Raw genomic sequence first — 115343 nt, forward strand, 5'->3', positions numbered from 1 at the left:
TTGCAGCCTGGCCTGTATCCGGGATAAATAAACTTGAAAGCGAACCCCTTATCTTACCCGTTCTGAATGATAAACGTAATCTCAGGCTCATTGAGCGATCAACATTGTCACAAGATGCAATACGAAGTCTGGATTTAAGTCTGAAGCTTCAGATAGAACCTGAAAGGGAGCTTTTAAACCCGTCGCTTACCTGGCAAAAAGTAAGGCCGATGGATTTACTGGGGTCTTTTTTTAACTATGAGACCCTCGCCACAAGGTTGCTTCTGAGCGATGGTCGTATTCGCTACAACGTATTATACAAAGGAGATATCGTACCGCCACATAAAGCCCTGATTCCTTATGTAACAGAGTCTAAAGCAGAAATACCATGCTATTTACTGGGTGACAAGGCAGCAGAACTCTGTGTCAAAATATCCGGGAATCTGATCAGGGGAAATGCATTCTTTGATTTACTGAGCAAATTCCCGGATTTTAAAATCCCCCAGTACCAACTCGTGACAGAGGATAATAACGGCAATATAAAGCTAACGAGTTCTAGCAAAGATATTTCTGAACGTATACAGGACTTACATAACAAACCAAACAAATCATTATTTTTTGCTTTTAAGTCTCTGACGAGGCTTGATGAAGTTCCTGCATCCCGTATAGAAACGATTTTAAAGACCTACACAACAGAAAGCATAATTCAAAACAGGCAAAACAGTCTGGAAGAATCTTTAACTGTTTTATCCATTTGCGGTTATATCCCCCTGGCAGGTTTATTAGAGCAGTGCTATAAGCAAAATTATAATGGATTGCATGAAACAAATTCTGGCGTAGAACAAATCGCCTTCCAGTATCTTAAAGACGGACTTCCAGTTCATTATTCTGACCTGGAAGGTCACCATGTCCGCTATCTTCCTCTTATTATTACCTCTTCTGAAGGATTTTTCTTTTTTCCCGTCGGACAACTTATTGTCAACGGACGGCCTGCGAACTTTATATGGGATAACAAGGCAGGGACTGACAAAGTTATTCACCTGCCTTTTAACCCATCTTTACCAGTCGATCACCATCAGTATGTCGTCATTAACGCCCCTGATGTCTTCCAAAGTTTTCACATTGGCCAGCCCCAGGAGTTTTTGCATGACCAGGTTGGCTTAAAGGAGATACCTGAAACCGCTACGTACCTGACAATGTTTCCTGGAACCAGTAGGGTTACGATGACCAGTTACTTTAAAGGTCAGCGGATCAGAGAGCTTGGACAACAGGATAATTGAACGCTGATCTAACCCCAGACCGCCGCCAGAACCTGCATACAGACTAGTGCGAACAGCCCGGCAATCACATCATCAATCATAATGCCAAAGCCACCTTTTACCTTTTTATCCAGTACACGAATAGGCCAGGGCTTGATGATGTCGAAAAAGCGGAACAGGACGAAACCCGTTATGACCCACAGCCAGCCAGCGGGCGCAGCCATCATGGTAATCCAGTACCCCACAAATTCATCCCAGACAATACCCGGATGGTCGTGTACTCCCAGGTCTCTGGAAGTGCGGTCGCAAATCCAGATTCCCAGAATCATACTGACGACCAGCACCAGCAGATAGTTCCACATGGGCAAGTACTGCAGCAGCAGGTAAAAAGGCACCGCCGCCAGTGTGCCAAAGGTACCCGGTGCTTTAGGAGCCAGACCACTGCCAAGCCCGAAAGCCAGAAAATGAACAGGGTTAGACCAGACGGAAGGAGATCGGCTCATAACTTATCAATGTCGAATTCATTAAACGTTTAGAAATGCCGGTAAGCGGCAGCGGATAAGGGTTGCCCTGTTGCACGATCACAAATGCCTTCAGCATCCGTAATACGACCAATACAGGTGACAGAACATTCTGCCCGAATCTCTTCGGGTAATTCCAGCGTTTTGTGGGCAGGCCAGGTAAAACAGAGTTCGTAATCATCGCCACCACTGAGCGCATAGCCCTGTGCTTTTTGCTTTCCGGCAACGTTTAACAACTGCGGCGACAGCGGTAGCTGTTCAAGATTCAGCTCTGCCCCCACCTGACTGGCTTTCAGGGTATGCCCCAGATCGCCCAGCAAACCGTCAGAAATATCCAGCGCAGACGTAGCGCCGTTTGCCGCCAGCCATTGCCCAAGCTTCACTCTTGGAGACGGCTGGTAGTAACGCTGAAGCAGGTATTGAACAGAAGCATCTTCACAATTCTGTGGATACAGCCCTTCCAATACAGCCGGTAAAGCCCCTGCTGCATCTCCAAGACTTCCACTGACGTATATTAAGTCACCCTCTTTCGCACCATTTCGTCGAAGCGCCTGACCTGAGGGAACCAGTCCCTGAACCTGAATGGAAATGGTCAGGGGCCCCCGGGTAGTATCGCCACCAATCAGAGCCAGCCCTGAAGGTTGCGCCAGTGCCACCAGCCCGTCAGAAAATGCCTGTAACCAGTCAGTGTCGGATTCAGGCAGTGTCAGGCCCAGGGTAAAACTGTGCGGCTCGGCTCCCATAGCGGCAATGTCGCTGATGTTCGTTGCCAGTGCGCGGTAGCCAAGCAGAAAAGGATCGCAGTGTTCAGGAAAGTGAACACCAGACACCAGCGTGTCCAGCGATTGCGCCAGCTGCATACCCTCAGGCACCGACAGCAGGGCGCAGTCGTCACCAATGCCAAGCACATCAGGCCGGGAAGATCGCAGTTCCGGACGATCAAAGAAATGTCGGATTAAATCAAACTCTCCAAGTGACATTCCGGAACCTCAGCTTCTAACGCTTGCGATAACTGCGAACTTCGTCCGCTCTTACGCGGGGAGCCAGCTTATCCAGAATGCCGTTGATGTAGCGGTGAGAATCCTGAGCACCAAAGCGCTTCACCAGCTCAATGGCTTCATTGATCACAACACGGTAAGGGACGTCGGAGCGATTCATCAGCTCATAGCAGCCAATACGCAGAGCAGCCACTTCCACCGGATCCAGCTGACTGATGGGGCGATCCAGCAGCGGGTTCATCGTTTCGTCCAGCGTACTCATTTCACGGGGGATACCGTGCAACAGGGAGTGGAAGTAACCGTCGTCCACCTTGCTGAAATCATTGTCTGCACGGAACTGCATTTCAATATCAGTCAGGGACGATTTGGACATCTGCCACTGGTACAAAGCCTGCAGCGCCAGCTGACGGGCGCGACGACGCTCGGAAGGCTTTGGACGCTGGGCGTCCTTACGCCCGGCTTCCTGGTTCAGAGAAGTCAATTCAGGCCTCCAGCTTTTTCAGCAGAGACACCATTTCAAAAGCGGCCATGGCAGCCTCTTCACCTTTGTTGCCAGCCTTGGTGCCTGAGCGTTCAATCGCCTGTTCAATGGTGTCAACCGTCAGTACGCCAAAGCTCACCGGAATTTCGTATTCCAGATTGACATGGGACAGGCCTTTCACACATTCGTTGGCAACAAACTCAAAGTGTGGCGTACCACCACGGATAACAGCGCCCAGGGCAACGATGGCGTCGTACTGGCCGGTTTTAGCGACTTTCTTGACTGCCAGCGGGATTTCAACAGCACCCGGACAACGCACAACAGTGATATCCTCTTCCGGAATACCATGACGGGTCAGGCTGTCCACCGCACCACTCAGCAGACTTTCTACAACAAAAGCGTTCCAGCGACCAACCACGATGGCGTACTTACCGCCATTAGGTTCCAGAGTGCCTTCAATAGTTTTTAAAGACATTTATTTTCCTCTCAATAATCCTGCGAAGGACTTAACCTTCACAGGGAATATATTCGACAATTTCCAGATCAAAGCCGGACAGCGCACCAAACTTCACCGGAGAACTCAGCAGGCGCATCTTGCCAACACCCAGCTCACGCAGAATTTGGGAACCGGTACCAATGGTTCGGTAAGCACCCGAAATACCACCAACACCTGTGCGTCCTTCACTGAAACGATTAAGGGCAGTACCCAGATCCAGCTTCTGTTCATTATCCAGCAGAACAATAACGCCCCGGGATTCCTGGGCGATTTCTGCCATTGCCTTGTTCAGGGACCAGCTGCAGGCACCTTCACCGGCATGAGCAGACAGCAAGTCACGGAAAGGTTCCATGGCATGCACACGAACCATAACCGGCGTATCGGGAGTAATATAGCCCTTGCTCAACGCCAGGTGGGTATTTCCGCTGATGGTGTCTTTGTAGACCGTCATATCAAACTGACCGAAATCGGTGTCCAGTTTGCGCTTCTCAACCTGCTCCACGGTCTTTTCGTTCATGATCCGGTAATGGATCAGGTCCGCGATGGTGCCAATCTTCAGATCGTGCTTTTCAGCAAAAAGCTCCAGATCCGGGCGACGGGACATGGAGCCATCTTCGTTCATGATCTCAATGATCGCTGCCGCCGGGGTCACACCCGCCAGACGCGCCAGGTCACAACCGGCTTCAGTATGGCCAGCACGACTCAACACACCACCCGGACGAGCACGCAGTGGGAAGACATGCCCTGGCTGAACAATATCTTCCGGACGGGACAGGGAGTCCACTGCCACGCGAATGGTTCGCGCCCGGTCATGGGCAGAAATGCCGGTGGTGACGCCTTCAGCCGCCTCAATGGAGACAGTAAACGGCGTACCATAACCTGACTGGTTGTCGTCTGAGCTGACCATCGGTGGCAGACCCAGAAAACCGCAGCGTTCTCCGGTCAGCGTCAGGCACAGCAGTCCACGCGCCTCACGGGTCATGAAGTTAACGATCTCAGGAGTGATTTTTTCCGCAGCGATAATCAGGTCGCCTTCATTTTCACGATCTTCGTCATCCATCAGGATTACAGGCTTACCGAGACGGATGTCTTCGATAATTTCTTCGATGGAATTCAGTTGCATAACGCCCCCGGGAAAAGATTCAGCCATAAGGATTGTCCGGCTTGCAAAAATGCGCCCATTCTAACGGTTTACAAGCGTTAACAGAAGTCAGTCACGAAGCCTCAGGATAAATAAGCCTCAGGATAAATAAGCCTCAGGATAAATAAGCCTCAGGATAAATAAGCCTCAGGATAAATAAGCCTCAGCGCATAAATCCGTGTTCTGCCAGAAAACCTGCTGTCAGACTGGAAGCGGGTTCGGCCTGATCGTCTTTCAGAGACGGGTCTAACAAGCGCTCCAGATAACGAGCCAGCAGATCAACCTCCAGATTCACTCTGGTTCCGGGTCGGTAGTGCGAGATAATGGTTTCCTGCTGGGTATGCGGCACAATATTCAGGGCAAAACGGCAACCATCGACCTTGTTGACCGTCAGGCTGACACCATCAATCGTCACCGAGCCTTTGTGCGCAATATATCGAGCCAGTGCTTTCGGTGCTTCCAGCCAGAACACGCTGGAACGGGCAGCGGATTCTACAGAAACCACGCACCCAACGCCATCCACATGACCACTGACCAGATGCCCCCCCAGTCTTGTAGTGGGTGTCAGTGCTTTTTCCAGGTTCAGGGGGCTGCCAGCAGGCAGTTTATCCAACGTTGTATATTCCAGGGTTTCCAGTGACACATCAGCCACATAACCGGAACCTGTCAGTTCAACAACCGTCAGGCAGACTCCATTGGTGGCAATGCTGTCGCCCAGCTGTACATCAGACAGATCCAGCTGGCCAGAATCGACCGTCATACGCAGGTCGCCCTGACGTTTTTCCGACGAATTCAAACGCCCTACTGCTTCAATAATTCCGGTAAACATTACTTACTCCTTAAATAGCTACTTTTTAAATAGCTACTTTGATAGCTCCTTAGGGAAGTAGCAGATAAAAATATCCCATCGTCATCCCCGCGAAGGCGGGGATCCACTACCGTGGTAGATTCCCGCCTTCGCGGGAATGACGCAGGCGCTGGTATGTTATTGAGTGCCACTTCCCTTAATCGTTTTTTGGAAAGGCAGTGATTTTCCAGTCATTACCCACCGCCCGGATATCGGTAATGTTCAGGTTCCGTTTTTCCGACATGCTGGTGAAAGGCATTTCCATCAGTGGGCGGGCATCAGAACCCATCAGTGTCGGTGCCATAAAGACAATCAGTTCATCCACCAGCCCCTGCTGCATCATGGCACCCGCCAGCGTAGCACCGGTTTCCAGCAATACATCATTGATATCCTTTGTGACCAGGATTTCCAGCATTTGCTCAAGGTTGATTCGCCCATCGTGAGAGTCGAGCATCAACACTTCGGCACCTGCTTCCTCCAGCGCCCGTTTACGGGCTTTCTCTGCCTGTACCGAGCAGAAGATCATTACATCTCCCGGACCGGTCACCACCCTGGCATCGACCGGTGTCTGCAAACGGGAATCCAGCACCACTCGCAGAGGTTGTGTCTGCAGCAGCTCAGCGGCTTCCGGTAAATTCAGCTCGGTTTCTCTCAGTGTGAGTGCTGAGTCATCAAGAAGAATTGATCCAATCCCTGTCACAATAGCGCCACTGAGCGCGCGCAGACGCTGCACCTCACTGCGAGCCTGAGGCCCTGTAACCCACTTGGACTCACCGCTGGCCATAGCCGTGCGCCCATCCAGGCTCATGGCCAGTTTGGTGCGCACATAAGGACGACCGGTTCGCATACGTTTGATAAAGCCTGAGTTCAAGGCTCTGGCTTCAGCCTCCATGACACCCAGCCGGGTTTTTATGCCTTTTTCTTTGAGCATGCTGATCCCACGGCCAGCCACCTGCGGATTCGGGTCCTGCATCGCAATCACCACCTCAGCCACTCCGGCTTTAACCAGCGCTTCGGCACAGGGCGGTGTACGCCCAAAATGACTGCAAGGCTCAAGCGTTACGTAAACCGTTGCCCCTTTTGTCTGCGTACCTGCCATTGCCAGTGCATGAACCTCGGCATGGGGTTCTCCTGCACGCTGGTGATAACCCTCACCCACCACCTGGTCTCCCTGCACAATAACGCAACCAACACAGGGATTGGGCCGGGCGGTATAAAGCCCTTTACGCGCCAGCTCTATAGCCCGGGTCATATACAGGTGATCGGAAGCAGAGGCCATGTGTAACTCCGGCAAACAGGTTTAAAAGTGAGCCATCATAACGTCTGACGACGATGATCTCGATAGTTTGCTCTTAAAGATGACATGAACTTTCTGCTGAACAGGCAGTCAGATCCCACAAAAATAGCAGCAAACACTCTTTATGCAGGAGTGCAAAATATCTGAAGAACTGCACAAGCAGATAGGCCAAAATGGGAGCATGAGAGAGTAGTCAGCTTTTAATCACATCGATAGCCAATCATTGCCGAAGATGATTAAAAGTGGTTGCGTCAACATCATCAAGCCCACAGGCTGTGGCGTAACCGGCACAGAATCAATTCCTGCCGTCTGATGAGACCCGGGCAATGACACTGGTCACGAGGGCCCGGTGTGGTTGTCCGTGTCTGTATGCCCTCTGAGTTTGTCTAAATGCTATCTACCGCCACCCACCTTCTGGCTATCGCACTCGGGTTTGTTGCCCTTAGTCAAAGTGCCGACCGCCTTGTTGAGGTGTCATCCACCCTGGCTTTCAGGCTGGGTATGTCGACGCTGACCATTGGTATGACCATTGTCGCCTTTGGTACATCGGCACCAGAACTGGCCGTTTCCGCTGATGGCTGACCGAATGCTGACGCGCTTCGACGGTTACGTACTCACAATGGGCCTTATTGCCTATGGTATCTACGTCAATGTCGTACATAGGACAGTAGTTCGCAGGTATAACCTGAACCTTGAGACACCTCCCGATGCTCAACAGGCTCATAGTGAACTCAATGCCACATTTCGTGACTAATCGATAAAATTCATCATCGAAGTTTGTAACTTGTGCTAGACCTATTAAAAAGTTGGTGATTTGGAGGTGTTCATCATGCCCATATTTCGCTCTAAACCCAAAGTAAATAAAGTGTGTCTGTCCAACGGCGTAGAATTACTTACCTGCAGAACTGGTGGCCGCAAAGTTCAAAGTGTGGCTATTCGGTGCCATGGCAGTTACCAACTGAAGAGCCCCGGTTTATTGACAAAGTCAGACATTGTCAGAGTGCCACCGGGAAAAACTTTCTACTTCTACGCACCACATGCGTCTGTTCTCTTTTCCAATATAAGAAGGTTCATGGAGGGAGAGTACGAACCTTTAGATACATTAAGGGCAGGGCAAAAGTGTGCTAATTATAAGTTGTATCCAGCAACCGAGGCACAGAAATTTTTGGATGAAAGTTATTTATCACAATGCATAGTGTGGGATCGGCTCAGTCCAAACAAAAAAGCAGACAAGCACCCGCTTCGGGAATACGATATTCTTCGTATCAATTACCCCATACTTCTGAGTTTGGTGATTAGAAAAATTTGCTGTTTGACTGAGTATCTCCATATTCATTGCATGTTCTGTCGTAGTTCTATACGTGCGGTACGTCCGCAAGAAAATTGCCATTATGACCCGGCACTAGAGCTTCCTCCCAATGTTTATTGGGGCGATCTGGGCAGATGGCATGTCCTTTAGTCCGGACTGCGATGCTTTTTGATGGATGTGAATGAAGAAGTTCATCATGCGGTTATTGCCATATAGCCGCTACAAAATGAAGATGCCGGTAAATAATTGGATTCAGACACTATCACAGTGATATGGCGAGGATTCACACGGTTAGTGTCGTGTACAGGGCAGCGGGTTCTATTCATCCACCAGTTGGGTAAACGCCGAAATAGCATCGGGATAACCTTTTTTAACTTTATTGGCAATAACGTGGTGAAAGAAATAGCGGAAGTTTTCATGATCCTGGGCAGCCCCTCTGGAAAAGACGACGACTTCGGGGGTTTAATGGAATAAACACCCGAAGTCGTCCAAAGCCAGTCTAGCTTTTGGATCGCTCAACGGTTTCCAGTCTTTCGATTTCTTCCCGGAACTCATTGAGGTCTTTGAAATGACGATAAACAGAGGCAAATCGAATGTAAGCAATTTCATCCAGCTGCTGCAGCTCACGCATCACCTCTTCGCCCAATACCAGCGATTTAACTTCACGCTCGCCTGTTGCCCGCAGCCGGTGCTTAATACGACTGATGGCTTCTTCCAGCTGCTCAACACTGACGGGGCGTTTTTCCAGAGCCCGGGCCATTCCCGCCCGTAATTTATCTTCATGGAAAGGTTCCCGGGAACCGTCCCGTTTAACCAGGCGGGGAATCAGCAACTCCGCGGTTTCATACGTTGTAAAACGTTCGGAGCAAGTCAGACATTCACGACGACGACGAATCTGGTTTCCATCTGCGACCAGTCTCGAATCGATAACTTTAGTGTCTTGCGCACTACAATAAGGACAATGCATTGTCAGAACTGACTCGAAAATTATTGGTTCGGTCATCATAAACCGATGTTGGCTAAATACAAGCACGGGCAAAGATGTAAAAAAACGCCGGAGCTTAACCCGGCGCTTTTTACACAATAAAAAGCGGTTGCAGCAATCAGCTATAAACTGGCAGGCGCTGGCAAATATCCAGCACCTTGGCTTTTACTTCATTTTCAACCTGTTCATTGCCGATATTTTCCAGCACATCACAAATCCAGCCAGCCAGATCAGCCGCATCGTTTTCATTGAAACCGCGTCGTGTAATGGCCGGTGTGCCAATACGCAAACCGCTGGTAATAAATGGAGAGCGCGGGTCGTTTGGTACGGCGTTCTTGTTAACCGTAATGTTGGTGCGACCCAGGGCTTCTTCAGCATCTTTACCGGTGTACTCTTTGCCAATCAGATCCATCAGGAACAAGTGGTCGTCAGTACCGCCGGAAACGATGTTGATGCCACGCCCCTGCATAACGGTCGTCATCGCCTGTGCATTTTTGACGACCTGCTGCTGGTAAGTTTTAAACTCGTCAGCCATTGCTTCTTTAAAGCAGATAGCCTTAGCCGCAATCACATGACACAGCGGGCCACCCTGTGATTCAGGGAATACTGCAAAGTTCAGCTTTTTGTTCAGATCTTCGTCATCATTGGCAAGAATCAGACCACCGCGAGGACCACCCAGGGTTTTATGGGTGGTCGTGGTGACCACGTCTGCGATACCGATTGGAGACGGATACACACCGGCTGCTACCAGACCTGCAATGTGTGCCATATCCACCAACAGGTAAGCACCTGCCTTATCGGCAATATCGCGGAAACGCTGCCAGTCAACCACCCGGGAATAGGCAGAGAAACCAGCAACAATCATTTTGGGCTTGTGTTCTTCAGCCAGACGCTCGACTTCTTCGTAATCAATTTCACCGGTTTCAGCGTTCAGGCCATACTGGACTGCATCGTAAATACGACCAGAGAAGCTCACCTTAGCACCATGAGTCAGATGGCCGCCGTGGGCCAGGCTCATACCCAGCACTTTATCGCCTGGATTAACCAGTGCCATATAAACGGCTGCGTTTGCCTGAGAGCCGGAATGTGGCTGTACGTTAGCGTAGGCTGCTCCAAACAGGGCTTTGGCACGATCAATGGCCAGCTGCTCAGTAACATCTACATGCTCACACCCACCGTAGTAGCGTTTGCCTGGATAACCTTCAGCGTACTTATTCGTTAGGACAGACCCCTGAGCTTCCATCACCATAGGGCTGGTGTAGTTTTCAGAGGCAATCAGTTCGATATGCTCTTCCTGACGGAGGGTTTCAGCATCAATGGCGGCTTTGAGTTCCGGGTCGAACTCAGCTATGGACATGTCCTTTTTGAACATTTAAGACCTCTGTGTTGCCTGTCTTCATAGAAGACCGCCTATTCTAATACAGAATGAAAGGGATCTGCATGAAAATACTGCTTCAAAACGTCTGGCGATAACTGAATATCAATGCGTCACTGCCACTTTTCTTACCTGATGTTCCGGCATATTCCAGACCAATTATTTTATCCAGATCAGCTCCGAACTGTCGGTTAACGGCAAGGCTGTAATACATAGCCGTATCACGGTTTTCTGCTTTTGGTGTCTTGGCCCACATGCTGGAACTGCTCTTTTCCTTGTCTTCCCAGCCATGGGTTTTCTGGACACCCAGCTTAACCATAATGTCTGTCGGCTGGCTTAAATCAGGAAGCATATAACCTATACCAGTACCCAGACGAGTGGTTAAACCCTTGTGCTTCGAATCGGTGACCGGGTTTCTGAGATTTTCGCTTTTCTCTGTGTATTTCTCTATGGTTCCGAGACGGTAGCCCACATAAGCTTCCGGAATCAGGCTTAACCCCATGGTCCACTCATCAAGTGGAATCCGGTAACTTGTCTGCAGATGGGCAGCCCATTCAGAACCTTTCGGGGAAGCTTTCCAGCGATTACTCAACAGGTCCCGCCGATCGGTATCGAGAGACACCCAGCCGTAGGTCAGCATGGAATCAACGGTCCAGCGGTCGTTATTCCAGGACACAAATGGACCGAGTCGGTAGATCTGGGCATCTGACTCCATATTGCCGGAGATTCCTGCGTTTGCTTCCATACGCACTTTCTGCAGGCCAAACATGCCGCCCAATAAAAGGCCGTTCCCCATGTAACGGAAAGTACCGAACTCAGCACCTTCCCCTTTGTATTCCTGCTTCAGCCCTGCTTCTGGCTCCCAGTGCCCACGGAAGACATACGCCTGACCGTATGCATACCAGTGATCGTCTTCCAGACCATTGAACAAGCCCTGAGAATTGCTGATGTCTGCCACCATTGGTGCGTCGTCACCGAGTTCAACGCCTTGTTTCAGAAGGTTATTCATACGCCAGATCTGGCTGATGGACTTGGTATGGGTTTTCCAGTGCTGATCAGCTGTTTTCGTCAGATAGGACTGGTTTTTAATGAAGTCAGGATCACCCAGCACACTGCCGACCTGCCCCTTCCGGCATAAGTCTTCCACTTCACCAAGCACCCTCATCATGACCATATAATTGCTATCATCCAGGCTGATCTTCGACCCCTTGGGAAGCGCTGTATGGTTTTGCACACTTAAAAAACGCGCTGCGACAAGATGACCTAACATGGGTGAATTTTTTCCGGCATGATCTTTATACGCCTTGATTGCCTTGTCGTAAGCCGAGCTCAGCATACCCTTTTTTATTTTGCTTAGTTTACTGACATCGTAGGGCTTACGAGCAACAAAATCCGAATGAGAGATTGATGACGGTTCAGTACCTCTGTACATCGATTCGCTCTCAGAGTGTGAATGAGAATCTTTTTTCTCAATACTAAGCCCCAGAGGTGGTGAAAACCTCACTTTGGTACTTCCTCCACCGCCGCCTCCACAGCCCTGAATCAACGTCATCACCAGAGCAGCGGTCAAGCCATGTATTTTTCTTGGAATCATCACCCTACAACCTTTGCGTATCTTGAAAAAGTCCCTCCTGTACCATGCAGCAGAGGAAAATAAGGGATGAAATATAGACAATATTTTACAGATGTGTATTTTGTTGCCCGAACCAAGGGGGCATTTCTCTCAAATCCGCTTCATAAAACCTTGCTATTCACACCATAAATCCGTCATTCACCACCCTATTCAGGAATAAATTTCTTGGTACGTTGAGCCCAAAATAAAAATGATCGTCGATTGCCTCTCCGATATTCCAACCATGTGTTTCTCCGTCCCGTTAACCGACAGCACATGAATCCCATCAAAGCACAGGAAAACCCATCTGCCCGTTGGGTTCTGGGCTGGTTTCTTCTTCATGTCCGGGAACGTTCGGCTCTGCCTTTTCAGTTCATAGCGGATTCGATGCTGAATTGCAGCATAGACCATAAGGCAGAGTGTCATCACCATTAACAGGGCCTCAATACGCTCAGGTTTTTTGAGATACAGTGAAGACACCAGAAAATCAGGGCTCTTCAGGAAGCGAAAACCTCTCTCAACCTGCTGCTGGGATTTATACGTCCTCAGTAGTTCGCCAGCGTCAAGCCGGGCTGTATCTGTATCGTTGGTTGCCAGAACAAAACAACCCAACGATGCTTCTGCATCACGACGAGTCTGTACAGCAACCGCGCAGGAGCCTGTCACATAATATTCATAGTGGTCGGGAACTGTCCCATCAGCAGGACGGCCTTTGGTTTTATAGCAGGGACTCTCGATGATCTCAGGTTCAGCCTGGCAGTATACGGACTGTTTTTGCCATAGCTTGAAAGCTTCCATGGCATCCGATTCGCAACAGAATGGCTTCTTGCCCAATTTCTCAAGTTCCTTGAATTCCTTCAGGGACTTTTTCTGCATACGCCTTGTCAGTGTCTTCTGTTCTGTTTTCTGGCTTTGATTATTTCGAAACAGTACCCAACGTTGTACGACACCTGCATAGTCAGACAGAGTTTCTGCAGATTCGTAATGCTCAAACCCTTCAACCTCAACCATTGAGCGCAATGGCGCACTTTGAACCAGTTCTTTGGCTGCACCAATGTTGAGAGGAACTCTGGAGATAAACAACTGATCCTGCTGACTCAGTTCCTGAACGGTTTCAGCCACATACAATGCGGCATCACCGATGAAGTAACGGGCATTAAGTGCCGCTTTGAAGCTCTTTATATGCTCAGAAACCACTTGTTTGAAACTGGTCTTGTCCGTCACATTACCGCTGGCTGCTTTCATAAACATCGGAATGCCTGCCCGGTTTTCGGTCAGCAGGAGCAATATGGCCTGGTTCAGATCAGGACGATGATCTCGGCTGTAGCCCTTGCAAAGCCTGATGCAATTGAGGTCTTCGTCACTGACTTCCTCCTCGCTGTTATAACGGCCATCGACGTGAAATCCTGTGCCATCAAGGTTGAGTGCATCACATGGCAATTTGAGATGCGTAGCCACCTTGATAGCCAGCTCAAAATAGACTTTACTGACACCCAGTTCAAACAGTTCATCCAGTGTTCTTCCAAGAACTTTGTCGTTTATGTGCTCGGGCTCAATCCCCTCTCTGATCAGTTTATCGAGGGGTTTATTGGAGAAGAACTGAGGGAACATGTGGAGAGACTGCCCCGTAAAGCCGAGGCCATTGATAATCATCGCGACAACGGCCTCACCGTGGGAGATGTTCCATTCGTCAGATACTTTGGGCGCGCGCCTGTCGATATGGTCGGCAATGCCCAGCTCTTTGCACATTCCAGCCACTAGACCGAGATGATCCATGACCTGAGAGCGGTATTGAATAGGAGGCATAACAAGGCTTCTTGATATTTGCTTATCTGATAATAGATAGCAGGTATTAGGAAAATGTCATGCTGGGTGGTGAATGTCGGATGTCAACAAGACGGGATGCACAAAAACAGCAACTCACTGATCTGATCGACCAGATGAATAAAGGTGATCAATTGATTGTGAGTGAGCTATCCAGATTGGGAAGAAGCCTGGGACAGATCATCCATATAGTTGATACGCTGACCAAGAAAGAAATCAAGCTGACCTGCATCAAAGAGAATATCCGGCTGGGTGAAAAAAAGAGCATGCAGACAAAGATTATGATCACACTTTTTGGACTGTTTGCTGAAGTTGAGCGGGATTTGATTTCTGAGCGCACCAAAGCAGGGCTTGCCCGGGCAAAAGAACAGGGAAGGCTTGCTGGCCGGCCTAAAGGTTCGTTGAGTACGTCAAAGCTGGATGGCAAAGAAGATGAAATTCTGTTGCTGCTACAGAAAGGTGTATCAAAAACAGCCATTGCCAAGATTACCGGGGTACATAGGTCTACTCTTCACAGTTTTGTGCAATCGCGCAATCTGGAAGGGTTTTCAGAAACAAAAAAACTGATTTTTTCTGTTTATAAACAGCTGGTTACAAACATTCTGGCTGCATGAACCCCCATTTGCCGGCCTTATTTATAGTAGAAAAAAGTATAATCTTTATACTCAAATAGTCTCAAAATAGGCTTGTTTTTCAGAATCTTACCACTACTTTTAAGTCAGATTAATAGTCATCTTTATAATCTTTCTAATCGAGATTAGATTAATGGTTACATCTGTGAAAACCAGAGCTAGAGTGGTAACCGATAACACTGGGTTTGAGCTTGAATTGCCTGTGCTTGTTAGTAAAGATGGTGTCCTGGAACCTCTACTTGATTACCTCCTTGTAAACCAACACAACCGAAGCAACTCATGGTGCGAAAGAGTAGTGCATGGAGCATATCTACTCATGCAATATATCGAAGCTAACCAATCTTGCTTTTCAAGCCCAAAATCACTTTTTGAGTCTTTCGTACGACATCTATACAGTGGCACGATCGACAACGATGGATATGATCCATCAGGTTTATATTGGCTTCCTGCATCAACTCAAACGGTAAATGGCCTTATTAATTCTTTAACGGGACTAACTGATTACTTAGCAGATAATATTGAAAACCTTAAAAGTATGAACCCCAATAGGATGGCCTCCAGATTTGAAGAACGGTTAAATTATGCTGCTTGGTATCGTCGTAATCAAGAAGATTTTCTTGGTCATATTAAGGATAAAAGTATTAGTTCCACATCTTTAAGAGCAAGAAACATCATGGGGAAACGACTTTTAGTCGTTAGCAGTCACACTGCAACACAATTTCCAGAAAATATATTTAAAGATTTTTTTGTAAATGGCATAGGAGCAAATAAAGATCCAAGATCAGCAATCCGAAATCAACTTATTTTGCTTATGTTGCATTTTACTGGGTGCCGTGAAAGTGAAGCCCTTCACTTATGGATAAATGATGTATTAATAGATCCATTAAACTCTGAAAGCGTATCTATTCGCATTTATCATCCAGAAGAAGGAAAGGCTCCCGATAATTGGGTTGGATCACAAGGGCAAACACATAGAGCTGCATATCTTCGAGAAAGATATCTAATTACCCCAAGAAATAAAATACTTGGTACGAAGAAGGTGGGCTGGAAATGTCGGGTAATGGATCATTCTGACAAATACATTCAACTGTATTGGTTTCCAACCAAAGCGGGGGTATTATTTAATAAACTTTGGCGCATGTATATTAAGTATCTTGCTGTTACTGATAGGTTACATCCTTATGCTTTTGTAAGCTTCTCCAAAAAAAATATAGGCGCAGCTTTAACTTTAAATGCATTCAATGATGCTTATAAAAGAGGTTTAATTCGGATAGGAAAAGCACCCTCAAAAGAGGCAGGACTAACACCCCACAGCCATCGTCATTCTATGGGAAGAAGGTTAGAAAGAGCAGGTGTTCATCCTAGAATAATTCAAAAAGTTCTACATCATGTATCAATAGAAAGTCAAGATATTTATACAGCGCCATCCTTAGAAGATATTAGTCAGTCTTTGAATAAAGCAAACTCAATTATAGAGAGCGAAGGTATAGATAACACAACTAATCAACGTCAGTCTGATTGGGATGAGCTAATGAAAGTATATGCTGATTAATAATCAGTATTTTTTAAAGGTTAGTAACTATGAGTAGGAAAAGAATAGACAACCGAACAACTGATTTAAGTTGTTCATGGCTCACAAAAAAATATGGTAAAGAATGGGAGTTGTGGAGAGAATATGCTGAAAACTGGTTGCACTCAATAAAGCTAGGTCTTACGCCAAGGCTTCAGTCAGTAGTGTGGTTTCTAGAAACCTACATAGTAAAACAAGAGCTCTCATCAGAACCACTGCTTTTTTTAAATGGCGACTGTTATCTACCAAAGCTTTTTCCCATTATTGAGCAAGGAGTAAAATCTAATGGTAAGTACACTCGAAATAATCAAATAGTTGAATTTATTGACTGGGTTATTGTTAATTATTTCAGCGAGCCAGATGACAACGGAAAACCAATAGCTTTATTCCAAAACCCTTTCACTTATATTAGTGAGAAAGGATATCGAAGTGAAACGGTTTATAATCCAATTCCATATCGTTATATTAAAGAGTTAAGATCAATTTTATGTCCAGATCCTAATGGGCATTTTAGCAATTGGACCTGGGCTCAAGAGCAGTCTGGAAAAAATGTCACCGGGAATCTTGGAGATTGGTACGAAGTGACTAAAAACCTTATCGATACAAATGATCCAGATTGTGTATGGAGGAAAATAGTAGTCGAGCAGGGGCAATATTACAGTAGAAATGGAAAGCGTTATAGAGTAAAGAGAAAGAATGGTTTAGAAATCTATCAGATGTGGTCTCCTGTTAGGCCTATGATTTTATTTATCAAGTTACATTTACCATTAAGGACTTATCAAGTTCGAATGCTTGATTCTGGTGAAGCAGATACTTGGCGTTATCTGAATGGAACTTTTAAATTAAATAAACAAAACAGTTTTGTTTTGGGTTCAAAAAAAAATCCATATTCAAAAGGTGTATTTAGACGTCTTATATCCCCCGATACAGGTAATTGTCATACAGCCTTATATATCAATACCAATAAAACCGCAGACCAAAACAAAGCGGCGATTGATCGGGGTTATACTATACCATGGGAACATGAGCAGGTTTTGTATTGGCTAGAAAAACTTCGTAACTGGCAAGAAAAGTATAATCCTATAGAGTCCCCTACACCTTGGTCATGTCTTCAAAAAAAACATACAAGTGAATTAAAGTCCGAAGCACTTTTGGAAGAAATTGGTAAAACTTGTTTCTTATTTAGAAATGCGAGTGCAACAATAAGTGAAGATAAAATGAAGCCGTTGTGTGCCAACAACGAAGCTAACTTATGGTACAGATTATTATTTACTTTGGAAAGTACAGTAAAAAAAAGGAATGGAGAGGCTTTATTGAGATTCGTCAAACCTTATGGCGGGAACATTCCGATAAGCCAGAGGTATTCAACCGAATTTCCTCTTCATAGTTTAAGAGTTAGTTTACTTACTCATTATGCAATGGATGGTGAAGTTCCTATCCCTGTGCTGTCAAAATTAGTTGCTGGACATAGCCGCTTGATAATGACCTTATATTATATAAAGATATCTCCTGCTGTAATGAGACAGAAAATGGATGAGGCTGAATCAAAAATAGAAGCTGAAGAATTACGACAGCTTAGCAATTTCTTAACAGATGCAACAATTCAGCAAATCAAGGAAAAAGCAATTTTCAGAGATTATACAAGCCTTGAAATGGTTCTTGTAAACAGAAATCCAGCAGGCTGGGAACAACGGCATATAGGTTTATGTTTGGCAGGTGGTAACACAGTTAAGTCAGATGAAACAAATCTTCTAGCTGGTTGCTGGAATGGTGGAGAATGTAAAAACCCATCAGCAAGACCACGCTCTCAAGTTTACGATCCTGTTCCTCACGGACCAGAAAACTGCTGCAGGTGTCGTTGGTTTATAACCGACTCAGCATATTTAGATGCACTCAGAGGACACTTTAACAATCTAAGTTATCATGCGTCCTTAGCTGCTAAATTAGCTATTGAAGCTGAGCAAATTATGGAATGCTTAGAAGATGAGCGATCTTCAGCAGAAGATGCCAGCATGCCCTTTAGAAAACAATCGGAACTTCAACAGGCTCAACGTCGTTATGAAAAACAACTCGTAGAAGCTGATGAATATGCTAAAGATATGCGTGCATGCTTTACTTTGATTCATCGGATTATCAATTTAGAAGAAAGTAGAAAAGCTAACGATAATAAACAGAAATTAGTTGCAGTAGGAAAATTGCATGATATCTATCAACCAATTGCATTACTGGAAACCCAATCGGAACTGTTGCAACTTTCTGGAATCTGTGAAGATGCAGAAGTTTATCCTGAGTTAGCTGATGATCTAAGAAAAACTCCAGCAATTGAAAAAAGGTCTAATTTTTTAGACTCAGCGTTAATTCGTGAAGGTTATCAACCAATCTTTATAACATTAAATGAAAAAATGCAACTTATGGTTGGCAACTCTTTAATGAGAATAATGGCAAAGCAAGCTTGCCCTGATGACTGGCAACTATCAGGAATGAAGACAGTATGCAGCATAATAGAGGCAAAACAGTCGCTTTACGAAGCCGGTTTTTTAAATGTTGGCATAGAGGCATTAGAGAAGTCATGCAATAAAACAATGTTCTTTTTGAGAGACATAATATCAAATAATCATTCATCTCTTTGTACGGATTATGATGATGTCTATAGTTGATCCGAAGCAAATACTTTCCAACCTCAAAGAAAAATCTAACAGCAGAAAAAAGAAGACTCTTGATTTAATCTTTGGATTATTAGAAGAGCAGGCGAAAAAGGAAGAACTGGATTTTTCTATTGCTACTATTGGCCGAATGTCTGTTCTTGCTGGGGGGCCAACAGCTCAGTCTATCCATAATAAGAATGGAGCAGATTACCGCACTCTTATTGAGGCCTATGCATTGGCACATGGAACAACACGGAAAAAACCACCAATTCAACCCCTTCAGCGAGCAAAACAAAATCATGGAGCAAAAGATTATGACCTACTCTCAAAGATCAATGATCCTGCAATGAGAGCGGCAATTGGAACCATTATCAGAGAAAGGGATTTATATAGAAATGAACTAAAAGTACTAAAAAGCAAAGCTTTTATAACGGTAGATAGGCGGGTTACAAAAAGCACAGAGCAAGCCACTGTTGAAGTACTTCCATCGTTGGCAGGGTTATTTACACCTAGCCAAAGAGAAGCACTAGAAGACGCTATCAGTGATAAGTTAATGGCTCGGAGAGGCTGGCATTCTCAGCCCAATGGACGCGTTAAGGATGAAAATGGCAGGCACCTTTATAAACCAGGGTATGTCACAGCAATAGAGAAGATACTGAAAGAGTCCAGTTCCTGTGACAAATAATTTAACGTCAGTATGTAACGATAATTATATAAAGTCACATGCAACGGTAAGTATTAAGAGTTTTATATGACTTTAAATATTTCGTCACATAGTGACGATAATGAAAAAAATGCCCTGGGGAGACCCAGAGTTGGTATTACAGAGCAAAACTCACTGGAATTTTGCCTTACCATAAGGCGATGGATCGATAATCATCGCTTAGATCGCTGGCTTGCAGAAGAGGCCAGCTATCCTGATGCTGTGGCAGCTTACGACCATTTACCCAGTAATTTAAATGGATGTGGCAAATGTGAAGAGGCTAAAGCACTTGACCTGTGGTGTTTGAAGTGGCTCTCGCAAGCAGGTTGGCAGAGGCTACAGGCAAACGTACGACAACAAAGACTTAATCATGGTTCATCAATAATCGGGAAAGATGGTCAACCGATCAATCGCCCCCGTAGAAAAGCTATCCAACTGGAGGAAGAAACCAAAAACCGCCTGGCTTACTATGCCCGAAAGCGTAATATGACTATCAATGAAGCCATCCGTGATCTACTTGACCATGCTGATCCATGAGTTTGATTAGAGATCAAGTTGACTCTAATCAATAGAAAATAGGCTTGAAAACATTGCTATATAAAGGATTAATTGGCTTGATTAAAGAAAGTGCTATAAATAAACCGGCCATCCCTCAACAGCCTCAGCACTGAAGGCGCAATGGGAAAAATGATTATCCAGATATTAGCAGCGGTTGCCGAAGCAGAGCGGGAGCGCATTCTTGAACGAACCAATGAAGGCCGTTTAGCTGCGAAAGAATCCGGTGTAAAGTTTGGCCGGAAGCCTCATAAAAGCACCGACCAAGCCAAAGCCATGATTTGCGAAGGCGTGTCCATGAAAGAAGTAATGGAAAGGACTGGAGTATCCAGGGCAACTTATTTCAGACTAAAAAAAGTGGTTTGACTTTGTACAGTGAACTTTTTAGGGAATATACAGTACCCTAAAGCCAAAAGTCCATCTGAATCAAGGTGCGGAGAAAACACCGCTCAGCAAAGTTGAGCAAATTGCGATCAGAGCTTAACCAAAATGAGTAGTTGTTGAGAATCGTTTCTCTTGGTGCGTAACACTGAGCAGCGCTTACGCATCAAATTGAAACGACTGTACCTATCTTGCAAATACTGGATATCAAGGGCTACAGGTTAATAATGCACAATCGTCCAGTTTTAACTGGTGAGAATCCAGAGATTCAACGTCGCTTGTCGTTTAAAAATACTATGAACTTGATTATTTTATCTACCCTAAAACCATAAAGCAGGAGAAATAACTGCCAAATTTGAATTTGGCAGTTCAGATTGACGCGTAAGCCCTGTAACACTGAGAAAGATGAGAAGGGAGGGATAAGCTCTAAAATGATAGTCATCACATAATTTAATTGGGGAAATTCAAGCTAACAATTATTGCCACAATATAGAGTATTGATATACAGTGTCAATTGCTACATATTTTTTATAAAAATAAAGCAATCTATTATGTATAAAATAACAAAATTAAAAAAGCAAATTAGCTCTTCAGTTTATCATAGCTTTTCGCAGCTAGGAGCTGACAACTATCTACGATCTAATTATACGTATCGTTATCGCGCTTACGATGTTGCTGAATATATAAACGGACAGCTTAATTGGATGGCAGGCTCAGAATTTTATCAGTCAAAAAACTTGAATGATTATGCTGGAGGGCTAAACAGGACATTTGATCCGTTATCTTCAAAGTCCAAGAACCATATCAACGATATTGCTACACAGTTAATAAAAAATGAAAGCATACCGGAAGGTAACTATAAAATTGGTTGTCATCAAATACGAACTGTTGCAGAGGAAGGTACTGTAGGCTATCCCGCCCCTGAAGGATTTCACCAAGATGGGTTTGATTATTTAGCAATTTACTGTGTAGCTTTAGAAAATATAAATGGGGCGGCATCTTTAATTAAGCCTGTCGGAGATGATAAAAAAATCTATGAATACAACCTCCTTCCTGAAGAGATAATGGTATTAGACGATCGTGAAGTAAAGCATTTTGTTACACCTTTTACAACTAAGCTACCTAATCAGACTGCAATAAGAGACGTTTTTGTTATCACTTTTACAACACTAATGGACTAAATATGGCAATCGCAAATTACTCTATTCAAGAGTGGCTATTTGATAAAGCACATGGAAAGTTTAAATATGACTTAGCTGAAAGTGGTGTTCAGTTTCAACACGTCAGAGATCTTCAAATTAATTATGATTGGTGCTTAGATTATAGTGTTGACCGTGGAGGTGAGAATCTAAGAAATTGTATTAAGGCAATGTATAGTTCATATGGTGAACTATATTCATTAGTCACACATGGTGCTCAAGAAGCTCTTTATCTATTTTACAATTCCCTACTTAATAAAGATGATCATGTCATTTGTACATTACCAGGTTGGCAGCAAGCTTGGGAAGTACCAAAAAAGATTGGCTGTAAGGTCACATTACTAGAATGGAAGCCTGGCTATGGATTTCCTGTAGATAAACTTGTTGAAAGTATTAACAAAAAAACAAAGCTACTAATTATCAATAGTCCTTGTAACCCAACTGGTGTTACGTTAACAGCTCAAGAGCTTTCTCAGTTAATAAGCATTTGTCAATCAAAAGGTATTTGGATAATAAACGATGAGGAATACTTGGTTGATTTCAAAGATTCCGTTGTAAACAAATATAATAAATCAGTATCAGTATCAAGTTTATCTAAAATATATGGTCTTCCTGCACTAAGACTAGGTTGGGCAGTATCTCGAAATCAGTCAATTATTGAAGAGATGGTTAATTATAAGCGTTACACTTCGGTATCAAACTCTTTACTTCTTGAAAATACAGCAATACATGTGCTGCAAGAAAAAAACAAGCATATAGAACGTTTTAAAAATTACATTGATTCAGCTAGGCCAATACTTGACAACTTTGCAAAGTTGGCTGATGAATACTTAACTTTGGTTGAACCAGAAAATACACCCTACGCATGGTTTAATACAAAAGAGAAGGTTGATTCATCACTGCTCGCTCTTGAGCTGCTTAACCAGCATCACCTCTTGATAATGCCAGCCGAGCTGTTTGGGTATAAAAATGGAATTCGATTGACATATGCAAGAGATTTAACCTATCTCACCAATAGTTTAAATATGATTCTCGAAACATTAAATATCCTGAATTCAAGTCATAAGTGCATAACCCATGACTTTTCTTGCATCTATTCCAGTTGACTCTTTAAATGCCTCATAAGGAGTCTTGTAGCCCAGGCACTTTCTTGGCCTGTTGTTCAGCTTATCCACTGCAATGATGACATCTTTTTCTGTCACGCCATTAAGCTCCATCGACTTGGGGAAATACTGCCTTAGCAAACCATTAGCATTCTCATTCTGGCCTCTTTCCCAAGAATGGTAGGGGGCAGCAAAGTAGCTGTCACATTTTAAAGCTTTGGCAATTGATTCATGCTGAACAAACTCCTTTCCATTGTCGTATGTTATTGTCTTTACAAACCTTTTCAGAGGCTTGAGTACGTCAATTATTCCCTGTTTAACCGCTTTTGCCTTCTTGCCTGGTAGAGGGACAGCAAGGCGAAGCTTGGTTTTTCGTTCATCTAATGTAGCGATGGCTCCTTTATGATTTTTACCTATTACAGTATCAGCTTCCCAGTCACCAACTCGCTCTCTGTTGTTGACCACTTCGGGGCGTTCTTCAATGCCAACCCGATTTGGTATACCGGTTCGGTTATGAGCTGAACCGTATCGCTTTCGATAAGTTTTTTTCTGGTGCCTCAAGTGCTTATAGAGCGAGCCTCCGCGCCGTTTATCATCCGCTACAAATTGATAAATCGTCTCATGATGCAGCTTGATTACACCGTCCTTTTCAAGCCTTCCAGCCACTTGTTCAGGACTCCAATCTGAACGGATATCGTTTGAAATACGTTGTTTAATGTCGTCTGTCAGCTTAATAGCTTTTGGCTTATCTTTGTGCCGCTGCCGAGCTGTGCGATTAGCCTGTTGGTGCCTGTACCCTCTTTGCCCTTTATTGCGGTTTACTTCTCGCGACACGGTAGGCTGTGAACGGCCAAGCTTTTTAGCAATTTTGTTTTGTGAAGTCCCATTTTTGAGTTCAGTTTCGATATAATATCTCTCTTCAGAGCTCAGGTGTGTATAGGCCATCCTTGGCTTCCTCTGTATGGTTTGGTTGCTTTACAGAATACCCCTGAGTTCTGATTCACTTCAAAGGTTCTGAAACAATCCTCTGGTTACAGAGGTTATGCACTTATGATACGAATTCAGGTATTAAAAAAAAGTTATAATGAAAATTTATTGCCGTAAGGTTATTTTTATTAAGATTTCAAGCTGTTTGGACTAGGGATGAGAAGAATTTATTATGAGAAATGTAAGTTTATCAAAAATATTTAAGTTAACTCTTCCTGTGGCAACAGCATATGTTCCTCTTGGACTAGCTTTAGGTGTATTCATGGTTTCCAGTGATATCGCGTGGTTCTGGGCACCTGTTTCAGCCTTATTTATTTTTGCTGGCTCAATCGAATTTCTAGTAGTCACTTTCATACTAGCTGGTTATCCTATAGCTGCTGTCGCATGGACAGCCCTTGTTGTCAATTTCCGCCACATATTTTATGGTCTTTCATTTCCATTAAAATCACTGCGATCGCTTCCACAAAAAGCTTATGGAGTGTTTGCACTTACCGACGAAACTTACGGAATAGTTTGTGCTGGCAATGGTAAGGATTTGACAGGTATAGAAATCACATTGCTTCAAGTAACCAGCCATTTTTGGTGGGTAGGAGCAGCTTTTCTTGGAGCTGTACTGGGTACATTCATTCCGCCTGAAGTAACAGGGTTTGAGTTTGCACTAACAGCAATGTTTATTACATTAGCTGTGGATGCTGTTCGTAATGACCCAGATAAAATATTGATCTTGTATTCTTTAGTGTCATGTGCTTTTGGCTTATTAATGGATAATTATGTTTTAGATTCATCTTTTCTTGGTTCGGGTGTTTTTTGTTACTTAATTTTAATAAGTAAAGATTACAACCACATTAAAAACAGGAGCCTTCTAAATGAATGATGACTTTACAACTTTATTAATTATAATAACTGTGACAATTGTTACTTTCACTTTACGTATGACTCCATTTATTTTGATGGATAAAATATCATCAAGCCAGTACCTTAAATATATTGGTAACAAAATGCCTATAGGCATCATGATTATATTAGTGGCCTATACCTTTATTGATACAGACTTCTTAAATTCGCCATACGGAGTTCCACAACTTATATCATCGTTAGCAGTTTTGGCTCTTTATTGGTATCTAAAAAATTCTCTCATAGCAATAGCTATTGGATTGATGACTTATTTAACATTGGTGAATAGTAACATTTTGATGTTGTAGATAAAATGCCCCCTGAATTTCTTACAGGCTTGATGCTTCTTTGAAGCAGCTTAATATATGTACAGTGAACTTTTCGAGGGAATGGGCGCAATACCCCTAGGAGTCATTGGCAATCACGGTCAGCCGGTTGATGGAGGCATCGTGCACCCGCTCGCCCCTGCTGTTGACTGGCAGACGCAGACCACGACCAATCTCCTGACGCTTTTTCATCACGCTGTTGGATTCGTTCAGGGTACAAATCTGGAAGACATTGGGGTTATCCCAACCTTCCCGAAGCGCCGTGTGGCTGAAGATGAAACGCAACGGCTCCGCGTCATCCAGCAGACGTTCCTTGTCCCGCATAATCAGGGCGTAGGTGTCATCGTCGGCCTGCGTCGTGCCTTTGGTGTCCTTGATCTTGCCCTTCTTGTCTTTGGAGAAGTAACCGTTATGCACCTCTTTTGCCGACCAGTTCAGCAAATCCTTGTATTCCGATTTAGCGGTTAGACGTGAATAGGCTTCTTCAAACCATCGGGCAAATTTGCCGGGAGTCTTGTTGCCCTGGTCGTCGTATTCCCGATAGCTGGCCACCTTGTCGATAAAGAACAGGCTGAGTACTTTAATGCCCTGGCCTTTCAGTGCCTTTTCCTTTTTCAGGTGCTGCTCAATGGTTTCCTCAATCTGGGCTTTCAGCAGGGCATCGCCGTAATCACCCAGCGGCTGGGAGAAGGTCACGCTACGGCCAGCGCCCAGAGTCAGTTTTTCAAAGCCCGGCTCGCAGCTAATATCTGCCACCTGATAGTTATCCTGATATTCCATGCGGAAGATGGGTATTCCGGAGCCATCCGGCCACCGATTCCGGTAACATCCGGCCACCCATTCCGTTAGTATCCGGCCACTGATTCCGGTACATCCGGCCACCCCATTTCCGACCAGTGGCGCAGTCCCATAATTCACCGCTACCCTCAAACTTGAGACCTCCTCAAGGACGAGTGGATAGCATCATGAAGAGACTGCCCATGCGCAAAATTCGTGAAGTACTCAGGCTCAAATTCGAGCACCAACTCAGCATCCGGAAGATTGCCAGTAGCTGCAATATTTCCAGAGCAACCGTCAGTGATTACCTTAACCGGTTTGCTGCCTCCGGGCTGGAATGGCCTTTGTCATCTAATCTGGATGAGACGACACTGGATCAACAACTGTTTCCCGTTCAGCCACCTGCTTCAAAGCGCCAACTGGCCTTGCCAGACTGGAGCGAAATTCATCAGGAACTTCGCAAGCCCGGTGTCACCCTTATGGTGCTCTGGCAGGAATACAAGACCAACCATCCTGAAGGCTATCAGTACAGTTGGTTCAGTGACCGCTATAGAGAGTGGCGAACGCACCTTGATGTTGTTATGCGCCAAAATCATATTGCAGGCGACAAGCTGTTCATCGATTACGCCGGACAGACGGTTCCTGTCGTTAATCAGCACACAGGAGAGGTTCAGCAGGCGCAGGTGTTTATTGCGACGCTTGGTGCCTCCAGTTACACCTATGTAGAAGCTACATTATCTCAGTCTTTGCCAGACTGGATAGGCTCTCACGTGCGTACCTTTGAATACCTGGGTGGAGTACCCAATAACCTGGTGCCGGATAACCTGAAAAGTGGCGTGAAGCATCCTCATCGTTATGAGCCTGAGATCAATCCTACTTATCAAGACCTGGCCGAACATTATAATGTCGCTGTCGTACCCGCCCGGGTCCGATCTCCAAAAGATAAAGGTAAGGTCGAGTCTGCTGTTCAGATAGTTGAACGGTGGATACTGGCGCGTTTACGCCACCAGACATTCTTCTCCCTGGCTTCACTCAATGAGGCTATTGCAGGGTTACTGACAGAACTGAATAACCAACCGTTCCAGAAACTGTCCGGTAGTCGTCGTTCATTGTTTGATTCTCTCGATAAGCCTTCACTGCGCCCACTGCCTGAAATGCGTTATCAATACGCAGAATGGAAGGAGGCACGAGTACATATTGACTACCACGTAGAGGTCGACAAACACTACTACTCAGTCCCTTATCAGCTGGTCAAAAAGCAATTAAGTGTACGCATGACCAGTCAGACGATTGAGTGCTTCTATAAGGGGCAGAGAGTCGCCAGCCACCGCCGTTCGCAGCATAAGGGCAGGCATACTACTCAAGCCAGCCACATGCCGGAAAAGCACCGTAAATATGCCGAGTGGACACCAGAACGAATGCAAAGCTGGGCGGCAAAAATCGGACCTGAAACCGCAGCCGTCATCCAACGCGTCCTTGCAACACGGCGTTATCCTGAGCTGAGTTACCGAAGTTGTCAGGGCATCATCCGTTTAGCCAAAGGCTACGGTAACGACCGACTTGAAAACGCCTGTCGTCGTGCACTTTATGCAGAAACCTGCACTTACCGGAGCATAGAGTCAATCCTGAAGCACAACCTCGATCAGCAACCGCTTCCGGAACTGGAGCCAGAGACGGTGTTGCCTGATGAGCACGAGAACCTTCGGGGTTCAGACTACTTTAACTAACGACGGCAGGAGAATAAAAATGTTAATGAACCCTACGATGGAAAAGCTTCAGGTTCTGAAACTTACCGGTATGCTCGAAGCATTAGATGAGCAGCTTAAAAGTCCGGATATAGAGCAGTTGTCGTTCGATGAACGGCTCGGCTTAATGATTGACCGTGAGATGACCGCAAGGGATAACCGGCGTTTAAAAACACGGCTTAAAAAAGCACGACTACGTCATGATGCCTGCATGGAAGACATAGACTATCGTCACCCCCGTGGTCTTAAACGAGACCAGATACAGCAGTTGTTATCCAGCCACTGGATACGGGAGCATCAGAACGTGATCACCTGAATTCGTATCATAAGTGCATAACCTCTGTAACCAGAGGATTGTTTCAGAACCTTTGAAGTGAATCAGAACTCAGGGGTATTCTGTAAAGCAACCAAACCATACAGAGGAAGCCAAGGATGGCCTATACACACCTGAGCTCTGAAGAGAGATATTATATCGAAACTGAACTCAAAAATGGGACTTCACAAAACAAAATTGCTAAAAAGCTTGGCCGTTCACAGCCTACCGTGTCGCGAGAAGTAAACCGCAATAAAGGGCAAAGAGGGTACAGGCACCAACAGGCTAATCGCACAGCTCGGCAGCGGCACAAAGATAAGCCAAAAGCTATTAAGCTGACAGACGACATTAAACAACGTATTTCAAACGATATCCGTTCAGATTGGAGTCCTGAACAAGTGGCTGGAAGGCTTGAAAAGGACGGTGTAATCAAGCTGCATCATGAGACGATTTATCAATTTGTAGCGGATGATAAACGGCGCGGAGGCTCGCTCTATAAGCACTTGAGGCACCAGAAAAAAACTTATCGAAAGCGATACGGTTCAGCTCATAACCGAACCGGTATACCAAATCGGGTTGGCATTGAAGAACGCCCCGAAGTGGTCAACAACAGAGAGCGAGTTGGTGACTGGGAAGCTGATACTGTAATAGGTAAAAATCATAAAGGAGCCATCGCTACATTAGATGAACGAAAAACCAAGCTTCGCCTTGCTGTCCCTCTACCAGGCAAGAAGGCAAAAGCGGTTAAACAGGGAATAATTGACGTACTCAAGCCTCTGAAAAGGTTTGTAAAGACAATAACATACGACAATGGAAAGGAGTTTGTTCAGCATGAATCAATTGCCAAAGCTTTAAAATGTGACAGCTACTTTGCTGCCCCCTACCATTCTTGGGAAAGAGGCCAGAATGAGAATGCTAATGGTTTGCTAAGGCAGTATTTCCCCAAGTCGATGGAGCTTAATGGCGTGACAGAAAAAGATGTCATCATTGCAGTGGATAAGCTGAACAACAGGCCAAGAAAGTGCCTGGGCTACAAGACTCCTTATGAGGCATTTAAAGAGTCAACTGGAATAGATGCAAGAAAAGTCATGGGTTATGCACTTATGACTTGAATTCAGGTCATTACAGGGCCGACGGGTGTAGGAAAAACCTGGCTGGCCTGTGCAATGGCACAGAAGGCCTGCCGGGATGGGTACACAGTGCAGTACCTCAGGCTGCCGAGATTACTGCAAGATCTGAACCTGGCAAGGGCTGACGGTCGCTATGTGAAACTGATGACAGCACTGGCAAAAACTGACCTTCTTCTTTTAGACGACTGGGGTCTATCACCTCTGACAGAAAGCCAGCGGCGTGACCTGTTGGAAATAGTAGAAGACCGGCACAATGTAAAAAGCACCCTGGTCACCAGTCAGATGCCGGTAGATCACTGGCATGAATTGATCGGTGATCCAACACTGGCAGATGCCATTCTGGACAGGCTGATTCACAACGCTCACCGGGTGCCACTTAAGGGTGACTCCCTGCGCAAGAAACAGTCAAAACTGGCAAAGTCAGAACTTACGTCCTAAGCTGCTATCCGATGCGTCGCTACGCTCCGAAAAGGGGTGGCCGGATACACTGGAACAGGTGGCCGGATGTTACCGGAATGGGTGGCCGAATGCGCTGGAATACCCAGAAGAGGCTTTTCTTCGCATCGCCAGACTTCAGGTACAGGTCATCCCCCTTTTTCACCCAGACCTTTTTGCGTTTCTGTGTGTTGCCTTGTTGGGCGTTGATCTCGACCTGTGCCTTGATGCCCTTGCTGTGATCCACTTTCAGCAGTTTCACATAGGCACTGTTAAAGCTCTCTTCTTCCCGCAGGCTGGCTACTTCAATGCGCTTGACCAGCTTCAGGTCAAAGGCTTGAACCGGGTCGAGCTTGTAAAGCAGGTTGTGCTTGTTGAAGTGCGTCGCGGAATAGCGCAGGGTAAGCATGGGTTTCAGGCTTTCCAGGGCTTCGGAACGCTTGGTGCTCCCCTTGAGGGTGTCGCCTTCCACCGATTGCGGCTCGTCAATCATCACAATGGGGTTGGTGGCACTGATAAAGTCGATAGGCCGATAGCCGGACAGGTCATCCCGGTCCTTGTGCATAATGGCGCTGGCTTTATCGAAGGCCTGAATGTTCATCACCATAATCTGCAACTGGTTAGAGGTGGCGAACTCCCGCACCTGGTTCAGTTCGGTGGAATCGTAAACAAAGTGGTTGAACGGTACATTGTCGTACAATGTCCGGAAGTGGTCTTTCATCACCTTAATGCTTGTCAGCACTCCTTCCCGCACCGGCACACTGGGCACCACGATGATGAACTTGGTAAAGCCGTAAGACTTGTTCAGTTCAAACAGGGTGCGCAGGTAAACGTAGGTTTTACCGGTTCCGGTTTCCATTTCCACGGAGAAGTGCCTGCCAGCCAGCTCGGGAATGGCAGGAATATCGTTTTTCTCCTGAATGGGGTGCAGGTTTTCCAGCAGTTTGTCGTTTTGAAGCGTCAGCTGGTTGGCAATAGCTGGAACCCCTTCCAGACCCTCGCCCAGGCTCATCTGGCTGCCGGTGTTGCCGCCTGCGCCCATGGTGACTTCAAAGGTACTGCGTGCCAGCGGCTGGCCTTTGAACAAGCCGACCACCGACTGAATGGCGTCCTGCTGGTAGCCCAGGGACGCATCGAATTTTAATTTCATGATTGCTCTTCCCTGAATGCCTTAAACCACCTTGAAGACAATATCGGTTTCACTGTTCTGGTTGTAAGCCTTTACCGTTTGTACCGCGTTCACCTTCAGCTGGTCGTTGCCAGCAAAGGCGCTGTCTTTGACGATGATTTCCGCAGGCTCGGCGGCCACCATGGCTTCCACGGTTTCTGGCTCAATACGGTCTTCCAGACAGATCAGCAAGGCATCTTCGGCAATGGAGAACGCCCTCTGGTTGCCAAAGGTTTTCTGTTCGATGGATTCGGTTAGTTCAAAACCGGCTTTCAGCAGCAGTTCGTATAGCAGGTCTTCCTGTTGGGTTTCCTGAGCGATATGGCTGGAGTGCAGCTCCAGATTGGCCTGGAGCTGCTCGACATTGCCGGGTTCTACTTCGCTTTGCCATTGGTTGAAGTGGGATTTGTCGAGTTTGTAGACACGGAAGCCTAAATCAATTTGATCTTTTTTTTCAATTTCTTCTGCAATCTTAATGGCTGAACGTCGGATTCGCTCTTTTCCAATTTCTGCAATTGTGTTGTAGCCTGCTTTCTTAGCTGATGTACTATCATCGCAGGGCTCAGGAAGTTGAACCATGATAAACTTCCGTTTACCGCCATCTTTAGCGTTAAGTGAATACAATGAGTGTGCGGTTGTAGCGGAGCCAGCGAAGAAATCTAGAACTATCGACTCTGTATCAAATCGACAAGCAGCTAGAGTTAGCTTTGAGATTAGTTTGCTAGGTTTTGGGAAACTCATCAAGTTCTGAACACCTAAAAGATCATGCAGCTCATCGAAACCGTCTTCATTTGTTCCCCAGCCATCTGCAAAAAGATCGTCTGAATGTAAAAAGCTTGTCCCTGTTGATTCCGTACCTTTCATGGGAAGTAAATCTTTTGTAACTGCTCAAAATTGACTGGCAAATCAACCTCTACAGGTCAAAGAAAGTTATCCTGATCTTTCGTATATTTCACCGTATGCACCTGCCTGACTCACTATTCTCCAGTACAGACAATGAACAGTTGCGTTCATTCGTCAAAAACCTTCTCGACACGGTCGAGAAGCAATCTGTGCAAATTGAAAGGCAGCGCGTTCAGATCGAACAGCTGGTCGAAGAGAACGAACAGCTTCGAGCAGAAATTCGCCACCTGAAGAAGCACAAGGGCAAGCCTAAAATCAGGCCTAATGTCTCGGACAAGGGCGATGATCAGGAAGACAGCTCTTCTGCGGAAGACACTGATCAGGCTGCCGGGAAAAGTGACACTGATCGTCCGCCGAAAAGTAAACGACCACGATCACAAGAAGCCGGTGAAACCGCTGCACCACCAATGACTGTTGACCGAGAGGAAATCTGTTCAATCGCTGCTCCCGGTGAGAACTGGCGCTTCAAGTGCTATATCGACTTTTTCCATACTGAGCTGGACTTGCGTTTTGTCACTACTCGCTACAGGCGTGAGTATTACACAACTCCGGAAGGCGGGGTGTCAGCCCCGCTACCTGATCATGTGAAAGACCGTTTTGGCGACAACCTGAAAGCCCATCTGCTGGATTTTTATCATTCATGCAGTACGACACAGCCACTACTGCTATCTTGGCTGCACGACCATGGATGCTCAATATCAGAAGGTTCCCTGAGCAACATCCTGACGAAAGGCCATGATATTTTCCACCAGGAAAAAGAAGAATTGCTGGAAGCAGGGCTGACTTGCTCTGATTATCTCCAGGCCGACGACACAGGTGCTCGCCACCAAGGAAAAAACGGCTACTGCCTGTTTATCGGCAACCCTTATTTTTCCTACTTCCATAGCAGCGACAGTAAGAGCAGGATTAATTTCCTGGGCTGTCTGCAAGGGCAGCAGCGGCTTTATCTTCTCAACGACGTTGCCATTGACTACATGGAGAATCAGGTTGATGTGTCGAAGAAGTGGATCACTGCGCTATCCGAATGCGGCGAGAAGCGTTTCTCAACAGAAGAAGAGTGGGAGAGCTTCCTTAACAGCATTGGTTGTGCTGCCCCGCAACAAAGGCGCTGGGCGACAGAGGGTGTTTTAAAGGCCGCATTGATGCTCAATCATCGCCTTGAGAACCTGATTATCCATAGCGATGGAGCCCGGCAGTTTGATACAGCCTTTCAGCATTCGCTGTGTTGGTACCATGCGGGAAGAAACATGGACAAGCTGATACCGGCCAATGACCTGGAACGAGCCGCCCGTGACACCGTGCAGGATCAGTACTGGTGCCTCTACGACGACATTGAGGCCTACCAGAAAAAACCAACGGACAAGGAGAAACAGAAGCTCTACCAGGAGTTTGATCGTTGGGTAACACAGCGGGTTGACTACCCTGCCTTGCAGGCTGAGTTGGGCAAACTGATGGTTGTCAGGGAAGAGCTGTTATTGGTTCTTGAGTATCCGTGGCTGCCACTGCACAACAACCTGAGCGAGAGGCAGATCAGAGAGTATGTGAAACGGCGAAAGGTTAGCGGTGGTACCCGGAGTAAACTTGGGAGGAAATGCCGCGACACCTTTGCCAGTTTGAAAAAGACCTGTAAACAACACGGGGTGTCCTTTGCCAACTATCTCAGGGACAGGCTGACTGGAACCAATCTGATTCCGCAGCTGGGGCATCTCATCCTGAAGGCATCAGGCTATCAGGAAACGGTTCTTGCCAATGGAATATGAGCAGTTACAATCTTTTAACATTTTTAAACGGGGTTCAGATACTACGCGCCTAAAATAAAGGTCTTGAGTAACATATAAGCTTTTATCATTTGAGTACTTATCTAAAAGCTCCTGAGAATAAATCCAGTTGCTCTCGACTTTAACATCTTCTTGTAATATCCCATTGCGAATAATCATATCGGATAGGAGTATCATCTCCATATTTCCAGAGCTTATTCTACTACCTGATTTAACGGTATGATTTTTTTCGCGGAACTTGCTTGGTATTCCCTTTTTTATAGTTCTTACACCCCTAGTGTTGGTTGTTTTTATAACTGGATATGTCTCCTTGTTTCTTGCAATTTCACCAATTAATCCATTAAATTCCCGTTTGTTTTTTGAACAAACTAATACATATTCTTTAATATTGGTTGCAGCACCAGATAAAAAAGCACCCTTTTTTTTCTTTTCCCATACCAGTTGAGAAATGAAATTTTCTTCACCAAAAATCTCATTACAAATCCGGCGCAAGTTCTCTACTTCATTATCATCAATAGAAATAAAAATAACCCCATCTTCCCGCAACAAATTCTTCGCCAGATAAAGCCGTGGATACATCATATTCAGCCACTTGGAGTGAAAGCGACCTTCGGTAGTGGCATTGGTGGAGAACTTCCTGCCTTCGTCGTCTACCAGACCCGCATAAGCCATATAGGTCTCAATGGTTTCCTGATAGTTATCCGGGTAGATAAACTCCTTGCCCGTGTTGTAAGGCGGGTCGATGTAGATCATCTTCACCTTGCCGAAGTAGCTTTTCTGCAACAACTTCAGGACTTCCAGGTTATCGCCTTCGATAAACAGATTTTCGGTGTTGTCAAAATTCACCGACTCTTCCCGACATGGCTTCAGGGTGGCGCGGGAAGGTTCCTGAATCACCTTCATGCAGTCCGCCTTGCCCGGCCAGGTGAGGCCATAGCGTTCCCTGCCGGTGTCGATGGATTCGCCCAGTACCCGCTGAAGTTGCTCAAAATCCACTTTGTCTTCGTTGAACACTTCCGGGAACAGCTGTTTCAGTTGCTGCCGTTTTTCTTCCGCAATGTCCATGGATTCCAGTGCCATACGAGGTGGCATTTCCATTTCGTCATTAATGTTGGGATTGCGCTCTAACATATCCGTGCTTGTCCTTTCAGGCTTACTTGCCCGGTTTCACTTAAAAAAGAGTTTAAAAAGCGTTAAAACAGCCGGTTACTTCACTTTCCAGCGTATCCGGAACAGTTCGGTCTCTTCAACAGCCATTTGCAGACGTTCTTCCACCTGATCGAGCAGATGGTCTTTGCGTTGTTCAATGCCCCGGGATTCGCTGTCGTATTCACGCCATGCGCTGTCCCGTTTGCTTTCCAGCTGGCGGGCCTGACGTTGCAGCTTCAGTTTGGCGGGCATGCTCGATGCCTGACGACCCTGCTTTTTCAGCTCTTTCAGTTCGTCATCCAGTTTTTTCAGCTGGTCTTTTAATCCACGGCGCTTGTCGTCTGCCCAGCGGTCCAGCTTCTCCATTTCCTGTTCGAACCACTCCCCGTAACGCTGTTCAACTTCCTGCAGAGTGTTGCCCTTGAGTTGTTCCAGGGCCTGATTCAGCTGTTCCTGTGCCCCGGCACCGATGCTCTGGCCCGACTCTTCAGCGGGAAGGTTCAGCAATCGCACAAAGGTGTCGGCGGATACGTTATCACCCTGGTCGGTAAAGCCTGCCAGCAGTAAAAAATCTTCCTGCTCGGCCCCGGCTATGGTCAGGTGCCGACACAGTAAGCTGCCGCTTTTTCCTGCCAGTGGTTCCAGCGCCACGCTGTTTTGCGGGTGGTTGCTGTAGTCAAACACCAGACTGGCAGGCGGTGTTTCCAGCCGTTTGCAATGTTCGATAACGTGCTGCGCCAGAGGGTGCCCCAGCCGGTAGGTGTGAGCCTCTTCTACGTTTTTGCCCAGCTGGTAAGTGCCGGTTTCAATGTTCAGCCCGCCGCGGGGGCTTTGTTGCAGGGTGAACTGGTAGCTGTTGGGCGTGAAGCGGGCGTATTGCTGCAAACCGTAGCGGGTCAGTTCCCAGAGCAGAGCGCTGTATCGGTCCAGGTAGTGCTGGCTTTCCTTCAGGTTGACCCGCAGTTTGTCGTGAACTTCGGCATCGAAGTTTTCCAGCAACTGCTGCCGGGTACGCTGCATGGCGGTGCTGATCTGGCTGTCCAGCTCGGTGCGCAGCTGTTTGAATTCTGCTTCTATGGCAGCGGGCGTCCGGCAGTTCTGGTAGATATCAACAATACGTTTTTCAAAGTCGATGCCGCCCTCAATGGTTCCCAGTACTTCATCGCTGGCACCGAATACCCCGCTGAACAGGGAGAATTTTTCTGACAGAAGCTCAAACACCCGCTGGTCAGCGGCATTGGCTTTGTTCAGGAAGTTAATCACCACCACATCGTGCTTCTGACCATAACGGTGACAGCGGCCAATGCGCTGTTCAATACGCTGCGGGTTCCAGGGCAGGTCGTAATTCACCACCAGAGAACAGAATTGCAGGTTGATGCCCTCGGCAGCGGCTTCGGTGGCGATCATAATGCGGGCATCGTTTTTAAAGTGATCCACCAGTGCGGCGCGCATATCGGCAGTGCGGGAACCGGTGATTTTATCGGTGCCCATGTGCGCCTGTTGCCAGTCTTTGTAGAGCTGTCGGGACTGCTCATCGCTGTTGCTGCCGTTGAATAGCACCAGCTGGTCGGCATAACCGTTGTCACTGAGCAGGCGCACCAGGTAATCCTGGGTGCGTCGGGATTCCGTGAAAATAATCGCCTTGTCGGAAGCGCCCAGTTCTTTTGCCTTGGCAAATCCGGCTTCCAGGGCTTCGAGCAGGGCTTCACCCTTGGCGTTTTCGCAGATGGAAACGGCCAGATCCCGAAAGACTTCAAGGTCGTCAATTTCCCGCTCAATGGCAGAGATGTCTTCGGGAGTCAGGGCTTCCTGTTCAGCCTGATCAACGCTCCAGTCATCTTCCAGTTCGTCCAGCAGTTCGAAATCACTGCCTAGCTCATCCATGCGGTGCACCAGACGCTGGTTGTCATTGAGTTGCCGTTGCAGTTTGCCCGCCAGTGAGTCAAGGGCTCCCGCAATCGCAAAGGTGGAGGACGCCAGCAGCTTGCGCATCACCAGCGTCATCAGTTTGCGCTGACCGAGGGCAGAGCCTGAAGATTGGGGCGGGTTAAATATTCCGACACCATATCGTACAGGTCCTGCTCTTCGTCGGTGGGCGTAAACTCCTGGGTGAGGGGTGTGCGGTTGGTGTAAGGTACGTACTCCAGTACCTGTCGACGCAGGGTGCGGTGACAGATGGGTTTCAGGCGTTGCTTCAGTTCTTCAAAGCAGGCATCGGAACCCAGCCGGGCGTATTTGGCGCGGAAGCTCTTTTCATCACCGAAAGCGTATTCGTCGATAAAACTGACCAGCCCGTACAGTTCCAGAAGGCTGTTTTGCAGGGGAGTCGCCGTCAGCAGAATTTTGGGTACGTTGGTGAGCGCAGTTCGTAAGGCTCTGCCGGTTTTGTTGCTGGATTTATACACATTCCGCAGACGGTGGGCTTCGTCCATGACCACTAAATCCCAGCGTACCAGCATCAGCTCTTCTGCCATTCGGGCAGCGAACTGGTAGGAACAGATGATGATTTCCGGCTGTTCAAACGGGTTGGACTGTCCCTGCTTCTGCGCCTGTTTGTAGCTTTTGCTTTCCAGCAGCATGGACGGCAGGAAGAACTTTTCCTGAAGTTCCTGGTTCCACTGTTTGCGCAGGCTGGCAGGGGTGATAATCAGGATTTTGCGCTTGTTCTCTGCCCATTTCTGGCTGAGTACGAGCCCGGCTTCAATGGTTTTGCCCAGCCCTACCTCATCAGCCAGTATCGCGCCATTGGACAGGGGTGACTTAAAGGCGAACAGCGCAGCTTCGACCTGATGGGGGTTGAGGTCCACCTGTGCGTCCAGCAGTGCGCCAGCCAGCTTTTCCATGCTGACGGAAGAACACTTTTTGGTGAGCTCGTAAGCGAAATATTTCGCCTGATGGGGAGTGAGTGACATTGTGCTTCCTGACGAATTGTTCCTGATGCTTAGTGTTGTTGCGCTGTCTGTTGCTCAATCCATTTCTGAATGGACGCACGCTGGAAGCGCCAGGAACCACCCACTTTAAAAGCAGGGAGGGAGCCGTCGGTCGCCAGTTTGTAAAGGGTTCTTTCGTTGACCTTGAGGTAATCCGCCAGCTCTTTGATAGTAAAAATCTCTTCTGTGGGATGGTTTACATCCATGCGGTGTTCAGTCCTGTCTTGGAATAAAAAGTAAAATATTCATGAAATTTCGTAATGGTTGCAAATTATTGCGGACGGGGTGCGGGGTGTGTATTGGTGAAAATACGAGGGTGATCCGGGTTTGTGGGTGTATTGAGAAAAATATTGAGGTGGGTCAATGGCTGAGAGGGTTTCGGTAAGTTGCTAAGAGGGTTATCTGGTGGCAGCAGGTCGAGTGTTGGCGTGAAGTGGTAGGGAAGTAGAGGGTTTTGTGTGTATAGCTGGCTGGGCAATAATGAAACTGAACTCTGTTTTTAATTTCTAATGAACACTTAAATTTGAGCTATTCTTTTTTTTGGAACGAAGGAACTGCTTTCTCAATACAAAAATAACCTTACGCATCGGAGATGTTCATTTTGATTTCGACAGCGATTGAAGACTTTATCAAAACTATTCCTACCAGCCAGATCACTGAGTATTTTATCTATGTTCTGATAGGTGTTTTTCTTCTCTCTTTGTTCTGGAAGCGGCAGAACAAACATCAGGCATTTACTCAATATACCCCTACGTTGCTGACATCACTGGGAATGCTGGGAACTTTCACAGGCATTGTGACCGGGCTTCTTGACTTCAACCCTGAAGATTTGGATAGCAGTATCGGGCCACTTCTTGAGGGGCTGAAGACGGCCTTTATAACCAGCCTTGGGGGAATGTTTCTTTCCATTTTATACAAAGGCGTAGTCTCGTCCGGGGTTTTCAATTCACCGGTTGCTGAGGAAAAAAATCCGGATGAAGTAGGAGCTGCTGATCTCTTGAACGAGATGCGGAACCAGTCTTCGGGCATAGATTTATTGAGAAAGTCTATTGCTGGAGATGGTGATGACAATTTGATGGGACAGTTCAAACAATTAAGGACGGATCTTGCAGACAATCACAGGACAGTTGACATGCACCTGAAGCTGACAGCCAAAGCTGTTGACAGGTTAAATACTACAGCAACCCGGCAAGAGGAAGCTTTTGGTGAGTTTCAGTCGAAACTGTGGGTAGCGTTGCAGAACTTTGGTGATTTGCTGTCTAAGTCTGCGACTGAGCAGGTTATGGAAGCATTGAAACAGACCGTCAAAGAGTTTAACCAGAATCTTGTGGATCAATTTGGTGATAACTTCAGCCAGCTCAATGATGCAGTCAAAGAATTGGTTACCTGGCAGGAAGATTACCGTCATCAACTTGCAGAGATGAAAGTGCAGTATGACCAGGGTGTAACGGCAATCACGAAAACTCAGGGTGCGGTGGAGAAAATTGGTTCTGAATGTCAGAAAATACCTGAAACAATGGAAAGTCTGTCCACGCTGATCAACAAAAACCAAGAACAGAACGAAGAGTTGGAAACCAGTTTTGGTGCCTTCGCCACAATAAGGGAGAAGGCGGCTGAGGCGATCCCTGTTATTGGTGAACAGCTCGATAAACTGCAGGATGGAAGTACCCGTTTGGCGAAAGTGCTGGAAGACGGTAGCACTCAAATCGAACAAAGCTGTTCTGAAGGTTCCGGAATGCTTAAAAATGCTGCGAATGAAGGGGCAGGAAGTATCAAGCAAGGATGCCAAGAACTGTTTGATAAGGTGACTTCTGGGGCAGAGGCTTTGAGTGGTGCGTGTAGTACTTCAGGTACTGAGCTGGCCAAAAAAATGGAGCAGGCTGGAAAGGAATTTAATGGAAGCTGTACAGAAGCGGGTACAGAGTTATCAGCAAAAGTAAAAGAAGGAGCTGAAGCGATAAATCAAGCTTGCACTACTTCTGGCAGCACATTAGTTGAAAAGGCAAAAGATGCAGGTAATGAGTTATTCGGTAGTTGCGAAGATGCTGGTACTCAGCTGATTGAAAAAGTAACGCAGGGGGCAGAAGTATTAAATAGGGAATGCACTACTGCTGGTGCCAGCTTGCTCAATACGGTAGAAACTGCAGCTAAGGAATTCTCAAGTAAGTGTACGGAATCAGGAAACAATATATCACTAAAATCTGGTGAAGGAGCTGACGCACTCAAGCAAGGTTGCGTTTCTGCTGCGCAAGAGTTTACAAGTGCTTTGAATGTTGGCGCAACAGACTTCCTAAAATCTTACAAAGAAGCTTGTAACGCTCTGAATGCTGAAACTGAAAAGGCATCAAAACTATTGATTAGTGAATGTAAAAATATAACTGATGTAATGAAGGATTCAATAGACAGACAAATCAAAGAGCATCAAGAGAAGACTGATCAGGCATTTGATGGACTTGAAAAACTAATTGAAAAAATTCTAAAAGATACAGCTAAAGCAGTAATTAAAAAAATAGAAATGCTTGATGAATCAATGGAAAAGGAGCTTAAAAGAGCATTGGAAGTGATGGGAGGGCACTTAGCCACCATTGTAGAAAAGTTTACGCAAGACTATAAAATCCTTGTTGATGAAATGGAAAAAGTTATCAATGACATAAATGGACGTAGGTTTTGATAATGAATAATAAATTCCTTTCAGTTCACGATGAACAAGAGGAAAATCACTGGCTGTCAGTATCCGATTTGATGGCTGGCCTGATGATGATTTTTCTTTTTATATCCATTGCCCTGATGAGAAGTGCGATTCTTGAAAGGGACAAGATAAAACAGGTGGCTGTTGCCTATCAGGAAAATCAGGTGGCTATTTATCAAGCACTAAAAACGGAGTTTGTGGATGATTTAAACCGTTGGGATGCTGAGATAGAAGAGGATACGTTAACCTTTATCTTTAAATCACCTGATGTACTTTTCAAAACAGGTGAAATTGAACTTAGCCAGAAATATAAAGAATTATTGAGTGATTTTTTTCCAAGATACATGGGTGCGGTTCATTTGCTACGACGCTCTACCCCAGCAAAACCAACCACTTTGACGACTGAGAGCAAAGAAAAAAGGGCTGTTTCGTGGTGATATAACGTCGCCAAACAAATAACACCGGAAAAGCAGCCCTTTGTGAACGCATCTTACGCCAATACTCTCGACTTTCAATTTTTTTCTCCTGCACAGGATCACTTTAATAGCATGATCCGCCACCTCGAATCTGCCTGCCTGCAGGAACATGGCACAACTGAAGAGTACATTCGAACCAATGGGGACGAGCTGCTTCGGCTAATGTTTCAGGGCTATCTCGATAAACAGGCTGAAGATGAAGAAAGAGCAGTGTCTGTCACTCCCGCTGACGGCATACCTCGTAACCATATTCGTCAAAATACCAGCCGGGTTCTCACCACGGTGTTTGGCAAGGTAACGGTCAAACGGTTTGCTTATAGCCAGCGCAATGTCTCCAACGAATTCCCACTGGATGCCGGGCTCAACCTTAATAACGACCAATATTCTGATGGTGTACGCAAGCGTGTGGTCACGGATGCTATTGATCGTTCTTATGACAATGTCGTCAAACGGCATCGTGAAAATTGCCCCGGCATAGTTGGCAAGTACCAGACAATAAAGCTGGTTGAAGGCACAGCTCAGGATTTTGTCGAATTCTATGAACAACGAACCATAGAAGATGAGCAAACAGATGACCTATTGGTTCTGAGCTTTGACGGGAAAGGTCTGGTCATGTTGCCAGATGGGTTAAGGGAAGCGACCCGCAAGAATGCAGAGAAAAGCAAGAAAAAATGTCAGACACGTTTAAGTCCGGGAGAAAAGAAAGACCGGAAGCGTATGGCTATGGTGGCGACTGTTTACACTGTGCGGGCAAACCCACGCTCACCAGAGTCCATCATGAACTCTGAAAAGAAAGCGGACAATGTCGTCAAATTTCGACCTCCAATACGCAACAAGAGGGTTTGGGCCAGTGTTGAGAGGGACGGAGAAACAGTCATCGAAGAAGCCTTTGATGAGGCTCTCAAGCGTGACCCGGAACGAAAACGACAATGGGTTGTCGTGGTCGATGGGCATCCGCATCAACTGAAAATGATTGAAAGAGTTGCCCGCAGAAAACAGGTCAAAACCAGCATCATAATGGACTTCATTCATGTGCTGGAATATCTGTGGAAAGCCGCTCATTGTCTGCATGATAAAGGTGATAAATCTATTGAGAAATGGGTTGAGCAGCAAGCACTGAAAATTCTTCATGGGCAGTCGGGTCGGGTAGCCAGGGGCATAAAGCAAAGTGCCACGAAACGAAAATTGAAGAATCGGGAAGCTATTGATAAATGTGCTAGCTATCTGCAAAAAAACAGAGACCGGCTTTGCTACGATAAGGCGCTACGCTCAGGCTTTCCTATTGCCAGCGGAGTGATTGAAGGCGCTTGCCGACATTTGATAAATGACCGTCTTGATATAACAGGCGCACGATGGAGCCTGCAAGGCGCGGAAGCCATTCTGAAGCTTCGCTCAATAAACTCCAGTGGAGACTGGGATGAATACTGGTCATATCACCATTCGTGCTCTAAGAAACGAAATTACGGTGAGTTGATGGTGAATAGGGAGGCTTCGTCGTAGCAAATGAACCGCACCCAAGATACATGAACGTGTTGACCCCTTATCGTGGTTCTATCAATGAAATACGAATAGAGGGTCATACCAGCAGTATCTGGAATAAATATACGGCAGCCAGCGAAGCGTATTTTAAAAACATGAGTCTGTCACAAGGGCGCACACGATCTGTTCTGGAGTATGTTTATGGCCTCAAGTCCAGCCAAAGTTATCTACAGTGGATCAGGTCAAATATAGCCGCTGTAGGGCTTTCATCCTCTAAATTGATTTTCGACAAAGCTCAAAGGGAAGATCGGGCAAGATCCCAGCGAGTCAGTTTCCGGGTTATTACCAATGCAGACATCCAAATAAAAAATATTCTGGAAAAAGCTAATGAAGATTAACGTAAATTTCAACACTTTGTTAGAAGCTGTTCATCGTATGGGAGCAAAGGAAAGCGGGCTGAAATTGGCAAGTATTTCGTCAGGTCGTGATCTTGAGTTTGATACGGAGCTTAGTTCTACCAAAGGGATTGAAATTCAATTAAGTGATGTTGATACCAAACATGGACTGTTAAGTTATAAGGGAAGGCAAATTTTGCTTTATATACCTGATCATGACAATAGACTTAAAACTGAAAGGGCTATTGAAAATGGATCAAAAGGGAAGAAGTTTCATGTGTGTGATTGTAGAACGCTTGAGGATATGCGCAATCAAAATAGATATGAACGTTACACGGTAACAAATAACCTTTCTGGATTGTTTTTTATATATGGTGGCGGTCTTGAGGGAGAAACAGAACTTAATGTGTGCTACAACTGCATGGAGAAATTAAACTACAAAAGTTTTTGTAATTTAAGCTACTCGGGTCGTTGGGGAACAATAAGAAATTTTAATATGGAAGAATTTTTCTCTAAATACAGTTCTATCTTTAGATATTTGCCTAAGTTCAGATCAGATAAAGAAAAAGGTTATACAGAAGACTGGAAAGAAAAATCCATCCACGCAAGAGAGAAAGCCGGATTCATATGTCAGCACTGCTCTGTGAATTTATCTCAGCCTGGGCACAGAGGTTTATTACACGGTCATCACAAGAATGGTGTGAAAAGTGATAATTCTGATAAAAACCTTATTGCTTTGTGTGCTGACTGCCATCGAAAAGAACCATATCACGAACATATGCATGTAAGCCGCCAGAATATTATGCAGATTAATGCTTTAAGGCGAGAACAAGGTTTGCTCAACCGGCTCGAAGATTGGAAAGATGTTTACAAGTTTGCTGATCCAGCTTTACATGGAGTGCTGAATCTTTGCCAGCAAGCAGGTGAGCATGCACCTGAAGTTGGTTATGAAATAAGAACTGAACAAGGTGAATACGTTACCACTCTTGATATTGCCTGGCCGAACTTCTGGATAGATGGTAGAGGACTGGGTGTGAGTTTAGGAGAAAAAGAGAATCTTCCGAACTGGGAGATTTTGGATTTGAGTGAAGCCCTAAAGCACTTTTCTTAACCGAGAAAAACGACTCCCGAGTCGTGTTCAAATGACTTTGATAGAGGATCGTTCTGACAAAGCCAGAGATCCACTGACAGATAATATGGACCCGACGGATTTAGCCTCGGAACAACTCCGATAAAGTTGAGAGTAACGCTTTTGCACAGAATGGATGCGGGTATCTCGCAAAAGCAGCCACTGCTGCTCAACCGGTCGTTGGTAATTGAAATCTCTTTTCTGTAACGCTTGAGCCTGTTCGAGGACCGCCCCTGAAACGGGTGGAAAAGAGGAAGCTATTTTAAGTAAGCGCCTTGCCGAGTAAATGCTGAATAGCGTAGGTTCGGCTTTGTAGAGGGCGTGCAGCTTCCGTAGCTGAAAATCTTCATGGGTCTCTGCAAACCGGGTTAACTGACGCCAGAAAGCAGGCATAGTCTTGCGGATATGAGTCTGTGGATTACGGACTTTCAGAGCCTGCAAAATATAAGAGATTGACAGACGCTGGTTTTCTGGAGGGCTTGTCATCATGCAGAGGACAAGTCTGCGAAGCCCTTTGATTGCTTTCCTCTGCCTTTTTTTCCAAAGGTCATGCTGATGCTTGTAACGGTGGGATTGAGCCTGAGAGGGTGTCAGCGCTTTTGGAAGGTGCTTATAAAGCCACTTTTTGTCATGGTTTCTCAACCAGATAAAAACCTCAGGGAAAGAGTCAGTCAGAGACTTTCTGGTCATGTCCGGATTGTTCTGAATGAGCGATAAAGCCTTGTCTCGGAGCTGGTTCAGTTGTTCTGTATGCCGGGTTTTCTTCAGCCTACGCCGTGCTGCCCTGATTTCAGGGTGAGATAACAACAAGTTATCCACAGTGCTTTCAGGCAGGCCAACTTTTTCACCGGCCATTTTCATGGATAGGCCGGTTTTTAGCAGTCCTGAATTCGTATCATAAGTGCATAACCTCTGTAACCAGAGGATTGTTTCAGAACCTTTGAAGTGAATCAGAACTCAGGGGTATTCTGTAAAGCAACCAAACCATACAGAGGAAGCCAAGGATGGCCTATACACACCTGAGCTCTGAAGAGAGATATTATATCGAAACTGAACTCAAAAATGGGACTTCACAAAACAAAATTGCTAAAAAGCTTGGCCGTTCACAGCCTACCGTGTCGCGAGAAGTAAACCGCAATAAAGGGCAAAGAGGGTACAGGCACCAACAGGCTAATCGCACAGCTCGGCAGCGGCACAAAGATAAGCCAAAAGCTATTAAGCTGACAGACGACATTAAACAACGTATTTCAAACGATATCCGTTCAGATTGGAGTCCTGAACAAGTGGCTGGAAGGCTTGAAAAGGACGGTGTAATCAAGCTGCATCATGAGATGATTTATCAATTTGTAGCGGATGATAAACGGCGCGGAGGCTCGCTCTATAAGCACTTGAGGCACCAGAAAAAAACTTATCGAAAGCGATACGGTTCAGCTCATAACCGAACCGGTATACCAAATCGGGTTGGCATTGAAGAACGCCCCGAAGTGGTCAACAACAGAGAGCGAGTTGGTGACTGGGAAGCTGATACTGTAATAGGTAAAAATCATAAAGGAGCCATCGCTACATTAGATGAACGAAAAACCAAGCTTCGCCTTGCTGTCCCTCTACCAGGCAAGAAGGCAAAAGCGGTTAAACAGGGAATAATTGACGTACTCAAGCCTCTGAAAAGGTTTGTAAAGACAATAACATACGACAATGGAAAGGAGTTTGTTCAGCATGAATCAATTGCCAAAGCTTTAAAATGTGACAGCTACTTTGCTGCCCCCTACCATTCTTGGGAAAGAGGCCAGAATGAGAATGCTAATGGTTTGCTAAGGCAGTATTTCCCCAAGTCGATGGAGCTTAATGGCGTGACAGAAAAAGATGTCATCATTGCAGTGGATAAGCTGAACAACAGGCCAAGAAAGTGCCTGGGCTACAAGACTCCTTATGAGGCATTTAAAGAGTCAACTGGAATAGATGCAAGAAAAGTCATGGGTTATGCACTTATGACTTGAATTCAGGAGTTTTAAAACCTGCTGCTCTTGCTCTGGAGTTATCTTTTTGGGCTTGGCTCTGTGCTGTATGCCGTGGAGTTTGGCTAACTTCCGAACGGTGTAGTAGGAGATACCAGACTCTCTGGCGGCTTTAGTGAGAGAAACACCATCCCTTAAGAGTTTGATTACCGGCTCATGGTTGTTGTCAGCCGTTTGTTGCTTTTGAGGTTTGGCATCAACAGAGTGCAGCCTGGCTACTCTGTGATCGCAATGGTTCAAAAAGCCACTGAGCAGAATATGTTTGACTGGGTGAGTTCGATGACTTGGCCTAAGAGCATCCCGAACGAAGTTGTGCTCTGTTCCTGAAGCCCTTACATTGGCGAAGTCTGTCTGATTGAGTAAATCGGACCAAAAACTTCTGATATTTGAGAGTAACTCTTGACGACGAATATAGCCTGCTGTGGATATATAGCCTGTACTCTCAAGCTGCTGTTTATAGTGCTTGACTCTCTCGGTGGCAGACTGATTAGCCCCTGTAAAATTTTGGCAGAGTTGTGCTGACAGCTGTGCAAAAAGTACTTCTTTGTCAGAGGCCTCATGAGTTTCTGCATAGTTTACATTTGGAATAGCCAAAATCTTTGGGCGTATTTCCGTTCGGATTAATTTGCACTTATGGATATGGCAGGCTGAGACTCCAGGCAGGGCATGTATTTGATGCCAGTAAGCAACTCCGTGGGTTTCAATATCGTGCTCAGCGCACAAAGGGCAAAAAGAGTGATAGCCTGGTATGCTCAGGCGACTGTTCACAGAACCGGTTTCGATTTCCAGCACTTTGGGCTTATCACCGGAAATTGCCTTCCATAATGATCTGGCATATTTCTCAGGCATGTAATGGGCAAAATATGGGTAAGCTGTAACTGCTCAAAATCCGTAGGCAAGTCAAGATACACACGTCAATGCTTCCGGCATCCAAACCAGGCATAATTCCAGCCCATGAACCCATCAAAAACCTCAGCGCTTGAAACCGAAGTCAGTGACCTAAAAAAACTTGTCAGCAATCTGCTCGACAAGGTTGAAAAGCTGACGGCTGAAAATACTGCCCTGCGCGAGGAAGTCCGGCACCTGAGAAAACTCAAGGGGCAACCAAAAATTCGTCCGAATAAGAAGACACCGGAAGACGGTAAAGATAAGAAAGACAGCAAACCAGCATCATCCTCTGGCAACACAACACCACCAAAGAGCAAACGACAGCGTTCGCAGAAACCCGGTCAAACCGCCAAACCCAAACCAACTTCTGTGCAGGAAAAAATATGCCAGGCAGAAGGTGTGCAGGACAACTGGAGAAGCAAGGGTTATCAGGACTTTACGCATATTGACCTGGAGCTGAAATTTACAACAACACGCTACCGTCGCGAAGTCTGGCTTACCCCTGAAGGCCAGACTGTCATTGCACCGTTACCCGCGCATGTAAAAGGCCGATTCGGAGACAACCTTACTGCCCTGGTACTGGATCTTTACCACTCTTGCAGTGTCACCCAGCCCTTGCTGCTCGATTGGCTGCATAGCCATGGTTGTCCAATCTCTGAGGGAAAGCTCAACGACTTGCTGATACACGGCCATGAACAGTTCCACCAGGAGCGAGAAGACATTCTCGAAACAGGTATTGCCTGCTCCCGCATGCTGCTTGTAGACGACACTGGAGCCCGGCATGATGGCAAAAACGGTTATTGTACTGTTATCGGTAATGATGCCTTCACCGTGTTTGCCTCAACTCCCAGCAAAAGCCGCGTTAACTTCCTGACTCTGCTTCAGGGGAAGTGCCGGTCTCACGTACTGAATTCGGTTGCAATCAGCTACATGAAACAGGTAAAGATGGCTGACAAATGGGTTGACGCCCTGGCTGCTTATGGTGAAACCCACTTCCTGAATAAAGCCGCCTGGGATGCTTTTCTGGATGACCACAAGATGTCTAGCAAAGAGCAACGGCGTAAGGCGACAGAAGCCGTACTCAAAGCTGGCCTGTTGGATAACGGTTTCCCGGAAGCCATGATCATCCACAGTGATGGAGCCCGCCAGTTCGACACTGCGTTTGACCACTCACTGTGTTGGTTCCATGCCAGCCGACCCCTGGCAAAACTGATTCCTGCCAACAAGCAGGAACGAGCTGCCAGCGACTGGATTGAAAAGCAATACTGGCACTTATACGACGACATTGAAGCGTATTGCCTGGCCCCGACAGAGACCCGAAAGGCTCAGATTACGCAGGACTTTAATCACTGGGTAACGACACAGGTTGACTACCCTGACCTGCAATACGAGCTGGGCAAATTGCATAGGGCACGGGAAGAGTTGCTTCTGGTGCTAGAGTATCCATGGTTGCCTCTGCACAACAACCTGAGTGAACGACAGATCAGGGAGTATGTAAAGCGCCGAAAAATCAGTGGCGGCACCCGGAGTACTCTCGGTCAACGTTGCCGGGATGTATTTGCAAGTCTTAAAAAGACGTGCAAGCTGCATGGCGTGTCATTCTCCAGATATCTAACGGATCGAATTTCTGGGGGTGAGATTATTCCCCGATTATCAGACCTGATACGAGAAAAATCTGCTCAGCTCATGAACAGTTCTGCCTACAGTTTCTGAGCAGTTACGGTAAGCTGTATGCTCCGTGATTATTTTATCGAGATCCATACGCAGGAGCTGTGAGAGCTTCTTTAAGCGGTATGTAGCCACACCGCAGGTTTGGGTGTAGCTGCAGTCCAGAACGGACTGATAGAAGCTATCAGCCCGCTTGTGGATGGCAAGCAGTTGGGTTCTTGCCATGAAGCTGGGGATTGTTTCGTTTGGTAATAAGCGCATTTCAGGTGAGTAACTCATCAAATGACTTGCAGAAAAAATTATTTTGTTTCAAACGGTTGTAGCAATCTTTCGGAGATTCTTTTTTTCGCTTGTTTTGTTGATACCTGTTTGGAGATATTGTTACTTTAGGTTCGTTATTTTCAGTGCCATTATCTTTTTTGGGTGTGCTTTTTTTGGTATTAGATTCTGGTTGCTCTCTCATCCTCTTCACTCTCTCGGCAAGAGGCATTAGCTCGTTGTATGCTTGATAATCTTGATCCTCTAAAGCTTGGAGTGCCGGGTGTAATAGCTTGAACTCCTTATTGTAAACTCTGTAAAGAAGGTCTGCATTGATAGTTTCCAGCCCTTGTTCAATTGCATACACATTAGCATGTTTTAGTAGTGTTGTAGTGCAAACGGTAATGCCCTGAGTACAAAAGTAAATTGCTTCTATAACATTTTTCGCAATAGCTTCATCAAATTCATCATCGGTTTTACCTTTTGATCTGAATATTTTGATGGGGTTTTGAACCCATTGCACTTCCCATAATTTCTCTACAAGCTTTAACCATGAAGGGTCGTCTATCTCTGGTTGCATCAGGTCGACAACTCCATCTTTTGACATTCTTCTTGCAACACTAAAGTTTCCATCATAAAGATCAAAACAATCATAAGTAGGCTCTTCCTCAATTTGAGTGGGTGATTTATTATATTCTGAAGCACTCAATGCAAGGATGCACCGATGCGTGATAAGCAACTCTATTCTCAAATACTGGGTATTGAGTCTCCTTGGTTCGTTTCTGAAGTTGAATTGTCATTACAGGATCAACAGGTTCGGGTATTCATTGAACACAATGGTAAAAAGGCCTGCAAATGCAGTGTTTGCGATAAGCCCTGCTCTGGCTACGACCACATCACTCAGAAGTGGCGTCATCTGGATACCTGTCAGTTTCAGACTATTCTAGTTGCCAGGGTTCCACGGACCCAGTGCCCTGAGCATAAGGTGTTAGCCATCAATGTGCCCTGGGCTGAATCTGACTCTCGATATACAGCTCTGTTTGAAGCCCTTGTTATTGACTGGCTAAAGGAGGCAACTACGAAGGCAGTTGCACGACAAATGAAGCTTGGTTGGAATGCCATAGACGGTATTCAGCAGCGTGCAGTGAAGAGAGGACTGGCTCGTCGTGATGCTAAGCCACCAAAACGAATCGCTGTTGATGAAACCTCATTTCAAAAGCATCATGAATACGTCACAGTGGTCACTGACCACGACCAAGGCGTTGTTATTCACGTTTCTGATGACCGTAAAAGTGACAGTCTCAACGAGTACTTTGACACACTGCCCTATGACCATAAAGAGGGGATCGAATGCGTGACGATGGACATGTCCAAGGCTTACATCAAGTCAGTCAGTGAGAATGTTCCAGACGCAGATCAGAAGATTGCATTTGATAAGTTTCACGTTGCTCAGTCTCTGGGTAAAGCTGTCAACAAGGTTCGGATAGAAGAGAACAAAGCCCTTGTAAACCAAGGTGTAGAGCTGCTTAAGGGGACTCGCTACGACTGGCTGACTAACCCTGAAAACATGTCTGAAGAGCAGTGGGATAACTTCGAACCACTGAGAAACTCGACACTTAAAACAGCTCGCGCCTGGGCCATCCGGCAAATGGCAATGAGCTTATGGAATTACAAGTCCAGAGCTTGGGCAATCAAGGCCTGGAAGAGGTGGCTATGCTGGGCGCAGAGATGTCGGCTTGAGCCCATAAAAGAAGTTGCCAGAACGGTCAAAGAGCACTTGTGGGGTATCATCAACGCTATTGTCCTTGAGGCTAATAACGGTCGAGCAGAGGGAGTGAACAGCAAGATTCAGAGTTTGAAGAATCGGGCTTGTGGCTTTCGAAACCGTGAAAGATATAAGACAGCGATCTACTTTCATCTTGGAGGCTTGGACTTGTACCCCACTGGCGTACATCGTTGAAAACTACCCACTTAAAACAGGGAAGAACCCATAAGTACCTATAAATACAATTGAAACAAATGCTTCACTGGCAATACTCTCGAAAAATTGCATGGCAGATTTAGCGCCACCTGCCTTCGCTACTGATAAGTTTTGCAATTCATCAATTACAATCAATCCTATATGATGATCCATACATACTTTTTTCATATTATTTTCGAGATCATGAATTTTAAGATTGTGGTGGTTGTTTTCTTTTTCATAACTGGTACTTTGGGTTGAATTGTCTACAGCTTTAAAAAAGTTTAACAATAGTGCTCTTTTTGATGCATCCCCAGGACAGTTGAATTTAACATAAACTAATTGCTTGAAATTTAAACGTACAAGGTCGCATTATCAAAAGTGACATTGGCCGGATTATTTGCCTGTATCACACCTTCTGAAGCGCGGAGTGATTCACCAAAACGAATACCATAGGCAGTCACAGTCAGGTTGTTGTCGTCTGCACGAACCTGATACGCCCCAGAGCCAGCTCCGCCAATGGCTACCGCATCAATCAGACCACTGTTGTGCAGGTTCGTATCTCCCTTCAGGACGATGCCATAGGCTTCTGCTTTGTCATCGGTACCATTTGCACTACCTGCTTCTGCCCTGACATTGATATGGCCTGAATTCGTGAACTGCCCACTGACTCCATTGCCATTATTAACCCCCGCCGGAGTGATGTAGCCCACACCAAAAGCTCTTGCGGACGCATCAAGCTGACTTGAGCTTGAACTACCCTGTACCGTGCCACCTATCGCTTCAACATAAAGCGAACCACTGTTGCTTCCCATGCCTTTTTTGGATCCAATGGCCAGTGCATAAGCTTCAACGGATTTATCAGCACTTGTTCGTGCACTGCCTCCCTGTGCTTTCACATAAATCTGTCCTTTATTCTCCCCCGTCAGGCCATTGTCAATCCCTGTAATATCTGCATAGGCATAAGCAATGGCATCTGCATTGGCGATGGCTGTTCCACCATATCCTTCAGCTCTGATTGTGCCAATATTGTCACCTTCAAGATCCAGATAAATGCCAATCCCCTCAGCCCGGGCACGGACAGTATTTGTACCACTACCTGTTGCAGATCCAGCTCGGGTATAGCTGGTCAAAGTGCCATAGTTATTACCATCGACGTCACCATCCACGGCCTTTGCAGCGGCATCGGCATCGGCAAAGCCACTGTCTGCGCTAGCACTTCCTCCCTTGGCAATAGCAGAGATAATACTGTAATTACTACCTTCTACATCGGAATCCAAGCCATCAACAACGGCTTCAGCACCTGCTGAACCACTGCCGGTGGCTATCGCACTGCCAGCAATACCCGTCACATCGATGGGTGCACGGTTATCACCTGAGATATCACCGGTAAGGCCTTCAGCAGACACGTTGGCTGCTGCATCGGTACCCGTACCAGAGCTATCAGCTCTTCCGGCCTGTGCATGAAGATTAACGCCTCCCAGATGAGGACCATTAATATCACCATCAATACCAAAAGCGGACGTATTGGAATTGGCAGAGTTGCCTGTAGCATTTCCCCCCAGGGCTGAAATATCTATCTTGCCGGATTGACCTGTCAAAGCTGTACTTCCCGCCCGTATCCCAGTGACATTGATCCCTTGATTGTTGGATTCAGCAACGTTATTCCGGGTAAGGTGCAGGTTAATACCCACTGTCGAATCCACTTTACCCGCCATACCGGAGGTAAACCTTATGCCATTGATGAATGCTACCGATGATGTATCAGCAATCGTTATCATAGCCTTGTCTTCTTTGCTGCCAGCATTCACCTGCCCAGCTAATGTAATGTCAGTACCACTATTGATTAGCTGGAAAAGACCGGGGGTACTCTCACTGCTGCCATCGAACCCTGCGTACGCACCTTCGGCCGCTTCAACCTGTCGTTTATCAATGTTTAAAGTGTTTGCTTGAACTGGAAGGGTAAGAGTGACACCTGAAAGGGCCAGGGATATACACGACGAAATTAACTTATGCCGGGAGGGAAGCATGATTATACGACTCTTATAATTGTTTTTTGTCACTAAATATCATACTGATAAAAGAATAAAATACCAATCACCGGATTCTTCGAGTGAAAATGGTCGTTTCGTGAGCGCTCACGAGCCTCACCACCCCGCTCTTCCCATAATACCGGCCTGGCATCGTGGCTCAATTCTACTTTGTATTCATCTTGAAGCTGTATGGTTTGGGGAGAGCTGGAGAGAAACCAGCTCTTAGCCGATTAGCCGCATTTTTTTGGATTAAGTTTAACAGCCTGTCTGTTCAGACATAAAGATTAGCCCGGATATTTCATAAAAAGAGGCAAGTTCCGCCCAATCACTTGATATAATTGGGTCGACCAAAAAAATGCTTCGGAAGAAGCAAACCGGAACTTGCCATGAACAAATTTACACAAGAACAGCTTCGTTTTCACCCCTCCAACGGAAAAACTATCCGGGCAGACTTCAATGGCGGAGAATTATCCTCTGATTTTGGCGCCCTGATGCTACGTGAAACAATGCTTCACAGCGGTATCATATCCAGGCTGACTGACGGCATTGACGATAAACGTCATCAATCCTACATCGACCACACCCTGCAAGAACTCATTGCCCAAAGAGTTTTGCAAATGGCCTGTGGTTATGAAGATGCAAACGACAGCAACCATCTGCGTAAAGACCCAATCTTTAAGCTTGCCAATGGAAGAAACCCACTGGACGATGATAACCATCTGGCTTCCGCTCCAACGTATACAAGGCTTGGTCAGTCCATGACCAAACGGGATATTTATAATATGACCAAAGCACTGGCTGATCACTTCATCAGCAGTTATGAATACCCGCCATTAGCCATCATTATCGACCTGGATCATACGCCTGCTATCACCCATGGCGGCCAGCAGATGAACCTGTTCAACGCCAAATATCAAGACTACTGTTACTTGCCCTTAATGATCTTTGAGGGGCTCAGCGGCAAGCTGATCACTTCGATCCTGCGTCCTGGAAAAACACCCACAGGCCGAGAGAATGCAGCTATTCTCCAGCGCCTCATTAAGCTGATCCGTACAAGATGGCCGAAAACCCATTTACTGGTTCGTGGGGATAGCCACTTTGCCCAACCAGAGTTAATGCAGGTTGTTCAGGATGACCCTCACTCCGACTACGTGCTGGGAAAAGGCGCAGGACACAAGACGGCCTTGCGACCTAAAGCCAAAGAGTTGCTGGATGAAGCGCGGAAAGCTCTCGACGTTAAAACCGGGCTGGCAAAACTGAACAACATGCCAGAGCCTGAGCGACTCAGGCTCTACGGAGAAACGGACTATCAGGCAAAAAGCTGGAAAGGGCTGGACACCCGGATAATCTATAAGGCAGAGGTCAACCAGAAAGGCGACAATCCCCGCTTTATTGTGACTTCGATGATGGAGGCTTCCCCCGAGGAAATATATGAAGACCTTTATTGTCCCAGAGGGCAGGATGAGAACTTCATTAAGCATCTGAAAAGTGATTTGTCCGGTGATCGCTTGTCAGATCAAGGCTTTCTGGCAAATCACCTGAGAATGTTTTACGCCTGCGCTGCTTATGTTCTTCACTATGAGCTGAGAACCAAGGCACTGAAAGGTACGGAGCTGGAAAAGGCACAGCCATCAACCGTGATCACAAAACTTTGTAAGGTCGCGGTTAAAGTGGTTGAGTATAAAGACCGAATCAAACTTCACTTGCCCCGCAGCTGTCCAATAAAAGGGCTTTTGCAGCATATAACCGAAGTCTTTTATTCAATGCCGCTGCCTCGACCGGGATAGTCAGCTTCATAAACTCAATCAGAATAAAATAGCGACCAACAGAAAGAGTGTTGGGGAATTCTGTTGTCCTGAAAAAGCAGGTGCTGATCAAAAAACATCCGAATTAATGGTGAGTTCGGGTTGTAATACCTTTTTCATGGACAGTAGAGCAACAGACCTCCGAAAAAATCAGAATGGGATGTTTTTTCCGGAACTTGTTGCTCATTTATGAAATATTCGGGTTAGGATAAAATACAGGCAGACCACCCTTTAGTAGAATTTTTTCCCTGGCGCTGTGTACCCTGATCTCTTCGATTTGATGACCCATGGCAAACCCCAGAAATCATTCTATTAGTGACTTTTTCAAAGTAACGAACAGTTTTTGATCAACCAGAACATAACTTTTTTGATTGCTTTTCGTACACTAAGTAGTTATAAATTAGCTATCGAATATTTTTGACCGTCCGGTTACTAAAAATAGTTATTCCAATTCTACCGGCAGCGCTCAGTGTAGTGATTATACTCCAGCTATCACCAACAACACCTGCGTTACTGCTTCAACGAAAATGAAAACCGTTTTACCTATCACAGATGGGGCCATTAGAGAAACCCTGCAGATCGCCAGGAGTCATGACCCAACACCCTATGTCAGAGAAAGAGCACACGCTGTACTGCTCAGCTCTCGTGGCTTTCCTATGGCTCAAATTGCCGATATCTTTGAGGTTCAGTACCAGACGGTATCACGCTGGCTTGATGACTGGGAGGATTATGGTATTCGAGGGCTATACAAAACACACGACGGAGGGAAGAAACCTATTTACAATTCTGAAGAAGAACTGCGCATTAAAGAACTGGTGGCTAAGGAACCCCGCCGTATATCATATGTCCAATCCAAAATCGAAGAGGAAACAGGCAAATCCGCATCAAAGACGACAATAGGTAGAATAATAAAAAAGCTGGGGATGGTTTACAAAAGACTCCGTAAATCATGCAAGCATAAAAGAGATGAGGAGCAGTTTCAGCGTAGTAAGGCAGCATTGAAAGATGCTCAAGAAGCTGAAGATAAAGGTTTAATTAATTTGTTCTATTTTGACGAGTCAGGGTTTAGTCAGGAGCCTTGCGTACCTTATGGCTGGCAGGAGAAAGGCAAACAGCTCCGTATACCTTCAGTAAAAAGTAAAAGAATCAATGTTCTGGGGTTTATGAACCGTTCCTGTGAACTGTTTTATTACCCTGTAATTGGATCAGTTGATAGCAAGACAGTCATTGATATTTTCGACTATTTTGCCTATCAGATGACAGCTCCAGAGTACGGAGGAGATGATCGTTACACTGTGGTCATTATTGATAATGCCAGCATTCACACCAGTAAAGCGTTCCGAGCAAGAATTGATGACTGGATTCTTGAGAAAAAAATGATTGTTTTATTTCTCCCCACATACTCTCCCGAGCTCAACCTGATTGAGATTCTATGGGATAAGGCTAAATATGAATGGATCGATATATTATCAATTGTGAATTTCAGAGGCTTTGAGAAAGAGGTAAAGCGAGTTTTTGATGGGGTCGGTCAGGAATATATGATTTCGTATGCATGACTACTTACAAACCTTAAGAAACATCTCAAATACTGGATAAAAGGAGACATGACTAATGGCAAAAGGTGACAAGCATGGAAAAACAGGCTCTTACGTCTACACCATGAACCGGGTAAGCAAGGTTGTTCCCCCCAAACGCCAGATTCTCAAAGATATTTCCCTGTCATTCTTCCCCGGTGCCAAAATCGGTGTACTGGGCCTGAATGGTGCCGGCAAATCCACCCTGCTGCGCATCATGGCGGGTGTAGATAAAGAGTTCGACGGTGAAGCCCGTCCACAGCCAGACCTGAACGTTGGCTACCTGCCTCAGGAGCCGGAACTGGACCCGGCTAAAACCGTTCGTGAAGTGGTTGAAGAAGCACTGGGTGAAATCAAGGAAGCCCAGGAGAAGCTGGAAGCCGTTTACGCTGCCTATGCTGAGCCAGATGCAGACTTCGACGCCCTGGCTGCCGAGCAGGCAAAGCTGGAAAACATCATTCAGGCGGCCGATGCCCACAATCTGGAACGCAAGCTGGAAGTCGCTGCCGACGCCCTGCGTCTGCCAGACTGGGATGCCAATGTTGCCAACCTGTCCGGTGGTGAGCGTCGCCGTGTTGCCCTGTGCCGCCTGCTGCTGTCCAGCCCGGAAATGCTGCTGCTGGACGAGCCAACCAACCACCTGGATGCCGAATCCGTTGCCTGGCTGGAGCGATTTCTGGTGGAATATCCGGGTACTGTGGTTGCCATCACCCACGACCGTTACTTCCTGGACAACGCCGCTGGCTGGATTCTGGAACTGGACCGTGGTGAAGGTATTCCTTACCAGGGTAACTACAGCGCCTGGCTGGAGCAGAAAGAACAGCGTCTGGAACAGGAACAGAAACAACAGGACGCCCGTCGTAAAGCAATGGAACACGAACTGGAATGGGTTCGCTCCAATGCCAAAGGCCGTCAGTCCAAGTCCAAGGCACGTCTGGCACGCTTTGAAGAGATGCAGTCTCAGGAGTTCCAGACCCGTAACGAAACCAATGAAATCTACATTCCACCCGGTCCACGTCTGGGCGAGAAGGTTCTGGAACTCAACAACGTCTGCAAAGGCTTCGACGGCCGCCTGCTGATTGATGACCTGAGTTTCAGCGTACCTAAAGGTGCGATTGTCGGTATTATCGGTGGTAACGGTGCCGGTAAGTCCACACTGTTTAAAATGATTGTCGGTGAAGAACAGCCGGATTCCGGTTCTATCGAACAGGGCGACACCGTTAAAATCTCCAACGTACAGCAGTTGCGCGATGAACTGGATGATTCCAAGACCGTTTGGGAAGCGATCTCCGATGGTCAGGACATTCTGAAAATCAACAACTACGAAGTACCTTCCCGTGCTTACATTGGTCGCTTTAACTTCAAGGGCGGCGACCAGCAGAAGCGTGTCGGCGAACTGTCTGGTGGTGAGCGTGGTCGCCTGCAACTGGCTGCCACCCTGAAGCATGGCGGTAATGTGCTGCTGCTGGACGAACCGTCCAACGACCTCGACGTGGAAACCCTGCGCGCACTGGAAGAAGCGATGCTCGCCTTCCCCGGCTGTGCCATGGTGATCTCCCACGACCGCTGGTTCCTGGATCGTGTAGCCACCCACATTCTGGCTTATGAGGGTGACTCCAAAGTCACCTTCTTTGAAGGTAACTACACCGAGTACGAAGCGGACCGCAAAGAGCGTCTGGGCGAAGAAGCTGCCGGGCCGCACCGTATCAAGTACAAGCGCATTGACGCTTAATACCTGTTACTGACACCTGAACCCTTGCAGACTGCAAGGGTTCAGCTTTCTGGTTATTCTTCTTTCTTATCGTCCCGGGAAATATAGTTATCCAGGTAATATTGCTTGCAATCATTCCAGGAAATCTTTCCACAAATACGATAATAAACTTCTGCCCTGATGTATCTGCTCGTATCCACAGCGCGATTCAGGTAATCAACTCCACATTGCCGGATACCTTTCTCTCTACAAGCGACTTGCCAAAGTAGTCGTTTAACACTTTCCTTAACAGACGGATGGGTTGCACCAATCAGTAAAACACTCACAAAGCTGGCTTTGATCACGTTACCCGCGAAAGAGTCGGTACTATAAGTTTGCCGGAAAAAAGTTTGCCGGAAAATATCCTGATTTTTCCATTTGGGTCGGACTTTTCTGATGCTGCGCGGATTTAACCTGGGCGCATTTTTGCTCTTAACGGGTACTGCAGAATAATCACCACCATCGGTACTGACCAGAGGGCGAACAACCCTTCTGTTCAGGTCAATATGCAGTGGCTGGGACTCGCCAGACCGTGCAACATGAACAGGTGTTATTGGAGGAAAAGGCAGAACAGGCATTAGTTGAGGTGAAACGATAAAGTGAAGATTAGCCTGGAATGTCAGGCTTCTGATCAACTCATGTACACTGTCTTCATTCAGCTGCAGATTTGTAACTGTCTGGGTTTCGACAGACAAATGTCCATGACTCCTGCGGATGATGGTTATATGCTGTGTGTCTTCCTGCCTGTCATCAACCACCAGTATGGATCGTCGTGTTGCCATTGCCAGCAAAACAAGTATTTCAAGATTGTCCATTTGATCCAGCCCCAGCCTTATATCATTCAGCAGCTCGCGAGTAATGAGGTGTCTGGTGCTGGTTGAAACACCTTCATCCAGCCACTGAAGGGCTGTCATGATAATACTGTTTTGAGCATTTGGGAGGCTGGCCAGCGCGGAGCGTAACATTTCAAGTCGAAAAGGATCAGCTAAAACGCCCTCAAGATGGTTAGCAAGATAATGGCTCACAACCACCAGTCGCGCGTATGGGCAGCTCCTGACCTGAATATTGACATTATGATAAATAGAAGAAGGGGTACTTCCCTGGAAACGATTCATAATACCGGTCAACAAGTCTCTGCCTTCGAGTGCTGCAACTATAGCGGTGGGCAGACAGGACTGCTGGCCTTCCAGCATCTTACATTTGATAAACTCGGCTCTATGGACTGAGTTCCGATCTCTTACAGCCTGAACAGAAACAGAAAAAACAATGCAAAGGAAAACCGGGACAAAACGGAAACAGAACATAAAAAGTAACACCTTCCGACTATTTTAAAATTTCTGCTACCTGAGATTGACCTGAAAGCTTATAGTTCCAGCCAGAATAACAACCATAATGAGACCTGCAGGAATGAACCGATTGAAACAGACCCTGTCTGATAATGAGCAGGCTCCCGGGCAAAGCTCTGAATAGCTAACGCCTGCTTCTCAGGAATCTGGCAGAATCCCATAGTGCTGCAACAGTGCGTCACAATATTTTTCCCTGGCAGGAATCGCCTTGCAGCGGGCAATAAAACCCTGACTGTAAGCATCCTGATCCACGAAGTTCGACACGGTTCTGTCATTACGCCACTGATACAGGAAATCCAGAAGCTGCTGCTCCGATTCAACCGAGTCAAACCGTTTTTTTCCCTCCAGGTAAGTACACAGGACGGGAACATAAGTTATGTCAGAATCAAAGCTCATCACAGCCTGCTGAACGCTATCGAGATGACGGTCATGGTCGTCTACCAGCATTACCCGCTCTGGTTTCGGCAGGAGCTTGTTTTCGATCAGGGCAATCAGAACTTCTCCTTTCCTGTTGCCCTGCCCGGCCAGCACCACACCATGCTCCACTACAAACTGCCTGTCTCCCGGCAGGGCAATAAATCGTTCAGCCCCTGTATCTGAAAAGGTAATACCGACTTCTTTTAGCTGCCACCGGGTCGCATCGGCAACGGGCAGCCCCCGGGCGGTCATGCCAATAACCGTGACACCTTTGCTGATCAGTTGGTTAATGGTGTCGGGTAATGTCTCATCAGTGAGCTGCACAGGGACTTTGCCATAAACCAGCGTCAGCAGAGGATCAATCTCATCGACAATAGACTGCCTTGTCCTGCCGGGGTTGCGTTGCATCTCCTGGTCAACCAGATAATAGAACATCTCTGACCGCCCCAGCCATTGCCCTTCAGGCGTGGTAATGGTGGTATCGTCCAGATCCAGAATCACCAGACTCTGGTTGTTGAGGGTTCCGTCATTAAACGCCTGCTGGAGAAACAGCCCCGGTTGCGATGTTGTCGCCGCAGATGTCTGATAAGGGTTCATGATCAAGGCCATAAACCAGATAGCGACCAGCCAACGTATAAATTTATTGCTTTTCAACACCGGACAGACACCTTGCAGCTTTTAGTTAAGAAGTGACTAACAGACGCTCAAAAATAGCATATCCACGATTTCATACTGCAAAGGCACCGCATTAGCCCTTACAATATTGCGCGGAAGGTAAGCCTGGAGAGGACAGTGATCAGTAAGCTGGACAACAAAACAACAAGTACTTTGTATCAGTCATTTGCAAAGGCTGTACAGTCAGCCGGTTTTCTGGGTGATATCGAGCTGGGATACGCTGATCGCACGGTACTGGCAACAGACAACTCCATTTACCAGTTACTACCGGAAGGCATTTTTTACCCTCGTTCTACCGGCGACTTGAGCCTTATTCTGACCCAGTCAGCCCGCCCGGAGTTTCAGCAGATTGTGTTATCACCCAGGGGAGGCGGCACGGGTACCAACGGACAGTCTTTAACCACTGGTTTCATGGTAGATACCAGTCGCTATATGAACCAGGTACTGGAAATCAATGCTGAAGAGCGCTGGGCAAGGGTTCAGGCCGGTACAGTAAAAGATTACCTGAATGAACGGGTGGCAAAAGACGGTCTGTTCTTTGCACCGGAGCTGTCCACCAGCAACCGCGCCACTGTTGGGGGCATGGTCAACACCGATGCCAGCGGACAGGGTTCGGTGGTGTATGGCAAAACCCGACACCATGTGCTGGAGCTTACCTCAGTGCTGGCAGACGGCACCGTCTGGACTTCATCAGCCATCAACGATGATGAACTGAACCAGCTGTGTCAGCGTGAAGACAACATTGGAACGATTCATAAAACGGTTCGTCAGGCACATGATGATCATAAACAGCAGGTAGAAGACATTTTCCCGAAGCTGAATCGCAACCTGACGGGCTATGACCTGGCTAATATCCGCAATAAGCAGGGCGAATTTAATCTGAACGCTATATTGTGTGGTTCCGAAGGCACTCTGGCGATGGTCAGCGAAATCAAGGTTAACCTGCTGCCTGTTCCTGAAACATCTGCCCTGGTGCTGGTCTTTTACCAGAGTTTTCAGGAATCACTGCAGGACGCCCAGACCCTGATGGCAGCAAAACCCTGTTCCATTGAAACCATTGACTCCAGGGTACTGAGGTTAGCCAAAGCCGACACCATCTGGGAGAGCGTTAAGGGCTTCTTCCCACAAAACAGCGAAGCTATCGACGGCATTAACTTTGTCGAGTTCACCGGTCACAATGAGGATGAAATAAACAACGGCATAGCCCGCCTGGTCACTGAACTGAACAAAAGCTCTGAAATTGAACGTTCTGGTCATCAGATCGTGATGGGGACTGATAACGTTAAGAAAATCTGGGCGATGCGCAAACAGTCCGTTGGACTGCTGGGCAATATGAAAGGCGACGCACGCCCAATACCTTTTGTAGAAGATGTTGCCGTACCTCCGGAAAATCTGGCTGCCTTTATTCAACAATTCAGAGCCCTGCTGGATAAGCATCAACTGACGTATGGCATGTTTGGCCATGTCGATGCTGGTGTTCTGCATGTACGACCTGCTATCGACATGAAAGACCCGCAGCAGGCTATGCTGGTGCGCTCAATCAGCGATGAAGTGGCACAACTGGCACAATCCAATGGCGGTGTACTCTGGGGAGAACACGGCAAAGGGGTTCGATCTGAATACTCACCGGCTTTCTTTACCGACCTCTACCCGGTTCTGCAACACATCAAAAACGCCTTTGACCCACATAACCAGCTGAACCCCGGCAAAATTGCGACGCCTGCCAGTCAGGAGCTGCTGAAGATTGACGGCGTGCAGACCCGGGGAGAACTGGACAGCACCATTGAGCGCAAAGCCTTTGAAGCATTCACCAGTGGCATGTATTGCAACGGTAACGGTGCCTGTTTTAACTACAACCCTGCCAGCGCCATGTGTCCGACCTGGAAAGCCACTTACGACAGAACCCACTCACCTAAAGGCCGATCCGGTCTGGTCAGGGAGTGGTTGCGCCTGCAAAGCGCGGCAGGTACCGATATTGCCGAAGAAATCCACAAGGTACGACAGGGCGGTCTTTTCTACAACGCCATGGACAAAGCCCGTAATACCGTGGACAAGCTCAGGGGCAAAGAAGACTTCAGCCATGAAGTCTACAAAGCGCTGGACCATTGCATGAGCTGTAAGTCCTGTGCCGGACAATGCCCGATTCAGGTCAACATACCTGACCTGCGTTCCCGCTACTTTGAGCTTTACCACAGTCGTTACCCAAGACCTCTGAAACATCATATAGCCGGGCTGCTCGAACCCATGCTGCCAGCACTGGCGAAAGTAAGACCAGTTTATAATTTTACTGCCCGATCACAACTGGCTAACTGGCTTGCCAGCAAAACTGTTGGACTTCAGGATCTTCCAGCGATTACCAGCACCTCACCACTAAATGACAGTTGTCGTTCAGGTGCCTCGGTTGCCACACCGCAGTTACTGGACTCCTTACCCGAAGAAGAACGACAGCGGACAGTGATTATTGTGCAGGATGCCTTCACCAGTTTCTTTGAAACGCCTGTACTGACTGAACTGGTTGAGCTGCTGGTCAGACTGGGCTATCGCCCTCTGGTAACGCCTTTCCAGCCTAATGGCAAAGTACTGCATGTTTATGGTTATCTGGGCCGGTTCGAAAAAGTAGCGCGAACGAATGGCACAGAACTGAAACAACTGGCTGAATCCGGCGTCAGTCTGATAGGCATCGACGCTGCCGTTACTCTTACCTATCGCGATGAATATCATGAAGTGATGGGGAATAACGCACCAGAGGTATTGTTGCTGTCTGAGTGGTTCGCCAGAGAAGCTGAGCAGATTGCTGCGCTTAACCTTGGATTGGAGGGTGACTACATTTTGCTGGGGCATTGCACCGAAACCACCAACGTTCCAGCCACTCCCTCGCAGTGGCAGGCATTGTACAAAGCCTGTGGCCTGAAGCTGACCTACCAGCCAACAGGCTGCTGCGGTATGGCTGGTATTTACGGTCATGAAACCCGTCATCAGGACGTTTCCCGCAGGGTTTATGAACTCAGCTGGCAGGACGTAGTCGAAAAGCCTGAAAATCAGGGCAGGCTGGTTGCAACGGGGTATTCCTGCCGCAGTCAGGTCAAGCGCCTGAGTGACTCTCGAATCCCCCATCCCGTACAAGTACTGCTGCACCTGCTAAAAGACAAATAAAAGTCACTTGTCGTATTAGTAAATAGCACTGCCCCTGCAGTGCTATTCATATCAAATCATAAATGCGTTATTTAATTTACTTTTATGCTTTCAGGAAAGGCTTATGTTTTCCCGGCCTGCATGCAGTTGAATCAGCAGGCCATTCTTCTTATCCAGCGCATCAGCCAGAGAGTATTGAGCCAGTACATTAAAAAAGGCATCCATTGCCTGATTCATAATATCTTTCAGCTGACAGGCAGAACAGTCGGAGCAGGCAATTTCCTCGCACTCAACCAGTGTAATGCTGGATTCCATCGCTTTAACCACGTCTCCAAGGTTAATGTCTTCCGGCTGCATGCCCAGGCGAAAACCGCCACCTTTACCCCGAAAAGTCTGCAGATAACCCAGCTGACCCAGCTTTTGTACAATTTTCATCACATGAGTGCGTGGCACCTCAAAGGCGTCCGTTACTTCCTGAACTGACAACAGGCGCTCTCCTGTTTCCATTGCAGAATAAACAAGAATCCGAAGGGCAAAGTCCGTGTGTTTAGTTAATCTCATGATTTGATAGGGGGGTATCTATAAATGTTCATCTTTAATATCAGAGAAACGCTCATGATGCACGCATTTCAATCCGGTTTCAGTGCATTTAGGTTCTTTTAACTATGAAAATGCAGCTCACCCTGACTCCTCAGTCATTTTCATATTTCGGGGTGAGCCGCATTTTCCGCCCATGGCTATTTTATTTAATAGTCTATAATCGCCTGCTTTAAATCACTTATACCGGTATTGCCTTTAATGGAGCGCATAGCCTGTTTTAACATTCGATATCTGTTACTGGTTACACTGGTTTCAATATCAGTTTCAATAACAGTCGCAATAACAGTCGCAATAACAATGGCTACTGCTGCCAATGCCAGCCCTTCCGAAGCACCTTTGTCGTTTTTAGTTTGCAGTTTTTCGCCTGACCATCAGGACATAAACAAAGAAAAACTGGCGAGCTCCATACCTGTTTATCTTAATGTGCATAATCAAACTGTTCAGATGTTACAGGATGAAAAGGTGTGGCAGTTTCAAAGCTTAACCACACCCATGACGGTCCTTTGTACGATAAAGCAAAAGCAGGAAAAGAAGCCGCCAGCCGGTTTCCGGAATCCGACTTCTCCCAACGATAAAAAACCCTCTGATAAAGGTGGTCACAAAAAACTGTCCACCAGGTTCACTCTTCCTGACCAGCAGCTGCCTGCATCTCTGCCTGAACCTCAGCCCTCTCTGCCAGTCATAAACAGTAAGGGCTCCCCAGCCCGAGAATTTGAGCCCGTTGCAAAACCGGCAACACATTCTTATCAACCCGCTATTGAGCCTGCAACTGACCAGCAGAATTACCTGACCGTATTGCCTGCAAACCAACAGGACAAGCAATGGTGGGACAGTGTGGAGTTCATCTTTCTGACACTGCTGCAAGGCGGTCCACATATTTACAACCGTTTTTCTCAATACTGGCAGCAACTGTTGCACCTTCCATTAAGCCAACTGAATGAACTGGCTGGTGAAATATACAACTACTCCATGCAGGTCAGGGGTGAGCCCTGGTTCAGGGATACCCTGACCTCTTTGGAGGCGCACTCTTTGGGGGCACACTCTTTGGAGGTGCAACGTTTCAGGAAGACAATGCTTGCCTTAATCCGGCAGGAACAGGAAATAAGGGAAGTTATTGACAGAGCCCGCCAGCAGGGTATTTCAGTGGATTTACAACGCATTCAGCAAAACCTGCAAATGGTTCTGGAAGCAAACCTTTCCGATTCACTGGTCGCGGTGATGAACACCGATCACCAGCCGCTGACCACAGAGCAGAAAAAGGCTGCAGGAGAATCATTTTTGCGGGCAGCCATGATGGCTGTTGATGACACTGAATATGACCCGCTTACATCCAAACCAGTCTTAACACCGGTTGAGACGACACTGAAACATCAGGACTCCGTCTTTTACAAGCTTGCATCCAGTCACAACGATCACAACCTGCTGCAAATCCTCCAGAACCGGCTTATGCTGCTCGAGGTCAAACTTGATGAAGAACTGTGTCGGCTCTCCACAGAGCAAGGCACAGTTTATGCCTCAGGCACTGCTGATGGATGCGGAGGTATTGTTTTAGGTATGGTGGCGCACCCGGAAGGAGAGGATAAAAAAGAAGCGGATAAAAAAGAAGAGGAAAAAAAAGTGGCAGGTGTCCAGAACGGTCAGCCAACAAATTCCCAACCTTCCAGCACAGGTCAGCAACCTATCGGGCAGGGTTACTCTTCTGATACCGGAGCAGGAGGACGCGGCAATAACAATGAACCATGCCATGACCATGTGGGATCAACTTGCCCACACCCAGACTGCAACAACGGTCCCTGCCGCTGTCATGAGTGTTTGCAGGCCGGCTCAATTCAAAGTGAGGGAATACGAAAACAGAGACTTTCTGCCAAGTACCTCCACGATAGTATTCCCAGGCCTTTTCAGGCACTTCTTGAGTTAAAGCTGCCCCCGGAAACCATTATCAGGCAGCTCTACCCGCTGGCACACATTATCAGAGAAACCTCTGATACAGAGGCGGTTACCGAAAGACATCCTCCCCGACGCCCGCGCCGCTTAAGCGCCCCCGATCTGGCTATGCCAACCACCGGAATGGCAACGGCCTTGAGTGTCGTTCAGGCAAGTACTGAGGGCGAATCTCGCTATACACACCTTGAAAACAAAACCATCAAAGAGATTCTTAAAGAAATCAACGATGAAGACTGGCGTGTACCAGTAGCCTTAGAAGCTTCAAGCGGAACGATTTTAAAGCTTCTGCAGAAAGTACAGGAAACCATCAAGCGTAAGGGCAGGGTATTCCTTATCGGGGCTGGCAGCAGCGGTCGGCTCGCGATAGTCAGTTCAATACCTGACCCACAAAAGCTTGTTGCACTGATTGCCGGAGGTGACGAGGCTATTGCAACATCTAAGGGCGGAGCGGAAGACAATTATACTTCAGCCTGGCGTGAACTTTCTGAAGTACACAACATCAACCGGAACGACCTGCTTATAGGGATCACAGCCTCTGGCAGAACACCCTATGCGGTAGGCGCTCTCGCGATTGCCAGAGAACAGGGGATTCCTACAGGCTCTATTGCATGCAGCAGAGATACAAAAATATCCCGGCTGTCTGATACCCCGGTCGAAACCTATGCGGGTCCGGAATACATTACCGGCAGTACCCGGATGAAATCCGCCACTACACAGAAAATCATTTTAGATATGATTTCAAGGGTCGCCATTGAACCGGACCAGGACTTAAACGCACTCTTACAGAGATTTATCAAAGGCAGTGCTGAAATTGCCCGGGCGCTCTCCCACCAACTGCCACAGCTTGAAGCGCTGGTAGAAAAGGTTGTTCCTGTCATACAAAATCAAGGGCGTCTTATTTACCTGGGAACGGAGTCGCCCGGTCGACTGGTTGTTATTGATGCCTCAGAATGCCCACCAACCTTTGGCGTTAAGCCTGAAACCGTTACCGGGCTGATTGAGGGTGGTAGTGAAGCACTCAGGCGTACGCTTACCACAGCACAAAAAGAAAGAACCAATGCCTGGGAAGACCTTCAGTCACAGGGCGCTTCCAGTAATGATATCGTGACCGGTGTTGGCATAGAGGGTCTTCCGGAGTACGTACAGAAGGGCTTGACCAAAGCAAAAGCTACTGGCATAGCAACCGCCTCCATAATGGTTCAGAAGAGTACGTCTGAGAAAAGTGATCACAATGCTGTAGTCATTTCATTACCGGTTTCTGAAAACCCGGCAGAATACGAAGCACTGGCGGGAACGGCTATCAAGCAGGCTCTGAATATGTTGACAACAGCAGTCATGATTAAACATGGAAGAGTCGCCGACAAGTGGATGTCGCACATGCAGGCGTCAAATGAAAAGCTGGTTGCCAGGGAAGCCGTTAATCTCGCCAGGATAGAAGGCATTACGCTATTAGCGGCCAGAGCCCTGCTGACGATTTTCAAATCCACAGCGGCTTCAATCGAATATCGAAAGAAAATGAGGGAGCCTCCAAAGCGCCAATAGTTTTCCTTCTGCCAGCCTGATTAAGGCTCACAACCACCATAGCGGAAAAGAATACCGCCTGTTACCTGCAGCGGTTATTATGAGCCTTTACCTGACAAATACTCTTTATGGCAAAATCGAAAACCCGCAAGGCCTACGTCTGCACCGAGTGTGGCAGCGAATCTGCAAAATGGCAGGGGCAATGCCCTGACTGCAAAGCCTGGAATACTTTTAAAGAGGTTAACCTTGGCCCTGCCGCTGCGCCTTCAATTGCTGCCGCCAATAAAGCAGGCTTTGCCGGAGCCCTGTCTGGCCTGCAAACACTCAGCGAAGTGGATGTTGCCGAAGCACCACGTTTTTCCAGCGGCATGTCAGAGTTTGACCGTGTTCTGGGCGGAGGCTTTGTTAAGGGCAGCGCGGTTCTGATCGGCGGTCATCCCGGCGCAGGTAAAAGTACCATCCTGCTACAGGTGCTTTGCCATGTTGCCCGGCAAATGGATGCGCTCTATGTTTCCGGCGAAGAATCATTACAACAGATCGCTGCCCGAGCCAGACGACTGGGGCTGCCTACCGACCGGTTGAAAATGCTGGCTGAAACCAGCGCCGAAAACATTGTTGCGGTTGCCGAACAGCAAAAGCCGGGCATTATTGTTATTGACTCGATTCAGGTCATGTTTATGAACGGTGTAGATGCAGCACCCGGCGGCGTGGCCCAGGTAAAGGAGTCTGCAGCATTTCTCACCCGTTTCGCCAAACAGACCGGAACCGTTCTCTTGATTGTGGGGCATGTTACTAAAGACAACTCACTGGCGGGGCCAATGACACTCTCGCATATCATTGATACCCAGTTAATGCTGGGTAATACCGACGACTCCCGTTTCCGCATTATGCGCGCTACCAAAAATCGCTTTGGTCAGGTTAATGAGCTGGGTATTTTTGCCATGACGGAAACCGGTATGAAGGAAGTCAAAAACCCTTCTGCCATCTTCCTGTCCCGAACCCCTGAACCCACTTCCGGAAGTATTATCAGTGTACTCTGGGAAGGTACCCGCCCACTTCTGGTTGAAATTCAGGCACTGGTGGTTGAATCCCAGCTGGGCAATCCTCGTCGTGTCACCGTTGGTCTGGAACAAAATCGTCTGGCCATGCTGCTGGCGATTCTTACCCGCCACGGCGGTATTTTTACCAGTGATCAGGATGTGTTTATCAACGTCGTTGGAGGCGTTAAAGTCAGTGAAACCTCCGCCGACCTTGCCAGCCTGCTGGCAGTGGTTTCCAGCCTGCGCGATACTCCGCTGCAACAGGATCTGATCGCCTTTGGAGAAGTAGGTCTGGCCGGTGAAATCCGTCCGGTTGCCAATGGTCAGGAGCGGCTGGCAGAAGCAGCCAAGCATGGGTTTAAGCGGGCCATTGTTCCGGTTGCGAATAAGCCGAGAAAGCCCATTGAGGGGTTTGAAGTGGTGGGTGTCAGTAAACTGTCCGAGGCTCTGGAGGCAATTTAAAATAACCGCAGGTCTTTATGGGGTTTTGTGTTCCCATGCCCCATAAAATGTTCCCATGTTATCTTTGCTCTGTACACTCTGTTGATCATACTTGACTTGGGAGTGTTCCCAGAAAACCGAATCCAGGCTACCAGTGACTGAAATAGACTTTCCCCTCTCGCAATTACCGGGATTAAGATCAACCCAGTTCAGACCAGTGAACATTTTCCCGTTTACTTTCGTATCCCCCCCTATACATTCCGATGTAAACTGACCAACTAGTTTTGATGATCCCAGAATGGTATACCCCTTTCCATCAAGCCGATAAGGCCAGACATCGTGCCATTCCAGTTGACCCGAGGTTATATCCCGTACATGCCATGCAGGAATAAAGGCAATGACCCGGGTCTGCCCCTTAAGTTTAATATCCCGACCTCTGACGACAACAAACTTTTCAGCCCGGGAACGTTTTGCAAGCAGCCTTCTGACCGCTTGACGACTGCACTCTTCCTGCCACTTTTCATCAGGCATTAAGCCACAATAGTCGACTACGCCGCTGACTATTTCTCTGAATAAACCATCCTGACCACCGGCTATCCAGGCAGACCTGACTCCATTTAATATCTGCACCAACTGCCCTTTTTTCATTTGCCCCAACTGATGGTGTCCTGAATGCAGCATTAAAAGACGGCGATCCTGTAATTTTTCTTTTTTTCTCCCAACCTTCGAAAGAGCGTTTTGACTCAAAGGATTCATACTCCCCTGACTGAGATTGACCGAAAAAATACGATAGTTTACAACCCTGTGTTTCTCAGATAGTTCATCCAGCACTTGCAGGATGTCGTGATTCAATCCGTCGTCATTGTCGAGACCTTTACAAAGAAGCCTGATATTAAGATGGCTGATTTTTTCACAATCAGCAGGAGCCTGCCCCCAGAAACCTCTTATTTTATAACCAAGATAGCCTGCGGCAAAAACTAGCAGGACTTTGCGCGCATAATTGTCTCGAGTATGGGTATACTGCGTCCTGCCTTTAGGTTCGGGTTTTGTATTGACACCTGCTTTTTTATGTTGCGCTTCGGCAATTTTCTTAACTCTACTGGATCTTTTAATAAAGCTTTCATCCACATTGCGAGGTTGAGAATTTTCATTTTTATACTTTTTTAAAGCTATATTTTCTACGCCAAGATCTTTTATGATTTGTTGCAAAGATCCAATTTTATTATTGAGTTCCTTTTTCTTTTCTCTTAAAACCTGTTGTTCTCCTTCCAGTTTTTTTATCTTGTCTTTAAGCTCAGGAACTACATTATCCATCGGTTTTTGATTAATCTTCGCTTTTAAAGTGCTTATCTTTTTTTTATGCTTTGTATTTTCTTCCACAGTTGCCTGAATAATCCGTTTTAACTCTGCCACTTCTTCATTCAGCTGTTTATTTTCAGAAGACAGGATGATATGTTCTGAATCCTTCGCTGCAAGCGTTTCCTCTAACATCGATACTTTATCACCCAAATGTTCTTTCTCTGAAGACAGGCTTACATATTCTGAATCCTGAGTTTTCACAACCTGCTCTAACTTCGATAGCTCTTTACTCAAATGTTCATTTTTAGAAGACAGACTTGTATGTTCTAAATTCTGAGTCTTAATAACCTGTTCTAACTTCGATAACTCTTCATCTAAATGTTCGTTTTTAGAAGACAGGGCTGCTCTTTCTTCCATACCCGCATTAACATACCGTTCTGATTCAGAAAATTTATCAATCAGACGTTGATTTTCAGCAAGCAGCTTGACCTGCTCAGAATCTTTCATTAAAAGACTTTTTTCTAAGCTTGATACTTCACCCTTCAAATTTTCATTATTAGCAGACAGTGTTTGAACATTTAAACTTAACTCCAGTATTTCACTATTCAGACTCTTATTATCAGAAAGCAAACTTTCTATTTTTTTTGTTTTTCCTTCAATTTCCTTAAGTAATTTTGACTCATTTTTATCAATGACTTCATTCTTAGCTGATAAGTTTTTTATTTCATTATCTTTTTTATTTATTTCTCTCGTTAACTGGAGAATTTTTTCCTTACTCTGTTTTTGTAGTATCTTAATAGTGGCTTTTCTTTCTTCTTCAGTTTCAGAAACAAGTTTGGATAAATACTCAATATTTTTAAGTGCTTGTTTTAATTTTTCTGTTTTTCCATTCAAATGATTGGACATTGATTTAATTTGTTTTCCATAGTTATCTAACTTTGTAGCCAATTCGGCATTCTGAACTTGCAGCCTTATGCTTTCCAAACGACTTCTGAATACAATATTTCCAGGAAAAACCTCATTTAACAAAAGGAGACGATCCCAATGTTTTCCCTCCTTGCGTATAGTATTGGTGCCACGCTTGCGAGCCTCAAAACACAGCCCTCTGTTAACACACTCACTAATCACTTCTGCCTCACTAATAAAGGCTGACAGTCTTTCGGACTGAATCATGGCTACGTCCAGACTCGGGAGATAATCATTAAATTTTTCCCATGCTTTCACTCCTTTGAAATTTAAAACACTGTGCATATAAGGTGCATTCTCATTATTTTTTTCAGGAAAGGTAAACAACAAATTTTCTTGTTTAAAGCCTGAAATTTCAAAACCAGATTTTTCAAGTTTTTCTCTCACAGACTCTTTAAAAGAGTCCACAAACTCAAATGGCCATGCGATCAAAACATCAATATCATTTGTAATGGGCAGGTTTCCCTCATGCAGATCTTTATGATGAAGGGGATTATTGAGAAAAAACAGTCTTGCTAACCATCCACCATAAAAGCGGCTTTCTATTTTTTTTTCGTCACAGAAGCTGGCAACAATCCATTCCAGGTTACTTTGCAATTGTCTAATTACAGAGGCGAATTCACTGAACTCATTAAATCTTTCCAGAATTTTGTTGAACATTGCCTGAGTCATTTTTACGGTATACCCTCCATCCTGACCAGTCTCATAAGAAGAAGCAGACTGGGCAGGAAGGGAAAGATTGATATAACGAGCAAGTCGCCTGCTGACTACCATCGGCCATTGATCTCTGATCACCCCCTCAACAGGCAAAATCTGAAGCATGCCTGCACGGCTTAATGTGTAAACTAAATCTTCGATATTCTGCAATGTCACAACAAATGAAGCTTGTCCATTCATCCTGCTATTGAAATAGAAAGACTCTGTTGCCCGCCACAGAAGACTCTTTGGAGTGGCTCTGTAATTCGGCAACTTGTTATCAGTACGAAATGGGGGCTCCTCATCATCTTTATCTTCTTTCCTCCAGGGTTCTCCAGCAGCCTTTTTATTTAACGAGTTGGGCTTATGTATTGTGCTTTGCTGGTTGAGTGGACTGCCTCCGGATCTGGAAGACGTAGTCCCTGAATTGGGTGATTTTCTTATATGCGACTCCGGAACATTATCGGGCAAATAAACCGGCTTCCCCTTCCAGTCAGGGCAGTACAGACAGTCAGAAACAGTGGCCGGAGTAATCGTGTTTTTTATTTCCGGGTCAGCTTCCGGATACCTTGACGAACGTGCTTTAAACACCGGCTCGTACGCTAAAAAAGAAGACTGGCACCATCCAATAAACAGCCTTTTAAACTGTGCGATCGCCATAGCAGAGTTTGCCGCCAACAGTCGCTGACTCAACCAAAGAGGAACCGTCAGTTCTATCGACACCCCCGATTCTCTGGATTTCATCGAACCGACCAACTGAATGGTTAAATCGGTGGTGTTACTTCCTTCTTCAGGTTCACTCCAGGCGATTTGCAGATAGCGTTCAATATTCATCCCGTCAAATCGTTTTATCCAGTAAATACCACTATGGCTACCCACTTCGAAGGTACGGGTTGAATTGTCATGGTCTGGAAGAGTGACTGATAATGTGAGCCCGGACGCATCCTGTTGCAAAACGTCCAGCTCTGCTCTCCAGTCATCACTTCTTACCGTTGACTGGCCCGGTGCTAACTGTTGTGTCATCTCAGAAACATAAGCCACCAGACTGTGCAGAGTGCCAAAATTTTCCCGCTGCAACTGGTAGTGTGATTCAGCCTCTATCTGTGTCTGATAACCCAGCACCGGATTGGTTGTAAAAGCCTCAGAAGTGGCACCAGGTATCGCAGCAGGCGTCCATCCGGGATCAGTAAACAGCAGCTCGTAAACCCACTGTCGAAAAATGTGATATAGAAGAACGCGATGCGAGAGAAAGGAAGTAACGCTATTAATTTGCAGGATAGCATCGGTTGTGCGCTTTCTAAGCAAGCTCGCATTCTGTAGAAAATGAGCAGGTAAAAGGAGCGCAAAAGACACCGCCAGTTGAGCAATAGCTGTTGACTTCATAGCCTCAAGATCCAGCGGAACCTTTATTGAAATCCCCGGAATAGAGAACTCTGCATGATAGAGCGCAGGATCTTCTGAATTTTCAGCAGCGAAAAGACGAGCAGAGTGTGTGCCGGACACCAGCAATAACAGAAAGAGTAGTTGTAAGAAAAGCGTACCTGTTTTTATTCTAAGCAGCATTTGCCCGACATCCTTTATAGGGCTCCCAGTATAGACCTCAAATCAAGAGTTTCTCCTCTGAATTGTCTACTCCTCTGAATTGTCTGCTCCTCTGAATTGTCTGCCAATACCTGATGGCACACGGTATACTTCGGCTCCATTGAGGATAAGACAGGAGGCCATCATGCTCAAAGGTCTATATGGTGTTACTGACAGCCATCTGCTACCGGACGACAACAGCCTGCTGCACGCAGCAGAACAGGCTTTGCATGGTGGTATGAAAGTTCTCCAGTACCGCGATAAAAGCGACGACCAGAAAAAACGCCTGCGCCAGGCCGGAGCCCTGAAAGTACTCTGTCACCAGCATCGGGCGATCCTGATTATTAATGACGACGTAGAACTTACAGCAGCCGTTGAAGCCGATGGCGTACACGTCGGCCAGAGTGATGCGTCCGTTACCGAAGCCAGAAGTCGTCTGGGCGATTACGCCATTATAGGTGTAAGCTGTGGAGGCTCTATAGAGCTGGCACAAAAAGCCGTTGACGCTGGTGCCAATTACATTGCCTTTGGCAAATTCTTCGACTCCAAAACCAAACCGGATGCAAAAACCGCCAGCCTGGCTGTGCTGCCGGAAGCCCGGCAGCGTTTTGAAGTCCCTGTGGTAGCTATTGGGGGAATTACGGTAGATAATGCTTCCCAAATAATAGAGGCAGGTGCAGACATGATCGCTGTTGTAAACAACCTGTTTGCAGCACCCGATATTCAGCACCGGGCTCGTGAACTCAGTGAACTTTGCCAGTAAGGAAAACAGTCATGGCTCGATCCGACAACCGATCCAACGCTTTGTTCAGTGAAGCGCAGCAAGTTATTCCCGGCGGAGTAAATTCACCCGTTCGCGCGTTTAAAGGCGTTGGCGGCAAACCCGTTTTCTTCCAGAGCGCCCGGGGAGCTCATGTAAAAGACGTTGACGGCAATGAGCTTATTGATTATGTCGGCTCCTGGGGGCCAATGATTCTTGGTCACAACCATCCGGATGTGGTGGCCGCCGTGCGTGAACAGGCGTTGCAGGGGCTGAGTTTTGGTGCGCCTACAGCACTGGAAACCGAACTGGCCCTGAAGGTACGTCAGCTGTTCCCGTCTATGGAGCTGCTGAGAATGGTGAACTCCGGTACCGAAGCCACCATGAGTGCTATCCGTCTGGCTCGTGGTTTTACCGGGCGGGATCGCATCATCAAGTTTGAAGGCTGCTACCACGGACATTCCGACTCCCTGTTGGTTAAAGCCGGTTCCGGTGCCCTGACCCTGGGCGTACCCAGTTCTCCCGGTGTGCCTGAAACACTGGCAGAAAACACCATAACCCTGACCTTTAATGACCTGGATTCTGTCGAGGAAACCTTCAGGGAAGTGGGTTCTGAAGTCGCCTGTATTATCGTTGAGCCTGTCGCTGGCAACATGAACTGCATTCCTCCGGTTCCGGGCTTCCTGCAGGGGTTACGCCAACTCTGTGACGAACACGGAGTCCTGTTGATTTTTGACGAAGTGATGACCGGCTTCCGGGTAGCCCTCGGGGGCGCTCAGGCGTATTACGACATCAAGCCTGATTTAACCACTCTCGGCAAGATCATTGGTGGCGGACTGCCTGTGGGCGCCTTTGGTGGTCGCCGGGATATCATGGAACACCTGGCACCACTGGGACCAGTCTATCAGGCAGGTACCTTGTCAGGTAATCCACTGGCCATGGCGGCAGGTCTGGCAACGCTGAACAACATTGTTCAGCCGGGCTTTCATGACGACCTGACCGACAAGGCAGAACAACTGCTGAAAGGGTTAAGGCATCAGGCAGACCTGGCAGGCATTCCTTTGCGAACCGTTCAGGCCGGAGGCATGTTTGGTCTGTTCTTCACTGAACAGGAAACCGTGGAGCGGTTCGATCAGGTGATGGCCTGTGACAGCGAACGGTATGGACGCTTCTTCCATGCCATGCTGGACGAAGGGGTTTATCTGGCGCCTTCTGCCTTTGAAGCCGGTTTCATTTCTGCCGCCCATGGTGATCAGGAAATAGAACAGACCGTTGCTGCCGCTGGCCGGGCTTTTCAATCTTTATTAAACTCTTGAATTACTCTTTATCACCGGGCGTAATGACTCATTGTTTACTAAAAACCCGTTCGATGAATAATCGTTCTTCGCTCATGGCTGTTTATGATTTCTCTTGCTATTTCTGATGCGGTGCTGGCTTTTGCCAGCGCCTTTCCTGTTTTCCTTTTATCCCAGCAAAAGGACTTTGATCCGGCACATAAGCTGCCCGCCAAAGCAGCTTTGTTTGGCTTTCTACTGATGACGGTCGCAGGTGGCCTGGGGGCACTCAACTACGGTTTCTCTACTGCCTGGGCCGGGTCATACTGGATGTTCAACAATATGGCCACCTTTATGTCCCCTCCTCTGGTCACCATTGCCATGGGACAGATTCTGATGGCAAAGTTCTGGAGTGCCGCAGCCTGGTGGAGAACCATTCTGGCGATCTGCCTGCTGTTCGAAGTGTCGCGCTGGTATGGGCTGGAAACGGTTTACCGGGATCTGCAACTGACACTGTGCATAATCGCAGGTCTGGTGATGGTCACCCGTTCCTACATGAACGCAGGCACCAAAGCCCTGATTATGGTGTCCTTTGCCAGTTTCTTTGTCGGCGGCATGCTGATTGGCAATGAAGGCACCATCGCGGGCTATCTGCGTCTGAACCTGTTTCGTTACTTTATCGCCCTTGGCAACCTGATGCTCGGTACCGGGCTTTACTTTCTGCTCCGCCAGAAAAAGCCAGAAAAGCTCTGAGGGTGTCGCAAAACGCCCTCAGTCTGCTAACTCTGCCCGGTTAAGAGTCAATTGGAGTTCAGAGGCGGCATTGGAAACGAACGCACGTTGCCACTTTTGGCTTCAGTCACTTTGGCCGTACCTTCTTTTTCCACTTCATCAATTCGGATAATAGACGTCAGTGGAATATAGCTGCGCTTAACACCTTCAAAGATGTTTTTCAGTTTCTCTTCGCTGGGGTCAACCAGCAGCTGGCTGCGTTCGCCAAAGGCAAACTCTTCCACTTCAATAAAGCCCCAGAGTTCGCTCTGAAAAATCTGGCGGGCATAGACTTCAAAGACTTCGCCTTCGTTTTGAAAAATAACTCGAAAGACCTGTGTTTTTGACATCGATGATTAAAACCTTCTTGATCACTTCCACCGGTTTGCTTTGTTGTCAGCAAAGGTGGCTTAATAACGCGGCAAGCATAACACACTCATCTTCCGGTTAAATCTGTGGAAAACAGCGGCTTGATACAGTTTTGATACATCTTGGTAGTTGACCGACAAACTCTGCCATTCAGTGCTGTTTATACTGACTGCGGGAATGAATACAGCAATCTATGAACTCAAGCTTCAGCACCATGAATCTTATAAAGATCAGTCTCATCGTATTAGCAAGCCTTTCATTCATACCGGAGGCCTTTGCCAGAGGCAGCGGTCAGGAAAGGGGGCAGGGAAACAGTGTGATTGTCGATGTTCAAACCGTTCAGGCACAGACCTGGCAGGAAGAACTGACGGCACTGGGCAGCGTTTACGCCAGAAACCAGATTACCCTGACCAGCCAGGTAGCGGGCTCAATCAATAAAATCAATTTCACTGATAGCCAGGCTGTCCCGGCTGGTTACCCCCTGATTGAAATAGACAACCGGTTTCAGCAGGCTAAATTACATGAGGCTAAAGCCAGGCTTTTGGACGATCAGCGTCGCTTACATGAGATGCAGCTGCTGGCCGCTAAAAAAGCCGTTTCTCTCTCTGAACTTCAGGCTCAGGAAGCGCTGGTTGAACAATCCAGTGCATTGGTTGACGCAGCCGTAACCACTCTGTCTTTTTATACACTGGAAGCACCTTTTGACGGTATTTTAGGTTTAAGTGACCTCAGTCCCGGACAATACGTGAAAGCAGGTGACAGCCTGGTCACTTTGACAAACCTGAAGCATCTGTATGTTGACCTGAATTTTCCTGATAAGTACCTCAGCCAGATCAAGACCGGTATGACCGTGGACCTTCAGTTTGAAGCCTGGCCAGACCTTCACTTTTCAGCAACGATTTCAAGCCTTGATTCTGTCATCAACATTGAAAGCCGTAACTTTAAAGTCCGTTCCGAACTGGACAACCCGGAAGGCTTGCTGCGTCCTGGCCTGCTGGCACAGGCTACTCTGCCATTAACCCCGGACAGTGTGATCACCATACCCACCAGCAGCGTTTTTTACCGGGGTTCTCAGGCTTTCGTTTACCTTGTCATTGACAGCAAAGCGGTGGAGCGAGCCGTCACTACTCTGCAGATTGTGGGTGACAAAACCTATATCCGTTCAGGGCTGACAGCAGGTGACGAGATCATTACGGCAGGTATCAATAAAGTCAGTAATGGCATGATCGTGACGCCTTCCTCTGTTACGAACAACAAACATCGACAGTTTGCCCAACAATCTACCCAACAATTTACCCAACAATTTACCCGGCAATTTACCCGGGAAGGTGCTGCATCCATCCAGAACAGTGAGGTTCTGACTCAATGATATTATCGGATCTTGCCATTAAGCGACCCGTTGTCGCCTGTGTGATTAATCTGCTGTTGATTGTTTTTGGCGTACTGGCTTTTAACAACCTGCCCCTGCGTGAATACCCTGATGTTTCTACGCCCATTGTTTCCGTCAGTGCAAACTATGAAGGCGCATCCGCTGACATTATGGAGTCCAGGGTTGCCAAGGTGATTGAAGACCAGCTGTCCGGTATCCGTGGTGTCCGGTCAATTGACTCCCGCAGCTCCGATGGTCGTACCCGAATCAGCATTGAATTTGAAAATGGCCGGGACATTGAAGCGGCTGCTAACGATGTGCGTGATGCGGTCTCCAGAGCTAAACGACGGTTGCCAGAGAGCATGGACGACCCGACGGTATCAAAAAGTGATTCCGACGGGGATGGCGTTATCAGCTACACGGTGTCATCAGACCGGATGTCGCCAGTCGACCTGAGCGATTACATCAACCGCAAACTGCTCGACCCTCTGAGCCTGATTGATGGTGTCAGCTCTGTTGAGACATGGGGTTATAACAAGCTGGCGTTACTGGTCAAACTGGACCCGGTGGCCATGGCCAGTCGCAATGTGACAGTGGCCGATGTTGAAAAAGCGCTACGGGCAGAAAATCTGGAAGCGGCGGCAGGCAGCCTGACCGACCCTGCCCGAAGTTACACCCTGCGTTTGCAGCGCAGCTATCAGACCGTTGCCGACTACCAGAATCTGGTTATTCGTAAAAACAGCGATGGCTCCATGCTTTATCTGTCCGATATTGCCAAAGTAGAAACCGGCTCTGAAGATGAAGATCAGATATTTCGCTTAAATAATCGCAGCATGGTGATGCTGGAGTTCCTGAAACAGTCCGATGCCAACACGCTGGACGTTGTTGAAACCGTTAAGAAAGAAGTCGAGCAACTGAAGCCGTTTCTGCCAAAGGGGATGGAAATGGCTCCACTGTCTGATAGCTCTGTCTTTATTAAAAGTGCCATCAGCGAAGTGTATACGACACTGGGCATCACTTCGGTGCTGGTTATTCTGGTTATCTACATTTTCCTAGGTAACGCCAGAGCCACCCTCATACCAGCCGTTAGTGTGCCTGTCTCCCTGATTGCCACGTTTGCCGTACTGCTGTTGTTTGGTTACTCCATCAACCTGATAACATTGCTGGCACTGGTTTTGTCCGTTGGCCTGCTGGTTGATGACTCGATTGTGGTACTGGAAAACATCCATCGCCGTATAGAAAACGGGGAACCTCTCATTGTTGCCGCTTACCGTGGCACCCGTGAAGTGGGTATGGCGGTGGTCGCCACCACCCTGGTACTGGTTGCGGTGTTTCTGCCCATTACCCTGTTGACCGGCAGTGCGGGCATGCTGTTCAAGGAATACGCGGTCACCCTGGCTGCCAGTGTACTGTTTTCCAGTATCGTTGCCCTGACCATGGGGCCGGTACTGGGCAGCCGTGTACTAAAGCTGAATGTGCAGCAGGGGCCTTTCACCCATTTTGTTGAAAAGCAGTTTGCTCATCTGGAAAACGTCTATCGTCGGGTATTGCACTTTACCCTGAGGCACAACTGGATTGCGGTTCTGACCGTTGTTTTAAGTCTTGGCTTTATGGGCTATACCTACCAGCAACTGCCGCAGTCGTTTGTTTCCCGGGAGGATCAGGGACGGTTGTATGTCATTTTGAGCGCTGCTGAAGGCACCAGTTATCAGGCCCTTGAGCCTTTGGTTGATGAAATCGAACAACGCATGAAGCCTCTCACCCAGCCAGACGGCCCGGTCCAGTCCATGGGGATACGGGCTCCGGGCAGGAGTCAGAACCAGATGTTTCTGATCATCGACCTGAAGCACTGGGACGAAAGGGATGTCACCGTATTTGAGGTGGCTAATCAGATACGGCGCCTGTTACGGCCCATCGCCCAGCTGAGGGTTTCGCCAATCGTGCCTTCCAGTTTTGGCACCCGCGCACGCCAGCCGGTTCAGGTGGTTATCGGCGGTGGTTCCTATGACGTTGTGCAGCAATGGGTTGAGCGGCTGAAAGAAAAAGCCGGAGAAAATCCGGGCCTGCGGGAGCTGGATACCGATTACAACGAAACCACCCCCCGCATGAATGTCACCATCAACCAGGCTTACGCCCATGAGCTTGGGATTCCGGTCTCCGATGTTTCAGGTGCCCTGGAAACCGTACTGGCTGGCAGAAATATCACCACTTTTATTCAGAACGGTGAAGAGTACGACGTCAACGTTCGGGCACCAAAGGATGACTTCAATTCCATAGCCGACCTCGCCCGTATTCATCTCCGTTCAGCCAGTGGTGAACTGGTGCGGCTCGACACCCTGATTGACGTCACCATCGAAGGGCAACCCCGACAACTCAGCCACTACAACCGGCGCAAGAGTATTACGCTGTCTGCTGAACTGGTGGGGGATTATTCTCTGGGCGAAGCGCTGGCTTATATCGAACAGCTGGTGATTGATGAGCTGCCCGACGAAGCCACTATCGACTACAAAGGTGAGTCCCTGGAATACAAGCGTTCCAGCAGTTCCCTGACCATGACGTTTATTCTGGCCCTGGTGGTCGTTTATCTGGTGCTGGCGGCACAGTTTGAGAGTTTCGTGCATCCAGCAGTGATCATGATGACGGTACCCCTGGCACTCACCGGAGCCATGGGGGGGATGCTGTGGGCAGGTCTGTCACTGGACATCTATACCCAGATTTCGCTGATCATGCTGATCGGGCTTGCCACGAAAAACGGTATTCTGATTGTCGAGTTCATTAACCAGCTGCGTGACCGAAAGGTCGCTTTTGAAGAGGCGATTATTCAGGGCTCTGTTGCCCGCCTGCGCCCGATTCTGATGACGGCTATCACCACGCTGGCTGGCTCAGTCCCACTGATACTGGCCAGTGGCGCAGGTTATGAGTCCCGCTCAGCAATTGGCATTGTGATTTTCAGTGGCGTTCTGGTCGCCACCTTTATGACCCTGTTTGTTGCACCGGGGCTGTATCGTCTGGTCGCAGCCAGAACCGGTTCACCCAAGGCTATGGAGCATAAACTGAAAGCGGCTCTGGAAAACTGTCCTGCCCATTAATTTTGACTTTACGTAACCGGACGCACCGGGACAGCCATTACAATACAAGGCCGAGCGTGTTGTGGCTGTTCCGGCATCCGGGAGCGTAAAACTGCCCTGCCTTCTTATCAGTCACAGCCTGTCTGTCAGAGTGTATTTACAGCACCCGAAATAAAAAAATCGTCCACGACATTGACCATATATTGAGTAGGTCATAGGCTTCAAGCGGGGAAGCTTAGCGATCATTTGCAGTATTAGGTGGAGAAAATATTCGTTCCTGCACGATCCGTGAATCAACGTTCAAAATAGCACTCATTCCACGCACCTAACTTTAGTCAGAGCGAGTGTACCTATTATGCCTTTATTCAAAAACTGGCGAAAAAAAGCGCCGCAGCCTGAACCAAACTGTGAACGTATAGCGGGTGCGCATGGTGATATTTTATTACATTCTTGTGGGACTGCTTTTAACTTAATTATTGTTGCCTGTGCACGCTACTTCCATGAAAACCACAACTTCACGCAGGAAACATCGAAAACAATTAAAATACCAAACTGGACGACACTGTTTTTTTATAGCCCCATGCACGTCAGGATAGCTACTAATATTTACAGATTCATGACAGGCATGTACAAACCTGTTGATGTGTATGGACCAGGTCAGTCTACCCACCAATATATTTTATTTTCTTTTTTTGATTCTGATTTCGAGCCACTAAACCAGCTTTGCCGGGCAGCAATGTTTTTTTCCAGTAACACTCAAAAGCAAAACAAGAACGCTGATCCTGATCCATTTGAATTATACGATATAGCTTATGTGGTAGGGGGGGACATATATAGCCTTTCAGACTTCTTAAATGAACTGTATTCACAGGGTAAAATTTACCAGAAGATTCATTGCATACTTGATCGCATCAGCTTTGGAGTCGATAAGTATACGGTACCTTTATACGATTTAGGGCGTACACCCATTACTATTGTCGAGGAGGGTCTGGGTCAGTGGCAGATACTTCCTTAGCTGACTCGTATCACTGGAAGATGCCCCGCAACAGCCTGTATCTCAGAGTGTATTTACAGCACCCGGGATCAGAAATATTGCTCACTACCCTCCCCGTCAGCCAAAGGCTATAACGTGCCGCTTTTGGACAGATAGCAAACAGCCGTGAGCGCAAAAGTGGCCACAGATTTTACTGACGAGTCAAAATATTTAGCAGGGCAGTCAAGATCATACTTTGATCATAACCCACCAGGTACCCTGATGGAGAAAATGGAGATGATAATCTTCGAGAACTGATAAGAGTAAACGCAAGGGGCCTTCGTTAGGATAGCTAGTAACAAAAAGACCCTGATCAGGCTCGAGTAATTCCCATTCCGTACTGGATTGGCAGCGCATGCCTAAGGCATGGTTTTTTTGCATTTCATCCTGACCAATAAGGCATAGCAGGCAACAATGGCTGCCTGGTTCTTCATTGACCAACCATTCAAATGCATTACCAAGTACATCATGATCATGCAATAAGCCGCCTTTTGTACCGCTTACTACCAGATTCTGGGCGATCATAAACTTCCTTAAGGAATTCACTGCATACACATCTATACCTATGCTGGGTATGCTTCTAAAAGGGCTAACATCGATGTTGGGTCTGATTATGCGAGTAGGCCGGGTGTCTGCAATCATGGCTCCATAGCAGTTCGACGCAATCTTCTTGGCAGCCGAAAAGCCTGAACCTGTGGCAATTGCTGTTTTTAGCCAGTAGGCGACCATTGCCAGATATACCCTGCCTTTCCAGTCACACATGGGTGTTACACGGTTTGTCCCCATCATGCTGGCTCCATCAATCCATCTGAAACTTCTCCAAGTCTCGCGGTCTTCTATTTTGTATAACCTATGAGCCAGGTGCATGTTCTGTCCAACTTTCTTCATACTGATGGATAGCAAGCATAATAGTTCAAGAAGCCAGCATTGATAGAGTCTTTAAGATCAATTGATAGGGCGAAAGTCTCATATTGACAGCCTTTTCCTGGCTTTCAGCTCAAAGAAGGGGGGTAAGCTCCCAACCCACATCAGAAATATTGCTCACTACCCACCCCGTCAGCCAAAGGCTATAATGTGCCACTTTTGAACAGATAGTAGACAGCCGTGAGCGCAGAGACAGCCATGAGCACCAAAAAGCTATACATCAAGACCCACGGTTGCCAGATGAACGAGTACGACTCTGCCCGTATGGCAGACCTGCTCGGAGAAACCCATACTCTGGAACTGACCGACAACCCGGAAGAAGCCGACGTACTGCTGGTCAACACCTGCTCCGTCCGTGAAAAGGCGCAGGAAAAACTGTTCCACCAGCTCGGCCGCTGGAAACACCTGAAAGAAAAAAAACCCGATCTGGTGATTGGCGTTGGCGGTTGTGTTGCCAGTCAGGAAGGCGAAGAAATCCGCAAGCGTGCACACTACGTTGACGTGGTGTTTGGTCCACAGACCCTGCATCGCCTGCCGGAAATGATTGACGCCACCAAGCAGGACCATATCCCGGTTGTAGATGTCACTTTCCCTGAAATCGAGAAGTTTGACCGCCTGCCCGAACCAAGCGTTGATGGGCCAACCGCCTTTGTATCCATCATGGAAGGCTGCAGCAAATACTGCACCTACTGCATTGTGCCATACACCCGGGGGCCGGAAGTCAGCCGCCCAATGGATGACGTACTGGCGGAATGTGTCGGTCTGGCAGAGAAAGGGGTTCGTGAAATCAACCTGCTGGGTCAGAACGTTAACGCTTATCGCGGTGAAAAGTACGATGGTTCTATTTGTGATCTGGCAGAGCTGATCACCATCGTTGCCGCCATCGACGGCATCGACCGCATCCGTTTTACCACGTCTCACCCGCTGGAGTTCTCCGACAGCCTGATTGACGTTTATGGTGAAGTACCGGAACTGGTCAGTCACCTGCACCTGCCGGTTCAGAGCGGTTCCAACCGTATCCTGAAGCTGATGGAGCGTGAACACGAAACCAGCATCTATCTGGACAAGGTTCGCCGGATTCGCGAGCATCGCCCGAACATGAGCATGTCGTCCGACTTTATTGTTGGCTTCCCCGGTGAAACCGATGAAGACTTCCAGGACACTATGGATCTGATTGCCGAAGTGGGCTTCGACGCCTCCTTCAGCTTTATCTACAGCAAGCGTCCGGGTACTCCGGCGTCAGATATGCCAGACGACGTAACAGCAGAAACCAAAAAGCAGCGTCTGCATATTCTGCAGGATCGTCTGAACCAGCAAACCATGCAGATCAGCCGCCGGATGGTGGGTTCTACCCAGAAAATTCTGGTAACCGGTTACTCCAAAAAAGATCCGGGTGAGCTGATGGGACGTACCGAGTGCAACCGCATTGTTAACTTCAGGTTTGACGATCCACGCCTGATCGGGCATTTTGCCAACGTTGAAGTGACCGATGCCTTTGCCCACTCCATGCGTGGCAGGATTATCAGCTCCGAGCTGGACTGATACACAAATCCAAATGGTTTGATACGCAGGTTGGGGCGAACGAAGTGACTCCCAACCTACGCCAAATTAATGCTGACTGTTCGCAGCTACCTCAGCTCCTCACTAAAATCTGTATAAAAATCCTGTAAAATAGAGTCAATATCCCGGTTATGATCTACCCAACCTTCAGACTGCGGTATATGCTTACCCCTAATAATCGCAGTAAGAGCTGAATCCCCGACTTGAACGCCAAAACCCGAAACACTTCCAATACTCTGGCAGAAAGCCACTGTCAGTTTATCCTTGAGCCCGATGACAGCCAGCGCTTTGCTGAGCTGTGTGGTCAGTTCAACCAGAATCTGAAACAGATCGAACAACGCCTTCACGTTAAAGTTCGCAACCGTGGTAACAAGTTTTCCGTGTCAGGTCGTGCAGACTCGATCAAGGCAGCTCAGGAAATTCTCAAGCGGCTGTACAGGGAAACCGGCAAAGAACATCCGCTGACACCAGAAACTGTACACCTGTTCCTGCAGGAGTCTGCCGTTGAATACATTGCGGCACCTGAAGGCAATGACGACGTTGTTTCCCTGCGTACCCGAAAAGGGCTGATTACGCCCCGGGGGCCTAACCAGCAGAACTACGTTAAATCCATTCTTGAACACGACATCAACTTTGGCATTGGCCCTGCGGGAACCGGTAAAACCTACCTTGCCGTTGCAGCAGCGGTTCAGGCGCTTGAAGATGAGCAGATCCGTCGCATCCTGCTGGTTCGTCCTGCGGTAGAAGCGGGCGAGAAACTGGGTTTCCTGCCCGGTGACCTGTCCCAGAAAATCGACCCTTATCTGCGTCCCCTTTACGACGCCCTGTATGAAATGCTGGGATTTGAGCGGGTCGACAAACTGATCGAAAAGAATGTGATTGAAGTCGCTCCCCTGGCCTACATGCGCGGTCGAACCCTGAATAACTCGTTCATTATTCTTGATGAATCCCAGAACACCACATCAGAACAGATGAAGATGTTCCTTACCCGTATCGGCTTCGGCTCAACCGCTGTCATTACCGGTGACGTCACCCAGGTTGATCTGCCACGCGGTACCCGCTCAGGTCTGCTCAGTGCCATTGATGTTCTGAAAGACGTAGACGGCATGGGTTTTACCTGGTTCTCTTCCAAAGATGTGGTACGTCATCCTCTGGTTCAGCGCATTGTTCAGGCTTACGACGCATTCGACCAGAAGCAGGAACAGGAACAAAAAAAGCGCCGTGAAGAACGCAAGACTCTGCACGAACAGCGCCAGCAGCAGGTGCAGCCACAAACTGAGGCACAAACTGAGGCAAGTATCTCATCATGAGCGCCAGCGTGTTTATTGATATCCAGATTGCCAGTGACAGTCAGTTGCTGCCCTGCGAACAGGACTTCCAGCACTGGGCAGAAGCTGCCGTCGGTTCACACCGGGACAAAGCGGAAATCAGCCTGCGTATCGTGGATACCGAAGAAGGGGCAGAACTGAATCAGCAGTGGCGACAGAAACAGGGCCCCACTAACGTGCTGTCATTCCCGTCTGAACTGCCAGCCGAACTGGAGCTGCCCTTGCTGGGCGACCTGGTGGTCTGCGCCCCGGTGGTTGAACAAGAAGCCGGTGAACAGAACAAAAGCCTGCAGGCACACTGGGCGCACATGATTGTGCATGGCACACTGCATCTGCTGGGCTATGACCATATAGACGACAGTGAAGCGGAAGCAATGGAAGCCCTGGAGACTGAGATAGTTAAAAGTCTTGGTTTCCCTGACCCTTACGCAGAAACCGTTTAACGGACGGCACTCTGTCGGGGTATAGTTGCTACACGATAGCTGCTACACGACAGATGCCAGACAGAAGCGGAGATATTCTCCGTTTCTGCCCATAAAGATTTCTGACCATGAAGATGGCACAACTGCTTTTTAAACAGGCACACTTAAAGAAAAGGTAATGAACGACGAAACCCCAACGGGCGAAGAACCCTCACCATCGTGGATGGACAAACTGTCTGGCATTTTTAGTCAGGACCCGAAAAACAGAAGTGAATTGCTGTCAATCCTGAACGAAGCAGGCAGCAGGGGCATCATAGACACCGAAGCCCTGAGCATTATTGAAGGGGCTGTTCAGGTGGCCGACATGCAGGTACGGGAAATCATGATTCCCCGCTCCCAGATGGTCTGCGTGGAAGAAGACCAGGAACCCCGGGATTTCCTGCCCAAGATTATCGAATCAGCCCACTCCCGCTTCCCGGTGATCGGGGACACCAAGGATGAAATCATTGGCATTCTTCTGGCAAAAGATCTGCTGCCACTGATCCTGCAACATAATCGCTTCAACATTAAAGACCATCTTCGCCCTGCCACATTTATACCAGAAAGCAAGCGTCTCAACGTTCTTCTGAAAGAGTTCCGGACGAATCGCAACCATATGGCGATTGTGATTGATGAGTTTGGTGGCGTCGCCGGGCTGGTGACCATTGAAGACGTTCTGGAACAGATTGTCGGCGACATTGAAGATGAACACGATGTCGAGGAAGACAGCTTTATCAAGCCCGTCGAAGAAACTGCCAATACCTTTATCGTTAAGGCGCTGACCCCTATCGAAGACTTTAATGAGCATTTCAATGCCAAATTCAGCGGCGAAGAGTTCGATACCATCGGCGGGATTGTTATGCAGGAGTTTGGACACATGCCCAAGCGTAACGAATACGTGGAAATTTCCGGTTTTCGGTTTGATGTGCTTAACTCCGACGGTCGCCGTATTCGATTATTGCGGGTGACAGACTCCCACGACTAACTCTCGCGACTGACTTTCGCGACTGACAGGCCGATGATATTGAAGAATAAACTGCCCGGACACCTGATGGCAGCGCTTGCTGGTGCCCTCTTCACATTTGCTTTCAGCCCTTATGATTACTGGCCGGTGCTACTGCTGGCCAGTGGCTGTATTTTTTTTCTTACCCAGAAGGAAGCACTGCGCCCTGCCTTGATTCGCGGATCACTGTTCGGCGTCGGGCTGTTCGGAGCTGGCACTTCATGGGTTTATGTCAGCATCCATCAGTTCGGTTCAGCACCCGCTCCCTTTGCCATCCTGCTGACCCTGCTGTTCACTCTGTTCCTGACCAGCATCTTTATCACCCCTCTGTTTTTTGCTTATGTGAAACTCAGGGATCGCTATAACGTTGTAAAAACCTGGCAGCGGGCGCTGTTGTTTGCCGGTGTCTGGGTTCTGTTTGAATGGATCAGAACCTGGTTCCTTACCGGCTTCCCCTGGCTGTTACAGGGTTATGCCCTTCTGGACACACCATTCCAGAGCTGGGCGCCTGTGGTCGGAGTTTACGGCCTGAGCCTGTTACTGATAACAACGGCCTGCCTGCTGACCTCTGTTCTTATCGATAAATGTCGTCTTTCTGCCGGACAGGTGATTACCCTGATGACCGTCGCCACAGCCTGGCTGATCAGCCTTCCACTGAACCAGGTAACATGGACCACCAAAACCGGTGAGCTGAGCTTCAGTGCCATTCAGGGCAATATTCCCCAGAGCCTGAAATGGGAGCCGGGCTATCTGGAAAATACCATCAGAACCTATTTCAAACTGACCGAAAAGGAGTGGGGACGAGACCTGGTGATATGGCCGGAAAATGCCCTGCCCATTTTCTACAGCAGTGCCCGCTCTGTGATACAGCAGATTGATCGTCAGGCTAACGACAGTGGAAGTGCGTTTATCACCGGTATTCCAATGGATGATAACAGTACCGGCGAACCCCGTTATTACAATGCCATTATTGCCATCGGTACAGGTGATGGACGGTACGATAAACAGAAACTGGTTCCTTTTGGTGAATACGTGCCGCTGGAGTCCATACTGAGAGGGCTGATTGACTTCTTTAACCTGCCCATGAGCGCCTTCTCCCAAGGTGCGGACAATCAAGAATTATTAGAAGTACCGGAAGCCACCATTGCCCCCTATATCTGCTATGAAGTAGTGTACCCGGACTTTGCGGCGGAGCAGGCAAAAGACAGTGGTTTATTAATCACGATCAGCAACGACACCTGGTTTGGCCGCTCCATTGGCCCCTTGCAGCATTACCAGATTGCCCGTATGCGTTCACTGGAAACAGGACGCTATATGATTCGCACCACCAATGATGGCAAGACCGCCCTGATTGATGACCGGGGGCAAACCGTTAAAAGTATTGAACGTTTCAAGGCGGGTATTTTGCGTGGTGACGTTCCGGTTATGAAAGGCGTCACCCCCTTTATGCGCTTTGGCTCATCCCCGGTATTGCTATTAAGCCTGCTGATGATTGTTCTGGTTGCTCACCGAAGCCGTCGCAGGGCATAAACTCTTTTCAGACGGTCTCTTAGCAGGAGCATTTACAATGCTCCTGCTAATCACCTCACCCTTTGGAAAAATCCCCCCAGAGTTATTAACCAGATCAAAAAGATCATTAACGCTATAGACCTTAGTCGCAGTAAAGGTGGTTAATGACATCCTCCCGCAGGAAGAGATGCTATTTTATAGCCAGCCACTTCAAGCCACTACCACAGGGCTATAAGAATGAAGACATACAGGCTGTCGATATCACTTGTCATCTTTTCGCTGTTTATCTGCTCCCTGACGATTCGGCCTGCGAACGGACAGGGCGACGACTACGAATTGCAGCCCCGTAACACCGATAAACCTGACGGACAGCCTGCGGAGCAAGATAAAGAGGTTAAGCAGAACAACGGAGCCAGAAATCGTAATTTGTACTGGCTTACTTTTTCTGTCCCCCATAATGATTCCGGTACAGGAATCTCAGAAAGAGACGTCAGTTTTCTTGTAGAGTTATCAGGCCCTGAGCGAGTGATTACGCGGCAAGATAGGGTTCCGCGACACCCTGCCAGCCTTTCAGCCCAAGGGCGCAGAATAATCACAGACCCTGCAAATCAACCATGCTGTTCCCATGACATAGTCCAGGAAACGCCCCACCAACCTGTAAGCACTGCGTTAGTTACCTGTGATCCCACCACAAGAGGTGTGCAGAACCCTGTTGTACAGACTTATTCAGGGTATACCTTAAACGAAGCCCCTGAAAGCGAACACCACCCCGACCCAATACCCATGAGCCGGGAGTCCATCGATACATTTATCATGGTTGCCCGATCATTAAGGGGGCATGTACACCGGCTGATCGACCAGAGAAACTGCCTTCAGGATTTACTTCAACTAGCTTGCACCATTGGCAATTGTCGAAGACGTCATCATACCAGCATTATATGCACCTGCGGTTGTGGAGGGTGCGGTGGATTAGTATCTTCTCAGGTAATAGCAGGTGAATGTGCTGTATCAACGGCTGTGCAAGCCTCAGCCGCGACTGCATGTGCTTTATGTTGTAGCCTGCTAACTTGTTTGACAGCCGCCTGTTACTTCAAGTACAAATATTTTCAACCGTCTGAACTCACTATCTCCATCAGACACGAACTGCCACCTCATGGAGAACTGCCGGAAACAGGCATCAGTGAGGATGTGCAGGAAGGCCTCAGGAGAATAATCTCCAGTTTTGACAGGATCGGCTCATCGCCTGCTTTGATTTCACTTAACTCAACCGCTCAAAACGATAGAGTCATAGTAACAGACCTTACTATTGAGATAAGAGCACCATTTCGATTTTACAGTTCAGAGACTGAATTTCTGAACTATTACGGGCTAACAGACATCATGAATATTCCGAACATTTTGATAGGTTACAGCTATATTGGTTTGGGCGTAAGCGGTTGGTGAGCCCCATCTACCCCTATTTCATAGATGAGGCAGTAATGAATAATATTGACGGACGCAAAATCTCGGATCAGGTCAGAGAACAAATACGATATGAAAGGCGTCACCCCCTTTATGCGCTTTGGCTCATCCCCGGTATTGCTATTAAGCCTGCTGATGATTGTTCTGGTTGCTCACCGGGGCCGTTGCAGGGCATAACTCTTTAAAGTATTTCAACCCATTCTGAAATATCCGGAAATATTCGTTCACCGTCCTTTAAATTGCCGGATTTAAAGTCAGTGCTAGTCTTTGGTCTTCGGTAAAACAAACACTGGAAATAGAATGAATTTATACACCGATATTTTTCTGGTTTTTAATCGCTGGTTGCTGCTGGTCACTCTGCCAGGGTTACTGTTCGTAATTTCTCAAAACGCCTTTTCCCATCGTATTGCTTGCCCCATCTGTTGTTTATCAAGTGAACTTACAGATGAGAATATAAATTCCCGTACCTGCGCATGTCCGCATTGCACTTACGTTATTTTCGGAGAAGAATTTCGAATTATTTATATTGCCGATTCACGGGATCAGAATTTACCGCCCATACAGCCAGCGGTTTCCGGATTAACAGCGTCGGTGGGAGAGCTTTCATTAGAAAGACCAGCTGCCTTGGCTACACCAGCGCATATAGGCAATAATCTGGATTTCTCCACAGAGCTTGCCAACATTTTAAGACCCGAAGGTACCACCAACCGTAATCTGGTTTTTTCCCCCACCGCCACAGCCTCACTCTTAACCTTGCTGACCGTTTCAGCGCATTTGCAGGAAAACCATGATGTCGCCAGACAAACCAACAGAGTCAGAAATTCTGACCGCCTACTTGCCTCCGGAGGTCGGCAAGGTTCAGGGTATCGTGATGCATCGTGGTTTCTTGCAAGAAATGGTGCGACATTTTCAGACATCCTTAAAGATCCGCAATTCAACCCGGATTCACAAACATCCTATCTGCTCCCTGGTGGCCTGAATCATCCTGATAGTGTTAATGGGCAAATCAATCAATTCTTACAGGAGGGTTTTCCTGATAATGACCGTCCTGGCAATCTCTCACCACGGCTGATGTTTTCACCTACTGCCCAACTGGTCGCAATGACCGTTGCCACCTTCAACCATAACTGGAGAGATGTGTTTACGCGTGACACGATGAGCTTCACAACCCTCTCCGGACAGACTCTTCAGATTTCAGCTATGACATCTGCTGAGCCCGTCCGTGTGAACTATGCTCAGGACTCGTCTGGCTGGGAAGTTATAATTCTCCCCTATCTCAACGAGGGCGACCGGATGATTATTCTGATTCCCCCCAACAGGGCAACACCCACTCCTCCCTCTGACCTCGATTCAGCGAGGATAAGGCAACTGGTCAACTCTGCCAGCAGTACTTATATTCGTTTGACCATGCCCGCCTTTTTAGTGAGTGGCACTCATGAGTTGCATACTGTGCTTCAAGGCACATCTTTATCCTGGATGGTCTCCCCTGAGAGCTTTAGCCCGAACCTTACCTCTCCGGCAATCAATGTCTCAAATATAGAGTCCAGACAAATAATTGTATTTGAATCCGATGAAATAGGCTCAAGGGCCGTAGCAATGACAGAAACCGGAATCGACGAAGCTTATATTGCTACGAACCATAATATAATAGTGAATCGCCCTTTTACTGCACTGGTCGTTAACTCTGAGGGAATGGTGTGCTTTCATATTGAAATTAATAACCCCGATGAATAGAGGGCTTTACACCACCATGAGTACATCAGCCAACTCAAACGATGTCAGAATCGAAACAGACAGCCTGGGAGAAGTCGCTGTACCCACTAATGCGTTATATGGTGCGCAAACCCAGCGGGCAGTGAATAACTTTCCGGTCAGTGGACAACCCCTGCCCGAAGCGTTTATCACCGCCATTGCCCACATCAAAAAAGCCGCTGCGTCTGCAAACCTGTCGCTGGGTTTGCTCTCAAACGACAAGGCAGAGTCCATCACCAAAGCGGCGAACCAGATCATTGCAGCCGAGTACCCTGGTTCTTTTTACAGCCAGTTCCCCATTGATGTGTACCAGACTGGTTCCGGCACCAGCACCAATATGAACGTCAATGAAGTCATCAGCCACCTTGCCAGACACAACGGTACAGCGCCTGTCAGCCCAAACGACGATGTGAACCTTGGTCAGAGCAGCAATGATCTGATTCCCTCAGCCATTCATGTAGCTTCTGCCCTGCTTGTGGAGCACCAGCTTCTGCCTGCGGTTTCACACCTGATCAGAACCCTTGAAGGGCGAATCAATGACATCGGTTCGATTGTCAAAACCGGACGCACTCACACCATGGACGCCATGCCGGTCACCTTTGCCCAGGAAATGGGGGGCTGGCAAGCGTTACTTCAGCAGGACCAGGAGCGTTTGAAAGCCACGCAGAAACGTCTGTTACAACTGACGTTGGGTGGAACAGCGGTCGGTTCCGGCACCAATACTCACCCCCACTATTCACAGACGGTCTGCGATGCCCTGGAACAAGACACCGGGTTACGGTTCACACCCGCCCCGAATTTTTTTGCAGCCCAGAGTGTTCCTGCTACCGCTCTGGAACTGTCTGCAGGCCTGCGGGGATTAGCGGTCAGCCTGATGAAGATTGCCAATGACCTGCGCTGGATGAACAGTGGCCCGCTGGCAGGAATGGGGGAAATTGAACTGCCTGCACTGCAACCGGGTTCCAGTATTATGCCCGGCAAGATCAATCCGGTGATTTCAGAGTCCGTCACCATGGTGGCAGCCCAGATAATCGGGCTGGATACCGCAGTGACTATTGCCGCCCAGTCCGGCCACTTTGAACTGAATGTCATGTTGCCACTGGTGGCGAATAACCTTGTGCAATCCATTACGCTTGCCAGTAATGCCAGCTCAATTCTGGCTGACAAGGCCATCAAGGGGTTCAGGGTACGGGAAGCGAACATTAACAAATCCCTTGACCGTAACCCGGTTCTGGTGACCGCCCTTAATCCGATTATTGGTTATATGAAAGCAGCGGAAATTGCCAAACAGGCTTACCGGGAACAACGCTCTATTCTGGACGTTGCGAAAGAGAAAACCGACCTTTCAGAAGAGGAGCTGAGGAAGATTCTTAACCCTGCCCAGCTCACTAAAGGGGGCATTAGCAAACATTGACATCCTCCCCGCCCTGAAGGACGGGGATTCCTGTTAGTCACCTAACAGGTTCCTGTTTCACAGTTCGTTGCTCAGGGAACAGCTTGGTTATCGCATAAAAGTTCCACAGTGGGAACTTTTACGGTGACGAGCCAACCCATGTTCCCCAAGTCTCACACGAACTCCGCAGGCTTAACATTCCTCTAGCCCAGAGGTAGGTCTGCAAGAGACAAGAAGAAAATAGTGCATAGGCTTACTCTACGCAAGCCCCACTTACATCCCCGCACTAAAAGTACGGGGTTTTACGTGGATTCGATAAAACGCTTGTTCAAAATGATGGCTCAGTTATCGATATGAAGCCGGTCACTGAGCCAGTACCAGATCAGCCCCAGATATTCGTGCAGAGCCAGTTCACTACTTCTCAGGTTGCGTGTCTGAGGCAGCCAGTATCGGAGTTTTTTCCATGGAACCTCTGACCATGTGAACAGGGTCGGTGCAGGAATGACCTCAAAGCCCATCTTCTGATAGCTTAAAACGGACCGGGGCATGTGCCAGCTGTGAGTCACCAGAATAATGCGAAGGTTTTCCTTCCCCAGATCCCTGCTCAGCATGTCATAGCTGTAAAGAGCATTCTGCCAGGTGGTGAGGCTTTGCTTTTCCTGCCAGCGAACGTTGATGCCATAATCTTTGCGCAATATTTCCGCCATGGTTTCAGCCTCTGAACGTTCGCCACCCCCACTGGCCAGCAAAGGCACACCACACTGACGATGCACCGTTGCGCCATAACGAATGCGCTCCAGAGACAGGGCGGTTGGTTGAAAGCCCTCGTACTCCGGTGTTGAGCGGGGGTATCCGCCTCCCAGAATCACAATGGCATCAGCCTCCTGACAGGACGACTTGGTATCAAGGGCTTCATACCACTCAAGCCCCTTACTGAGAACGGTTGCAACCGGCGTTGTTGACAACCCATAGAAAACCAGCAATGCCAGCCAGGGTAACCATCCCAGTGTTGTTTTAAAGATCAATCCCACGGCAACCATCCATATCAGCAAAACCGGTGGCAGCAGGCTTTGCTTTAAAAACCATCGCATTACAGGTTTCATAAAAGACCAGAATTTGTTTATTAAAATAGATTAATCAATGTATTCTTTTTTTTAAATGCCTGATTCCAAATAACAAGATGCCCGCCCCCATGCTGAAAAATTGTTTTGACGTGTTTATCCGCTTTCTGACTCTGGGCTGCTATGCCTTTGGAGGACCGACGGCACACATAGGTTATTTCCACCGGGAGTTTGTTGAAAAACGACAGTGGTTAAGTGAACAGGAATACGCTGATACCGTTGCCCTGTGCCAGATGCTGCCGGGACCTGCGAGCAGTCAGGTGGGTATCAGCATTGGCTTTGACCGCGCAGGTTTGCCGGGTGCGTTGGCGGCTTTTACAGGCTTCACGCTGCCTTCAGCCATTCTTATGGTCTTGCTGGCAATGGGTTACAGTGAAGTGTCTGGGCTTTCCTCCGCCATGGGAATTTTGCACGGTGTCAAACTGTTTGCGGTGGCTGTGGTCGCTGATGCGCTGATTAAAATGGGGAAGTCTCTCTGTCCTGACCGCCCACGGGTGACGATGGCGATCATCACCGCCGCTCTGATGTTAATGATGCCCGGTGTCACCATGCAGATGACAGTGATTATCGCTGGCGCGATAGCCGGTTATGTTATTTACAACCAGAATACCGACACAAACCTACTGCCTGAAGTTAAGGGACGTAAGCGTATAGCCTTTGCTGCAGCCGCTTTGTTTGTAGCAGGCATTCTTGTAGTTCCGGTTATCGCCGCACAGTCTGATAACGCAGCATTACAGTTGTTTGACAGTTTCTACCGCTCTGGCGCTCTGGTGTTTGGCGGTGGTCACGTGGTTTTGCCCATGCTTCAGGCTGAACTGGTACACGACGCCGGAGTCACAGCTGACGCGTTTCTGGTGGGGTACAGTGCTGCCCAGGCCGTGCCGGGGCCAATGTTTACTCTGGCACCTTTTCTGGGTGGTGTTTTTGGTGGCAGCTTTAACCTGAGTTACGCTCTGGTTGCCCTGGTGGCCATGTTCGCACCGTCCTTTTTGTTGCTGGCTGCCGCCTGGCCATTCTGGAACCGCCTGAAGGCGATGCCAACACTGCGTTCTGCCATCAATGGTATCAATGCCGTGGTCACGGGTTTGCTACTCGCCGCGTTGTACGACCCGGTTATTACATTGGCTATTAAAGGGGCGGAAGATGTCGCGCTGGCGTTGCTGGCCTACCTGCTGCTGGCTGTCTGGAAGTTGCCGGTTGCTCTGATGGTACTGCTGTACGCAGGCATTGGATTCGCTCTGTTTTGATGGGGTGGGTTCGGAGTGCAGCCGATGGCTGCTACTCCGGTTGGGGGGTTGGGGGGTTGGGGGTTAGTCAAACAGGCGATTAAAGCCACCCTTAAGGCGGTTCTTAATAGCGCCAGCCTGCTCTGTTCCTTTGTATTGCAGATCTTCTTTCTGTTTTTGCGCTTCAAGTCTGGCTCGCTCCAGTTTTGAACCAGCGACTTCTTTACGCAAATCATAAAGTCCCTGCTTAGCCTGATGCTTTGTATCTCTGCCAAGCTTGGTAAGGCTCTTCCATTGTTTACAGAGAAAATCACCCAGGGGTTTGAACGACTCTGTCAATCCCTCAAGTAAATTGCTCAGGGCATTCATCAAGCCAAACTTTTGCTCAACATTGCGACCTGTCCGGGTCTGCCCGCTAGATGTCGTGTTCCTGTTATGAGCCGGTAAGCGGGTCTGCCGGGTTGTAGTGTTAACAGGTGATCCGATTCCTTCAAACATAAACTGTACCTCCTTGTTCAGTGGATGAAGAAGTTTCCTTCACTTTTAAGCCTAGTTCTGAATGGTTCAATTTACTGCTGAAAAAGTTAGCAGCTCTAACAGACTGGTTATCATTAGTCAGGTATTGTGGCAAACTCTGCCAACTGACCGTTGCGATGGAACTTAAACGGTTTGGTTATTTTTCAACCAGAGTTTTCTCGTTACCGGTGAGAGGGGCGGTAGCGTAATTGATGAACGGGAAATGCTGGTCAGTCGGTTTTCCAAGTGTTACATGCTATTAAATAACAAGAGTTCAAAATGCAATTAATTGAGCCAAATGAAAATTTAAAAAATGAATTTTCTATTTTTATAACTGATATCAGAAATAACGATCCTGATCGATATTTCATGTATACAGATGCTGAAATCGATTTATCAAAATATATTAACTCACTGTCAGAACAGAAAAAGGGCAACAACCTTCCTCAAGGTTATTCACCATGCAGTCATTTCTGGTTGATAGACAACAATGATAATATTTTAGGTGCATTAAGGGTACGCCATAACATTAATAGTAAATATCTTGCAGAAGAACTTGGTCACATCGGCTACGATATAGCACCAAAATATAGGAAAAATGGTTTTGGTACTTTAATGCTTCAATTGGGTCTTTTAGAAGCAAGGAAATTAAACATAAAAGAAATTCTTATCACGGCTGATGAAAATAACGTTGCGTCAAGAAAAGTTATTGAAAAAAATGGTGGTGAATACGAATCAACCAGGTTTGGGAAAACCTCAGGTATAAATATTGCCCGCTATTGGTCACGAGCATGAATTGACATCCACGAAAGCATTACCGATCTGCCCTGCAAGAAGCCGCATTAGGGATAAGGGTTAAGCAAACCCAGACTTGATACTGCTCCGTTCAGCTCTGTTACCTCCGGTAGCAATCATATGAAATTATCTGGAAGGAAAGTTCCGAGTCGATATCTTGACCAATCAATCTGGCGGTCAGGATCATTCTTTGCAAATCTAACCTTACATCTCTCAGGGTATAAAGAAGTATCGAACCAACAGTACTGTACAGAGACCATATGGGAAGCACGAATCTTCTGGCACTATGGGGTTCTGGATAAATTTCAAGCTTTATTATAAACGGATTATTATCTATTTGGACGTTGTAAATCATTATATCATCACCAACCAGTAATGTAGGGAAAAGAGATAGTGATATGTATAAAGTGGCTTTTTGTATAAAGCTCATGCGCCTGTAACCCACAGAGAAACAGTATATCTTAGATGATGGAATAGGCACCGTAAAAAAAAGAAATGTCATATTTCTGTCGTATAAATGTCGTCACCGACAGACAGACTTTTATGCGACGATGCTCTCCAGCCGTAGAAGGAATATTTATGATTGTCAGGAAACTAAGGCTTGAACGTGGCTGGTCGCAGGAACAGCTATCAGAACTCAGTGGATTGAGTATCCGAACCGTTCAACGTATCGAACGGGGACAAAAGGCCAGCCTTGAGTCATTGAAATCTTTAGCTGCGGTTTTTCAGATTGACCTGTCAGAACTGTCCGGGGAAAATGAGATGAGCACTGAAACAAAGTTATCAACAGAAGAGCAGCAAGTAATAGAGCATGTTCGTGATATCAAGGCATTTTACTCCCATGCCACTTCTTATGCTTTGATCGTCGGTGCTCTTTTTATTCTGAATTTTTTCGTATCGCCTGATTACTTATGGGCTAAGTGGGTCGCATTGGGTTGGGGAGTTGGTGTTGTCTCTCATGGTCTCAGCGTTTTTGAAGTCTTTAACCTTTTTGGGCCGAACTGGGAACGGAAACAGATAGAGAAAAGACTCGGTAAAAACTCGAAAAACGACAAATGACAAATATATTCCACTCGTTCACTTAGTCGTCAATGGCTCTTACCAGTTTCCAGACTTCTGATGATGAAGCCTGGAAACTGGTAAGAGCTTTTTATTGATCACAACTGACTGATGAGCTATTCAGCTTCAGCTCGCTTTGCAGAAACAGCCGGATTCAGGCGGGCAAATAAAATACCTATTTCAAACAACAGCCACATCGGCCCCGCCAGCAGTGTCTGGGAAATGACATCCGGTGGTGTTAGCAACATCCCCAGAACAAAACACCCGACAATGACATAGGGGCGTTTCTTTGCCAGAGAATCAATATCCGATACGCCAGACCAGATCAACAGCACCGTCGCAACCGGAATTTCAAAAGCCAGGCCAAAAGCAAAAAACAGCTTCAAAATAAAATTCAGATAACTGTTAATGTCAGTCATCACCGTCACGCTTTCAGGGCCAATACTGGTAAAGAAACCAAATACCAGTGGGAAAACCACAAAATAAGCGAACGCCATTCCGCCGTAAAACAACAGGACACTGGCGATCAGCAGCGGTACCGCCAGACGCTTTTCATGTTGATACAGCCCCGGTGAAATAAATGCCCAGACCTGGTGCAGAATGTAGGGGACAGCGATAAACAGAGACAATACCAGTGTCAGCTTGAAGGGAGCCAGAAAAGGCGATGCGACATCGGTCGCAATCATGCTGGCACCTTCAGGCAGATAGACCCGCAACGGCTGTGATATGAACTCGTAAATATCGCTGGAAAAGTAAAACAGTCCGGCAAACACAATCAATATAACCACTGTGCTGCGAATAATACGGGTTCTCAGCTCCAGCAGATGCTGGATCAGTGGCTGCTCCCTGTCGCCGGTACTTGCACTGGAAGTCATGGTTTGCCTCCTGACTGACTCTTAACCGACGAGCCTTCCTTGCTATCAAGCAGCTCCTTCTTATCAAGCTGCTCCTTCTTATCAAGCTGCTCCTTGCTATCAAGCTGCTGACTGAGAGAACGATCAAGTTCTTTCTGCAACTGGGACGACATATTATTCATACTCTCCCCTGCCTCAGAAGCCTGCTGTTTTACACCCTGCAATTGTCGTTCAATATCCTTGAAATGCAAATCCTGTTTGATTTCTTCAATATTAAGCTCGCTTTCCATGGTTTCCCGAACATTACGCGCAGTCTGCCTGAAGTGATGCAGCCAGCGGACAGCGGTACGTATTACCTGGGGAAGCCTCTCAGGCCCAAGAACCACCAGCCCCAGAAGAGCAATGACCAATATTTCGGCAAAGCCAATATCAAACACCGGGCATTACCTCAGGATTTATCGTGTGGGATTTCCTTACCGGAAGCCTGGCCTTCATTCTTTTCATCGGCGGTAGCGTCCTTAAATCCTTTAACCGCACTACCCAGATCACTGCCCAGTGTCTTTAGCTTTTTGGTACCGAACAACATCACGACAATCAACAGAATAATCACCAGCTGCCAGATACTGATTCCACCCAGACCCATAACACTCTCCTGAAAAATTACGAACTCAACGAAGCATACTCGACAGTACAACGACAGAACAATCAGTAGTCTCAGCTAGTCATTAAGAACAATACAAATAGTGGATAGTAGATTCTTAACCATCCACAGCTAAAAACAACAGGAATCAATACAACCCCACCATAATGCAATAGGTTTGTTGATCCAGATCAACCCACGGATGCGAAGTCCTTACAAAGAGATTGTACCATTTCACTTATTGCACTTTTTTGTTCGGTTTTGTGCAAAGCTTTTCTAAACTTTGATGCAAGGCAACATACCAGATAGCCAGTCTGGCACAATCAACAGTATGATGAGTTCACTGACGTGGTGCGAAAGTGGCTAATATAAAAGATGTCGCAAAACTGGCGGGAGTCTCCATATCTACTGTTTCCCGCGTTGTAAACAATACGGCAGGTGTTGCACGGAGCAAAAAAGAGGCTGTAGTGCGAGCCATGTCTGAGCTTGACTACAAACCGAACAGCTTTGCCAAGGCTCTGGTCAGCAATAAATCCGATACTCTGGGCCTGGTGGTCGGCGATCTGGGTGATCCTTTCTTCAGCCTGCTTATGCGCGGTGTTGAAAAGGTTGCCAGTCACTATAACAAACAGCTGTTAGTCAGCTCAGGCCACCACGATCCGGAAAGGGAAAAAGAAGCTATCCTCTCTTTGATTGACCGCCGATGTGATGCCATTGTCGTTCATTCCAAAGCGCTCTCTGACTATAAGGTGATGGAACTGCTTGAGTCTCAAACCAGCTCGGTCATTATCAATCGAAGAATGCAGGGATTTGAGGAACGTTGCATCTATCTCGACAACCGTAGAGCCGGAGAGATGGCGACCCGCTATCTGCTTGAACACGGACATCGGCATATTGCATTTATCGCCCGCTCTTCAGAAAACAAACACCTTGAACTCGAAGATACCCGTGACCGCTATCAGGGCTATCAGGATGCCTTGCTGGCTCACAGCATATTCCCGGACGCTGGATTGCTCAGTAAAAACCAGCCTGACGAAAAGGGAGGCTATGACGCCACCATTGAGCTGCTGAACCGTAAGGTTGAATTTACCGCTATCTTTGCTTACAACGACGCGATGGCGGCTGGTTGCATGATGGCATTAAGGGAACGCAAAGTTCAGGTGCCAAACGACGTATCAGTGATGGGGGTTGATGACGTACTGCTGGCACACTTCCTTAACCCTGGCCTGACCACTGTCCGCTATCCCATTGAAGCGATGGGCACAGCGGCTGCGTCTCTGGCTCTGGCACTCGCTGGCGAACATGAGCCTGAGCAACCAAAACTGGTCAGGGAGTTTATGCCTGAGATTAAAATCAGGGAATCGGTACGCTGCCTGAAGTAAATCCCTGACGGCACTTATCGAAACTAGCGGAAAACCCCGTACTTTTAGTGCGGGGATGGATAGCGAGCAGTCTGGAAGACTGCTTATAGAAGATACTTGAAGATTTTACATTTTTTGATATAAACTTGTAAGCATGAATAAACGAGCTTTCAAATACAGATTTTACCCAACGCCTGAGCAGGAAACCTTGCTTGCTCAGACGTTTGGCTGTATTCGGTTCGTTTACAACCATATCCTTCGCTGGCGTACTGATGAGTACTACAACAATGGTTGTAGTATTAATTACAATGCCGCCTCGAAGCAGCTTACAGAGCTGAAAAAGAACCCTGAGTACCAGTGGTTGAAAGATGTTTCTTCTGTACCTGTTCAGCAAGCACTACGACACCAGCAAACCGCCTTCAAAAACTTCTGGGAAGGTCGGGCGAAATACCCCACTTTCAAAAAGAGACACGCAAAGCAGAGTGCTACTTTTGCCGCTTCTGCTTTCAAGTACAAAGAAGGTCAGCTATTCATAGCTAAAAGCAAAGAGCCTTTGAATATCCGCTGGAGCAGAGAGCTATCGTCAGAGCCTACCAGCATAACCATCAGCAAAGACAGAGCTGGACGCTACTTTGTATCCATGCTGTGCGAGTTTGAAGCTAAACCAATGCCTATTTCTAACAAGACAGTGGGCATTGATTTAGGCTTAAATGATCTGTTCGTCACTTCAGACGGCCAAAAATCCGGTAATCCAAGACACACCAAGCGCTACGAGCAAAAGCTCGCCTACCTTCAGCGTAAGCTGGTGAAAAAGCAGAAAAGCAGTAACAACCGAGCTAAAGCAAAGCTCAAGGTTGCCCGCCTTCATGCGAAAATAGCTGATTGCCGGATGGATGCTACTCATAAAGCATCCCGCAAACTAATTAACGAGAACCAAGTTGTTTGTGTAGAGTCCCTGAATGTGAAAGGCATGATCAAAAATCCAAAACTGGCAAAGCATATAGCTGATGCAAACTGGGGTGAATTTGTACGGCAGTTGCAGTACAAAGCCGAGTGGGCAGAAAGGATTGTTGTTCAGATAGACCGATTCTTTCCCAGCTCCAGGCGTTGCTCCAGTTGCGGATTCATCCATGAAAGTTTGCCGTTGTCTATCCGTGAATGGAAATGCCCGAAGTGCAATACCCTTCACGACAGGGATATTAATGCGGCAATCAATATCAAAACCGCCGGGCTGGCGGGGTTGGCCTGTGGAGCGACTGGAACGGGGGTTGCAGCCTAGCTGCAATCTAGAGAAGGCGTGTCGAAGCAGGAAGCCTGTTTGGTGACGAACAGGAATCCCCGTCCTTCAGGGCGGGGAGGATGTCAATGAGGTATGAATCACAGCGCATCCATAATGAGTTTTGCACCGGTTATCAGCAGCCCGGTGTAAAGCACCTTGTAAAAAATATCCTCACGGATGCGATGCACCAGTTTCATGCCTGCAAAAACACCCAGTGGACAGAGGGGTAAAAGAATAGCCGACAGTATGAGGTTATCGACACCCAGCTCACCCAAACCGCCATAAGCTGGAATCTTCGAGAGATTCACCACTCCGAAAAATATCGCCATCGTACCACTCAGTACCTTTTTATCTAATTTGAGGGGCAGCATGTACACACTAAGCGGCGCCCCTCCTGCATGGACACCAAAACTGGTGAACCCACTGACTGTTGCCCAGAAAACGCCCTTAAGGCGGCTGGGTTTATCGGGCGCGGTACCTTTTGAGAAAAACTGATGGAAGCAAAACAGAATAGCGATGCTACCAATCAGAAAGCGAACGGCATTCTCAGGCAGTTGATAAAAAATCAGTAACCCAAGCCCCACCCCCATTAAGCCCGGTAGCATAATGACCTTCAGAATATTCCAGTCAACAAACCCTCTCCACCCCCAGATGGCAAACAGATCCATGATGAGCAGTAACGGCAGAAGAATGGCAGCCGCCTGAATCGGTGGAATAACCAGTGACATAAGAGGAACAGCCATTACCCCCATCGCGTTACCCAGGCCGCCCTTTCCCACAGCAGCGATAAGAACCGCAGGCACAGCAGCTAATAAAAACGGTAACAGTGGCACACCAAAATCCATACTCTCTTCTCACTCCAACAAAAAAGCCGTGCAGAACATACACGGCTCATACTAGCAATACCTCGCGACATAAGACTCTCGACATAAGACTCTCGACGCAAGACTCTCGACGCAAGACTCTCGTCGTAAGACTCTCGTCGTAATAGTAGTATCGCAGACTGCTCAGAAACCTAATTCACGCAGATGATTCAGACTTCGGCGAACATCTTCAAACGGGGTGACTTCAGAGTTGGGATCACGAAGCTGTTGCAGCGTTATCCAGCCATCGTACTCCACCCGGTCTAAAGCGCTTTTAATTGCACAGTAGTCTATATCACCTTCACCCACAGACCGCAGAACACCAAAATCACAAGCGTCCTTAAACCCGACCATCTGGCTGTTCAGGCAGTATTCAAGGCGCTGGTTACAGACATCCTTAAAGTGAACATGCTCAAGCCGGAACGTACACTCCTTCATCCACTGGGCAGGCTCAAGACCCGCATACACAAAGTGTCCTGTATCCAGGCACAGGCCAGCTTTTTCGTAAGGTACATCCTCCAGCATCCGCGAGATTTCATCATCAAATTCCAGATAGCTGCCTGCATGAGGGTGTACAACGGCTCTGATACCATAGTCGTACATAGCGATATCAGCAATGCAGCGAATAGTTGACATCATAGTGCGCCATCTGGGCTTGTCCAATCTTGGCGCCTGCTCACTGATACCGGCAAAACGCTCGCGGATATCATTGACCGCATCAACAATCACCAGCTGTTTTGCTCCCACAGCATGAAGCAGCTGGCAGACCTTGCGGGTTTTGGACAGGGTTTCTTCCAGCCGGGTTCTATCCCACAACGCTTCATAGACCCTGCCTGAGATAACCGACATGCCCCGTATTCTCAGCTCGTCTTTCAGCATGCTGCCATCGGTGGGAAAATAACCATAAGGCCCAAGCTCAATACTCGAGTAACCCGCCTCTGAAGCTTCCTGCAACAGATTTCGCCACACCGGGCTGTCCGGACATTGCGGATTGCCTATACCCCAGGAGCAAGGGGCAGCGGCAAAACGGTAGCGATCGTATTTCGTATTTGTATTTATCATGATCAGTTTCCTGCCTGTCGTTAATTATTTCTATGGCATGACACGACTCATGAACTGATATATACCAAAGGAAACTAATTACAGGCATTGATAGCGGACATTGTTTTTGTCGTTTATTTTCATTTATACAGCAGATACTTGTTTTTTTTGCTTGAAACCGATATTCGCCAGGCATTCCCGGTTCGTTGCGTACAGGAGAGCTACTAATGGGCCTTATTAATCGTATTTTCTCCATGGACAATGTGTACTCAACTGAAGCCCGATGGAAACAATCTACTTCCTCTGACGGTGACCAACAGGTAACTGCATCTTTTAGCAGGGTTGGTTGTTGCTCAAGCATGGTGGCGGTCTGGATAAAAAAAAGTATCGCTACAGATGGGAGAGGGCTTTCGAGTGCCACTGAGCTGGGGACTGTGCATTTAATGGGAGTAGTCCAGTCGGCTTACGTAAACAAAACGCTGTTTAACTCCAAAAAGCAGGATTACGGCTCTGGCCTGATTTATTTATTACAAAGCCAGAACCTTATAACTCAGGAGCGCATGATCGGGCATGGTCATTTCAACCCCGAAATAGTTGTCAACTGGGTATTAAGCAAGCCCGGGCACTACATATTGTTGTTCTTCAACGAGAAAGGCAGCCACTCCGTGTATAACGGTCATGCAATAGGTTTTCGTCATGAAGGTAACCATATGGAGATGTTTGAACCTAATCGTGGACTTTTTTCATATAGCGATCAAAGTATATTTCTCTTACAACTAGAATTACGAGTTGCTCGGGTTCTCCATAAATTAATGGGAGGGCCGTGGTATCTCCACAGGGTTGTATCGGACACTGAGCCTGCCAGCCTCTCAGGCGAGCAATCCCAATTCTCATGAGCGTTGAATCACCGCAGGCAGAGCAGTGTGCCGTTTAAACTACCCCCTCAACATATCAAACACAACCCTGGCAAACCCCCGCTGCACCTCCGGGTTGGAAAGGTACTGCATCATCATTTCCTGATGGGCTTCGTTGCTGTCCATCACCGCATCATCAATGGCATGGGGGAAATCGCCCAGCAGTGCCTGTTCGGCAGTATTATTTTCAATCTGTTTCATGACCGTGTCGTTTTCGGCCAGTTTGTCCCGAACCGTGTAGGCGTAGTTGATCAGATCGCCGTCACTCAGATTGTCGGTGATGAACAGCTCATTCAGCTTGCTCAGGATTTGCGACAGAAACTCCTCTTTCTTGTCTTTGGCCTTGGCTGACCCCATATCCGACGACGGCTCTAACTTATATTCGGGGGCATCTTCCTTTAACTCAATGTCCTGCTGGCGGATTTTGGATAGACGATAATGGCTCATCACCACGTTATCCAGATCAATGTCGTCTTCCTGCACAACTCTTTCCCGCAGCAGCGGACGCAGGTAACGGGCGTACAGACTGAGTTTTTCCAGTTCTTTATCGTCGTAGTCCACGATCTGGGACATAAACTCATAGAAGCGGGTAAAGCTGCCTAAATCCTTCCTGAAAATTTCCAGCCGGTCTTTTTCCTGTTTACATTCTTTGAAGCTGTTTTCAGCGTTGGCGACCAGCACTGCATCGTTGGTCTTTTTGGTGCGCTCGAACATGTCCTTTGACTGAATATAAGCCTCAATGGCGGAGCTGTACCGATGCTGCCAACGCTCCACCGCCGGTTTTACAATATTGCTGATGGCCGCATTGCTTTTGTTCTTGCTAAGGAAGGCTTCGCAGAACCGTTCTACTTCGTTCCAGGTGAAGATGCCGCTGGCCCGGAGTTTTTCATACAGCCTGAATTCAAGTCATAAGTGCATAACCCATGACTTTTCTTGCATCTATTCCAGTTGACTCTTTAAATGCCTCATAAGGAGTCTTGTAGCCCAGGCACTTTCTTGGCCTGTTGTTCAGCTTATCCACTGCAATGATGACATCTTTTTCTGTCACGCCATTAAGCTCCATCGACTTGGGGAAATACTGCCTTAGCAAACCATTAGCATTCTCATTCTGGCCTCTTTCCCAAGAATGGTAGGGGGCAGCAAAGTAGCTGTCACATTTTAAAGCTTTGGCAATTGATTCATGCTGAACAAACTCCTTTCCATTGTCGTATGTTATTGTCTTTACAAACCTTTTCAGAGGCTTGAGTACGTCAATTATTCCCTGTTTAACCGCTTTTGCCTTCTTGCCTGGTAGAGGGACAGCAAGGCGAAGCTTGGTTTTTCGTTCATCTAATGTAGCGATGGCTCCTTTATGATTTTTACCTATTACAGTATCAGCTTCCCAGTCACCAACTCGCTCTCTGTTGTTGACCACTTCGGGGCGTTCTTCAATGCCAACCCGATTTGGTATACCGGTTCGGTTATGAGCTGAACCGTATCGCTTTCGATAAGTTTTTTTCTGGTGCCTCAAGTGCTTATAGAGCGAGCCTCCGCGCCGTTTATCATCCGCTACAAATTGATAAATCGTCTCATGATGCAGCTTGATTACACCGTCCTTTTCAAGCCTTCCAGCCACTTGTTCAGGACTCCAATCTGAACGGATATCGTTTGAAATACGTTGTTTAATGTCGTCTGTCAGCTTAATAGCTTTTGGCTTATCTTTGTGCCGCTGCCGAGCTGTGCGATTAGCCTGTTGGTGCCTGTACCCTCTTTGCCCTTTATTGCGGTTTACTTCTCGCGACACGGTAGGCTGTGAACGGCCAAGCTTTTTAGCAATTTTGTTTTGTGAAGTCCCATTTTTGAGTTCAGTTTCGATATAATATCTCTCTTCAGAGCTCAGGTGTGTATAGGCCATCCTTGGCTTCCTCTGTATGGTTTGGTTGCTTTACAGAATACCCCTGAGTTCTGATTCACTTCAAAGGTTCTGAAACAATCCTCTGGTTACAGAGGTTATGCACTTATGATACGAATTCAGGCAGCTCAAATACCTTGTCCGGGTCGGTTACATCCGCCAGTTCTGCGGTCTGGTAATACGGCTGGAAGGCATTAAGAATCTCTTCCGGTTCGTTGAAGAAATCCAATACAAAGGTGCCGCACTCTGCCTTGCCGGGGTACTGCCGGTTCAGTCGGGACAGAGTCTGCACACATTCCACCCCACCCAGCGGCTTATCCACGTACATGGCGCAGAGTTTGGGCTGGTCAAAGCCGGTCTGGAATTTATTGGCCACCAGCATGATCTGGTAATCGTCGGTATCGAACGCCTTACGCAACTCCCGACCTTTCAGACCGGGGTTCATGCCGTTCTCGGTAAATTTCTGATCCAGCAAAGCGGTGCTGTCCGGATCATTAGGGTTAAACTCCACTTCGCCGGAGAAGGCCACCATCACCGCCACCGAGCTGTTGTGCTCGCTCAGGTATTTATCAAACGCCAGCTTGTAGCGCACCGCCTCTTTGCGGGAACTGGTCACCACCATCGCCTTGGCCTGACCACCCAGCAGGTGCATCACATGGGTTTTGTAATGCTCAACAATCACCTTCACCTTCTGGGCGATGTTGTACTCATGGAGCCGCACCCAGCGGTTCAGTTTCACTTTGGCCTTTTTGCTGTCCACCTCTTCATCGGCGGCTTCTATCTTCTGTGCCAGTTGATACGCCACCTGATAGTTGGTGTAGTTCTTCAGCACATCGAGAATAAACCCTTCCTCAATGGCCTGACGCATGGTGTAAACGTGGAAGGCTTCCGGCAGGTTCTTTGCGGATGCCGGTTCTTCAGGCCTGGGACGACGACCAAACAATTCCAGCGTCTTTGCCTTGGGCGTTGCCGTGAAAGCGTAGTAGTTTAGATTGCTACTGCCCTTACGAGCAGCAATGGTGTTATCCAGAATATCTTCAGACGACAGCGGTTGATCATCCCCTTCACCCCCTTCCACCATCAACACTTCTTTCAACTGTCGTGCCGTCGAACCGGTCTGGGAGGAGTGGGCTTCGTCGGCAATCACCGCATAACGGCGCTCCTTCAGGCTGGTATTGTTTTCGATAGCCGCTAATACATAAGGGAAGGTTTGGATGGTGACAATAATAATCGGCTGGGCACTCTCAAGGGCCGCTGCCAGCTTCTCGGACTTGGAGCCATCGCCTTCTTTGCGGTTGATTCTGCCTACCACACCGTCGGCGTGTTCAAACTGGTAGATGGTGTCCTGCAACTGGTCATCAAGAACGGTTCGATCCGTAATGACAATGACGGAATGAAACTGCTTATTGCCTTCGTGGTCATACAGGGTGGATAACTGATGCGCTGTCCAGGCTATAGAGTTGGACTTACCCGAACCGGCACTGTGTTGAACCAGATATTTATTCCCCGTCCCTTCCGCTTTCGCTGCACCGATCAGCTTGTTCACCACATCCCACTGATGGTAACGGGGGAAGATCAGGGTTTCCTTTTTCGACTGGCGGCCTTCCCAGTTTTCCACCTCTTTGATTTCAAGATGCACAAACCGGGCAAGAATATTCAGCAGGTTATCGGGCAACAGCACCTCGTTCCACAGGTACTCTGTCGCATAGTCATTGTCGTTTTCCGGCACATCATTGCCTGCGCCGCCTTCCACCGTGCCTTTGTTAAACGGCAGAAAGAAGGTATCGCTGCCCGCCAGTCTGGTGGTCATATACACTTCGTACTGGCTCACGGCAAAATGCACCAGCGCACCCCGTTTGAAGGTCAGCAACGGCTCCGGCTTGCCGGTTTCCGGGTCTTTGGGCAGACGGGTCTTTTTATACTGGCGAATGGCGTTATCGACGGACTGTTTAAATTCCGACTTCAGCTCCAGCGTCGCCACCGGCAAACCGTTGATAAACAGCACCAGGTCAATACGCCATGCCCTGGCTTTTTTACCGGTTTCGGCTAAATGCTCTGACGTGGCATAAGGACTGTAAACCAGCTCCGGCACAATACGACAACGGTTTTCTTTATAACGGGCCAACGTATCCGGATTCAGGTTATGTTCCGGCATAAACTGGCACAGGGAGAACCGGGCATTACGAATCTTCAGCCCATGGCGCAACACACCCAGGGTGCCATAACTGCGCAGTTCCTTGTCGATGGCGTTGGGGTTCGCCTTTTGCAGCTGCGTCACCAAGTGGCTGATAAAGTGCGCTTCCGAATCATTGGGGAACAGCTTGCAGAACTTTGTCCATTCCTTTGGCTGGGTGTCTTTTACGAAGGACAGTACATCAGCAGTGTATAAGGCGGTTTCCCGGTCGTACTGGTCAGACCTGCCCGGCAGCCAGTCGTTGGCCTGCATCCGGGCGATGAGTTCGTTCTGAAAGGTAGTTTCGGAGGTACTGTCCATAGTGACTGCTTGCCGGGGCGGTGAATAAATGGATTAGCTGATTTCAGGAAGTGATTTAACCAGATTTAGCAGCTCGTGGGATAGTGCAATCAGTTCTTTTAATAGTCTTCACTCGTCGTTGGTGGTTCAGTTGTCAGCCACAGCTTGGGCTGCTTCATCACCCGCGTGATAAAACTTTGCTGCTGATCTTTTCGTTGTTGGAACTCATCAGGACTAAGCAGGGTCGGGTTAATGGTTCGACCCAGTTGGCGTTCGGCAGGTTCCAGCTTTTCCATTACGCCGCCGTAACTCAGGTCATGGCCGACCAGCATGATGTCTACATCACTACCGGAATGTTCTTCCCCTTTGGCGACCGAGCCATAAATAAAAGCCAGCTCACACTGTTTTAAGATGGGTTCAAGGGCAGCTTTTATGACCGCTTGTATCCCAAAGGTTTTGCGGGTGATAGCTTTCAGCTCCTCGAAAATAGGGTTGTCAGCATTCGCCTGGTAGTGTTGCTGATTGCCCAGTTGATGATTAGTGAGCAAACCGGCTTCCGTCATTTTCTTTATTTCACGCACCACGGTGCCTTTGCCCATACTGGCAAGGCGAACGATTTCATTCAGATAAAAAGAGGTATCCGGTTTCCCATACAGCACAGCCAGAAGGCGTTGCTGGGTTTTGGTAAACAGTACAGAGGCGATGGCAGACAAGTGGTGATCATCCTTGTTGAGTCCCATTTTAGGTACTATAGGTATCAAATTGGGACTTTTCAAGGTCTTAAATAAGGACTGATAAGTACCAGATTGGGACTTCTGACGGGTCGACCCAATGAATTGTCTCCACACTGTAGAGACAATTTTCTCAAAGATATGAATCCACAGGGGCTTGCCAGTCACGCACGTCGATTTTGCCGGTGACGGCGGCTGAGATTAGGGCAGTGCGGCGTTCCTGCATTAGCAAGATGGCTCTCTCTGCCTCTCCAATTAGGTCATCCATCTTAGATGCTTTTAAGTCAATCAAATGAATGATTTTATCTTGCTCATCGAGCGGTGGAATAAGAATGTTGAATCTCGAAATACCATCAACGGTAAATCTCGTCATGGCACCACCACTCAGTCGATTAAGCATTTCATCTTTAAATACAGAAGCATTCAAATGATGCTTTAAATACTCTGGGCGTAATCTACTTTTACGAGGACGAATTAGAGCAACGCTGGAAAGCAATGAAAATCTCTCTTCAAGGTCATTTACCATCGCAATGCCAGCCGTAGCGCCATCTTTGATGTAAAGAACATCATTTTTTTTCACGGAGCAGCGTGAATATATTTCCTCATGATCTGATGACGAAATATATGAAATATTCGAAAAATCAAAACCATTCTCTTTAATATTCTTTGCTGTAACGTATAGATAATCACCCTCTGGATAGCTTTCTGGGCTGTGATGAGTTCCATCAACTAACACTTCTACTTGATATGAAAGCCTACCTGCTTCCCAATGAGCAGGCATTTCTGTTAACCACTCCACACCGGAATCCTTCATCGGCGCATTTGGGTTCAGCCCCTTGGTGACGGCATGACTGATCACCGCCTGTCGTTTTTCCTGCAACAGCCGGATCAGGGATTGCTGCTCTTCGATCAGGGTGTCGATTTTAGTGGTTTCGTGGTCGAGGAAGTCAACAATAATTTTCTGTACACTAACTTCTGGCAATGAAAATACAAAGTTAAGAAACTGGGGCAGTCTCAGAGAGTCAACCGTTGATTTTGCATTACCCTCAAGAGCTACTTTGTAAAAATTGCTCGACAGGTAGTAATAAACGAATTTTCCTGTAACACTTTGGAAGTTATTAAGCATGTAAACACGCTGATGGTAATCAAACTTACCATTAAAATAATGATAAACCTTAAGTAGTTATAAATTAGCTATCCCTGAATTCGTATCATAAGTGCATAACCTCTGTAACCAGAGGATTGTTTCAGAACCTTTGAAGTGAATCAGAACTCAGGGGTATTCTGTAAAGCAACCAAACCATACAGAGGAAGCCAAGGATGGCCTATACACACCTGAGCTCTGAAGAGAGATATTATATCGAAACTGAACTCAAAAATGGGACTTCACAAAACAAAATTGCTAAAAAGCTTGGCCGTTCACAGCCTACCGTGTCGCGAGAAGTAAACCGCAATAAAGGGCAAAGAGGGTACAGGCACCAACAGGCTAATCGCACAGCTCGGCAGCGGCACAAAGATAAGCCAAAAGCTATTAAGCTGACAGACGACATTAAACAACGTATTTCAAACGATATCCGTTCAGATTGGAGTCCTGAACAAGTGGCTGGAAGGCTTGAAAAGGACGGTGTAATCAAGCTGCATCATGAGACGATTTATCAATTTGTAGCGGATGATAAACGGCGCGGAGGCTCGCTCTATAAGCACTTGAGGCACCAGAAAAAAACTTATCGAAAGCGATACGGTTCAGCTCATAACCGAACCGGTATACCAAATCGGGTTGGCATTGAAGAACGCCCCGAAGTGGTCAACAACAGAGAGCGAGTTGGTGACTGGGAAGCTGATACTGTAATAGGTAAAAATCATAAAGGAGCCATCGCTACATTAGATGAACGAAAAACCAAGCTTCGCCTTGCTGTCCCTCTACCAGGCAAGAAGGCAAAAGCGGTTAAACAGGGAATAATTGACGTACTCAAGCCTCTGAAAAGGTTTGTAAAGACAATAACATACGACAATGGAAAGGAGTTTGTTCAGCATGAATCAATTGCCAAAGCTTTAAAATGTGACAGCTACTTTGCTGCCCCCTACCATTCTTGGGAAAGAGGCCAGAATGAGAATGCTAATGGTTTGCTAAGGCAGTATTTCCCCAAGTCGATGGAGCTTAATGGCGTGACAGAAAAAGATGTCATCATTGCAGTGGATAAGCTGAACAACAGGCCAAGAAAGTGCCTGGGCTACAAGACTCCTTATGAGGCATTTAAAGAGTCAACTGGAATAGATGCAAGAAAAGTCATGGGTTATGCACTTATGACTTGAATTCAGGATCGAATATTTTTGACCGTCCGGTTACTAAAAATAGTTATTCCAATTCTACCGGCAGCGCTCAGTGTAGTGATTATACTCTAGCTATCACCAACAACACCTGCGTTACTGCTTCAACGAAAATGAAAACCGTTTTACCTATCACAGATGGGGCCATTAGAGAAACCCTGCAGATCGCCAGGAGTCATGGCCCAACACCCTATGTCAGAGAAAGAGCACACGCTGTACTGCTCAGCTCTCGTGGCTTTTCTATGGCTCAAATTGCCGATATCTTTGAGGTTCAGTACCAGACGGTATCACGCTGGCTTGATGACTGGGAGGATTATGGTATTCGAGGGCTATACAAAACACACGACGGAGGGAAGAAACCTATTTACAATTCTGAAGAAGAACTGCGCATTAAAGAACTGGTGGCTAAGGAACCCCGCCGTATATCATATGTCCAATCCAAAATCGAAGAGGAAACAGGCAAATCCGCATCAAAGACGACAATAGGTAGAATAATAAAAAAGCTGGGGATGGTTTACAAAAGACTCCGTAAATCATGCAAGCATAAAAGAGATGAGGAGCAGTTTCAGCGTAGTAAGGCAGCATTGAAAGATGCTCAAGAAGCTGAAGATAAAGGTTTAATTAATTTGTTCTATTTTGACGAGTCAGGGTTTAGTCAGGAGCCTTGCGTACCTTATGGCTGGCAGGAGAAAGGCAAACAGCTCCGTATACCTTCAGTAAAAAGTAAAAGAATCAATGTTCTGGGGTTTATGAACCGTTCCTGTGAACTGTTTTATTACCCTGTAATTGGATCAGTTGATAGCAAGACAGTCATTGATATTTTCGACTATTTTGCCTATCAGATGACAGCTCCAGAGTACGGAGGAGATGATCGTTACACTGTGGTCATTATTGATAATGCCAGCATTCACACCAGTAAAGCGTTCCGAGCAAGAATTGATGACTGGATTCTTGAGAAAAAAATGATTGTTTTATTTCTCCCCACATACTCTCCCGAGCTCAACCTGATTGAGATTCTATGGGATAAGGCTAAATATGAATGGATCGATATATTATCAATTGTGAATTTCAGAGGCTTTGAGAAAGAGGTAAAGCGAGTTTTTGATGGGGTCGGTCAGGAATATATGATTTCGTATGCATGACTACTTACCTACCCCAACTCCGTCACCCGCAGTTAGTACAGCTTCACAATCGGCACCTATAGAGTTAATTCTTTCCACAGTTTGAGAGCGAACAAAAAAAGGATACTGCCCGTCTTCAACGGCATTGACTGTATCTTTTGTGCCAGTTTGCACAGAACACAGATACTTTAATTTTTTGGCATCCCAGTTAGAAGGAATCTTTCCCAGCCATTCAACCCCAGAGTCTTTATACTCCGGATAAGCCACATATCTACCTGCACTCAAGGCAGTTTCCACACCCATCACAACGCCCCTCCCAAACCCTTCTCAATCTCTTCAATACTGGGCAGTTGTACAATGGTATATTCCAACCATCCAAGCCCCCGCTGGAGGTCTTCGGGCAATAGGTTTACCCCCTGTGTATTTGACTCTAACCCCTGTGTATTTGGTTCCAACCCCTGTGTATTTGACCCAGGCTCAAGGCTTTCTGCTTCTGAAATACTCAATTGGGCAACAAGCTGTTGCCCAAATTGCGAAACAGCTTGTTTCGCAAACTCAATCCTGAACAGTGTTTCCACGATCATCCACGAGCAGACAAATTGCGCAACAGCCTGTTGCGTAAATTGAAGAGCACTTTTCCCCATCACAGCTCCCCTCCCAAACCTTTCTCAATCTCTTCAATACTGGGCAGTTGCGATTGCAAATCTTCCGGCAGTGATTGCGTCAGCTGGTATTCCGAAACCCCAATCGGTTTTTGAATGTCGCTTAAGGCATATTCCGCCACAACCTTGTCTTTGCTCTTGCACAGCAGAATGCCGACGGTGGGCGCATCCCCTTCTTTACGCAGTTGTTCGTCCACCGCTTTGATATAGAAATTCAGCTTGCCTGCGTGTTCCGGCTCGAACTCAACGGCTTTAAGCTCAATCACCACATAGCAATGAAGCCGGGTATGGTAAAAAAGAAGGTCAACGAAGAAATCCCTTTGCCCTACCTGCAAATGTACTTGTTTACCCATGTAAGCAAAGCCTGCACCTAACTCCAGCAAAAACTGAGTGATATGCTCAATCAAGCCTTGTTCAAGCTCCCGCTCGTTATAATTTTGGGTCAGGGTAAGAAAGTCAAAGACATAAGGGTCTTTCAGAGTTTGTTGTGCAAGGTCAGACTGAACGGCTGGCAATGTTGCATCGAAATTACTGACGGCCTTACCTTCCCGCCGCCAGAGGCCGCTTTCGATCTGGTGTGTGAGAATGCTTCGGCTCCAGCCATATTCGATGGTGTTTCTTACGTAATACAGAGCTTCTGGTAAGCTTTGGCACTTACTGATGATTTGAAGGTTATGCCCCCAGGGAATCTGCATTAATTGGGCAACAGCCTGTTGCCCAATTGCTGGCTCCCCGGTGTAATACAGAAACCACTGCCGGATATATTTGAGGTTTCGTTCAGAAAACCCTTTAATTTCAGGAAATTCCGCCATCAAGTCCTTACTAAGCTGCTTCAGGAAACCATCGCCCCAGTTGGCTTCTGCCTGCCGACGAACAATGTCTTCCCCCAGTTCCCAGTAAAAAGCCAGCAATGTGGAATTGACCTGAATCGCTGCTTTGAGCTGAGTTTTCAGAACCTTTTGCTTAATGTCTTTCAGCCAGCTTTTGTATTCATTGTTCAGATTCAGATTAATGCTTTTCTTTGATTTGCTCACGAATGAACCTCCTGCAACAGGCTCATAATCCTGGCACTTACCGCATCCAAGTCAGCATCAATGGCTTCCAGCGCACGGGGCGGCTGGTACACATAGAAATGACGGTTAAAGGGAATCTCGTAACCCACCACGCCAATCTGTTCGTCCTGCGCATCGCACTTGTCGGCATTGATCC

Annotated in this window: 99 protein-coding genes and 4 pseudogenes (2 of these 103 only partly in view); 54 read left to right on the plus strand and 49 right to left on the minus strand. The window is 47.3% G+C overall.

What is annotated here, in order from left to right:
• On the plus strand, window positions 1-1259 hold the 3' portion of the coding sequence (locus tag NX722_RS25875; protein ID WP_262565725.1) for a hypothetical protein. It extends 2539 nt beyond the left edge of the window; 1259 of the gene's 3798 nt are visible here — the last part of the coding sequence; the start codon falls outside the window, past its left edge; the stop codon is at window positions 1257-1259.
• Window positions 1260-1267: 8 nt separating this feature from the next.
• Here NX722_RS25875 and NX722_RS25880 read toward each other — a convergent pair whose 3' ends face one another.
• From NX722_RS25880 to ribD, 7 genes are all read right to left on the minus strand, one after another.
• Window positions 1268-1741, minus strand: a complete 474-nt coding sequence (locus NX722_RS25880) for a phosphatidylglycerophosphatase A family protein (protein WP_262565726.1) — start codon at window positions 1739-1741, stop codon at window positions 1268-1270.
• A 29-nt stretch (window positions 1742-1770) separates the two neighbouring features.
• A complete protein-coding gene (thiL, locus tag NX722_RS25885; RefSeq protein ID WP_262565727.1) occupies window positions 1771-2739 on the minus strand; it encodes a thiamine-phosphate kinase in 969 nt (322 codons plus the stop codon).
• Window positions 2740-2755: 16 nt separating this feature from the next.
• A complete protein-coding gene (nusB, locus tag NX722_RS25890; protein ID WP_262568724.1) occupies window positions 2756-3229 on the minus strand; it encodes a transcription antitermination factor NusB in 474 nt (157 codons plus the stop codon).
• Window positions 3230-3239: 10 nt separating this feature from the next.
• Complete coding sequence (ribH, locus tag NX722_RS25895; RefSeq protein WP_262565728.1) at window positions 3240-3713, minus strand: 6,7-dimethyl-8-ribityllumazine synthase; 474 nt, start codon at window positions 3711-3713, stop codon at window positions 3240-3242.
• 31 nt (window positions 3714-3744) lie between these two features.
• Window positions 3745-4857: a bifunctional 3,4-dihydroxy-2-butanone-4-phosphate synthase/GTP cyclohydrolase II gene (gene ribBA / locus NX722_RS25900; RefSeq protein ID WP_262568725.1), complete on the minus strand. Its 1113-nt coding sequence runs from the start codon at window positions 4855-4857 to the stop codon at window positions 3745-3747.
• Window positions 4858-5038: 181 nt separating this feature from the next.
• Complete coding sequence (locus tag NX722_RS25905) at window positions 5039-5704, minus strand: riboflavin synthase (protein ID WP_262565729.1); 666 nt, start codon at window positions 5702-5704, stop codon at window positions 5039-5041.
• Window positions 5705-5879: 175 nt separating this feature from the next.
• Window positions 5880-7001, minus strand: coding sequence for a bifunctional diaminohydroxyphosphoribosylaminopyrimidine deaminase/5-amino-6-(5-phosphoribosylamino)uracil reductase RibD (gene ribD, locus NX722_RS25910; protein WP_262565730.1), 1122 nt, complete (start codon window positions 6999-7001; stop codon window positions 5880-5882).
• 408 nt (window positions 7002-7409) lie between these two features.
• Between ribD and NX722_RS25915 the strand changes: the two genes are divergently transcribed.
• The 3 genes from NX722_RS25915 (at window position 7410) to NX722_RS29025 (ending at window position 8478) form a co-directional block, all read left to right on the plus strand.
• Window positions 7410-7601 (plus strand): hypothetical protein, encoded by a 192-nt coding sequence (locus NX722_RS25915; RefSeq protein WP_262565731.1) that lies wholly within the window; start codon window positions 7410-7412, stop codon window positions 7599-7601.
• Window positions 7594-7773, plus strand: a complete 180-nt coding sequence (locus NX722_RS25920; protein ID WP_262565732.1) for a hypothetical protein — start codon at window positions 7594-7596, stop codon at window positions 7771-7773. Before NX722_RS25915 ends, NX722_RS25920 begins: the two co-directional genes overlap by 8 nt.
• Before the next feature lie 75 nt (window positions 7774-7848).
• The gene (locus NX722_RS29025; RefSeq protein ID WP_407648044.1) at window positions 7849-8478 is read left to right on the plus strand and encodes a putative adhesin; all 630 of its coding nucleotides are present in this window, start codon (window positions 7849-7851) and stop codon (window positions 8476-8478) included.
• A 349-nt stretch (window positions 8479-8827) separates the two neighbouring features.
• On the opposite strand, the gene nrdR is transcribed toward NX722_RS29025, so the two are convergent.
• The 4 genes from nrdR to NX722_RS25940 form a co-directional block, all read right to left on the minus strand.
• Window positions 8828-9295: a transcriptional regulator NrdR gene (nrdR, locus tag NX722_RS25925; protein WP_262565733.1), complete on the minus strand. Its 468-nt coding sequence runs from the start codon at window positions 9293-9295 to the stop codon at window positions 8828-8830.
• A gap of 136 nt (window positions 9296-9431) precedes the next feature.
• Window positions 9432-10685: a serine hydroxymethyltransferase gene (gene glyA / locus NX722_RS25930; protein ID WP_262565734.1), complete on the minus strand. Its 1254-nt coding sequence runs from the start codon at window positions 10683-10685 to the stop codon at window positions 9432-9434.
• Window positions 10686-10767: 82 nt separating this feature from the next.
• Window positions 10768-12282: an autotransporter outer membrane beta-barrel domain-containing protein gene (locus NX722_RS25935; RefSeq protein WP_262565735.1), complete on the minus strand. Its 1515-nt coding sequence runs from the start codon at window positions 12280-12282 to the stop codon at window positions 10768-10770.
• A gap of 189 nt (window positions 12283-12471) precedes the next feature.
• Entirely contained in the window at window positions 12472-14106 is a 1635-nt protein-coding gene (locus tag NX722_RS25940; RefSeq protein ID WP_262565736.1) for an IS1634 family transposase, read from the minus strand.
• Between the two features lie 80 nt (window positions 14107-14186).
• On the opposite strand from NX722_RS25940, the gene NX722_RS25945 reads away from it, so the two are divergent.
• From NX722_RS25945 to NX722_RS25980, 8 genes are all read left to right on the plus strand, one after another.
• Window positions 14187-14738, plus strand: coding sequence for a recombinase family protein (locus NX722_RS25945; RefSeq protein ID WP_262565737.1), 552 nt, complete (start codon window positions 14187-14189; stop codon window positions 14736-14738).
• 163 nt (window positions 14739-14901) lie between these two features.
• The gene (gmtY, locus tag NX722_RS25950) at window positions 14902-16308 is read left to right on the plus strand and encodes a gamma-mobile-trio recombinase GmtY (protein ID WP_265442320.1); all 1407 of its coding nucleotides are present in this window, start codon (window positions 14902-14904) and stop codon (window positions 16306-16308) included.
• 29 nt (window positions 16309-16337) lie between these two features.
• Window positions 16338-18983, plus strand: coding sequence for a gamma-mobile-trio integrase GmtZ (gene gmtZ, locus NX722_RS25955; protein WP_262565739.1), 2646 nt, complete (start codon window positions 16338-16340; stop codon window positions 18981-18983).
• Window positions 18970-19656 carry a gamma-mobile-trio protein GmtX gene (gmtX, locus tag NX722_RS25960; RefSeq protein WP_265442321.1) on the plus strand — a complete coding sequence of 229 codons (687 nt, stop codon included), beginning with the start codon at window positions 18970-18972 and terminating at the stop codon, window positions 19654-19656. The genes gmtZ and gmtX overlap by 14 nt, the downstream gene beginning before the upstream one ends.
• Window positions 19657-19722: 66 nt before the next feature.
• A complete protein-coding gene (locus NX722_RS25965) occupies window positions 19723-20211 on the plus strand; it encodes a hypothetical protein (protein WP_262565741.1) in 489 nt (162 codons plus the stop codon).
• A gap of 99 nt (window positions 20212-20310) precedes the next feature.
• Window positions 20311-20595 carry a recombinase family protein gene (locus tag NX722_RS29120; protein WP_262568726.1) on the plus strand — a complete coding sequence of 95 codons (285 nt, stop codon included), beginning with the start codon at window positions 20311-20313 and terminating at the stop codon, window positions 20593-20595.
• 566 nt (window positions 20596-21161) lie between these two features.
• Entirely contained in the window at window positions 21162-21791 is a 630-nt protein-coding gene (locus tag NX722_RS25975) for a 2OG-Fe dioxygenase family protein (RefSeq protein WP_262565742.1), read from the plus strand.
• 2 nt (window positions 21792-21793) lie between these two features.
• Entirely contained in the window at window positions 21794-22915 is a 1122-nt protein-coding gene (locus NX722_RS25980) for a pyridoxal phosphate-dependent aminotransferase (protein ID WP_262565743.1), read from the plus strand.
• Here the strand turns inward: NX722_RS25980 and NX722_RS25985 are convergent.
• Window positions 22865-23857 (minus strand): IS30 family transposase, encoded by a 993-nt coding sequence (locus tag NX722_RS25985; RefSeq protein WP_262563592.1) that lies wholly within the window; start codon window positions 23855-23857, stop codon window positions 22865-22867. The genes NX722_RS25980 and NX722_RS25985 overlap by 51 nt on opposite strands.
• Before the next feature lie 214 nt (window positions 23858-24071).
• Here NX722_RS25985 and NX722_RS25990 point away from each other — a divergent pair, with 214 nt between their 5' ends.
• Together NX722_RS25990 and NX722_RS25995 are read left to right on the plus strand one after the other, a co-directional pair.
• A complete protein-coding gene (locus NX722_RS25990; protein WP_262565744.1) occupies window positions 24072-24773 on the plus strand; it encodes an AzlC family ABC transporter permease in 702 nt (233 codons plus the stop codon).
• Window positions 24766-25101 carry a branched-chain amino acid transporter permease gene (locus tag NX722_RS25995; protein WP_262565745.1) on the plus strand — a complete coding sequence of 112 codons (336 nt, stop codon included), beginning with the start codon at window positions 24766-24768 and terminating at the stop codon, window positions 25099-25101. Before NX722_RS25990 ends, NX722_RS25995 begins: the two co-directional genes overlap by 8 nt.
• Window positions 25102-25197: 96 nt before the next feature.
• On the opposite strand, the gene NX722_RS26000 is transcribed toward NX722_RS25995, so the two are convergent.
• Window positions 25198-26049 (minus strand): hypothetical protein, encoded by an 852-nt coding sequence (locus NX722_RS26000; protein WP_262565746.1) that lies wholly within the window; start codon window positions 26047-26049, stop codon window positions 25198-25200.
• A gap of 35 nt (window positions 26050-26084) precedes the next feature.
• Here NX722_RS26000 and istA point away from each other — a divergent pair, with 35 nt between their 5' ends.
• From istA to NX722_RS26020, 4 genes and pseudogenes are all read left to right on the plus strand, one after another.
• The gene (istA, locus tag NX722_RS26005; protein ID WP_262564276.1) at window positions 26085-27623 is read left to right on the plus strand and encodes an IS21 family transposase; all 1539 of its coding nucleotides are present in this window, start codon (window positions 26085-26087) and stop codon (window positions 27621-27623) included.
• Between the two features lie 19 nt (window positions 27624-27642).
• Window positions 27643-27951, plus strand: a pseudogene (locus NX722_RS26010) (ATP-binding protein); the annotation flags it as partial.
• Between the two features lie 122 nt (window positions 27952-28073).
• A complete protein-coding gene (locus NX722_RS26015) occupies window positions 28074-29066 on the plus strand; it encodes an IS30 family transposase (protein WP_262563592.1) in 993 nt (330 codons plus the stop codon).
• A gap of 6 nt (window positions 29067-29072) precedes the next feature.
• Window positions 29073-29522 (plus strand): annotated as a pseudogene (locus NX722_RS26020) (ATP-binding protein); the annotation flags it as partial.
• A 19-nt stretch (window positions 29523-29541) separates the two neighbouring features.
• Here the strand turns inward: NX722_RS26020 and NX722_RS26025 are convergent.
• The gene (locus NX722_RS26025; protein WP_262565747.1) at window positions 29542-30669 is read right to left on the minus strand and encodes a DEAD/DEAH box helicase family protein; all 1128 of its coding nucleotides are present in this window, start codon (window positions 30667-30669) and stop codon (window positions 29542-29544) included.
• A gap of 21 nt (window positions 30670-30690) precedes the next feature.
• Window positions 30691-31266 carry a hypothetical protein gene (locus tag NX722_RS26030; RefSeq protein WP_262565748.1) on the minus strand — a complete coding sequence of 192 codons (576 nt, stop codon included), beginning with the start codon at window positions 31264-31266 and terminating at the stop codon, window positions 30691-30693.
• 380 nt (window positions 31267-31646) lie between these two features.
• On the opposite strand from NX722_RS26030, the gene NX722_RS26035 reads away from it, so the two are divergent.
• Window positions 31647-33350 (plus strand): IS66 family transposase, encoded by a 1704-nt coding sequence (locus tag NX722_RS26035; RefSeq protein ID WP_262563696.1) that lies wholly within the window; start codon window positions 31647-31649, stop codon window positions 33348-33350.
• On the opposite strand, the gene NX722_RS26040 is transcribed toward NX722_RS26035, so the two are convergent.
• From NX722_RS26040 to NX722_RS26055, 4 genes are all read right to left on the minus strand, one after another.
• Complete coding sequence (locus tag NX722_RS26040; RefSeq protein WP_262565749.1) at window positions 33312-34499, minus strand: site-specific DNA-methyltransferase; 1188 nt, start codon at window positions 34497-34499, stop codon at window positions 33312-33314. The genes NX722_RS26035 and NX722_RS26040 overlap by 39 nt on opposite strands.
• A 75-nt stretch (window positions 34500-34574) precedes the next feature.
• On the minus strand, window positions 34575-36521 hold the full coding sequence (locus NX722_RS26045) for a helicase-related protein (protein ID WP_262565750.1): 1947 nt from the start codon (window positions 36519-36521) through the stop codon (window positions 34575-34577).
• Window positions 36521-37429: a DEAD/DEAH box helicase gene (locus NX722_RS26050; protein WP_262565751.1), complete on the minus strand. Its 909-nt coding sequence runs from the start codon at window positions 37427-37429 to the stop codon at window positions 36521-36523. Before NX722_RS26050 ends, NX722_RS26045 begins: the two co-directional genes overlap by 1 nt.
• A gap of 29 nt (window positions 37430-37458) precedes the next feature.
• The gene (locus tag NX722_RS26055) at window positions 37459-37653 is read right to left on the minus strand and encodes a helix-turn-helix domain-containing protein (protein WP_262565752.1); all 195 of its coding nucleotides are present in this window, start codon (window positions 37651-37653) and stop codon (window positions 37459-37461) included.
• 395 nt (window positions 37654-38048) lie between these two features.
• Between NX722_RS26055 and NX722_RS26060 the strand changes: the two genes are divergently transcribed.
• The 5 genes from NX722_RS26060 to NX722_RS26080 are packed head-to-tail and all read left to right on the plus strand — an operon-like array spanning window position 38049 to window position 43597.
• A complete protein-coding gene (locus NX722_RS26060) occupies window positions 38049-40118 on the plus strand; it encodes a hypothetical protein (protein ID WP_262565753.1) in 2070 nt (689 codons plus the stop codon).
• A 2-nt stretch (window positions 40119-40120) separates the two neighbouring features.
• Complete coding sequence (locus NX722_RS26065) at window positions 40121-40573, plus strand: hypothetical protein (protein WP_262565754.1); 453 nt, start codon at window positions 40121-40123, stop codon at window positions 40571-40573.
• Between the two features lie 42 nt (window positions 40574-40615).
• Window positions 40616-42112: an ISKra4 family transposase gene (locus tag NX722_RS26070; RefSeq protein ID WP_262563767.1), complete on the plus strand. Its 1497-nt coding sequence runs from the start codon at window positions 40616-40618 to the stop codon at window positions 42110-42112.
• A 29-nt stretch (window positions 42113-42141) separates the two neighbouring features.
• Entirely contained in the window at window positions 42142-42489 is a 348-nt protein-coding gene (locus tag NX722_RS26075) for an OmpA family protein (RefSeq protein WP_265442390.1), read from the plus strand.
• On the plus strand, window positions 42479-43597 hold the full coding sequence (locus NX722_RS26080; protein WP_262565756.1) for a hypothetical protein: 1119 nt from the start codon (window positions 42479-42481) through the stop codon (window positions 43595-43597). The genes NX722_RS26075 and NX722_RS26080 overlap by 11 nt, the downstream gene beginning before the upstream one ends.
• Before the next feature lie 27 nt (window positions 43598-43624).
• Here the strand turns inward: NX722_RS26080 and NX722_RS26085 are convergent, their stop codons facing one another.
• Complete coding sequence (locus NX722_RS26085; RefSeq protein ID WP_322740985.1) at window positions 43625-44569, minus strand: TnsD family Tn7-like transposition protein; 945 nt, start codon at window positions 44567-44569, stop codon at window positions 43625-43627.
• A gap of 50 nt (window positions 44570-44619) precedes the next feature.
• On the opposite strand from NX722_RS26085, the gene NX722_RS26090 reads away from it, so the two are divergent.
• A complete protein-coding gene (locus tag NX722_RS26090; protein ID WP_262565757.1) occupies window positions 44620-45612 on the plus strand; it encodes an IS30 family transposase in 993 nt (330 codons plus the stop codon).
• Here NX722_RS26090 and NX722_RS26095 read toward each other — a convergent pair.
• On the minus strand, window positions 45562-46479 hold the full coding sequence (locus tag NX722_RS26095; RefSeq protein WP_262565758.1) for a TnsD family Tn7-like transposition protein: 918 nt from the start codon (window positions 46477-46479) through the stop codon (window positions 45562-45564). The two genes, NX722_RS26090 and NX722_RS26095, sit on opposite strands and share 51 nt — an antisense overlap.
• 105 nt (window positions 46480-46584) lie before the next feature.
• On the opposite strand from NX722_RS26095, the gene NX722_RS26100 reads away from it, so the two are divergent.
• The gene (locus NX722_RS26100; RefSeq protein WP_262565759.1) at window positions 46585-48231 is read left to right on the plus strand and encodes an IS66 family transposase; all 1647 of its coding nucleotides are present in this window, start codon (window positions 46585-46587) and stop codon (window positions 48229-48231) included.
• A gap of 217 nt (window positions 48232-48448) precedes the next feature.
• Here the strand turns inward: NX722_RS26100 and NX722_RS26105 are convergent, their stop codons facing one another.
• Window positions 48449-49153, minus strand: a complete 705-nt coding sequence (locus NX722_RS26105) for a hypothetical protein (RefSeq protein WP_262565760.1) — start codon at window positions 49151-49153, stop codon at window positions 48449-48451.
• A 15-nt stretch (window positions 49154-49168) separates the two neighbouring features.
• Here NX722_RS26105 and NX722_RS26110 point away from each other — a divergent pair, with 15 nt between their 5' ends.
• Window positions 49169-50404, plus strand: a complete 1236-nt coding sequence (locus NX722_RS26110; RefSeq protein WP_262563604.1) for an ISL3 family transposase — start codon at window positions 49169-49171, stop codon at window positions 50402-50404.
• A 3-nt stretch (window positions 50405-50407) separates the two neighbouring features.
• On the opposite strand, the pseudogene NX722_RS26115 reads toward NX722_RS26110, so the two are convergent.
• Both NX722_RS26115 and NX722_RS26120 read right to left on the minus strand, forming a co-directional pair.
• Window positions 50408-50728: pseudogene (locus NX722_RS26115) on the minus strand (AAA family ATPase); the annotation flags it as partial.
• Between the two features lie 29 nt (window positions 50729-50757).
• Entirely contained in the window at window positions 50758-52185 is a 1428-nt protein-coding gene (locus NX722_RS26120; RefSeq protein WP_262565761.1) for a hypothetical protein, read from the minus strand.
• 638 nt (window positions 52186-52823) lie between these two features.
• Here NX722_RS26120 and NX722_RS26125 point away from each other — a divergent pair.
• From NX722_RS26125 to ettA, 3 genes are all read left to right on the plus strand, one after another.
• Window positions 52824-54224: an IS1380 family transposase gene (locus tag NX722_RS26125; protein ID WP_262563762.1), complete on the plus strand. Its 1401-nt coding sequence runs from the start codon at window positions 52824-52826 to the stop codon at window positions 54222-54224.
• A gap of 545 nt (window positions 54225-54769) precedes the next feature.
• Window positions 54770-55798 carry an IS630 family transposase gene (locus NX722_RS26130; protein WP_262565762.1) on the plus strand — a complete coding sequence of 343 codons (1029 nt, stop codon included), beginning with the start codon at window positions 54770-54772 and terminating at the stop codon, window positions 55796-55798.
• 55 nt (window positions 55799-55853) lie between these two features.
• On the plus strand, window positions 55854-57548 hold the full coding sequence (ettA, locus tag NX722_RS26135) for an energy-dependent translational throttle protein EttA (RefSeq protein WP_262565763.1): 1695 nt from the start codon (window positions 55854-55856) through the stop codon (window positions 57546-57548).
• 53 nt (window positions 57549-57601) lie between these two features.
• Here ettA and NX722_RS26140 read toward each other — a convergent pair whose 3' ends face one another.
• Entirely contained in the window at window positions 57602-58870 is a 1269-nt protein-coding gene (locus tag NX722_RS26140) for a hypothetical protein (protein ID WP_262565764.1), read from the minus strand.
• A gap of 180 nt (window positions 58871-59050) precedes the next feature.
• Entirely contained in the window at window positions 59051-59986 is a 936-nt protein-coding gene (locus tag NX722_RS26145; RefSeq protein ID WP_262565765.1) for a DUF2608 domain-containing protein, read from the minus strand.
• A 135-nt stretch (window positions 59987-60121) separates the two neighbouring features.
• Here NX722_RS26145 and ydiJ point away from each other — a divergent pair, with 135 nt between their 5' ends.
• Window positions 60122-63157, plus strand: a complete 3036-nt coding sequence (gene ydiJ / locus NX722_RS26150) for a D-2-hydroxyglutarate dehydrogenase YdiJ (RefSeq protein ID WP_262565766.1) — start codon at window positions 60122-60124, stop codon at window positions 63155-63157.
• 90 nt (window positions 63158-63247) lie between these two features.
• Here ydiJ and NX722_RS26155 read toward each other — a convergent pair whose 3' ends face one another.
• Both NX722_RS26155 and NX722_RS26160 read right to left on the minus strand, forming a co-directional pair.
• Window positions 63248-63697 carry an Rrf2 family transcriptional regulator gene (locus NX722_RS26155; protein WP_262565767.1) on the minus strand — a complete coding sequence of 150 codons (450 nt, stop codon included), beginning with the start codon at window positions 63695-63697 and terminating at the stop codon, window positions 63248-63250.
• A 185-nt stretch (window positions 63698-63882) separates the two neighbouring features.
• Complete coding sequence (locus NX722_RS26160) at window positions 63883-64050, minus strand: hypothetical protein (protein WP_262565768.1); 168 nt, start codon at window positions 64048-64050, stop codon at window positions 63883-63885.
• Here NX722_RS26160 and NX722_RS26165 point away from each other — a divergent pair.
• Both NX722_RS26165 and radA read left to right on the plus strand, forming a co-directional pair.
• Window positions 64034-67222, plus strand: coding sequence for an N-acetylmuramic acid 6-phosphate etherase (locus tag NX722_RS26165; protein WP_262565769.1), 3189 nt, complete (start codon window positions 64034-64036; stop codon window positions 67220-67222). The two genes, NX722_RS26160 and NX722_RS26165, sit on opposite strands and share 17 nt — an antisense overlap.
• A gap of 107 nt (window positions 67223-67329) precedes the next feature.
• Complete coding sequence (gene radA, locus NX722_RS26170) at window positions 67330-68703, plus strand: DNA repair protein RadA (protein ID WP_262565770.1); 1374 nt, start codon at window positions 67330-67332, stop codon at window positions 68701-68703.
• Between the two features lie 15 nt (window positions 68704-68718).
• Here the strand turns inward: radA and NX722_RS26175 are convergent, their stop codons facing one another.
• Window positions 68719-73206 (minus strand): hypothetical protein, encoded by a 4488-nt coding sequence (locus tag NX722_RS26175; RefSeq protein ID WP_262565771.1) that lies wholly within the window; start codon window positions 73204-73206, stop codon window positions 68719-68721.
• 163 nt (window positions 73207-73369) lie between these two features.
• On the opposite strand from NX722_RS26175, the gene thiE reads away from it, so the two are divergent.
• The 3 genes from thiE to NX722_RS26190 all read left to right on the plus strand — a co-directional run bounded on the left by thiE (window position 73370) and on the right by NX722_RS26190 (window position 76011).
• Window positions 73370-73987: a thiamine phosphate synthase gene (gene thiE / locus NX722_RS26180; RefSeq protein ID WP_262565772.1), complete on the plus strand. Its 618-nt coding sequence runs from the start codon at window positions 73370-73372 to the stop codon at window positions 73985-73987.
• 11 nt (window positions 73988-73998) lie between these two features.
• On the plus strand, window positions 73999-75300 hold the full coding sequence (hemL, locus tag NX722_RS26185) for a glutamate-1-semialdehyde 2,1-aminomutase (RefSeq protein WP_262565773.1): 1302 nt from the start codon (window positions 73999-74001) through the stop codon (window positions 75298-75300).
• Between the two features lie 84 nt (window positions 75301-75384).
• On the plus strand, window positions 75385-76011 hold the full coding sequence (locus NX722_RS26190) for a hypothetical protein (protein ID WP_262565774.1): 627 nt from the start codon (window positions 75385-75387) through the stop codon (window positions 76009-76011).
• Window positions 76012-76058: 47 nt separating this feature from the next.
• Here NX722_RS26190 and NX722_RS26195 read toward each other — a convergent pair whose 3' ends face one another.
• Window positions 76059-76379 (minus strand): DUF1820 family protein, encoded by a 321-nt coding sequence (locus NX722_RS26195; RefSeq protein WP_262565775.1) that lies wholly within the window; start codon window positions 76377-76379, stop codon window positions 76059-76061.
• A 233-nt stretch (window positions 76380-76612) separates the two neighbouring features.
• Between NX722_RS26195 and NX722_RS26200 the strand changes: the two genes are divergently transcribed.
• The 3 genes from NX722_RS26200 to NX722_RS26210 all read left to right on the plus strand — a co-directional run bounded on the left by NX722_RS26200 (window position 76613) and on the right by NX722_RS26210 (window position 81850).
• Window positions 76613-77767, plus strand: a complete 1155-nt coding sequence (locus tag NX722_RS26200; protein WP_262565776.1) for an efflux RND transporter periplasmic adaptor subunit — start codon at window positions 76613-76615, stop codon at window positions 77765-77767.
• On the plus strand, window positions 77764-80856 hold the full coding sequence (locus NX722_RS26205) for an efflux RND transporter permease subunit (protein ID WP_262565777.1): 3093 nt from the start codon (window positions 77764-77766) through the stop codon (window positions 80854-80856). Before NX722_RS26200 ends, NX722_RS26205 begins: the two co-directional genes overlap by 4 nt.
• 334 nt (window positions 80857-81190) lie before the next feature.
• Window positions 81191-81850, plus strand: coding sequence for a putative adhesin (locus NX722_RS26210; RefSeq protein ID WP_262565778.1), 660 nt, complete (start codon window positions 81191-81193; stop codon window positions 81848-81850).
• 207 nt (window positions 81851-82057) lie between these two features.
• Here NX722_RS26210 and NX722_RS26215 read toward each other — a convergent pair whose 3' ends face one another.
• Window positions 82058-82657 carry a hypothetical protein gene (locus tag NX722_RS26215; protein ID WP_262565779.1) on the minus strand — a complete coding sequence of 200 codons (600 nt, stop codon included), beginning with the start codon at window positions 82655-82657 and terminating at the stop codon, window positions 82058-82060.
• A gap of 333 nt (window positions 82658-82990) precedes the next feature.
• Here NX722_RS26215 and miaB point away from each other — a divergent pair, with 333 nt between their 5' ends.
• The 5 genes from miaB to lnt all read left to right on the plus strand — a co-directional run bounded on the left by miaB (window position 82991) and on the right by lnt (window position 88674).
• Window positions 82991-84334: a tRNA (N6-isopentenyl adenosine(37)-C2)-methylthiotransferase MiaB gene (gene miaB / locus NX722_RS26220; RefSeq protein ID WP_262565780.1), complete on the plus strand. Its 1344-nt coding sequence runs from the start codon at window positions 82991-82993 to the stop codon at window positions 84332-84334.
• Between the two features lie 221 nt (window positions 84335-84555).
• A complete protein-coding gene (locus NX722_RS26225) occupies window positions 84556-85662 on the plus strand; it encodes a PhoH family protein (protein WP_262565781.1) in 1107 nt (368 codons plus the stop codon).
• A complete protein-coding gene (gene ybeY, locus NX722_RS26230) occupies window positions 85659-86123 on the plus strand; it encodes an rRNA maturation RNase YbeY (RefSeq protein ID WP_262565782.1) in 465 nt (154 codons plus the stop codon). Before NX722_RS26225 ends, ybeY begins: the two co-directional genes overlap by 4 nt.
• A 157-nt stretch (window positions 86124-86280) precedes the next feature.
• Window positions 86281-87126 carry an HlyC/CorC family transporter gene (locus NX722_RS26235; protein ID WP_262565783.1) on the plus strand — a complete coding sequence of 282 codons (846 nt, stop codon included), beginning with the start codon at window positions 86281-86283 and terminating at the stop codon, window positions 87124-87126.
• A gap of 39 nt (window positions 87127-87165) precedes the next feature.
• The gene (gene lnt, locus NX722_RS26240) at window positions 87166-88674 is read left to right on the plus strand and encodes an apolipoprotein N-acyltransferase (protein ID WP_262565784.1); all 1509 of its coding nucleotides are present in this window, start codon (window positions 87166-87168) and stop codon (window positions 88672-88674) included.
• 240 nt (window positions 88675-88914) lie between these two features.
• Here the strand turns inward: lnt and NX722_RS26245 are convergent, their stop codons facing one another.
• Window positions 88915-89109, minus strand: a complete 195-nt coding sequence (locus NX722_RS26245; protein WP_262565785.1) for a hypothetical protein — start codon at window positions 89107-89109, stop codon at window positions 88915-88917.
• Window positions 89110-90381: 1272 nt separating this feature from the next.
• Between NX722_RS26245 and NX722_RS26250 the strand changes: the two genes are divergently transcribed.
• Window positions 90382-91848 carry a serpin family protein gene (locus NX722_RS26250; protein WP_262565786.1) on the plus strand — a complete coding sequence of 489 codons (1467 nt, stop codon included), beginning with the start codon at window positions 90382-90384 and terminating at the stop codon, window positions 91846-91848.
• A 16-nt stretch (window positions 91849-91864) separates the two neighbouring features.
• A complete protein-coding gene (locus NX722_RS26255; protein ID WP_262568728.1) occupies window positions 91865-93280 on the plus strand; it encodes a class II fumarate hydratase in 1416 nt (471 codons plus the stop codon).
• Window positions 93281-93600: 320 nt separating this feature from the next.
• On the opposite strand, the gene NX722_RS26260 is transcribed toward NX722_RS26255, so the two are convergent.
• Window positions 93601-94350, minus strand: coding sequence for a YdcF family protein (locus tag NX722_RS26260; protein ID WP_262565787.1), 750 nt, complete (start codon window positions 94348-94350; stop codon window positions 93601-93603).
• 101 nt (window positions 94351-94451) lie between these two features.
• Between NX722_RS26260 and chrA the strand changes: the two genes are divergently transcribed.
• Window positions 94452-95627, plus strand: coding sequence for a chromate efflux transporter (gene chrA, locus NX722_RS26265; RefSeq protein ID WP_262565788.1), 1176 nt, complete (start codon window positions 94452-94454; stop codon window positions 95625-95627).
• 63 nt (window positions 95628-95690) lie between these two features.
• On the opposite strand, the gene NX722_RS26270 is transcribed toward chrA, so the two are convergent.
• Window positions 95691-96104, minus strand: coding sequence for a hypothetical protein (locus tag NX722_RS26270; RefSeq protein ID WP_262565789.1), 414 nt, complete (start codon window positions 96102-96104; stop codon window positions 95691-95693).
• Window positions 96105-96401: 297 nt separating this feature from the next.
• Between NX722_RS26270 and NX722_RS26275 the strand changes: the two genes are divergently transcribed.
• A complete protein-coding gene (locus NX722_RS26275) occupies window positions 96402-96917 on the plus strand; it encodes a GNAT family N-acetyltransferase (RefSeq protein ID WP_262565790.1) in 516 nt (171 codons plus the stop codon).
• Between the two features lie 579 nt (window positions 96918-97496).
• Window positions 97497-97976 carry a 2TM domain-containing protein gene (locus NX722_RS26280; RefSeq protein WP_262565791.1) on the plus strand — a complete coding sequence of 160 codons (480 nt, stop codon included), beginning with the start codon at window positions 97497-97499 and terminating at the stop codon, window positions 97974-97976.
• Between the two features lie 116 nt (window positions 97977-98092).
• Here the strand turns inward: NX722_RS26280 and tatC are convergent, their stop codons facing one another.
• The 3 genes from tatC to NX722_RS26295 are packed head-to-tail and all read right to left on the minus strand — an operon-like array spanning window position 98093 to window position 99473.
• Window positions 98093-98851, minus strand: a complete 759-nt coding sequence (gene tatC, locus NX722_RS26285; RefSeq protein ID WP_262565792.1) for a twin-arginine translocase subunit TatC — start codon at window positions 98849-98851, stop codon at window positions 98093-98095.
• Entirely contained in the window at window positions 98848-99267 is a 420-nt protein-coding gene (gene tatB, locus NX722_RS26290) for a Sec-independent protein translocase protein TatB (protein ID WP_262565793.1), read from the minus strand. Before tatB ends, tatC begins: the two co-directional genes overlap by 4 nt.
• A gap of 11 nt (window positions 99268-99278) precedes the next feature.
• Window positions 99279-99473, minus strand: coding sequence for a Sec-independent protein translocase subunit TatA (locus tag NX722_RS26295; protein WP_407648045.1), 195 nt, complete (start codon window positions 99471-99473; stop codon window positions 99279-99281).
• Window positions 99474-99829: 356 nt separating this feature from the next.
• Between NX722_RS26295 and NX722_RS26300 the strand changes: the two genes are divergently transcribed.
• The gene (locus tag NX722_RS26300; protein WP_262565794.1) at window positions 99830-100852 is read left to right on the plus strand and encodes a LacI family DNA-binding transcriptional regulator; all 1023 of its coding nucleotides are present in this window, start codon (window positions 99830-99832) and stop codon (window positions 100850-100852) included.
• Window positions 100853-100985: 133 nt separating this feature from the next.
• Entirely contained in the window at window positions 100986-102110 is a 1125-nt protein-coding gene (locus tag NX722_RS26305; protein WP_262565795.1) for an RNA-guided endonuclease InsQ/TnpB family protein, read from the plus strand.
• A 98-nt stretch (window positions 102111-102208) separates the two neighbouring features.
• Here NX722_RS26305 and NX722_RS26310 read toward each other — a convergent pair whose 3' ends face one another.
• Window positions 102209-102955 (minus strand): sulfite exporter TauE/SafE family protein, encoded by a 747-nt coding sequence (locus tag NX722_RS26310; RefSeq protein WP_262565796.1) that lies wholly within the window; start codon window positions 102953-102955, stop codon window positions 102209-102211.
• A gap of 162 nt (window positions 102956-103117) precedes the next feature.
• The gene (locus NX722_RS26315; protein ID WP_262565797.1) at window positions 103118-104035 is read right to left on the minus strand and encodes a sugar phosphate isomerase/epimerase family protein; all 918 of its coding nucleotides are present in this window, start codon (window positions 104033-104035) and stop codon (window positions 103118-103120) included.
• A 206-nt stretch (window positions 104036-104241) separates the two neighbouring features.
• Between NX722_RS26315 and NX722_RS26320 the strand changes: the two genes are divergently transcribed.
• Window positions 104242-104910, plus strand: coding sequence for a hypothetical protein (locus NX722_RS26320; protein ID WP_262565798.1), 669 nt, complete (start codon window positions 104242-104244; stop codon window positions 104908-104910).
• A gap of 39 nt (window positions 104911-104949) precedes the next feature.
• On the opposite strand, the gene NX722_RS26325 is transcribed toward NX722_RS26320, so the two are convergent.
• The 6 genes and pseudogenes from NX722_RS26325 to NX722_RS26350 all read right to left on the minus strand — a co-directional run.
• Window positions 104950-105642, minus strand: a complete 693-nt coding sequence (locus NX722_RS26325; protein WP_262565799.1) for a hypothetical protein — start codon at window positions 105640-105642, stop codon at window positions 104950-104952.
• A gap of 187 nt (window positions 105643-105829) precedes the next feature.
• Entirely contained in the window at window positions 105830-106822 is a 993-nt protein-coding gene (locus NX722_RS26330; protein ID WP_262563592.1) for an IS30 family transposase, read from the minus strand.
• A 103-nt stretch (window positions 106823-106925) separates the two neighbouring features.
• A complete protein-coding gene (locus NX722_RS26335; protein ID WP_262565800.1) occupies window positions 106926-109313 on the minus strand; it encodes a type I restriction endonuclease subunit R in 2388 nt (795 codons plus the stop codon).
• Window positions 109314-109411: 98 nt separating this feature from the next.
• Complete coding sequence (locus tag NX722_RS26340) at window positions 109412-110032, minus strand: nucleotidyltransferase domain-containing protein (RefSeq protein WP_262565801.1); 621 nt, start codon at window positions 110030-110032, stop codon at window positions 109412-109414.
• A 124-nt stretch (window positions 110033-110156) separates the two neighbouring features.
• The gene (locus tag NX722_RS28715; RefSeq protein ID WP_322740987.1) at window positions 110157-110837 is read right to left on the minus strand and encodes a restriction endonuclease subunit S; all 681 of its coding nucleotides are present in this window, start codon (window positions 110835-110837) and stop codon (window positions 110157-110159) included.
• Window positions 110838-110951: 114 nt separating this feature from the next.
• Window positions 110952-111170: pseudogene (locus NX722_RS26350) on the minus strand (restriction endonuclease subunit S); the annotation flags it as partial.
• A gap of 173 nt (window positions 111171-111343) precedes the next feature.
• On the opposite strand from NX722_RS26350, the gene NX722_RS26355 reads away from it, so the two are divergent.
• Both NX722_RS26355 and NX722_RS26360 read left to right on the plus strand, forming a co-directional pair.
• Complete coding sequence (locus tag NX722_RS26355) at window positions 111344-112336, plus strand: IS30 family transposase (RefSeq protein ID WP_262563592.1); 993 nt, start codon at window positions 111344-111346, stop codon at window positions 112334-112336.
• Between the two features lie 128 nt (window positions 112337-112464).
• Window positions 112465-113493, plus strand: coding sequence for an IS630 family transposase (locus tag NX722_RS26360; protein WP_262565802.1), 1029 nt, complete (start codon window positions 112465-112467; stop codon window positions 113491-113493).
• Here the strand turns inward: NX722_RS26360 and NX722_RS26365 are convergent, their stop codons facing one another.
• The 4 genes in view from NX722_RS26365 to NX722_RS26380 are tightly spaced (each overlapping or abutting the next) and all read right to left on the minus strand, a layout consistent with a single transcriptional unit that may run on beyond the window.
• The gene (locus NX722_RS26365; protein ID WP_262565803.1) at window positions 113494-113775 is read right to left on the minus strand and encodes a restriction endonuclease subunit S domain-containing protein; all 282 of its coding nucleotides are present in this window, start codon (window positions 113773-113775) and stop codon (window positions 113494-113496) included.
• Window positions 113775-114116 carry a hypothetical protein gene (locus NX722_RS26370; protein ID WP_262565804.1) on the minus strand — a complete coding sequence of 114 codons (342 nt, stop codon included), beginning with the start codon at window positions 114114-114116 and terminating at the stop codon, window positions 113775-113777. The genes NX722_RS26365 and NX722_RS26370 overlap by 1 nt, the downstream gene beginning before the upstream one ends.
• A complete protein-coding gene (locus NX722_RS26375) occupies window positions 114116-115168 on the minus strand; it encodes a PDDEXK nuclease domain-containing protein (RefSeq protein WP_262565805.1) in 1053 nt (350 codons plus the stop codon). Before NX722_RS26375 ends, NX722_RS26370 begins: the two co-directional genes overlap by 1 nt.
• Window positions 115165-115343 carry the 3' portion of a type I restriction-modification system subunit M gene (locus NX722_RS26380; protein WP_262565806.1) on the minus strand. 2104 nt of this gene lie beyond the right edge of the window, so 179 of the gene's 2283 nt are visible here — the last part of the coding sequence; its start codon lies beyond the right edge, outside the window; its stop codon occupies window positions 115165-115167. Before NX722_RS26380 ends, NX722_RS26375 begins: the two co-directional genes overlap by 4 nt.

This window comes from Endozoicomonas gorgoniicola, assembly GCF_025562715.2.
GTDB classification, from domain to species: domain Bacteria; phylum Pseudomonadota; class Gammaproteobacteria; order Pseudomonadales; family Endozoicomonadaceae; genus Endozoicomonas_A; species Endozoicomonas_A gorgoniicola.

Coding starts and splice junctions, on each gene's coding strand:
- NX722_RS26095 (WP_262565758.1), bottom strand. CDS start 46,479: ATGCCTGAGAAATATGCCAGATCATTATGGAAGGCAATTTCCGGTGAT.
- NX722_RS26355 (WP_262563592.1), top strand. CDS start 111,344: ATGGCCTATACACACCTGAGCTCTGAAGAGAGATATTATATCGAAACT.
- NX722_RS25980 (WP_262565743.1), top strand. CDS start 21,794: ATGGCAATCGCAAATTACTCTATTCAAGAGTGGCTATTTGATAAAGCA.
- NX722_RS25990 (WP_262565744.1), top strand. CDS start 24,072: ATGAGAAATGTAAGTTTATCAAAAATATTTAAGTTAACTCTTCCTGTG.
- NX722_RS26195 (WP_262565775.1), bottom strand. CDS start 76,379: ATGTCAAAAACACAGGTCTTTCGAGTTATTTTTCAAAACGAAGGCGAA.
- hemL (WP_262565773.1), top strand. CDS start 73,999: ATGGCTCGATCCGACAACCGATCCAACGCTTTGTTCAGTGAAGCGCAG.
- ribBA (WP_262568725.1), bottom strand. CDS start 4,857: ATGCAACTGAATTCCATCGAAGAAATTATCGAAGACATCCGTCTCGGT.
- NX722_RS26295 (WP_407648045.1), bottom strand. CDS start 99,473: ATGGGTCTGGGTGGAATCAGTATCTGGCAGCTGGTGATTATTCTGTTG.
- ribH (WP_262565728.1), bottom strand. CDS start 3,713: ATGTCTTTAAAAACTATTGAAGGCACTCTGGAACCTAATGGCGGTAAG.
- nrdR (WP_262565733.1), bottom strand. CDS start 9,295: ATGCATTGTCCTTATTGTAGTGCGCAAGACACTAAAGTTATCGATTCG.
- NX722_RS26125 (WP_262563762.1), top strand. CDS start 52,824: ATGAACAAATTTACACAAGAACAGCTTCGTTTTCACCCCTCCAACGGA.
- NX722_RS26030 (WP_262565748.1), bottom strand. CDS start 31,266: ATGGTTCAACTTCCTGAGCCCTGCGATGATAGTACATCAGCTAAGAAA.
- NX722_RS26055 (WP_262565752.1), bottom strand. CDS start 37,653: ATGGATGTAAACCATCCCACAGAAGAGATTTTTACTATCAAAGAGCTG.
- NX722_RS26280 (WP_262565791.1), top strand. CDS start 97,497: ATGATTGTCAGGAAACTAAGGCTTGAACGTGGCTGGTCGCAGGAACAG.
- NX722_RS26275 (WP_262565790.1), top strand. CDS start 96,402: ATGCAATTAATTGAGCCAAATGAAAATTTAAAAAATGAATTTTCTATT.
- NX722_RS25985 (WP_262563592.1), bottom strand. CDS start 23,857: ATGGCCTATACACACCTGAGCTCTGAAGAGAGATATTATATCGAAACT.
- NX722_RS26165 (WP_262565769.1), top strand. CDS start 64,034: ATGGCTACTGCTGCCAATGCCAGCCCTTCCGAAGCACCTTTGTCGTTT.
- NX722_RS26325 (WP_262565799.1), bottom strand. CDS start 105,642: ATGTTCGAGCGCACCAAAAAGACCAACGATGCAGTGCTGGTCGCCAAC.
- NX722_RS26235 (WP_262565783.1), top strand. CDS start 86,281: ATGAACGACGAAACCCCAACGGGCGAAGAACCCTCACCATCGTGGATG.
- NX722_RS26110 (WP_262563604.1), top strand. CDS start 49,169: ATGCGTGATAAGCAACTCTATTCTCAAATACTGGGTATTGAGTCTCCT.
- NX722_RS26260 (WP_262565787.1), bottom strand. CDS start 94,350: ATGCGATGGTTTTTAAAGCAAAGCCTGCTGCCACCGGTTTTGCTGATA.
- gmtZ (WP_262565739.1), top strand. CDS start 16,338: ATGAGTAGGAAAAGAATAGACAACCGAACAACTGATTTAAGTTGTTCA.
- NX722_RS26190 (WP_262565774.1), top strand. CDS start 75,385: ATGATTTCTCTTGCTATTTCTGATGCGGTGCTGGCTTTTGCCAGCGCC.
- gmtX (WP_265442321.1), top strand. CDS start 18,970: ATGTCTATAGTTGATCCGAAGCAAATACTTTCCAACCTCAAAGAAAAA.
- NX722_RS26140 (WP_262565764.1), bottom strand. CDS start 58,870: ATGTTCTGTTTCCGTTTTGTCCCGGTTTTCCTTTGCATTGTTTTTTCT.
- NX722_RS26330 (WP_262563592.1), bottom strand. CDS start 106,822: ATGGCCTATACACACCTGAGCTCTGAAGAGAGATATTATATCGAAACT.
- NX722_RS26365 (WP_262565803.1), bottom strand. CDS start 113,775: ATGGGTGTGGAAACTGCCTTGAGTGCAGGTAGATATGTGGCTTATCCG.
- NX722_RS25975 (WP_262565742.1), top strand. CDS start 21,162: ATGTATAAAATAACAAAATTAAAAAAGCAAATTAGCTCTTCAGTTTAT.
- thiE (WP_262565772.1), top strand. CDS start 73,370: ATGCTCAAAGGTCTATATGGTGTTACTGACAGCCATCTGCTACCGGAC.
- NX722_RS26210 (WP_262565778.1), top strand. CDS start 81,191: ATGCCTTTATTCAAAAACTGGCGAAAAAAAGCGCCGCAGCCTGAACCA.
- radA (WP_262565770.1), top strand. CDS start 67,330: ATGGCAAAATCGAAAACCCGCAAGGCCTACGTCTGCACCGAGTGTGGC.
- NX722_RS25905 (WP_262565729.1), bottom strand. CDS start 5,704: ATGTTTACCGGAATTATTGAAGCAGTAGGGCGTTTGAATTCGTCGGAA.
- NX722_RS26215 (WP_262565779.1), bottom strand. CDS start 82,657: ATGATGGGGACAAACCGTGTAACACCCATGTGTGACTGGAAAGGCAGG.
- NX722_RS26205 (WP_262565777.1), top strand. CDS start 77,764: ATGATATTATCGGATCTTGCCATTAAGCGACCCGTTGTCGCCTGTGTG.
- NX722_RS26270 (WP_262565789.1), bottom strand. CDS start 96,104: ATGTTTGAAGGAATCGGATCACCTGTTAACACTACAACCCGGCAGACC.
- NX722_RS26305 (WP_262565795.1), top strand. CDS start 100,986: ATGAATAAACGAGCTTTCAAATACAGATTTTACCCAACGCCTGAGCAG.
- NX722_RS26120 (WP_262565761.1), bottom strand. CDS start 52,185: ATGATAACGATTGCTGATACATCATCGGTAGCATTCATCAATGGCATA.
- NX722_RS25915 (WP_262565731.1), top strand. CDS start 7,410: ATGCTATCTACCGCCACCCACCTTCTGGCTATCGCACTCGGGTTTGTT.
- NX722_RS25940 (WP_262565736.1), bottom strand. CDS start 14,106: ATGCCTCCTATTCAATACCGCTCTCAGGTCATGGATCATCTCGGTCTA.
- thiL (WP_262565727.1), bottom strand. CDS start 2,739: ATGTCACTTGGAGAGTTTGATTTAATCCGACATTTCTTTGATCGTCCG.
- NX722_RS25945 (WP_262565737.1), top strand. CDS start 14,187: ATGTCAACAAGACGGGATGCACAAAAACAGCAACTCACTGATCTGATC.
- miaB (WP_262565780.1), top strand. CDS start 82,991: ATGAGCACCAAAAAGCTATACATCAAGACCCACGGTTGCCAGATGAAC.
- ribD (WP_262565730.1), bottom strand. CDS start 7,001: ATGGCCTCTGCTTCCGATCACCTGTATATGACCCGGGCTATAGAGCTG.
- NX722_RS26015 (WP_262563592.1), top strand. CDS start 28,074: ATGGCCTATACACACCTGAGCTCTGAAGAGAGATATTATATCGAAACT.
- ybeY (WP_262565782.1), top strand. CDS start 85,659: ATGAGCGCCAGCGTGTTTATTGATATCCAGATTGCCAGTGACAGTCAG.
- NX722_RS26035 (WP_262563696.1), top strand. CDS start 31,647: ATGCACCTGCCTGACTCACTATTCTCCAGTACAGACAATGAACAGTTG.
- tatC (WP_262565792.1), bottom strand. CDS start 98,851: ATGACTTCCAGTGCAAGTACCGGCGACAGGGAGCAGCCACTGATCCAG.
- NX722_RS26045 (WP_262565750.1), bottom strand. CDS start 36,521: ATGACGCTGGTGATGCGCAAGCTGCTGGCGTCCTCCACCTTTGCGATT.
- NX722_RS26255 (WP_262568728.1), top strand. CDS start 91,865: ATGAGTACATCAGCCAACTCAAACGATGTCAGAATCGAAACAGACAGC.
- NX722_RS26340 (WP_262565801.1), bottom strand. CDS start 110,032: ATGGGACTCAACAAGGATGATCACCACTTGTCTGCCATCGCCTCTGTA.
- NX722_RS29025 (WP_407648044.1), top strand. CDS start 7,849: ATGCCCATATTTCGCTCTAAACCCAAAGTAAATAAAGTGTGTCTGTCC.
- NX722_RS26175 (WP_262565771.1), bottom strand. CDS start 73,206: ATGCTGCTTAGAATAAAAACAGGTACGCTTTTCTTACAACTACTCTTT.
- NX722_RS25920 (WP_262565732.1), top strand. CDS start 7,594: ATGGCTGACCGAATGCTGACGCGCTTCGACGGTTACGTACTCACAATG.
- NX722_RS26370 (WP_262565804.1), bottom strand. CDS start 114,116: ATGGGGAAAAGTGCTCTTCAATTTACGCAACAGGCTGTTGCGCAATTT.
- ettA (WP_262565763.1), top strand. CDS start 55,854: ATGGCAAAAGGTGACAAGCATGGAAAAACAGGCTCTTACGTCTACACC.
- NX722_RS26320 (WP_262565798.1), top strand. CDS start 104,242: ATGGGCCTTATTAATCGTATTTTCTCCATGGACAATGTGTACTCAACT.
- NX722_RS26040 (WP_262565749.1), bottom strand. CDS start 34,499: ATGTTAGAGCGCAATCCCAACATTAATGACGAAATGGAAATGCCACCT.
- NX722_RS26245 (WP_262565785.1), bottom strand. CDS start 89,109: ATGGGGGACAGAAAAAGTAAGCCAGTACAAATTACGATTTCTGGCTCC.
- NX722_RS25965 (WP_262565741.1), top strand. CDS start 19,723: ATGACTTTAAATATTTCGTCACATAGTGACGATAATGAAAAAAATGCC.
- istA (WP_262564276.1), top strand. CDS start 26,085: ATGAAGAGACTGCCCATGCGCAAAATTCGTGAAGTACTCAGGCTCAAA.
- NX722_RS26200 (WP_262565776.1), top strand. CDS start 76,613: ATGAATCTTATAAAGATCAGTCTCATCGTATTAGCAAGCCTTTCATTC.
- NX722_RS26100 (WP_262565759.1), top strand. CDS start 46,585: ATGAACCCATCAAAAACCTCAGCGCTTGAAACCGAAGTCAGTGACCTA.
- NX722_RS26360 (WP_262565802.1), top strand. CDS start 112,465: ATGAAAACCGTTTTACCTATCACAGATGGGGCCATTAGAGAAACCCTG.
- NX722_RS26310 (WP_262565796.1), bottom strand. CDS start 102,955: ATGGATTTTGGTGTGCCACTGTTACCGTTTTTATTAGCTGCTGTGCCT.
- NX722_RS26065 (WP_262565754.1), top strand. CDS start 40,121: ATGAATAATAAATTCCTTTCAGTTCACGATGAACAAGAGGAAAATCAC.
- chrA (WP_262565788.1), top strand. CDS start 94,452: ATGCTGAAAAATTGTTTTGACGTGTTTATCCGCTTTCTGACTCTGGGC.
- NX722_RS25935 (WP_262565735.1), bottom strand. CDS start 12,282: ATGATTCCAAGAAAAATACATGGCTTGACCGCTGCTCTGGTGATGACG.
- NX722_RS26335 (WP_262565800.1), bottom strand. CDS start 109,313: ATGGACAGTACCTCCGAAACTACCTTTCAGAACGAACTCATCGCCCGG.
- NX722_RS25880 (WP_262565726.1), bottom strand. CDS start 1,741: ATGAGCCGATCTCCTTCCGTCTGGTCTAACCCTGTTCATTTTCTGGCT.
- NX722_RS26130 (WP_262565762.1), top strand. CDS start 54,770: ATGAAAACCGTTTTACCTATCACAGATGGGGCCATTAGAGAAACCCTG.
- NX722_RS26025 (WP_262565747.1), bottom strand. CDS start 30,669: ATGAAATTAAAATTCGATGCGTCCCTGGGCTACCAGCAGGACGCCATT.
- glyA (WP_262565734.1), bottom strand. CDS start 10,685: ATGTTCAAAAAGGACATGTCCATAGCTGAGTTCGACCCGGAACTCAAA.
- NX722_RS26315 (WP_262565797.1), bottom strand. CDS start 104,035: ATGATAAATACAAATACGAAATACGATCGCTACCGTTTTGCCGCTGCC.
- NX722_RS26155 (WP_262565767.1), bottom strand. CDS start 63,697: ATGAGATTAACTAAACACACGGACTTTGCCCTTCGGATTCTTGTTTAT.
- NX722_RS26080 (WP_262565756.1), top strand. CDS start 42,479: ATGAAGATTAACGTAAATTTCAACACTTTGTTAGAAGCTGTTCATCGT.
- NX722_RS26050 (WP_262565751.1), bottom strand. CDS start 37,429: ATGTCACTCACTCCCCATCAGGCGAAATATTTCGCTTACGAGCTCACC.
- NX722_RS26090 (WP_262565757.1), top strand. CDS start 44,620: ATGGCCTATACACACCTGAGCTCTGAAGAGAGATATTATATCGAAACT.
- NX722_RS25995 (WP_262565745.1), top strand. CDS start 24,766: ATGAATGATGACTTTACAACTTTATTAATTATAATAACTGTGACAATT.
- NX722_RS28715 (WP_322740987.1), bottom strand. CDS start 110,837: ATGAAGGATTCCGGTGTGGAGTGGTTAACAGAAATGCCTGCTCATTGG.